Source organism: Ornithinibacillus bavariensis (genome assembly GCF_018333235.1).
GTDB classification, from domain to species: Bacteria; Bacillota; Bacilli; order Bacillales; family Amphibacillaceae; genus Ornithinibacillus; species Ornithinibacillus bavariensis.
In genome coordinates this window covers 980,416-1,095,758 of record NZ_BORP01000001.1, presented here as the reverse complement: position 1 = coordinate 1,095,758, position 115,343 = coordinate 980,416, and the positions used below count along the sequence as shown (strand labels likewise).

Annotated in this window: 120 protein-coding genes, 1 tRNA gene, 1 pseudogene and 2 riboswitches (1 of these 124 running past the window's edge); of the genes and pseudogenes, 98 read left to right on the top strand and 24 right to left on the bottom strand. The window is 35.3% G+C overall.

The features are described from left to right. Positions 1-70: 70 nt before the first annotated feature. The gene (locus tag KI338_RS05505; protein ID WP_212919938.1) at positions 71-883 is read right to left on the bottom strand and encodes an alpha/beta fold hydrolase; all 813 of its coding nucleotides are present in this window, start codon (positions 881-883) and stop codon (positions 71-73) included. 257 nt (positions 884-1,140) lie between these two features. Between KI338_RS05505 and KI338_RS05500 the strand changes: the two genes are divergently transcribed. The 3 genes from KI338_RS05500 to KI338_RS05490 are packed head-to-tail and all read left to right on the top strand — an operon-like array spanning position 1,141 to position 4,277. Further along, positions 1,141-2,439: an ABC transporter substrate-binding protein gene (locus tag KI338_RS05500; RefSeq protein WP_212920061.1), complete on the top strand. Its 1,299-nt coding sequence runs from the start codon at positions 1,141-1,143 to the stop codon at positions 2,437-2,439. A gap of 58 nt (positions 2,440-2,497) precedes the next feature. Further along, entirely contained in the window at positions 2,498-3,391 is an 894-nt protein-coding gene (locus KI338_RS05495) for a carbohydrate ABC transporter permease (protein ID WP_212919937.1), read from the top strand. A 43-nt stretch (positions 3,392-3,434) separates the two neighbouring features. Then, a complete protein-coding gene (locus tag KI338_RS05490; RefSeq protein WP_212919936.1) occupies positions 3,435-4,277 on the top strand; it encodes a carbohydrate ABC transporter permease in 843 nt (280 codons plus the stop codon). A gap of 236 nt (positions 4,278-4,513) precedes the next feature. On the opposite strand, the gene KI338_RS05485 is transcribed toward KI338_RS05490, so the two are convergent. The 5 genes from KI338_RS05485 to KI338_RS17700 all read right to left on the bottom strand — a co-directional run bounded on the left by KI338_RS05485 (position 4,514) and on the right by KI338_RS17700 (position 9,451). Next, the gene (locus KI338_RS05485) at positions 4,514-4,924 is read right to left on the bottom strand and encodes a DUF3021 domain-containing protein (protein ID WP_212919935.1); all 411 of its coding nucleotides are present in this window, start codon (positions 4,922-4,924) and stop codon (positions 4,514-4,516) included. Further along, on the bottom strand, positions 4,917-5,375 hold the full coding sequence (locus KI338_RS05480; RefSeq protein ID WP_212919934.1) for a LytTR family DNA-binding domain-containing protein: 459 nt from the start codon (positions 5,373-5,375) through the stop codon (positions 4,917-4,919). Before KI338_RS05480 ends, KI338_RS05485 begins: the two co-directional genes overlap by 8 nt. Before the next feature lie 26 nt (positions 5,376-5,401). After that, on the bottom strand, positions 5,402-6,148 hold the full coding sequence (locus KI338_RS05475) for an ABC transporter permease (protein WP_212919933.1): 747 nt from the start codon (positions 6,146-6,148) through the stop codon (positions 5,402-5,404). Further along, positions 6,148-7,086, bottom strand: coding sequence for an ABC transporter ATP-binding protein (locus tag KI338_RS05470; RefSeq protein WP_244853405.1), 939 nt, complete (start codon positions 7,084-7,086; stop codon positions 6,148-6,150). Before KI338_RS05470 ends, KI338_RS05475 begins: the two co-directional genes overlap by 1 nt. Before the next feature lie 292 nt (positions 7,087-7,378). Further along, positions 7,379-9,451, bottom strand: a complete 2,073-nt coding sequence (locus tag KI338_RS17700; RefSeq protein ID WP_244853403.1) for a methyl-accepting chemotaxis protein — start codon at positions 9,449-9,451, stop codon at positions 7,379-7,381. Positions 9,452-9,717: 266 nt separating this feature from the next. Between KI338_RS17700 and KI338_RS05460 the strand changes: the two genes are divergently transcribed. The 7 genes from KI338_RS05460 (at position 9,718) to hag (ending at position 16,879) form a co-directional block, all read left to right on the top strand. Beyond that, entirely contained in the window at positions 9,718-10,167 is a 450-nt protein-coding gene (locus KI338_RS05460) for an AraC family transcriptional regulator (RefSeq protein WP_212919931.1), read from the top strand. A 524-nt stretch (positions 10,168-10,691) separates the two neighbouring features. Next, the gene (locus tag KI338_RS05455) at positions 10,692-11,768 is read left to right on the top strand and encodes an ABC transporter ATP-binding protein (RefSeq protein ID WP_212919930.1); all 1,077 of its coding nucleotides are present in this window, start codon (positions 10,692-10,694) and stop codon (positions 11,766-11,768) included. A gap of 62 nt (positions 11,769-11,830) precedes the next feature. Further along, positions 11,831-12,895 carry an ABC transporter substrate-binding protein gene (locus tag KI338_RS05450; RefSeq protein ID WP_212919929.1) on the top strand — a complete coding sequence of 355 codons (1,065 nt, stop codon included), beginning with the start codon at positions 11,831-11,833 and terminating at the stop codon, positions 12,893-12,895. Between the two features lie 279 nt (positions 12,896-13,174). Next, positions 13,175-13,972: an ABC transporter permease gene (locus tag KI338_RS05445; RefSeq protein WP_212919928.1), complete on the top strand. Its 798-nt coding sequence runs from the start codon at positions 13,175-13,177 to the stop codon at positions 13,970-13,972. Next, positions 13,956-14,807: an ABC transporter permease gene (locus KI338_RS05440; protein WP_212919927.1), complete on the top strand. Its 852-nt coding sequence runs from the start codon at positions 13,956-13,958 to the stop codon at positions 14,805-14,807. The genes KI338_RS05445 and KI338_RS05440 overlap by 17 nt, the downstream gene beginning before the upstream one ends. Before the next feature lie 205 nt (positions 14,808-15,012). Continuing rightward, a riboswitch (cyclic di-GMP riboswitch) is annotated at positions 15,013-15,098 on the top strand. Between the two features lie 106 nt (positions 15,099-15,204). Beyond that, entirely contained in the window at positions 15,205-15,774 is a 570-nt protein-coding gene (locus tag KI338_RS05435; RefSeq protein WP_212919926.1) for a PilZ domain-containing protein, read from the top strand. Between the two features lie 268 nt (positions 15,775-16,042). Then, positions 16,043-16,879, top strand: coding sequence for a flagellin Hag (gene hag / locus KI338_RS05430; protein WP_212919925.1), 837 nt, complete (start codon positions 16,043-16,045; stop codon positions 16,877-16,879). A 227-nt stretch (positions 16,880-17,106) separates the two neighbouring features. Here the strand turns inward: hag and KI338_RS05425 are convergent, their stop codons facing one another. From KI338_RS05425 to KI338_RS05415, 3 genes are all read right to left on the bottom strand, one after another. After that, positions 17,107-19,566 (bottom strand): YheC/YheD family protein, encoded by a 2,460-nt coding sequence (locus tag KI338_RS05425; RefSeq protein WP_212919924.1) that lies wholly within the window; start codon positions 19,564-19,566, stop codon positions 17,107-17,109. A 138-nt stretch (positions 19,567-19,704) separates the two neighbouring features. Then, positions 19,705-21,162 carry an APC family permease gene (locus KI338_RS05420; RefSeq protein WP_212919923.1) on the bottom strand — a complete coding sequence of 486 codons (1,458 nt, stop codon included), beginning with the start codon at positions 21,160-21,162 and terminating at the stop codon, positions 19,705-19,707. A gap of 109 nt (positions 21,163-21,271) precedes the next feature. Further along, on the bottom strand, positions 21,272-21,994 hold the full coding sequence (locus KI338_RS05415) for a GntR family transcriptional regulator (RefSeq protein WP_212919922.1): 723 nt from the start codon (positions 21,992-21,994) through the stop codon (positions 21,272-21,274). 395 nt (positions 21,995-22,389) lie between these two features. Here KI338_RS05415 and motA point away from each other — a divergent pair, with 395 nt between their 5' ends. The 14 genes and pseudogenes from motA (at position 22,390) to KI338_RS05345 (ending at position 35,621) form a co-directional block, all read left to right on the top strand. Next, positions 22,390-23,181, top strand: a complete 792-nt coding sequence (gene motA, locus KI338_RS05410) for a flagellar motor stator protein MotA (protein ID WP_212919921.1) — start codon at positions 22,390-22,392, stop codon at positions 23,179-23,181. Beyond that, a complete protein-coding gene (motB, locus tag KI338_RS05405; RefSeq protein WP_212919920.1) occupies positions 23,168-23,926 on the top strand; it encodes a flagellar motor protein MotB in 759 nt (252 codons plus the stop codon). The genes motA and motB overlap by 14 nt, the downstream gene beginning before the upstream one ends. Positions 23,927-24,171: 245 nt before the next feature. Beyond that, positions 24,172-25,866, top strand: coding sequence for a methyl-accepting chemotaxis protein (locus tag KI338_RS05400; RefSeq protein ID WP_212919919.1), 1,695 nt, complete (start codon positions 24,172-24,174; stop codon positions 25,864-25,866). A 137-nt stretch (positions 25,867-26,003) separates the two neighbouring features. Next, positions 26,004-26,088, top strand: a riboswitch (cyclic di-GMP riboswitch). 137 nt (positions 26,089-26,225) lie between these two features. Beyond that, positions 26,226-26,861: a response regulator transcription factor gene (locus KI338_RS05395; protein ID WP_212919918.1), complete on the top strand. Its 636-nt coding sequence runs from the start codon at positions 26,226-26,228 to the stop codon at positions 26,859-26,861. A 376-nt stretch (positions 26,862-27,237) separates the two neighbouring features. Beyond that, positions 27,238-28,440 (top strand): CynX/NimT family MFS transporter, encoded by a 1,203-nt coding sequence (locus KI338_RS05390; RefSeq protein ID WP_244853356.1) that lies wholly within the window; start codon positions 27,238-27,240, stop codon positions 28,438-28,440. 14 nt (positions 28,441-28,454) lie between these two features. Continuing rightward, positions 28,455-29,159 carry a 5-oxoprolinase subunit PxpB gene (pxpB, locus tag KI338_RS05385; protein WP_212919917.1) on the top strand — a complete coding sequence of 235 codons (705 nt, stop codon included), beginning with the start codon at positions 28,455-28,457 and terminating at the stop codon, positions 29,157-29,159. 6 nt (positions 29,160-29,165) lie between these two features. Next, positions 29,166-29,937, top strand: a pseudogene (locus KI338_RS05380) (LamB/YcsF family protein). A gap of 6 nt (positions 29,938-29,943) precedes the next feature. Further along, complete coding sequence (locus tag KI338_RS05375; RefSeq protein ID WP_212919916.1) at positions 29,944-30,891, top strand: 5-oxoprolinase subunit C family protein; 948 nt, start codon at positions 29,944-29,946, stop codon at positions 30,889-30,891. A 14-nt stretch (positions 30,892-30,905) separates the two neighbouring features. Continuing rightward, on the top strand, positions 30,906-31,517 hold the full coding sequence (locus tag KI338_RS05370; protein ID WP_212919915.1) for a pyroglutamyl-peptidase I: 612 nt from the start codon (positions 30,906-30,908) through the stop codon (positions 31,515-31,517). A gap of 154 nt (positions 31,518-31,671) precedes the next feature. Continuing rightward, positions 31,672-32,853 carry an MDR family MFS transporter gene (locus tag KI338_RS05365; protein ID WP_212920058.1) on the top strand — a complete coding sequence of 394 codons (1,182 nt, stop codon included), beginning with the start codon at positions 31,672-31,674 and terminating at the stop codon, positions 32,851-32,853. A 168-nt stretch (positions 32,854-33,021) separates the two neighbouring features. Continuing rightward, entirely contained in the window at positions 33,022-33,204 is a 183-nt protein-coding gene (locus tag KI338_RS05360; protein ID WP_212919914.1) for a cold-shock protein, read from the top strand. A 189-nt stretch (positions 33,205-33,393) separates the two neighbouring features. After that, entirely contained in the window at positions 33,394-34,443 is a 1,050-nt protein-coding gene (locus tag KI338_RS05355; RefSeq protein ID WP_212919913.1) for a hypothetical protein, read from the top strand. A 171-nt stretch (positions 34,444-34,614) separates the two neighbouring features. Next, positions 34,615-35,049 (top strand): IDEAL domain-containing protein, encoded by a 435-nt coding sequence (locus KI338_RS05350; protein WP_212919912.1) that lies wholly within the window; start codon positions 34,615-34,617, stop codon positions 35,047-35,049. Between the two features lie 137 nt (positions 35,050-35,186). Continuing rightward, positions 35,187-35,621, top strand: coding sequence for an IDEAL domain-containing protein (locus KI338_RS05345; RefSeq protein ID WP_212919911.1), 435 nt, complete (start codon positions 35,187-35,189; stop codon positions 35,619-35,621). A 66-nt stretch (positions 35,622-35,687) separates the two neighbouring features. On the opposite strand, the gene KI338_RS05340 is transcribed toward KI338_RS05345, so the two are convergent. After that, positions 35,688-36,635, bottom strand: a complete 948-nt coding sequence (locus tag KI338_RS05340) for an LCP family glycopolymer transferase (RefSeq protein WP_212919910.1) — start codon at positions 36,633-36,635, stop codon at positions 35,688-35,690. Positions 36,636-37,483: 848 nt separating this feature from the next. Here KI338_RS05340 and KI338_RS05335 point away from each other — a divergent pair. The 9 genes from KI338_RS05335 to nagB all read left to right on the top strand — a co-directional run bounded on the left by KI338_RS05335 (position 37,484) and on the right by nagB (position 43,634). Beyond that, entirely contained in the window at positions 37,484-38,116 is a 633-nt protein-coding gene (locus KI338_RS05335; protein WP_212919909.1) for a CalY family protein, read from the top strand. A 172-nt stretch (positions 38,117-38,288) separates the two neighbouring features. Beyond that, the gene (gene tapA / locus KI338_RS05330; RefSeq protein ID WP_212919908.1) at positions 38,289-38,966 is read left to right on the top strand and encodes an amyloid fiber anchoring/assembly protein TapA; all 678 of its coding nucleotides are present in this window, start codon (positions 38,289-38,291) and stop codon (positions 38,964-38,966) included. A gap of 49 nt (positions 38,967-39,015) precedes the next feature. Further along, complete coding sequence (gene sipW, locus KI338_RS05325) at positions 39,016-39,606, top strand: signal peptidase I SipW (protein ID WP_212919907.1); 591 nt, start codon at positions 39,016-39,018, stop codon at positions 39,604-39,606. A 4-nt stretch (positions 39,607-39,610) separates the two neighbouring features. After that, positions 39,611-40,357 carry an LPxTATN C-terminal sorting signal domain gene (locus KI338_RS05320; RefSeq protein WP_212919906.1) on the top strand — a complete coding sequence of 249 codons (747 nt, stop codon included), beginning with the start codon at positions 39,611-39,613 and terminating at the stop codon, positions 40,355-40,357. 195 nt (positions 40,358-40,552) lie between these two features. Continuing rightward, on the top strand, positions 40,553-40,684 hold the full coding sequence (locus tag KI338_RS05315; RefSeq protein WP_212919905.1) for an anti-repressor SinI family protein: 132 nt from the start codon (positions 40,553-40,555) through the stop codon (positions 40,682-40,684). Between the two features lie 80 nt (positions 40,685-40,764). Beyond that, on the top strand, positions 40,765-41,094 hold the full coding sequence (locus KI338_RS05310; RefSeq protein WP_212919904.1) for a helix-turn-helix domain-containing protein: 330 nt from the start codon (positions 40,765-40,767) through the stop codon (positions 41,092-41,094). A gap of 366 nt (positions 41,095-41,460) precedes the next feature. Then, positions 41,461-41,616 (top strand): hypothetical protein, encoded by a 156-nt coding sequence (locus KI338_RS05305; protein WP_212919903.1) that lies wholly within the window; start codon positions 41,461-41,463, stop codon positions 41,614-41,616. Between the two features lie 106 nt (positions 41,617-41,722). After that, the gene (nagA, locus tag KI338_RS05300; protein ID WP_212919902.1) at positions 41,723-42,904 is read left to right on the top strand and encodes an N-acetylglucosamine-6-phosphate deacetylase; all 1,182 of its coding nucleotides are present in this window, start codon (positions 41,723-41,725) and stop codon (positions 42,902-42,904) included. A 1-nt stretch (position 42,905) separates the two neighbouring features. After that, a complete protein-coding gene (gene nagB, locus KI338_RS05295; protein WP_212919901.1) occupies positions 42,906-43,634 on the top strand; it encodes a glucosamine-6-phosphate deaminase in 729 nt (242 codons plus the stop codon). 73 nt (positions 43,635-43,707) lie between these two features. Here nagB and KI338_RS05290 read toward each other — a convergent pair whose 3' ends face one another. Beyond that, positions 43,708-44,358 (bottom strand): YigZ family protein, encoded by a 651-nt coding sequence (locus KI338_RS05290; RefSeq protein ID WP_212919900.1) that lies wholly within the window; start codon positions 44,356-44,358, stop codon positions 43,708-43,710. A 198-nt stretch (positions 44,359-44,556) separates the two neighbouring features. Between KI338_RS05290 and KI338_RS05285 the strand changes: the two genes are divergently transcribed. From KI338_RS05285 to KI338_RS05155, 27 genes are all read left to right on the top strand, one after another. Next, a complete protein-coding gene (locus KI338_RS05285) occupies positions 44,557-45,702 on the top strand; it encodes a sensor histidine kinase (RefSeq protein ID WP_212919899.1) in 1,146 nt (381 codons plus the stop codon). Positions 45,703-45,792: 90 nt separating this feature from the next. After that, positions 45,793-46,485: a response regulator gene (locus tag KI338_RS05280; RefSeq protein WP_212919898.1), complete on the top strand. Its 693-nt coding sequence runs from the start codon at positions 45,793-45,795 to the stop codon at positions 46,483-46,485. 297 nt (positions 46,486-46,782) lie between these two features. After that, the gene (gene fakB, locus KI338_RS05275) at positions 46,783-47,625 is read left to right on the top strand and encodes a DegV family protein (RefSeq protein WP_212919897.1); all 843 of its coding nucleotides are present in this window, start codon (positions 46,783-46,785) and stop codon (positions 47,623-47,625) included. A gap of 84 nt (positions 47,626-47,709) precedes the next feature. Further along, positions 47,710-49,104, top strand: a complete 1,395-nt coding sequence (locus KI338_RS05270; RefSeq protein ID WP_212919896.1) for an ATP-dependent helicase ComFA — start codon at positions 47,710-47,712, stop codon at positions 49,102-49,104. A gap of 2 nt (positions 49,105-49,106) precedes the next feature. Then, positions 49,107-49,787 (top strand): ComF family protein, encoded by a 681-nt coding sequence (locus KI338_RS05265; RefSeq protein WP_212919895.1) that lies wholly within the window; start codon positions 49,107-49,109, stop codon positions 49,785-49,787. 43 nt (positions 49,788-49,830) lie between these two features. Continuing rightward, positions 49,831-50,253, top strand: coding sequence for a TIGR03826 family flagellar region protein (locus tag KI338_RS05260; RefSeq protein ID WP_212919894.1), 423 nt, complete (start codon positions 49,831-49,833; stop codon positions 50,251-50,253). Positions 50,254-50,338: 85 nt separating this feature from the next. After that, positions 50,339-50,602 carry a flagellar biosynthesis anti-sigma factor FlgM gene (gene flgM / locus KI338_RS05255; protein WP_212919893.1) on the top strand — a complete coding sequence of 88 codons (264 nt, stop codon included), beginning with the start codon at positions 50,339-50,341 and terminating at the stop codon, positions 50,600-50,602. Positions 50,603-50,618: 16 nt separating this feature from the next. Then, a complete protein-coding gene (locus KI338_RS05250; protein WP_244853354.1) occupies positions 50,619-51,113 on the top strand; it encodes a flagellar protein FlgN in 495 nt (164 codons plus the stop codon). 31 nt (positions 51,114-51,144) lie between these two features. After that, positions 51,145-52,620 carry a flagellar hook-associated protein FlgK gene (gene flgK / locus KI338_RS05245; protein ID WP_212919892.1) on the top strand — a complete coding sequence of 492 codons (1,476 nt, stop codon included), beginning with the start codon at positions 51,145-51,147 and terminating at the stop codon, positions 52,618-52,620. Positions 52,621-52,627: 7 nt separating this feature from the next. Next, positions 52,628-53,506 carry a flagellar hook-associated protein FlgL gene (flgL, locus tag KI338_RS05240; RefSeq protein ID WP_212919891.1) on the top strand — a complete coding sequence of 293 codons (879 nt, stop codon included), beginning with the start codon at positions 52,628-52,630 and terminating at the stop codon, positions 53,504-53,506. 54 nt (positions 53,507-53,560) lie between these two features. Next, the gene (locus KI338_RS05235; protein ID WP_212919890.1) at positions 53,561-54,133 is read left to right on the top strand and encodes a DUF6470 family protein; all 573 of its coding nucleotides are present in this window, start codon (positions 53,561-53,563) and stop codon (positions 54,131-54,133) included. A 21-nt stretch (positions 54,134-54,154) separates the two neighbouring features. Next, positions 54,155-54,595 (top strand): flagellar assembly protein FliW, encoded by a 441-nt coding sequence (fliW, locus tag KI338_RS05230; protein WP_212919889.1) that lies wholly within the window; start codon positions 54,155-54,157, stop codon positions 54,593-54,595. A gap of 2 nt (positions 54,596-54,597) precedes the next feature. Further along, positions 54,598-54,819 (top strand): carbon storage regulator CsrA, encoded by a 222-nt coding sequence (csrA, locus tag KI338_RS05225; protein ID WP_212919888.1) that lies wholly within the window; start codon positions 54,598-54,600, stop codon positions 54,817-54,819. Positions 54,820-54,896: 77 nt separating this feature from the next. After that, the gene (gene flaG, locus KI338_RS05220; RefSeq protein ID WP_212919887.1) at positions 54,897-55,250 is read left to right on the top strand and encodes a flagellar protein FlaG; all 354 of its coding nucleotides are present in this window, start codon (positions 54,897-54,899) and stop codon (positions 55,248-55,250) included. 20 nt (positions 55,251-55,270) lie between these two features. Beyond that, a complete protein-coding gene (locus tag KI338_RS05215; protein WP_212920056.1) occupies positions 55,271-56,806 on the top strand; it encodes a flagellar hook-associated protein 2 in 1,536 nt (511 codons plus the stop codon). A 30-nt stretch (positions 56,807-56,836) separates the two neighbouring features. Next, positions 56,837-57,238, top strand: a complete 402-nt coding sequence (gene fliS / locus KI338_RS05210) for a flagellar export chaperone FliS (protein ID WP_212919886.1) — start codon at positions 56,837-56,839, stop codon at positions 57,236-57,238. After that, positions 57,238-57,591, top strand: a complete 354-nt coding sequence (fliT, locus tag KI338_RS05205; protein ID WP_212919885.1) for a flagellar protein FliT — start codon at positions 57,238-57,240, stop codon at positions 57,589-57,591. The genes fliS and fliT overlap by 1 nt, the downstream gene beginning before the upstream one ends. Positions 57,592-57,812: 221 nt before the next feature. Next, positions 57,813-58,358 (top strand): ribosome hibernation-promoting factor, HPF/YfiA family, encoded by a 546-nt coding sequence (hpf, locus tag KI338_RS05200; RefSeq protein WP_212919884.1) that lies wholly within the window; start codon positions 57,813-57,815, stop codon positions 58,356-58,358. A gap of 234 nt (positions 58,359-58,592) precedes the next feature. Next, positions 58,593-61,112, top strand: a complete 2,520-nt coding sequence (secA, locus tag KI338_RS05195) for a preprotein translocase subunit SecA (protein ID WP_212919883.1) — start codon at positions 58,593-58,595, stop codon at positions 61,110-61,112. Between the two features lie 176 nt (positions 61,113-61,288). Then, positions 61,289-62,387 (top strand): peptide chain release factor 2 gene (gene prfB, locus KI338_RS05190; protein ID WP_212919882.1). Its coding sequence is split into 2 segments (ribosomal slippage): positions 61,289-61,351 and positions 61,353-62,387, totalling 1,098 coding nucleotides; the frame shifts between segments, so codons are not numbered across the junction. Between the two features lie 164 nt (positions 62,388-62,551). Further along, on the top strand, positions 62,552-62,896 hold the full coding sequence (gene cccB, locus KI338_RS05185; RefSeq protein ID WP_212919881.1) for a cytochrome c551: 345 nt from the start codon (positions 62,552-62,554) through the stop codon (positions 62,894-62,896). Between the two features lie 251 nt (positions 62,897-63,147). Beyond that, positions 63,148-63,834: a cell division ATP-binding protein FtsE gene (ftsE, locus tag KI338_RS05180; RefSeq protein ID WP_212919880.1), complete on the top strand. Its 687-nt coding sequence runs from the start codon at positions 63,148-63,150 to the stop codon at positions 63,832-63,834. Next, a complete protein-coding gene (ftsX, locus tag KI338_RS05175; RefSeq protein WP_212920055.1) occupies positions 63,824-64,717 on the top strand; it encodes a permease-like cell division protein FtsX in 894 nt (297 codons plus the stop codon). The genes ftsE and ftsX overlap by 11 nt, the downstream gene beginning before the upstream one ends. A 43-nt stretch (positions 64,718-64,760) precedes the next feature. Next, a complete protein-coding gene (locus tag KI338_RS05170; RefSeq protein ID WP_212919879.1) occupies positions 64,761-66,119 on the top strand; it encodes a murein hydrolase activator EnvC family protein in 1,359 nt (452 codons plus the stop codon). Positions 66,120-66,375: 256 nt separating this feature from the next. Then, the gene (locus KI338_RS05165) at positions 66,376-67,839 is read left to right on the top strand and encodes a S41 family peptidase (protein WP_212919878.1); all 1,464 of its coding nucleotides are present in this window, start codon (positions 66,376-66,378) and stop codon (positions 67,837-67,839) included. A gap of 981 nt (positions 67,840-68,820) precedes the next feature. Then, the gene (locus KI338_RS05160; protein WP_212919877.1) at positions 68,821-69,996 is read left to right on the top strand and encodes a PDZ domain-containing protein; all 1,176 of its coding nucleotides are present in this window, start codon (positions 68,821-68,823) and stop codon (positions 69,994-69,996) included. Positions 69,997-70,192: 196 nt separating this feature from the next. After that, positions 70,193-70,732 carry a YkoP family protein gene (locus KI338_RS05155; protein ID WP_212919876.1) on the top strand — a complete coding sequence of 180 codons (540 nt, stop codon included), beginning with the start codon at positions 70,193-70,195 and terminating at the stop codon, positions 70,730-70,732. A 10-nt stretch (positions 70,733-70,742) separates the two neighbouring features. On the opposite strand, the gene KI338_RS05150 is transcribed toward KI338_RS05155, so the two are convergent. Beyond that, positions 70,743-71,564, bottom strand: a complete 822-nt coding sequence (locus KI338_RS05150; protein WP_212919875.1) for a metallophosphoesterase — start codon at positions 71,562-71,564, stop codon at positions 70,743-70,745. A 30-nt stretch (positions 71,565-71,594) separates the two neighbouring features. On the opposite strand from KI338_RS05150, the gene KI338_RS05145 reads away from it, so the two are divergent. The 18 genes from KI338_RS05145 (at position 71,595) to KI338_RS05060 (ending at position 91,373) form a co-directional block, all read left to right on the top strand. Next, positions 71,595-72,746, top strand: coding sequence for an MGDG synthase family glycosyltransferase (locus KI338_RS05145; RefSeq protein ID WP_244853352.1), 1,152 nt, complete (start codon positions 71,595-71,597; stop codon positions 72,744-72,746). A gap of 169 nt (positions 72,747-72,915) precedes the next feature. Then, entirely contained in the window at positions 72,916-74,901 is a 1,986-nt protein-coding gene (gene uvrB / locus KI338_RS05140) for an excinuclease ABC subunit UvrB (RefSeq protein WP_212919874.1), read from the top strand. 7 nt (positions 74,902-74,908) lie between these two features. Next, positions 74,909-77,785: an excinuclease ABC subunit UvrA gene (uvrA, locus tag KI338_RS05135; RefSeq protein ID WP_212919873.1), complete on the top strand. Its 2,877-nt coding sequence runs from the start codon at positions 74,909-74,911 to the stop codon at positions 77,783-77,785. 114 nt (positions 77,786-77,899) lie between these two features. Beyond that, the gene (locus tag KI338_RS05130) at positions 77,900-78,253 is read left to right on the top strand and encodes a YojF family protein (protein WP_212919872.1); all 354 of its coding nucleotides are present in this window, start codon (positions 77,900-77,902) and stop codon (positions 78,251-78,253) included. A gap of 20 nt (positions 78,254-78,273) precedes the next feature. Beyond that, the gene (bshB2, locus tag KI338_RS05125) at positions 78,274-78,942 is read left to right on the top strand and encodes a bacillithiol biosynthesis deacetylase BshB2 (protein WP_212919871.1); all 669 of its coding nucleotides are present in this window, start codon (positions 78,274-78,276) and stop codon (positions 78,940-78,942) included. A gap of 292 nt (positions 78,943-79,234) precedes the next feature. After that, positions 79,235-79,603 carry a phage holin family protein gene (locus KI338_RS05120; protein ID WP_212919870.1) on the top strand — a complete coding sequence of 123 codons (369 nt, stop codon included), beginning with the start codon at positions 79,235-79,237 and terminating at the stop codon, positions 79,601-79,603. A gap of 156 nt (positions 79,604-79,759) precedes the next feature. Then, positions 79,760-80,698: an HPr(Ser) kinase/phosphatase gene (hprK, locus tag KI338_RS05115; protein WP_212919869.1), complete on the top strand. Its 939-nt coding sequence runs from the start codon at positions 79,760-79,762 to the stop codon at positions 80,696-80,698. A 12-nt stretch (positions 80,699-80,710) separates the two neighbouring features. Then, entirely contained in the window at positions 80,711-81,577 is an 867-nt protein-coding gene (gene lgt, locus KI338_RS05110; RefSeq protein WP_212919868.1) for a prolipoprotein diacylglyceryl transferase, read from the top strand. Between the two features lie 23 nt (positions 81,578-81,600). Then, entirely contained in the window at positions 81,601-82,560 is a 960-nt protein-coding gene (locus tag KI338_RS05105; RefSeq protein WP_212919867.1) for a nucleoside recognition domain-containing protein, read from the top strand. Further along, the gene (ppaX, locus tag KI338_RS05100) at positions 82,535-83,170 is read left to right on the top strand and encodes a pyrophosphatase PpaX (protein ID WP_212919866.1); all 636 of its coding nucleotides are present in this window, start codon (positions 82,535-82,537) and stop codon (positions 83,168-83,170) included. The genes KI338_RS05105 and ppaX overlap by 26 nt, the downstream gene beginning before the upstream one ends. A 3-nt stretch (positions 83,171-83,173) precedes the next feature. Further along, the gene (locus KI338_RS05095; RefSeq protein WP_212919865.1) at positions 83,174-83,683 is read left to right on the top strand and encodes an acyltransferase; all 510 of its coding nucleotides are present in this window, start codon (positions 83,174-83,176) and stop codon (positions 83,681-83,683) included. A 230-nt stretch (positions 83,684-83,913) separates the two neighbouring features. Next, complete coding sequence (locus KI338_RS05090) at positions 83,914-85,575, top strand: glycerol-3-phosphate dehydrogenase/oxidase (RefSeq protein WP_212919864.1); 1,662 nt, start codon at positions 83,914-83,916, stop codon at positions 85,573-85,575. A gap of 205 nt (positions 85,576-85,780) precedes the next feature. After that, positions 85,781-86,782 carry a tetratricopeptide repeat protein gene (locus tag KI338_RS05085; RefSeq protein ID WP_212919863.1) on the top strand — a complete coding sequence of 334 codons (1,002 nt, stop codon included), beginning with the start codon at positions 85,781-85,783 and terminating at the stop codon, positions 86,780-86,782. An 82-nt stretch (positions 86,783-86,864) separates the two neighbouring features. Further along, positions 86,865-87,815: a thioredoxin-disulfide reductase gene (trxB, locus tag KI338_RS05080; protein ID WP_212919862.1), complete on the top strand. Its 951-nt coding sequence runs from the start codon at positions 86,865-86,867 to the stop codon at positions 87,813-87,815. A 369-nt stretch (positions 87,816-88,184) separates the two neighbouring features. Then, the gene (gene rapZ / locus KI338_RS05075; RefSeq protein ID WP_212919861.1) at positions 88,185-89,072 is read left to right on the top strand and encodes an RNase adapter RapZ; all 888 of its coding nucleotides are present in this window, start codon (positions 88,185-88,187) and stop codon (positions 89,070-89,072) included. 1 nt (position 89,073) lies between these two features. After that, positions 89,074-90,033 carry a gluconeogenesis morphogenetic factor MgfK gene (gene mgfK, locus KI338_RS05070; RefSeq protein ID WP_212919860.1) on the top strand — a complete coding sequence of 320 codons (960 nt, stop codon included), beginning with the start codon at positions 89,074-89,076 and terminating at the stop codon, positions 90,031-90,033. A gap of 18 nt (positions 90,034-90,051) precedes the next feature. Next, positions 90,052-90,999, top strand: a complete 948-nt coding sequence (gene whiA, locus KI338_RS05065) for a DNA-binding protein WhiA (RefSeq protein WP_212919859.1) — start codon at positions 90,052-90,054, stop codon at positions 90,997-90,999. Positions 91,000-91,115: 116 nt separating this feature from the next. Then, positions 91,116-91,373 (top strand): HPr family phosphocarrier protein, encoded by a 258-nt coding sequence (locus KI338_RS05060; protein ID WP_212919858.1) that lies wholly within the window; start codon positions 91,116-91,118, stop codon positions 91,371-91,373. 96 nt (positions 91,374-91,469) lie between these two features. On the opposite strand, the gene clpP is transcribed toward KI338_RS05060, so the two are convergent. After that, a complete protein-coding gene (clpP, locus tag KI338_RS05055) occupies positions 91,470-92,057 on the bottom strand; it encodes an ATP-dependent Clp endopeptidase proteolytic subunit ClpP (protein WP_212919857.1) in 588 nt (195 codons plus the stop codon). A gap of 255 nt (positions 92,058-92,312) precedes the next feature. Here clpP and KI338_RS05050 point away from each other — a divergent pair. Then, positions 92,313-92,388: transfer RNA gene (locus KI338_RS05050), tRNA-Arg, on the top strand. A gap of 155 nt (positions 92,389-92,543) precedes the next feature. On the opposite strand, the gene KI338_RS17695 is transcribed toward KI338_RS05050, so the two are convergent. Then, on the bottom strand, positions 92,544-92,705 hold the full coding sequence (locus KI338_RS17695; RefSeq protein ID WP_244853350.1) for a hypothetical protein: 162 nt from the start codon (positions 92,703-92,705) through the stop codon (positions 92,544-92,546). A gap of 42 nt (positions 92,706-92,747) precedes the next feature. Next, entirely contained in the window at positions 92,748-93,020 is a 273-nt protein-coding gene (locus KI338_RS17690; RefSeq protein ID WP_244853347.1) for a site-specific integrase, read from the bottom strand. A 199-nt stretch (positions 93,021-93,219) separates the two neighbouring features. Here KI338_RS17690 and KI338_RS05040 point away from each other — a divergent pair, with 199 nt between their 5' ends. From KI338_RS05040 to KI338_RS04980, 13 genes are all read left to right on the top strand, one after another. Then, entirely contained in the window at positions 93,220-93,735 is a 516-nt protein-coding gene (locus KI338_RS05040; RefSeq protein ID WP_212919856.1) for a phage tail spike protein, read from the top strand. A 316-nt stretch (positions 93,736-94,051) separates the two neighbouring features. Next, complete coding sequence (locus KI338_RS05035) at positions 94,052-94,204, top strand: hypothetical protein (RefSeq protein WP_212919855.1); 153 nt, start codon at positions 94,052-94,054, stop codon at positions 94,202-94,204. A gap of 28 nt (positions 94,205-94,232) precedes the next feature. Further along, on the top strand, positions 94,233-94,844 hold the full coding sequence (locus KI338_RS05030; protein WP_212919854.1) for a glycerophosphodiester phosphodiesterase: 612 nt from the start codon (positions 94,233-94,235) through the stop codon (positions 94,842-94,844). A 58-nt stretch (positions 94,845-94,902) separates the two neighbouring features. Beyond that, positions 94,903-95,307, top strand: coding sequence for a PI-PLC domain-containing protein (locus KI338_RS05025; RefSeq protein WP_212919853.1), 405 nt, complete (start codon positions 94,903-94,905; stop codon positions 95,305-95,307). 150 nt (positions 95,308-95,457) lie between these two features. Further along, positions 95,458-95,757, top strand: a complete 300-nt coding sequence (locus tag KI338_RS05020) for a hypothetical protein (RefSeq protein WP_212919852.1) — start codon at positions 95,458-95,460, stop codon at positions 95,755-95,757. A 4-nt stretch (positions 95,758-95,761) separates the two neighbouring features. Further along, positions 95,762-96,574: a glycerophosphodiester phosphodiesterase family protein gene (locus tag KI338_RS05015; protein WP_212919851.1), complete on the top strand. Its 813-nt coding sequence runs from the start codon at positions 95,762-95,764 to the stop codon at positions 96,572-96,574. Between the two features lie 427 nt (positions 96,575-97,001). Then, the gene (locus KI338_RS05010) at positions 97,002-97,814 is read left to right on the top strand and encodes a DUF2971 domain-containing protein (protein ID WP_212919850.1); all 813 of its coding nucleotides are present in this window, start codon (positions 97,002-97,004) and stop codon (positions 97,812-97,814) included. A gap of 158 nt (positions 97,815-97,972) precedes the next feature. Further along, positions 97,973-99,019 carry an acyltransferase family protein gene (locus KI338_RS05005; protein ID WP_212919849.1) on the top strand — a complete coding sequence of 349 codons (1,047 nt, stop codon included), beginning with the start codon at positions 97,973-97,975 and terminating at the stop codon, positions 99,017-99,019. Positions 99,020-99,076: 57 nt separating this feature from the next. Beyond that, the gene (locus KI338_RS05000; protein ID WP_212919848.1) at positions 99,077-99,544 is read left to right on the top strand and encodes a hypothetical protein; all 468 of its coding nucleotides are present in this window, start codon (positions 99,077-99,079) and stop codon (positions 99,542-99,544) included. Positions 99,545-99,594: 50 nt separating this feature from the next. Continuing rightward, on the top strand, positions 99,595-99,813 hold the full coding sequence (locus KI338_RS04995; RefSeq protein WP_212919847.1) for a BhlA/UviB family holin-like peptide: 219 nt from the start codon (positions 99,595-99,597) through the stop codon (positions 99,811-99,813). 33 nt (positions 99,814-99,846) lie between these two features. Then, positions 99,847-100,074: a holin gene (locus KI338_RS04990; protein WP_212919846.1), complete on the top strand. Its 228-nt coding sequence runs from the start codon at positions 99,847-99,849 to the stop codon at positions 100,072-100,074. A gap of 128 nt (positions 100,075-100,202) precedes the next feature. After that, complete coding sequence (locus tag KI338_RS04985) at positions 100,203-100,835, top strand: M23 family metallopeptidase (RefSeq protein WP_280530727.1); 633 nt, start codon at positions 100,203-100,205, stop codon at positions 100,833-100,835. Between the two features lie 80 nt (positions 100,836-100,915). Further along, the gene (locus KI338_RS04980) at positions 100,916-101,626 is read left to right on the top strand and encodes an AP2/ERF family transcription factor (protein ID WP_212919844.1); all 711 of its coding nucleotides are present in this window, start codon (positions 100,916-100,918) and stop codon (positions 101,624-101,626) included. 128 nt (positions 101,627-101,754) lie between these two features. On the opposite strand, the gene KI338_RS04975 is transcribed toward KI338_RS04980, so the two are convergent. Further along, positions 101,755-102,102 (bottom strand): hypothetical protein, encoded by a 348-nt coding sequence (locus KI338_RS04975; RefSeq protein ID WP_244853345.1) that lies wholly within the window; start codon positions 102,100-102,102, stop codon positions 101,755-101,757. Between the two features lie 248 nt (positions 102,103-102,350). Further along, positions 102,351-103,364, bottom strand: a complete 1,014-nt coding sequence (locus tag KI338_RS04970) for an amidase domain-containing protein (RefSeq protein ID WP_212919843.1) — start codon at positions 103,362-103,364, stop codon at positions 102,351-102,353. A gap of 400 nt (positions 103,365-103,764) precedes the next feature. Between KI338_RS04970 and KI338_RS04965 the strand changes: the two genes are divergently transcribed. Both KI338_RS04965 and KI338_RS04960 read left to right on the top strand, forming a co-directional pair. Continuing rightward, positions 103,765-104,439, top strand: a complete 675-nt coding sequence (locus KI338_RS04965; protein ID WP_306345298.1) for a DUF6731 family protein — start codon at positions 103,765-103,767, stop codon at positions 104,437-104,439. Positions 104,440-105,639: 1,200 nt separating this feature from the next. After that, positions 105,640-105,960, top strand: coding sequence for a YolD-like family protein (locus KI338_RS04960; RefSeq protein WP_212919841.1), 321 nt, complete (start codon positions 105,640-105,642; stop codon positions 105,958-105,960). Positions 105,961-106,004: 44 nt separating this feature from the next. On the opposite strand, the gene KI338_RS04955 is transcribed toward KI338_RS04960, so the two are convergent. Beyond that, entirely contained in the window at positions 106,005-106,418 is a 414-nt protein-coding gene (locus tag KI338_RS04955; protein ID WP_212919840.1) for a hypothetical protein, read from the bottom strand. Between the two features lie 745 nt (positions 106,419-107,163). On the opposite strand from KI338_RS04955, the gene KI338_RS04950 reads away from it, so the two are divergent. Continuing rightward, positions 107,164-107,700, top strand: a complete 537-nt coding sequence (locus KI338_RS04950; protein ID WP_212919839.1) for a CBO0543 family protein — start codon at positions 107,164-107,166, stop codon at positions 107,698-107,700. A 1,868-nt stretch (positions 107,701-109,568) separates the two neighbouring features. Here the strand turns inward: KI338_RS04950 and KI338_RS04945 are convergent. The 6 genes from KI338_RS04945 to KI338_RS04920 all read right to left on the bottom strand — a co-directional run bounded on the left by KI338_RS04945 (position 109,569) and on the right by KI338_RS04920 (position 113,493). Further along, the gene (locus KI338_RS04945; protein ID WP_212919838.1) at positions 109,569-109,997 is read right to left on the bottom strand and encodes a DUF2243 domain-containing protein; all 429 of its coding nucleotides are present in this window, start codon (positions 109,995-109,997) and stop codon (positions 109,569-109,571) included. A gap of 557 nt (positions 109,998-110,554) precedes the next feature. Beyond that, positions 110,555-111,055, bottom strand: coding sequence for a hypothetical protein (locus KI338_RS04940; protein ID WP_212919837.1), 501 nt, complete (start codon positions 111,053-111,055; stop codon positions 110,555-110,557). Between the two features lie 7 nt (positions 111,056-111,062). After that, positions 111,063-111,521 (bottom strand): hypothetical protein, encoded by a 459-nt coding sequence (locus tag KI338_RS04935; protein ID WP_212919836.1) that lies wholly within the window; start codon positions 111,519-111,521, stop codon positions 111,063-111,065. Between the two features lie 284 nt (positions 111,522-111,805). Then, on the bottom strand, positions 111,806-112,087 hold the full coding sequence (locus tag KI338_RS04930) for a hypothetical protein (RefSeq protein WP_212919835.1): 282 nt from the start codon (positions 112,085-112,087) through the stop codon (positions 111,806-111,808). Between the two features lie 67 nt (positions 112,088-112,154). Then, on the bottom strand, positions 112,155-112,490 hold the full coding sequence (locus KI338_RS04925) for a hypothetical protein (protein ID WP_212919834.1): 336 nt from the start codon (positions 112,488-112,490) through the stop codon (positions 112,155-112,157). Between the two features lie 625 nt (positions 112,491-113,115). Continuing rightward, positions 113,116-113,493, bottom strand: a complete 378-nt coding sequence (locus tag KI338_RS04920) for a PH domain-containing protein (protein ID WP_212919833.1) — start codon at positions 113,491-113,493, stop codon at positions 113,116-113,118. A gap of 217 nt (positions 113,494-113,710) precedes the next feature. On the opposite strand from KI338_RS04920, the gene KI338_RS04915 reads away from it, so the two are divergent. From KI338_RS04915 to gap, 3 genes are all read left to right on the top strand, one after another. Continuing rightward, on the top strand, positions 113,711-113,968 hold the full coding sequence (locus tag KI338_RS04915; RefSeq protein WP_212919832.1) for a glutaredoxin family protein: 258 nt from the start codon (positions 113,711-113,713) through the stop codon (positions 113,966-113,968). A gap of 140 nt (positions 113,969-114,108) precedes the next feature. Continuing rightward, positions 114,109-115,137: a sugar-binding transcriptional regulator gene (locus tag KI338_RS04910; protein ID WP_212919831.1), complete on the top strand. Its 1,029-nt coding sequence runs from the start codon at positions 114,109-114,111 to the stop codon at positions 115,135-115,137. A gap of 41 nt (positions 115,138-115,178) precedes the next feature. Continuing rightward, on the top strand, positions 115,179-115,343 hold the 5' end (the start) of the coding sequence (gene gap / locus KI338_RS04905) for a type I glyceraldehyde-3-phosphate dehydrogenase (RefSeq protein WP_212919830.1). Its footprint extends 843 nt past the window's final position; the window shows 165 of its 1,008 coding nt (coding positions 1-165); the start codon lies at positions 115,179-115,181; its stop codon lies beyond the right edge, outside the window.

Sequence of the window (115,343 nt, the reverse complement as noted above, 5' to 3'; positions counted from 1 at the left end):
TCATGCTTTTTTATTGAATTATTGGTTTATGTTATTACTGATTTCATAAATCCCGTTCATCTTATATATGTTAATGGCTGCTAAGAAAATGTTTCAATATTGTATTAAACTTTTCATCATGCTCCCAAAACATCATATGCCCGCCTAGTACCTCCAGTTCTGTGTTTGGTGATATTTTTGATAGATATTCAATCGCCGATTGGGCCCAATGCTCTGCTACAGTCATTAAGGTTGGAATCTTTTTACTTGTCTCTTCTACTATCTGTCTGTAATCAGAAAACATACCAGATGCATATAGATTACTAGCTATGTAATAGGGGGTTCTCATGGATTGTTCAACAAGCCATCTAAGTTCCTTTTCAGACAAATTCTTTTGTACCATCACATCAGTAATGTAACTTGTAATAAAATCTCTATGGCCCTGTGGAGTTCTTAAATACGTGTTATAAAGAGAAGCGATATCATCAAGTGGACCCTCAACCCAATCATCTTGATTAATGGATAATGACTTCGGTGGCATATCAATCATTACTAGTGATTTTATGTCTTGTATTCCATTTTGCTTTATATATTCCCAAGCGGTGAGACAGCCAAATGACCATCCTACTAATGTTACATGATGAATATTTAAAAACTGTAAAACTTTAGCTAAATCATTTCCATGTGTAACATAATCATTTCCGTGTACAGTAATCGTTGATTTCCCATGGCTTCTGGGATCTATTACAACAACCTGATTCGTTTTGGAAAAATAGTTTACTTGTTTCTCAAAAACTTCCGTCGTAAAGGTGAACCCTGGAATGAAAACTAGTACATCACCTTCCCCAATAGTCTCTACGAACAATTCAACACCAGGATCTACTTCTACATATTTTCCAGGCATATGAATCCACCCCCAAATTTACTTTTTTACCATAGCATATTATGAATTCTAGCCATTCATTCCGATAGAAGTACATGAGGTAAAAGTATTTTTTCTGAAGCATGAATTCAAAAGCTGTACATATATTTCTAATAGAAAGATAGGTGGAAAGCAGTCATTCTTTTCTCTAGTTAATTGAATACATCTATCCACCTTGTTTTATGAATTTTGGATAAAGAGGGGGTTAATTGGTGAAGCATAAAAAACGATTATGGTTGATGTTGATGATGGCTGTCCTGTTGTTGGTAGTGGCAGCTTGTTCTAAGGATAAGGATTCTAGCTCAACTGTTGGCAAGGATGGTGAGATTGCCGGAGATTTGGAGATTCAATATTTTGTAGGTGGCTATGGTGATTCTTGGTGGAAGGAGGTCATAGCAGACTTTAAAAAAGTATATCCAGATGTTAATGTCATTGAACATGCCGGTCCCAATATTAACGAGGAGATGCGTTCAAGATGGGTATCCAATGATCCGCCTGATGTCGTCTATATTGATGGTGCCGGTTCTAGTGAAACACAAATGGTCGAGGACGGGCAGCTTATGAATATAACAGAATGGGTCAATGGAATTGAATTAGAGGGCGGAGATAAACTGATTGATAGTTTCATTGTTAAACCAGCCACCTATAATGGGGAAATCTATTCATTACCACTAGTTTTTGATACGTGGGGAACGTGGTATGATAAGGCGCTATTTGAAGAAAAGGGATATACTGTTCCTAAAAATTTTGATGAGTTTATAGATTCCATGAAAGAAATTAAAGATGGTGAGGGGATTGATCCGTTTGTGACGTCTGGTCAGCATCCGTATTATTTCTTGCGTGGCATGCTGTATCCTGCGTTTGCAGCAGCGGGTGGGGAAGAGCTATTAGAAGACGTAATTACTGGTAAGGAAGGTGCATGGTCCAGTGAACAAGTATTAGATATTATGAAACGGGTGCAAAAAATGGTAGATGAAGGAATGTTCGATTCCGGTCTAGGTGCGCTGAATCATACACAGTCACAGATGAATTTCCTTCTTCATGAAAATGCCTTTATCCCAGTGGGGTTCTGGCTACCAAATGAGATGAAAAATGATATTCCAGAAGGATTTGATTTCGGATTTATTCCGTCGCCTATGAATGCTACAGATGAAAAGTATGCTATTGTGCCAGATTTACGCCCACTTGCAATCGCGGAAGGGGCAGAAAATCCTGAAGCAGCCAAGGCTTTTGTTGCGTTTGTATTTACAAGGGAATATGCCAGTGCCTTCAGTGAGCATACAGGGGCCATCATGAACTTAACAGGAGTAGATTTGACGAAGAATGATAAGGTCCCAGAATATTTAATGAATGCGAATGCGATGATCAATGATCCGGATATTGTTCAAATTTATGAAAAGCCACATCCAATGAGTGCGGATCTCGAAACACCGATAGGTAATGCATTAGTTTCCTTAATGCTAGGAAACATGACTGCTGAAGAATTTGTAGTCGAAGCAGAGAAGGCTGCAGAGGAATACCGAGCCGGATTAAATTAAGGGATTATTTATAGGGGCGGTTCTAGGAATTGCCCCTGATAAAGAAATGAGTGATGGCATGGTACAGACTAAAAAACAAAAACATCTGTTTTTAGCGTTTTGTTTATTACCAACATTTATCTTATTTGCTGTTTTTACCTTGTATCCGTTGTTTAGTGGATTGTATTATTCGTTTTTCGATTGGTCAGGATCATCCAGTAAGAAAGAATTCATAGGATTTGCCAATTATGTGCAATTGTTTAAGGATTCCGTCATACCAGATACAATTATTCACGATTACTTCTTAGTCGTAACAAAAGTTATTGGAATCATGATTTTAGCCATCTTTTTTGCAGTAGCATTGACACAATTGAAAATAAAAGAAGCACCCTTTTACCGAATTGTGTTCTTCTTTCCAAATATTATGTCTGTTGTAGTAATTGGGATATTATGGACGTTTATTTTTAACCCTAATTTAGGACTAGTTAATTCTGGCTTAGAGGTTTTAGGCTTAGAGTCACTTGCAAAACCTTGGCTTGGTGATGAAAAATGGGCACTTCCAAGTATCATGGTACCAGCGATATGGGCTGGGATTGGACTATTTATGCTCATGCTTATGGGAGGTATTGCAAACATATCGAAAAGCTATTATGAAGCGGCAAGGATAGATGGGGCATCGGAATGGCAGCAATTTTGGAAAATAACATTACCACTTGTTTGGCCTCAAATAAAGGTTTCTATTCTGTATATTGTTATTACAACACTGAATGGATCGTTTATACTCGTACAGGTCATGACAGGTGGGGGACCAAATAACGCTACGCATGTAATGGGCTCGTACTTATATCAGCAAGCCTTTAAGCAATACAACTTCGGATATGGTGCAACTATTGGTGTTATGATTCTAGTTCTATCATTGGTAACTGTTTTGCTATTACAATTTTTAATGCGACGGGAGAAGGTTGAGTATTAGCGAGTAGGAGATATTTACCCGTCATGTCGGTAGGGGGATATGTATGGAAAAAAGTGTAGGGCAATTTCTCGGAAGGACAGGTATTCGAATCCCATTAATCTTGTGGACGATTGCGGTATTGTATCCGATATTCTGGATGTTTTTAGGTTCATTTAAATCCAATGCAGAGATTTATCGTAATCCATGGGGATGGCCGGAAGTATTTAATTTTAATAATTTTTCCCAAGCATGGTCGAATTATAATATCGACACGAGTGTGTTTAATAGTTTATTTGTTACGGTAATTGGTGCTGTACTTACACTTGTCTTAGCTATACCGACCGCTTATGCGATTGAACGGATAAATTTTCGCGGTAGTAAGGTTCTGTTTACAATCTATATCTCAGCAATGATGATTCCAATGGTATTAGGCTGGATCCCTTTGTTTTTTTTACTATCTAAATTAAATCTATTGGATAGTATAATAGGGCTTTCGATTGTTTATGCAGTTAGTCAATTACCATTTAGTATTTTTGTTTTAACTAGCTTTATGAGTACTGTTCCAAAGTCACTAGAAGAAGCAGCTGCCATTGATGGGATGTCTCCTTATGGAATTCTATTTAAAGTAATTACACCACTAACGATGTCTGGAATTATTACAGTCTCCATCATGAATTGCATCCAATTTTGGAATGAATACTTCATGGCACTAATCTTTCTGCAAACAAAAGAAAATTACACACTGGCATTGGCAATTGACTACATCAGTAACGAAGCTCAATACACCAACGCTTGGGGAACACTATTCGCAAGCTTAGTCATCGCCATTCTCCCTGTGATCATCCTCTACATTATTTTCCAAAGACGCATCGCAAAAGGCATGACGGAAGGAGCCATTAAAGGGTGAGGCGGCTACTGCTACTCCCTATGTCAAAAGAAAAGTGAAAATAATAGTACTGAGCTGACAAAATTGTCATGGTAAATAGAAAATAACCTTACTTCTAGTCTCGTGCAACATATTCTCAGGTCAACCGCTCTTTATGCGGTTTATAATCTACCGAGTGGTTGCTGCCACTCGGTTTTTCTTATCTTATAGCATATAAGCAGTAATGATATAACCTTCTGATATAAAACTCTGCTAAATTATCTATTTTTACCCAACTGTTCATTCATAGAATCCACATTCCTCTTGTAATAAATAAAAAAACCTGTCCAATACAAAGAATACAGTACTGTAAATAGTAATATTCCAATTGCAACAGCCTTAAAGTTAAACGGGATCCAACCAACCGGAAGGGCAATTAAAATATATACGAAAATAGAGAGAGTATAATGGGTTATCGTTTTTCTTAATGGACTCCATTTTTCGGTTTCGAAAATATAGGAAGCTAACCCAAAATAAATCCCTAGTCCAAAGCTTGCTAGCATATGATTCCAAACCTCAGCAGCAGTTTCTTCAAAATGAGCAAACTTTATAATGGTAAGGGCAATAAATGTGGCGATTCCACCAAATGCAATCCCATATACCCCCCTTCGTAGGATTTCTTTAATCATTTAATTGTCCCCCCATCAATAACTTTTCCTTCACCTTAGCTACATAACTTCGCGTAATATATTCTTTATTTCCAGAATGAAAGTAAACACATAGATTTCCGTTAAAGGATAATTCGAATCGTTGTATCTGATTTAAATTACCGATCACCGATTTGGAGAATCGCATGTAATAATGGGGGATTAATATTTCTTCTACTTCATAAAGCTTCATTTTAAGTTCAATTTTCATTTCCTTGATTGCGGCAAAGACCTTTCTTTTTTCCGCATAGACATAATCAATATCTTTTGGATCAAGTAATACAGTTTGATCCTCAGCCACTCCAAACAATCGCTTTGGCTTTTGCTTCTTTAAAAGATTAATAAGTTCTTCTAATTCTTCAGACCAATTATTGGTTTTAATGGTAACGATCGTTTCTTCATGCTTCTCATCAATATCAATGTTTACCTTCATTCTATTCCCCCTAACAAGATATCCGGTTAACCACGAGCTTGCTTTAAAAATTTAGGGTAGCGTAATACAGCAAGTAAATAACCGCCACATCCAAAAGCCATAATGATAAGAATGGTTTGTAAGAAATCTTTATGAATTAATACTCCATTTAATGCATCCTGAAATGCTTGATGAGCCCAGTACTGTGGCAGAAAATATGCTATCGTTTGCAGGAAATCAGGCATAAATTTAAGTGGAACCCAAAGACCTCCAAGCATTGCTCCACCAAGCCCAATCACCTGTGTAAGGGCAATACCCATATTTTCAGTTTTGACAAGCAATGCTAGTGAAAGCCCAAATCCTGTAGCAGTGAAAGCTAAGGCTAGTGATAAGAAAAGGAGCAAGAAAGGTTGCTCTATTGGAATTTGGTAAACTAGTTTTCCGAATACTAGCAATATAACAATTTGAATCCATACTATAACCATATATGGAATCCATTTTCCAAGCAAATAGAATTTTGGAGTGATGGGTGTACTAGCAATTCTAGCTGTCATCCCTGTATCTTTATCTTTTAGAAATGTCGTAACCATGGAAATCATGATGAAAAATACAAACATTACTGCGTATCCTGGTATAATAGACATAATCACCTGTTGTTTAGTAGCTTCATCTGATCCTGATGTAAATATTGCAGTCGCTAGAATAATAAAAGCAATCGGTAAAATAAGCATCCAAAATAACAGACCATGATCCTGTAAATTTTTCTTCATTTCTAATAAAAACATAGCTCTCATTAAGACACCCCTCCTATCTTTGAACTCTCCTTAGAGGAGGAATGTACTCCCTCTCTTAGCTCACTTCCGGTTAACGTGAAAAAAACATCTTCTAATCGAGGCTTTACAAGCTCAAGTCTCTCTAGCTCGCTTGTGTTTGCCTGGTACATCAATAAGATTTGTTTCATGACAGCAATTGGCATTTCGGTCTTGATTAAGAATCCTTGCCTATATGCAGAGATTTGGCCGAGTTTATCTAATGCTGTTACTTGGAGATTCTTTGCTTTTACAAAAACTGATGGGGTAGTATATTTTTGGATCAAGGTGGAAATATCCCCTTGTTCAACAATTTTTCCACAATCTAAAAAGGCAACCTTGTTACAAAGCTGTTCCACCTCTTCCATATAGTGTGTAGCATAGATGATCGTACAACCTGTCTCCTGTAAGTGTCGAATCATTTCGAAAATATGCCTTCGAGATTGTGGATCTATCCCAACAGTGGGTTCATCCATAATAATAAGCTTTGGTTGGTGCATTAGTGCACATCCAATATTCAATCTTCTTTTCATTCCCCCAGAGAAATGCAACACTTTATTCTTAGCATGACTAGATAAGCCAATTTCTTCTAACACTTCCGTCGCTCTTTTCTTAAGTTGTCTTCCGCTTAGTCCATACAGTTTTCCGAAGAAACAAAGATTACTATAAGCTGATATGCTTTGTTCCAAGCAGATTTCTTGAGGAACATATCCAAGTACTTTCTTTTGGAAAGTACTCTTAGTATTATTCAGCTGAACCTTGCCTTGATAATCTTGAATGATAGAGGCAAGAATCTTTAGTAAAGTAGATTTTCCAGCACCATTAGGTCCAACCAGTCCAATGCAGCTACCTGATGGAATGTCTAAAGATATATGCTCCAGTACCAACTTATTCCTATAATATTTTGTTACATCATGAATCACTAACAATAAAATCACCGCCTTTTTATTTCATTATGGCAGTGAATAACTACCCTTTAAGATAAAAGGAATAATATGTCGTTAATATGGAATAAAATAACGGAAGTAATGTATGAAGTGGATTACTAAATGGGGATATAATAATGTAAGTGAAGGCAGATCTCATGACTCTTTTGACACACAAATAAGGCATGATGAATAGCTATTCATCATGCCCGTCTACTTATAACTTTTTTCGTAATTAATATTGAAAGAAAGTAAGTTATGCAGAATTTTTACTCGTGAATGTTTACAATTAAAGCTTAAACTGGTGAATCAAATCGTTTAGCTCTTCAGCAGATTTAGCAAGGTGATCAGAGCTACTTGCTACTTCCTCCATAGAGCTAGAGGTTTGCTCTGATGTAGCAGATACTTGTTCAACACCTGCAGCCGCTTCCTCTGAAATAGCAGCAATTTCTTGTACAGCACCATTCATTTCTTGTGTACCTGTAGCAACTGTAGTTAGAGCTTCTGAAATTTCTTGTATATGATGAACCATCTCATTGATAGCTTTTTGTATTTCATTAAAAGTTTCAGCAGTCATTTTTATTTGGTTTGTACCTTTTTCTACCTCATTATACCCATCTTGTAAAGCTATTGTTACGGAATTTGATTCCATCTTAATACCCTCAACAATATCAGTTATATCGGAAACGGAGTTGGATACTTGTTCTGCTAATCTTCTAACCTCATCAGCAACAACAGCAAATCCCTTTCCATGTTCTCCGGCTCTTGCAGCTTCAATTGCAGCATTTAATGCAAGTAGATTTGTTTGTTCAGCTATATCATTTATAAGAGAGACTAAATTAGATATTTTTTGAGATTGTTTATTTAATGCTCCTACCTTTTGAACGGTATCTTGGAAAACCTTGTTAATTTTAACCATTTCTTCAGAGGACATTTTCATTAAATTACTACCTTTATCTGTCAAGTTGAGAACGGTCTTGGATGAGAGGTTAATTCGTTCTCCTCTTTCATCCGCAGTTTGCACCCTATTAGCAAATGTACTCATAACATTGGAGAGCTCGCTAGTCTGATTTGCCTGTGATTCTGCTCCTAAGGATAATTCGTGCATAGTTGTGGCAATCTGCTCAGAACCTGCTTTTACTTCATTCGCTGATTGAGTCAATTCTTCACTTTGTGTACTTACCGTATCCGATACCAAGCTAATCTTATAAAGTAAATCTCGTATCGAAAGATTCATTTTGTTTATCGATTGAACCAACTGACCAATTTCATCGTTAGATTTAGTTTGTAGTTCCTCTTGACTTAAGTCGCCAGATGCCAGTAATTTCATGCGTTCTGTAATATGAGGTATTGCCTTAAGCATTTGTTTTATTAGGATAAATACTACAATCATTAAAATAACGCATGCTATTCCGAATAGCATTACCATAGTTATCGTGTAGGAATGAAGAATATCCAAGGCATTCTTTTCAGGAATTGACGTTCCAACTGACCATCCAGTTGTAGATACTGGTGCGTATCCTATATATTCCTGTTGGTTATTGACCTCACTTAAACGTAGCCCTTTTTCGCCTTCAATCATTTGAGTACCTATTTCCCCTAAGTCCCCTGACATATTTTGCAGCTTTTCTTGTAATATTAACTCATTGTTTGGGTGATAAAGAATGGTACCATCACTTGATAATAAAAAGGAATAGCCGCCTTCTCCTAATTTATATGATTGCATTGTCTCTGGAAGTCCATCTAGAAATATATCGATTGCCACAATGCCGATAGGTTGATTATCTACTTTAATAGGTTGCATCACACTTAAAATTATTTTGCCAAATACTTCATCCATATACGGTTCGGTGAAGTACACATCATCTTTAGCTAAAGCAGGTTCATACCATGGACGACTAGCAATATCGAAGCTAGGGTCAGATAATACATTGTTACTTCCAATCAAATAATTTCCTTTATTACTGGCTACCCAAGCCATTGCAATGGAATCGTTATTTTTCACTATTTCATCAAGTGTTTTCGACACATCATCAAAGTATGAATTGTCTTTTACGTCATCTCTTGATTTTGCAGTATCTAATAATCTGATTACTTCTTGATTTGTAGCAAACTGCTTAATTATAGCCCCTTTTTCCGCAAAAAGGCTATCAACTTGGGCTGCAATCGCTTCACTCTTCGTTGATAGTTCTGTTTCTACGTTATTTACTAACAATGATCTCGTATACGAAAAAATTATCGATCCTGTAATAGAAAAAATAACGACGATCATTATCAGCAATATGAAAGCTACCTTCATCGAGATACTATTTCGAATCCTACCAAATCCTTTTGTATTACTATCCCTACCTTTTTCCATCATTTTCACCTCGTTGTTTTCCCCTGTTGAACATTTTTCATCTTTCTCCCATTAAGGTCACTTTTGGTTTATCGGCTAAATTAACATATTTTTGAATGATATTAAAAAAAATAGAGCTAATATATTGAGATACCATTAGTTACCTCCTACATTCAATTATTTGACGAATTAATTGAATATTTTTAAAAATATACTGTAAAAATTTTTATAACATGTTACATTACGAAATGTAACAACAAATATCAATAAAGAAGGGAAGAAACAGTCGTATGAAGTTTAGAGAAGAAGTCATTCCAAACCATCGAATAGCTTATATGCGGAGAGTTGGTCCATATGGTCCAGCAAATAGCGAGGTAATGGAGCCTTTGAAAAAGTGGGCGAAGGAGAAAGGTCTTTTTAAATCCGCAGCAATACTAGCAATCTCACAAGATGATCCGAAAACAACAAAACCTGAACATTGTAGATTTGATGCTTGTATTGTCCTTCCAGACAATTATCAACTAGACGATTCAATCGATGAGGGGGAACTCTCTGGAGGGAAATATCTTATTTTTGAAGTGGAACATACAGATAAAGCGATTCAAGAAGCATACACTAAGATTTTTCCAATTTTATTTAGTAATGGCTATCAGTTAGAAAACAAACCGATTATAGAAAGATACATTGCTGAAGTGACCGATAACCCTTTTAGCGAAATATGTGTACCGATTAAACCCTAGTGATTTGATTACTCTATTTTCCCATATAAAAAATAAAAAAATAAATATAAAAAAACTATTGAATAGCATGCCCAATCGTGCTATATTTTTTTTAGCATTGTAATAAAATCTATTTGAATAGATATGGAGCTTTGCAAATTTTTCATGTCTGATAATAGTAATGCATACATTATTGGGGAAAGGATAGTAGCTTTTATAAAAAATTAGTTGTTGATTTTTGGTAATGTTGAATAGATTCACCGAACAGTACGCACCCAACGGGGAAGGAAAAATCGCGTGGCGATGCCTTTACCTGGTAGAGAAGGGTGTATTTTTAATGCCAAAAATTATGACTGATTGTCATTCTTTCTCTAATAAACGATGAAAAATGTCAAAAAACAGTACTTTTTCCTCTGTTTTTGAATAGCAAAACACAGCAAGGAAAAAGTAATGATTACGCAATGCTTCAAAATTGCAGGCGCGAATAGTGGAGAAAATTCACTTACCTCATAGGAAACAAAGAAATAAAGGAAACGGAGGGAAGCATGTTGGGTGTTCAAATGGTAAAGCTGGAACATGTAACAAAAGAGTTTGACGACACAATAGTAGTGGATGACTTGAACTTGGATATTAAGGCTGGGGAGTTCTTAACCTTACTCGGCCCATCAGGATGTGGAAAAACAACCACATTACGGATGATTGCTGGCTTTGAAAAGCCGACTTCTGGAAAGATTCTTTTAAATGGTAATCAAGTAGATGATATGGAGCCATATAAGCGGGAAGTCAATACTGTTTTTCAAAGCTACTCTCTATTTCCTCATATGAATGTATACGATAATGTCGCCTTCGGATTGAAAATGAAGAAGGTCGGTAAGGAAGAGATTAAAGAGCGAGTTACCAAAGCACTGAAGCTTGTACAATTAGAAGAATATGGGACTCGTAAGCCAAAGCAGCTTAGTGGTGGCCAGCAACAACGTATTGCAATTGCCCGAGCAATTGTGAATAATCCTAAGGTGCTCTTACTTGATGAGCCACTTGGTGCCCTGGATTTAAAGCTACGTAAACAAATGCAACTGGAATTGAAACATCTGCAACAGACACTAAATATTACGTTTATTTATGTAACACATGATCAAGAAGAAGCATTAACAATGTCTGATCGTATCGTAGTTATGAATAAAGGGAAAATTGAGCAGATAGGTACACCGCGTGAAATATATGAAAAACCGAGAACGCGATTTGTCGCTGATTTCATCGGTCAAACGAACATCTTAGACGGTAATGTTTCGGCGGTAAATGGTGACATGGCAACATTGGAACTAGCAGATCAAACGATTGAAATTCCTAATTCGTCCGAAGTGGCTTTGAAGGAGCATGCATTCCTCTCTGTCCGACCAGAAAAAATGAAAGTTAGTAATACTCCAATTGAGGGTCCTATAAATTTAAAATGTACCTTCAAGGAGAAGATATACGTTGGCTCCGTTACGAAGATTGTTGTTCGTTTATCAGATGGTAAAGAACTCACGATCAATGAGTCTCATGAAAATATTGCGGAATTAACGAATAATAATGATGTGTATGTAAGCTGGAACCCTGAAAATGCAGTTATGCTTATAAAATAATATATAGTAATGCTGTCCATCTATGACAGTAACCTAATTTAAATGATTGGAGATGGGAAGGATTGAAAAAGCTTTTTCTATTTGGACTTTTAAGTATGATGATATTATTTCTAGCAGCATGTGGCTCCGATAAAGAGGACAACGCTAGTGGGGAAAAGAAATTAAGTGATAAGCTGTATGTATTTAATTGGAGTGAGTACATTCCACAAGAAGTACTAGATGATTTCGAAAAGGAATTTGGGGTAGATGTCGTTTATTCTACTTATAACTCTAACCATGAAATGCTTACAAAGGTACAAAGTGGAACTGTTGCTTATGATTTAGTTTTCCCTTCAGATTATTATGTAAAGCAAATGGTTGATAATGATTTGCTGCTAGAAATTGATTTTGATAATATTCCTAACTATAAAAATATTGGAGATGCATGGCATGATATGCCATTTGATCCAGACAATAAATATTCCGTACCATTTATGTACGGTTATGACGGAATTGCTTATAATAAAGAATTCATTAAAGAACCTCCTACAAGCTGGGCAGACCTATGGAACCCAGAATATAAAGGGAAAGTTGCACTACTAGAGGAGTCTAAAGAAGTATCAAATATGCTTCAGCAGCTATTAGGTAATGATATGAATGATCCTACTAAAGAACAGCTAGAGGAAGGATTTAATAAATTAAAAGAAGTAGTTCCAAATGTATTAGCATTTGATGCAACACCATCTGATCGATTAGTTAGTGGTGAAGTATGGATTGCACATGCATACTCTGGTTCTGCATCTACTGCTTGGTTAGAGAATGAAAACATCGATTTTGTTCTTCCTAAAGAGGGGGGAATTGTGTGGCTAGATGCTATGGCAATTCCAAAAACAGCTAAGAATAAATACACGGCTGAAGTGTTTATTAACTACTTGCTACGTCCAGAAGTAAGTAAAAAGCTTTCGGAATTTATCCCTTATGGAAATCCGAATGATGAAGCATTGAAGATTTTACCAGATGAAATTAAAAATAGCCCTGGAATGCAATTCCCTGATGAAGTCATCAAAAATGCGAAGTGGAACCTTCCACTTGATACAGAGCGGACACAATACATGAACCGTTTATTCCAGGAAGCCAAGGTTGAATAATTCAGAATTTCATAGAGAGGCTGTCTTAAGTTAAGGTTTATTACTTACTTAGGACATCCTCTTCTCATATGTTTATTACGAAGTTGTCTAGCTTCATGTGTCAATCACTAGCGGACTTCCTTCAGTTCAAGATAATTCTACATTAACTTTTGATAAAAGGAATGTCGACTAAAATCGGTCGTTACGGCCAACGTCGACCCACCTGGCATTGCCAGGCACAGTTAGTACGTCTATACCCGGGCGTCTTATGCTTTTCTAATAGGAAGGTAGGTGGAAAATGTGAGAGCTAGAACGAAGAAAATATTATTTTCGTTTTCCCTACTCGTCTTTTTATTCTTTTATATCCCTATTTTATTTGTGATTATATTTTCATTTAATGATTCTAAGCTAGGAACGGTTTGGACCGGCTTTACCCTAGAATGGTATGGTTCATTATTTAAGAACAGCCAACTAATTGGAGCGACATTAAATAGCTTATATATAGCGGTTATTACCACTATTATTGCTACCATTTTAGGTACTCTTGCAGCATTAGCATTACATCGCTATACCTTTATTGGTAAGAAATCTGTTGAGTTTCTATTTTATATTCCGGTTGTTATTCCGGATATTGTTGTTGCGGTAGCATTGCTTGCAATTTATGGACTACTAAATATGTCTTTAGGCTTGAATACAGCAATTCCCGGTCATGTTGCCATCACGATTTCCTATGTAATGCTAGTCGTTTTAGCTAGATTATCCTCCTTTGATAGTTCACTTGAAGAAGCGGCAAAGGACTTAGGTGCAAACGAATGGCAGACCTTTTGGAGAGTAACATTTCCACTCATTTTTCCTGGGATAATGGCTGGAGCATTGTTAGCATTTACCATTTCATTAGATGAATTTGTCATTTCGTTCTTTACTTTAGGGCCTGGTAGTAATACGTTACCGGTACTTGTTTATTCGATGGTACGTCTAGGCGTTTCACCAGAGGTTAACGCATTATCGACGATCATCATATTATTAATGGTAATTGTCGTAGTAGTGGTAGGACTAAGAATGAGGAAGGGGGAAAATTTAAATGAGAAAAAGCTTTAAAAAAGCCTATTTACTGTTATCCCCCAGTCTGTTTTGGTTAACATTATTTTTAGTAGTACCAGTTATCTTTATTGCGGTAATCAGCTTCACAACCAATGGTGATTTTGGTGCTATTATCTATAAGTTTAGTACAAAAGCCTACGCTTCTGCATTCAGCTCACTTTATGCCAAAGTTATTTGGCAATCCATTTGGTGGGCATTAGTAGCAACTATCGTATGCCTTATTGTTGCATATCCATTTGCATATTTTATCGCACACGCTGGTAAGTGGAAAAACTTATTACTCTTACTTGTTATGGTACCGTTCTGGACGAACTTACTTGTTCGATTATATTCATGGATTATCTTAATGAATAATAAAGGGGTTATCAACAATGTATTAATGGATTTAGGTATTATTAAAGAGCCATTAGCATTGCTGTACTCTCCAGGTGGAGTTATCATCGGTTTAGTTTATGGTTTCTTGCCATTTATGATATTACCCATTTATTCATCGATTGAACAGTTGGATAAAACCTTTTTAGAAGCATCAGAGGATCTCGGTGCAAGACCGATAAAAACATTCCTGAATGTTACTCTACCGTTGACTTTCCCTGGTATTCTGGCTGGATTCATCATTACTTTCGTACCAGCAATAAGTGTATTCGTCGTAACGGATTTATTTACTGGCGGTAAACTGTTGATGGTTGGAAATGTAATTCGTGATGCATTCCTAGTTGAGATGAACTGGCAGCTTGGTGCAGCATTGTCGTTATTATTGATGGTGCTTGTATTACTATCACTGATGTTATTTATGCGCTTTACAAATCGGAAGGATCGAAAGCTTTTAACATAATGGAAGCATGCATTGTTGCATGCTTTTTTTGTTTAGAGAAAGAAAAAGATTCAAAAATAATCCGGGGACACTTTAACCATTAAAGAGGACTTATGGAATAGGTCTTTTCTATTATTTTTATTAATTGCTATGGTTATTTAGTATTTTTAATAGAAAATTTGTCGAATTATGGAAATATTTATAGTATAATGGCACTAGATATATTTTTCGAAAAAGGCAAACCTGTCGAAAGATAGGGACGCAAAGCAAAGGGCCTAATACCGTTTGAGTGATGGCTGCCTTGCTACCGAAGAAAGCCGGAACTATAGTTAGGGAGATACTACTTGGGTTCTCCTAAATTTCATTAACTCTTCACACCTATTTTCGAAAGCAAATTTAATTAAAGTGAGGTGAGATAATGGATTACACAGTATGGATTTATATTCTGTTGGGAGTTGTATTCCTATTAATACTGTCTTTATATTTATTATTACGTAAATCATCCCAAAAACCTCATTTAACAATGGAAAGCACAACTACCCAGGATAAGAATGAACCTCCAGCTTACCCAACTTTCACTGGCATAAACCTTAGAGAAAATTTTCGTGTAAATTTAGATGATGTTCCATGCTTTGTAGAATTTCTCGACATAGAGAATGAAGCATTAAACCCAAAATTCTTTAATGGTGTATTGAAGAACATAAGCGTGGGTGGTGTGAAGGTTGTTGGGGAGTTTGAATATCCAATTGAGGAAGAAATTAGGATTAAACTGCGGTTTTCCTTAAAGGATAGTATGTTCATTGTCAAAGGTAGAATTGTTAGGAAGGAATTATATCCGGATAGAGATAGATTTGGATATGGGGTTCAGTTCACCAATCTGTTTGACGAAGATAGAGAGCTGTTATATCAACTATTGAATCAGATAATGGCAGAGCGTAGAAAAAAGCGAATAAAAGTAGGACTGATTGGGGAAGAGTCTATGGTTTAAGTACCGTGGACTCTTTTTTGTTCAAATTTTTTCTTTTTTTATTGTGAGTTTCTATGATTCTACAAAAAATAATAATTTTTTTTCAAAAAAGATTAAACATATTTTTTTTGTGCCGATATAAATGGTACATCATCATGATGAATGTAAATGTTTAGGCCAAACATTTAGAAAACAAATTTGATAATAACTCAGGATGAGTTGTTATACATGCGAGCCATAAGGATGTGACTCGCAAAAAATAAAACAATTACATGGAGGTAAGAAAATTATGATTATCAATCACAATATTTCTGCGTTAAACGCACACCGTCAATTAGGTGTTAACACTGGTGCAGTTCAAAGCTCACTAGAAAAACTTTCTTCAGGTCTTCGTATCAACAAAGCTGGAGATGATGCTGCAGGTCTAGCAATCTCTGAAAAAATGCGTGGACAAATTAAAGGTTTAGAAATGGCTTCTAAGAATGCTCAAGATGGTATTTCTTTAATCCAAACTGCTGAAGGTGCTTTAAACGAAACTCATGCAATCCTACAACGTATGCGTGAACTAACTGTTCAAGCTGGTAACACTGGTACTCAAGAGCCAGAAGATCTAGCAGCAATTCAAAAAGAAATCTCTGCACTTATTGAAGAACTAGGTGGAGAAGCTGGATCTAAAGGTATTTCTGACCGTACTGAATTTAACGGTAAAGCATTGCTAGATGGTACGTTTGAAGGTACTTTACAAATTGGAGCAAATGGTGGTCAACAATTAAATATTACAATTGGTGATATGTCAGCAGAAGCTCTAGGAGTAAACGAAATTGATGTTACAGCTTTCGAAGAAACTGATTTCGACACTCAATTAAAAGCAATTGATGATGCTATCAACACAGTATCTACACAGCGTTCTAGCCTTGGTGCTATTCAAAACCGTCTAGAGCACACTATCAATAACTTAGGTGCATCTGCTGAGAACTTAACTGCTGCAGAGTCTCGTATTAGAGATACTGACATGGCAAAAGAAATGATGGAATTCACTAAGAATAATATCCTAACTCAAGCAGCACAATCTATGTTAGCTCAAGCTAACCAACAGCCTCAAGGAGTATTACAATTACTTCGTTAATTTCATAATATGAGTAAGCGAGAAGCTATGTATATGGCTTCTCGCTTTTTACATAAAGAGGAAGTATAAGGATCCTTCCAATCTATAAATTATCATTCAGTAGGTTATACAGCATGGATTCCGTGAATCACGTACTACTTTTTAGATAGTTAAAGGAGTGTAAACAAAACTGTGTAAGAAAAAGAGTATACATCTCTTTCTAATTCGTTCGTCTACACTCCTAATTATTATGGATTAATTCTAGTAGCATTGTCAGCTAGTAGCATAATATTTTCGGCTAATTCTATTGCATGATAGATTTTATTTGGGCCACTTGGATCAACCTCTAAGATGCAGAGTTCACTGTTGCTACGTATTCCAAAAGTGATATTTAGCTCCGATATATTCCTAAATTGCGAATCAAGTTTTCTTGCAACTTTTTCAGATATATCCCTGACATCAGAAAGAATGCTGCTTGCATCCAGGGAATACATATCTTCAATAGTCTTAATTATTATGTCTATATTGTCTTCAAACATTTCTTCTAACATGTCTGTTTCTCTTTCCAAATATATACTAGAACTCTTCCAATTCGCTGTAGCATCCTTAATAATGTGTAGATTAATAGTGTAGGAGACTTCATTATTATCAGTTAAACGATTATCCCTTTGCACAATATACTTTCCTTCGTCAATTAACTCTTTTAATTTATTTAATAATTGAATTTCGTTATATAGTTGTTGTGGTTTAGAATTAGTAAATAAGTACTTTCCATCTAATAGCCTTGAAATATAAAGTGGAAATCCAGCTTTGTTTTCACGTAAAATTACTCGACTATATTTTTCGAGGAATTGGAAAATATCTCGTGTCCGATTTACTTCTTGATAAGATGAAAGGTACTGATTAATGCTATTATCCGATTTTAGTATTGCATACAAATTAAGACGCTTGTAATTGTGTGGCGACCAAACATTGGTAAAAGGAATCTCTTCAAGTTCTTCATACACCCAATTTGCATTTTCTACTCCACGTAGCTTTAGACGATCAAATATAACATCTGGAAATTGAACCTGTTTTGGGACAAGCCCTTCATCTTCATAAAAGTATCCCCTTATAACCATTTCTTCATAGTCGATATCAGTTGGTGTAAAGAAGTATGAATTAAAATTACTTCTTTGTGCAGCGTGAACAATTTCTACTGTTAAATTATCATTCAGAATCTTTTCCATTAAAATTCCTATTGTGCGATTTTTATTTAAATCTGCTATAGGTAGACTTGAAGTTCTAGATTGAAAGAATCCAGCCTTCATTTTTTGAGAATAGTTCGTATGGAAAATGCCGTTTTTTGCTATATATTTTGCATATGCAATTGTATTAACAGCTCTTTTCTCTTCATGATAGGCAGTTTGTGGGCCATTATTCGCTTCGTGCATCCAATACTTACCATTTTCATCAATAGCAAAGTCAATACCTAGCTCGTCTAAAGCGAGATCATATAATTTATCTAAGTGTTGGGCTACTTCAATAGAAAGTCGAAGGATATCTTTCTCATATTTTGAGCCTGTTATTTCGCCATATTCATGAACCATAAAATCATGAAGATTTTCTACTCTTCCTTCTGTAGCAACGTTACTTAGGTTACTTTTCTTGTTCCCAACACGAGGATATATATGGGTTAATACCCATTTTCCTTCACCATCTTTTTGAACATGTGCACGTATGTGATAGGGCTCATTATTCTTTGTGCGTGTATGGATATATTTCTGTATGATATAGCTATCCTTTTCTTTCAGTATTACAGATTTTATCCATTGTTCAAATGCTTCGTTACTCAAGATTCTTTCTTTTTTATGATCCAATAATATAAATCTGTTATTTTTTTTAGTAATAAAGTAAATATTTTCTCCTCTATTACTTAATAAATATTTAAATACTACTTTATCGTTTTTCTCAAGAAAGTCATAAATTTTTTCTTCGTCACTACAAACTCTAAACGGTACTAATAACTCAATAAACTTTCTATGCTGTACGATTCTTTTTGGTAAAGACAATTTGTTTCCGACAAAGAAACTTGTGAATGGAATAAATCTTCTAAGCTTTTTTTCTGTATGGGCTTGTTTTACACTACCGACATTATTAATAACATCAGGAAAGGGCTTAATTACACGTTCCCAATTTCCATTATTATAGAAATCGGCAGCAACAGTTTTATTTGCAAAGTCAACATCATTTTTACTGAAGAAAAGTAATTCTGTATTTTGTTTTTTACTTTCTCTGACTAATGCTTCGATTCGTTCCTTAGGATATATCTCTCGTGGATTTTTATAGGAAGAAAATATTCCTATTGAGTATGTTTTATCTTGTATTTGATCACCTAATTCAAGTTCTATTCCTTTGTTTATTTTTCTAAATAAAGGTAGGAGTGAAAACTGGAGAATCTCACTTACTTTTATAAAATGTCCTTTTTCCATTGATTCTGCAATTTCTAGTAGATACCTTTCAGCCTTCTGTTTTTGTTCATTCCAATCTGCTTGATTAAATAATATATCCATACTTCCAACTGCAGTGAAACCATCAACTATAGAACTAAAAATATAAATGCTCTGGTTCAATTCTTTTTGTTTAATTAGTTGATGAAAATGCTCTGTTGCTTCAAGTAAAGTATTAAAAATATTACTAACCTGAATTAGCTGTTTTCTATTAGACATGTATTACACTCCTAATGTATGATTACTAAAATTTAAGTTTACAGTAATTATATCGGCTTTATCAGGTGGAAAATTAAACGTAAACCAAAAAAATAACCTGGAGAACGAAATAATTATGTCCCAGGTTAATCATAAAAGCTAGCTATTTTTTTGAGATAAATCTGATTTACCAAGTATTAAATAGTTTAAATCGGATTCTGATAATGTATTAAGATCTCTTCTTTTTATTAGGTAAAATCCGATGCCTAGTAATATCCAAATTGCTAATGCGACGCGGGATTCAAAGCCTAAAAGGGCAGGTGATCCAGGAATTAAAAGTAAACCTAAAAACAGGATACTAACAATTGTTCCTATACCAGCAAGCACTTTTTTAATAGGTGAAATTTCATGGAGCGATGGAAGATAATCTGGTCCCATATTCCACTTAAATAATTTGTAGGCCGTAAAGCAAGTATAGAAATAAGCAATTGTAACCCCTATCGATGACATATCGACTACCCATGTTAATGCCTGCCGCCCAAACCATGGTGCTAACAAAGAAATTAGAATGGTAAAAAGGATACTTATATAAGGTGTGTTGTATTTAGGATGAAGCTTAGAAAATATTTTTGGCACAAATTTTGCTCGGGACATGGCAAATAGTAACCGGCTTGATGAAACTATAAATCCGTTTAACCCTGTAAAAATCCCCATCGAAACGGCTATCACTAAAATTATTAGACCAAAATTACCTAATAGGTTTTTTACTACAGTACCAGTTCCCCACAATAGCTGCTTGGATATAAAATCATTCCATGGAAGTGCCATCGAGGTTGCTAGAATCATTAGAATGTATAATAAACCCGAAAAAAATAAGGCAATGATAATAAGGTTAAATGCCTTCTTTGAGGAAAAGCTAAATTCTTCTGCCAATTGTGGAACATTGTCAAAACCTACATATGCCCAAGGGGCAATAGCTATGATTGAAATAATCGCAGCAAGAGCTGTTTTTTCAACTGGAAATAGTGGGTGTATATTGGCTAGTCCAGCTTCAGGCTGTACGCCTACTAAAAAGGTCAGGATTATTACACTCAAAACCATAACTACACAAAATATGAATTGTATTTTTCCAGAAAATCCATTTCCTCTTATATTAAAATAACCGAATATTAGAAGAACAAAGGTAGCTAAGATAATTTCTGTACCATATACATCCCAACCGGCAATTTGATACATGTGGATATTTTCTATGAATCTAGGAAATATAAATTTAAACATTAAAACAAAAGCAGAAGCATTCAATGCTACAATACATATGTAACCAAGTGCTAAGAACCAACCACAAATAAAGGCGTGTACCTTACCTAAACCAATGAATGCATAAGCGAATTCCCCACCCGAAACCGGGAAACTCCTAATCAAGAACCCATAACTTACTGCAATAAGCATCATTAGTAAAGCACCTATACCAAAACCTGCCATCGCTCCAACAGGGCCTGCGGTAGCGATCCAGTTTGTGGGCTGGACAAACGCACCCCAACCGATAGAAGAGCCTAATGCAATTGCCCATACCCAGTGCTGTTTATAGGACTTTTTGAGTGTGATTCTTTCTTTCATTCTATTATTCCTCCGACTAAATTACCGTTTTTTCGCTACTATAATATTAATTTTTACAATAGCCATTTAGCAATAATGTCATAATGTTCGTACCAGTGGAGGAAATAGTTTAAAAAGATTTTCTTGATAGATTTATTTTAAAGGAATACATATCTGATCGATAATGCGCAATTTCAAATTCTACAAAGTTCCCCTTAATATCGGTAATCTTTCTTTCAGCAATTAATATGCTAGATGCTGGGGAAATCTTAAGTAATAGTGCATCTTGCTTACTAATTTTACCTGCCTTAATGTATTGTTCTGATTGAAACGTATTCACCCCAAGTTCTCGTTCTAAGAGATCATAGAAGGCTTCCTTATTTAAATCAAATTTAATAAGCTGTTCCCCAATTGGAATAGGATAATAATGTCTTTCAACACCTACAGGAATATTATTAGCATAACGAACTCGTTCAAAATAATAAGCTTTTTCAAGCCCTGAGATATCCTTCATGTCTTTGTTTAAAGGAATAATTTCAGCTTTTATCAGCTTTGCACCTGGTTGCATTCCCATTCGTTCAATCGTTTCTGAAGTACTACTGAGGCTACCCAACCAATCATTGATAGGTTTAAGGACAATAAAGGTTCCTTTCCCAGGCCTTCTTACTAATATACCTTCCCTGACAAGCTGTTCAATGCTTTGTCTAACAGTGCTTCGACTAACATAATATTCGTCCATTAATTCTCTTTCACTTGGGATTTTATCATTATATTGACCAGTAAAGATTTTTTCTTCAATTTTTTCTTTTAATTGAACATGTAGTGGAATGGAATTAGTGTAATTTAATGACATTGATATCCTCCATGAAATACGTTCTCCTTCAAAACTTTTATGTAGAAAATATACTATTAATAATACCACTTTGCAATGTGAAGCATTTGATAACAATAATATCGGAGTCAAGAGGCATTTAATTAAAGATTGGCCTTGAACTGGAATAGAAATTATTGTCGTTAATGATACATAATCGGAAAGTCTCTTTTTGCGATTAATTTACAGACAAATCAATGATTAGATGACAAGAATAAAGGCAACTAACAAAAATTTTAAAAAAGCCCTTTAAACTATCTGTTTTTGTACGATATAAATAGTAGGTCTAAATTACAACCATTTTTGGCTATCCAATGGTGTTGGGATAGTTATTTTTAATTTATGAATAAGAGAAGAATATCATTGGGGGTCTACAGATGGATAAAACATCATTATTAGGAATTATACTAGGAGTCATTGCTGTCGGAGTTGGGATGGTTTTAAAGGGTGTTGGCCTCGATGCATTGATTAACCCTGCAGCATTTCTAATCATTATAGCTGGTACAATCGCTTCGGTCATGGTAGCTTTCCCATTAAGCACACTTAAAAAAATTCCGGCACTTTTAAAAATTATCTTTACTGAAAAGAAGGAGCAAAACATTGCAGAACTAATTAAGTTATTTTCTGAATGGGCGAATCAAGCGCGTAAAGAAGGGATTTTATCTTTAGAAAATCAACTAGATAAAATTGATGACCCATTTCTTTCATCTGGCTTACAGCTAGCTGTAGACGGTCAGACACCAGAATTTATTCGTGATGTCCTTCTTGAGAAAATAGATGCAATGGACAAGCGTCATCAAGAGGGTGCAGCAATTTTCTCTCAAGCTGGTACATATGCACCTACATTAGGAGTTTTAGGTGCTGTTATTGGTCTAATTGCCGCACTTGCAGATATGACAAATATAGATGCAATTGGTCACGCTATTGCAGCTGCCTTTGTTGCTACATTATTAGGTATTTTTACTGGATATGTGCTTTGGCATCCTTTTGCAAACAAACTAAAGCAAAAGTCTAAAAAAGAAATTGAAGTTAAAGAAATCATGATCGAAGGTATTATATCCATTGCCACTGGGGAGTCAGCTAAAATTGTTAAGGATAAGCTTGGTTCTTATCTAACATCAAAAGAATTTGATATGTTAAATCAGGAGCAGGGTAATGAGGAAGAATAAGAAAAGACATGATGATCATCATGTTGATGAATCGTGGTTACTCCCCTACTCCGATTTATTGACGCTACTTGTAGCATTGTTTATCGTTCTCTTTGCAATGAGTGAGATTGATACTCAAAAGTTCAAAGAGATGGCATCTGTATTTAGAACAGAATTTTCTAGTGGAAGTCCTGGTATCATGGAACAACCTATACCGGTTGAGGATGATAGCAAAGAAAAGGAAGAAAATGAGGAAGAAAAGCCTGATGAAGGAACTACAGAGGTTCTAAATCTACAGGAATTGCAAGAAAAAATTAATAACTATATTCATGAAAATAATTTAACAGAATCACTAGCAACACAGCTTTCCGAAGAAGGACTGATGATATCGATAATGAATGATGTTACCTTTGAACCAGGAAGTGCTGATGTTAATAAGGATGGTAAGGTAATCGCCAAAGAAATTTCCCAACTATTGATCACAGATCCTCCACATCAGGTTGTCATTAGTGGTCATACGGATGACGTTCCGATGAATAACGCAAAGTTTGGTTCTAATTGGGAACTAAGTGTAATGCGAGCTGTTAACTTTATGACATTAATTCTAGATAATAAGCAACTTGATCCAGATAAATTTAGTGCAAAGGGATATGGTGAATATAAACCTATTGTTCCTAACAATAGTACGGAAAATCGATCCAAAAACCGTCGTGTTGAAGTGTTAATTTTACCGAATTACGATATTGCAGGTAAAATTGAAAAATAAAAATTACTTCATTTATCCATTCAGTAATACTTTACAAAAAGAGTTAGCTCCTTGTAATACTATTGCAGGTGCTACTCTTTTTTGTGTTTTCTTGGATAATATTACCAATTAATCTCTTAGCAATTACTATTAAGAATCGTGCAATCCATCTCGATATAGAGGATAGGTCTTAGTGTGGGCAGTACCTTTAACGTATAACCTCTGTCTCGTCATTAAGGAAAACTACAGAAGAGAGGTATCTATAGGTGAAGAATTTATTTAATTTTAAGAGTGTGAGAACGAAGGTTTTATTTGGCTTTTTAGCAGTAATAGTTCTAGTGTTACTATTGGCATTATTCATCTTAACGAATATAAATAAAGCTGTTGAGAATACAAAGGAAATGATTAATAAACAAGTACCTTTGTTAATTGCTGATGAAGAGATTTCCTTTAACATGGTAAATCGAGCTGGGCTAGTTCGATCATATTTTTTATATGATGATTATCATGCTAGAGACTTATTTGAAGAGCAAATAGAGGAAAGTATCAATCTGGAAGATACAATCATGGAATTAAGTGATTCAAAGGATATTAAGGCATTAATTGATAAGAAGGTTGAATGGGGAACATTAATCAATGAAGCTTTTTCAGAATATGACAGTGGAAATAAAGAAGCAGCCTTAAGAATTATGCAGGATCAAGTAAACCCACTAGAAAGTGAGATAATCAATGGGTTTAAAGATTCCGCTAAATTGAGAGAGGAGCTTATTATTGAACAAGGACAGGAAGTCATTAAAAACGGAACCTTAAGTACGGTTACTAGCTTTATAGTTTCAATACTGGTGATTATTTTAGGAGTGATAATCGCAATTATCACTTCTAAAACAATTACCACTCCTATAAAAAAAGTAATGATCAAAATGAAGCAAATGGCTTCGGGGGATCTACATCAAGATGCATTGGTTACAAGCACAAGAGATGAAATAGGCCAATTAGTTGTTGCTACAAATGAAATGCATGAAAATATGCGAGCGATGCTTAACCAAATTAATGTAGTTTCAGATATGGTTTCTAGTCAGAGTATAGAGTTAACACAATCCGCCAATGAAGTACGCGAGGGTGCAGAGCAAATTGCATCCACTATGGACGAATTAGCTTCTGGAACAGAAAACCAAGCGAATAGTGCTGGAGATCTATCAGCTGTGATGAATTCCTTTTCAGTTCGTGTACAAGAAGCGAATGAGAAAAGCAAACATATTGAAAAAGATTCAAAAGAAATATTACAGCTAACCGATGAAGGGAGTAGCTTAATGAAATCTTCAACCAAGCAAATGTATAAAATTGATCAAATTGTTCATGATGCTGTCAAGAAGGTTGAAGGTTTAGATACACATACACAAAACATATCTAATCTAGTTTCAGTGATCAAAGCTATTGCTGATCAGACAAACTTATTAGCACTTAATGCAGCAATAGAAGCAGCAAGGGCTGGCGAACATGGTAAAGGATTTGCAGTAGTTGCAGATGAGGTTCGAAAACTAGCAGAGCAGGTCTCTTTATCAGTTAGCGATATTACGCAAATTGTGACTAATATTCAAGTCGAATCGACAATTGTGACAGAGTCCCTACAAGAAGGGTATAAAGAAGTTCAGGTTGGAACAGTAAACATTGGAGCAACAGATGAGACCTTTACTAAAATCAATCAAGCTGTTTCAAGTATGGCTAAAGGTATTTCTACGATAACGAATAATCTAACAACTATTGCAGCTAATAGTCAAGAGATGAATGGCTCTATCCAGGAGATAGCAGCTATTTCTGAGGAAGCTGCTGCAGGAGTAGAGCAAACTACTGCCTCTGCACAACAAGTTAGGAGTTCTATGGAAGAAGTAGCAGTTAGTTCCGAGCAATTAGCGGAGCAATCAGAAGAATTAAATCAACTCATTCGTAAGTTCAGACTATAACATATATACCAGTTATTGCCATTTTGTTCCAAAATAACTGGTTTTTTAAGAGCGAATTAATTTTCCAATATCTCTCGGTTGCTTTTTTATAAGAAGTTCGATAACATTGACTTTGTGTTTTTAAATCAAAAATGAACACTTGTAAAAGGCAAACTATCTGAAAAGGTAGGACGCAAAGCCTAGGGTCTAAGGTTGAAAGACTATGATAGCCTGGTTGCCGAGATGGATGTATCCATATGATATTGACACCGGCTATTCTATTTTTTGGAATAGCTTTTTTTCTTGTTAAGTATGGGGAGTCTATACATAGCGCCATTTAGGTACAAGGCAATACAGTTACTTGGATGGGGGATAAATGAATGAGTGTGATAACAGTAGTTAAAGAAAAAGATTTAGTGCGGGATATCATAATAGAAAAACTACAAGAGAAATTGCCAGAGCACTCATGGAATGCAGTAAGCTCAAGGGAGCTTGAGAAACAAACTACTTGTACGTATCAAACTGATCTGCTCTTAGTGGACATACATGCAAATGTAGATTGTAAAAAAATTATAGAAGATTGTCGTAGTCACAGTACCAGAATTGCAATTTGGGCAACTGAGGGCGATCAAAATGTATTACGAGACTTTTTTCGATATGGCTTGAATGGTTATTTTTATAATGGGATGGAATTAAGTGAACTTATCTTTGCTATTAATTCCATACTGCAAGATCAGCAGTATATCCATCCTAAACTATCTGCTGTATTATTAAAGGATTATGTTAAACTCACTAGCCAAGAACCGGAAAGACCAAAAGGGATATTAACTGAACAGGAATGGAAGGTTCTTGAAGAGCTTGGGAAAGGGCTTAACAATTGTAGCATTGCTAAAGAATTGTTTATTTCAACGAGAACGGTTAATAATCATGTAAGTTCCATTCTAAAAAAGTTACATGTTTCTGATCGTACAAATGCAGTGATTAAGGCCATTAAAAATAAGTGGATAACGCTATAGTATTTAAATGGACAGAGGATTTAACTCTGTCCATTTTTAAAAGGAGAAATTAGCGATTACATAAGCTGTACGAAAAGATAGAAAGATAGTCTAAATCAACCTTTTTTTAACGCTTTGAAAAATCTTCATAAATTTCCATAATAATTAAGAAACACCGCCTAATAAGCTTTTGTCATTTTTCGACATTAAAGGATTATTTCCGAGGAAATATCTTCATTGCTTCCTAAAGATGTATTACTCCAATTTTTTGTAATGAATAACGCTGATTTTTTTTCTAATACTCATTTCTTCAAAAATTCCAATCCGCCATCTTTCCCTATAGCTTATCCAATATGCTATAGTAAATGAAGCAATATATCGGAGGGGGTAACAACTTTTGGACTTAAATCAACAGCACGTACAAGAAGACCAGCTATATAAATTTATGTTAATTGCAGGAATAATTATTGTTTCCTTTAATCTACGTCCGGCAATTACTTCTGTTGGACCTCTCATTACAACCATTCGGGATGATATAGGATTAACAAATTGGAGTGCAGGTCTGTTAACTAGCTTGCCTCTACTTGCCTTTGCGTTTATGTCACCTATTGCAGCTAAGCTAGGCAATCGTTTCTCAAATGAGCGTACAATGCTATGGGGCTTAATGATTCTCACAATTGGAATTTCCTTAAGATCAATATCCATGATTTTTTTATTGGTCGTTGGAACGATTCTGGTTGGTATTGGTATTGCAGTGTGTAATGTGCTATTACCAGGGGTTATTAAGGAAAAATTTCCTTTGAAGGTTGGATTGATGACCAGTGTGTACTCGACGGGAATGGGAACCTTTGCCGCTCTAGCTTCTGGGTTAAGCGTGCCTTTAGCCAGTGGGTTCAAATTAGGATGGAACCTTGCACTTTTCGTGTGGGTTATCCCAACACTACTTGGTATTGTAATATGGTTCTATCTTGCCAGAAAAGAAAACGGAAATAAAAACGTTGATTCTCTTAATTTTGCAGATAACTCCCATAGCTTATGGAGTAATGCATTAGCATGGCAAATAGCTTTTTATATGGGATTACAATCATTTCTATTTTATGTGACGATTTCATGGTTGCCAGAAATTTTGCATGCAACAGGTGTTAGTATGGAGGCTGCGGGATGGATGCTATCATTAATGCAATTCATCGGTCTGCCGGCAAGTTTTTTTGTTCCGGTATTAGCTGGAAAATATTCTTCCCAACGGTTGCTAGTCGTACTGCTAGGCATATCGTCAATTTGTGGCTATTTGGGATTATTACTTGGTAATTCGCATATGGCCATGTTTATCAGTATTGTATTCTTAGGTATTGGCTTGGGTGGTACGTTTCCATTAGCACTTACATTATTAGGACTCCGTTCTCGAAATGCTCGTCAAGCTGCTAATTTATCTGGAATGGCTCAGTCGCTTGGGTATTTATTGGCAGCTATTGGCCCGATGTTATTTGGATTTTTATTTGATATTACCCATGCCTGGACTCTTCCGTTAATAACATTAATATTTATTACGGTTTTAGTTATTACTTTTGGATTAGGGGCAGGTCGTAACAAATTTGTGTAAGTGGAGGAATAGTCATGCAAATTCAACCGAATGGGGATCAGGCTGTAATCATTCAATTTTCGGCAGATGTTTCTCTGGAAACGAATATAAAGATAAATCAATTTTGCTTGAAACTTGAAAGTTCTAACTTAAAAGGAGTAGTAGAATGGGTTCCCTCGTATAATTCGGTTACGATTTATTACGATCCAAGTATTATTCTATATCAGGAATTAGTAGAAAGAATCAGTTTGCTTGCACAGGAAACTGATAATGATTCCCCAATAGATCAAAGAACCATCTTTATCCCAGTATTGTATGGGGGAGAACATGGACCAGATTTACAAAAACTCGCTAATTCGAAGGGCATCTCGGAAGAAGAAATCATTGCCCTCCACGAAGAACCAACCTATCTCATTTATATGCTTGGCTTCTTACCTGGGTTTCCTTATTTAGGAGGTCTTAATCATAGATTATCTGCACCTAGATTAGAAAAACCGAGGGCTATAGTACCAGCAGGTTCTGTTGGTATAGCGCATGGACAAACAGGAATATACCCAATTGATTCTCCTGGAGGTTGGAATATTATTGGACGGACACCTGTTGAGATATATAATCTAGCTCAAGCGCAAAAGGCTTTTTTATTTCAGCCTGGTGATTGGGTGAAGTTTTATCGTATTACAGAGAGCGAATATAAAGAAATAATTCAAGATAGCACCTTTCAAGTAAAAATAGTGAGGTGATTGTAAATGAAAAAGAGCATCGATTTGAACTGTGATATGGGAGAGAGCTTTGGACACTTTTCCTTTGGCTATGATGAGGATTTAATGACGGCCATATCTTCGGTAAATATAGCTTGTGGAGGCCATGCAGGCGATCCAAATGTAATGGACCGTACAGTAAGACTTGCCAAGGAACATGGGCTTGCTATTGGGGCACATCCTGGTTATCCAGATCTAGAGGGATTTGGGAGGCGTTATGTAGAATATACACCAGAAGAAATCTATCATTTTATGATTTTTCAAATAGGTAGTCTACAGGCATTTTGTCAAATACACCAAGTACCAATGACACATGTAAAACCACATGGAGCTCTATATAATGCCGCTGCAAAAAAAGCGTGAAATAGCAGATGCAATTGCGAAGTCTATTAAGGATTTGGATCAAACACTGATTTTATATGGTTTAGCTGGCAGTGAGCTTGTAGCAGCAGGGGAAAGGTATGGATTAGCAGTTGCTTCGGAAGTTTTTGCAGATAGGACTTATCAACCTGATGGCTCATTAACACCACGATCACATCATAATGCCTTGATTCATGATCCAAAGCAAGCAGTGGAACAGGTGAAACAAATGGTATTAAAAGGTACAGTCTGCGCCATTGATGGAACGTTGATTCCCCTTGTAGCGGATACGGTTTGTATTCATAGTGACCATCCACAGGCCGTACATTTTGCGAAAAGACTAAATGAAGCATTATGGAACGAGGGACTAGCTGTTAAGCCCATTAGAGAGAGGTGTTGACTTTTTATGAATTCAACGGAAATCTTTCGGGTTATTCGACCAGGTTTAAGAACAACCATTCAGGATCTTGGAAGAAAAGGTTATCAGCGATTTGGTATCCCTGTTTCAGGTGCAATGGATTCCTATGCAATGCAGCTAGGGAATATATTAGTGGGAAATCGAAGGAATGAAGCCTGCTTAGAAGTGGCATTAATTGGTCCAGAGTTAGTAGCAAAGACACAGCTTACAATTGCTATTACAGGGGCTAACTTTACCCCAAAAATTAATGACATACCGGTACCAATGTACAGTACAATACGAATGAATGAAGGAGACTCCCTTTCTTTTGGAAAACATCAATCCGGTTTATTTGCCTATATTGCTGTCGCAGGGGGGGTTGGGTCGCTTTCTTATTTCCATAGTAAATCGACTGATATTCAAAGCGGTTTAGGTAGAGAATTATGGAGGGATGACACTGTATTGGGACTACCAATAAAGAGGAAGCAACGAATAAGGCTTCATCCGAAATTTATTCCAACCATATCAACTGAACTGAAGCTTGGGGTATTGGAAGGACCACACACTGCTTTTTTTTCGAATAAAATTCGAGAAAAGTTTTTTCAAACAGAATTTATCGTATTACCGAATTCCAATCGAATGGGATATCGACTGAGTTCTAGTAATGTAATATTAGAAGAGGAACTCCCAAATATTTGGTCGGATGCTGTACCACTAGGTGGGATTCAAATTTTGCCAAATGGTGATGCAATTGTTTTAATGTCGGACAGGCAGACAGTAGGTGGTTATCCGCGAATTGGTGCGGTGATGACTACCGATATTCCAAAGCTTTCCCAGCTTATTCCAAATGGAAAGCTAAGGTTTTATCCTGTTACAATTGAGGAAGCTCAAGCTCGTTATAGGCAAAGAGAACAGATTCTGTCCACACTAGAAACATTTCGATTTCATATAACTTGAATAGAGGTGCAAAAATGAAAAAACTACTACTTACTGGTTTTGAACCGTTCCTTGATTTTCCTATAAATCCAACAACAGAAATAGCTAACTACTTAAATGGTGAGTTAATAGGTAGTTACAAAATTATTGGCGAGATACTTTCCGTTGATTTTCATCAATCTGGTAGTCAAATTTTAGAGCTGATCGAAAAGCATCAACCAGATGCGATTGTATCGCTAGGTCTTGCGGCAGGTAGAAATTGTATAACCCCTGAACGTATCGCAATTAATTGTAATGATGGCCCAGTTGATAATAAAGGCCATAAACCTAATGGGGAGAAGATATTCGAAATTGGCCAAGATGCTTACTTTTCGAAACTACCTATCTATGAAATGGTAGATAAACTAAAAAAGGAGGGACTTCCAGCAAAAATTTCGAATACTGCTGGAACATATCTTTGCAATAATGTGATGTATCATGTTCTTCATTATTTAGCTCAACATAATCTTGATCTACCAGCAGGTTTTATTCATATACCAGCATCACACGCCTTAGCCATAGAAAAACCAATGCCAAGCTGGTCTCAATCGGATTTACTTCGTGGCATAAAGCTAGCATTAACAAGTCTATCTGAGATGGAGAGATAGAAAAGCCGAGCTGATTGCAGTTACTTTCTATTTTTAGGGGGCATGCCCCCCTCATCTGAATTATAGAAAAATTTATCGCGCCATTGCTTTCCTTTTCTATATATATTAAAATTACCTAGTTAATGAGTAAACAAGAATGCGAGATGATGAAACCATGCCGAAGTTTATATGGCTCCTTGTGATTGCAACTACCATTAGTGTAACGGGTGGTTCATTTTTATGGCCTTTAAATACTATCTATATGCATAATGAACTCGGAAAAAGCTTGGCATTTGCTGGCTTTATTTTAATGTTTAACCAAGGTGCAAATATTGTAGGGAACTTAGTTGGTGGAATATTGTTTGATAAATACAGTGCCTATAAGACTATTTTATTAGGAACATCTCTCTCCTTGTTTGCAGCAATATTTTTATCTTTTAATCATGATATCGTTCCATATTCTATTATGTTAATTCTTATTGGTCTTGGCTCTGGTATGACATGGCCAGTAATGTTTGCAATGGCTGGATCTGTCTGGCCTGAGGGTGGCAGACGTGCATTTAATGCAATCTATGTTTCGCAAAACTTTGGTGTTGCTTTAGGTGCAATGATTGGCGGATATGTTGCAAGTATTTCCTTTAATTATATATTTATCGCTAATGCTTCGTTGTTTATTGTCTTTTTCATTTTTGTCCTAATTGCTTTTCGGGGAATGGACGAAGAGAAGAATCGTCAAATGCATACGACAGTCATTGAGCAGAGTGGAAAAATACAAGATAAGCCTGCCTTTATCGCGTTATTAATTTTGAGTAGTGGATTCTTTGTAGCTTGGTTCGCTTATAGTCAGTGGCAATCAACTATTGCATCCTATACACAGGATATCGGTGTCCCCCTTGAGCAATATAGCTCACTATGGGCGATAAACGGATTTTTGATTGTATTAGGGCAACCCTTATTAAAATTGTTTACAGACAGAGTTACTTCCTCAAAGACTCATATTTATGTAGGATCTGTGATCTTTTTATTATCGTTTGTTGTTGCAATGTTTGCCGAACAATTTACGATGTTTGCGGCAGCAATGGTCATTTTAACGACAGCAGAAATGCTTATATGGCCAGCGATTCCTACACTTGCCAATAATCTTGCGCCACATGGACGGGCAGGGTTTTATCAGGGCTTTGTAAATAGTGTTGCAGCTGCGGGGAGAATGCTTGGGCCATTTCTTGGCGGTATGCTAGTTGATTTCTTTAATATTCAAGTGCTATTCTTTATCCTTATTGCACTATTATTTATTCCTTTTGCTACGACTACGCTATATGATAGAGGAATTAAGTATGAGAAAGACATTGACAAATAAGGTATAATAAAGCTCTTTATTTCTAATTGAAATAATAATTAGGAGTCAAGGGCTTTTTCTTTTGGTCTAAGCAAAGTGCTTGAAGTTCATGGATGATACCAAGGTCACTTTCTTTGTGTTTCGAAAAAGGGTATAATAGAAATACATACGATGAAAGGGGATGCTGTCATGTCTTTCTCAAGAGGACCTAAGGAGCCAGTCCCGGAAGTTGAAACAAATGTATGGGCTTGTACTAGTGAAGACTGTAATGGCTGGATGCGTGAGTCATTTAGCTTTAAAGAGGAACCAGAATGCCCATTATGCCATTCATCCATGATTCAAGAGGTACGGACACTACCTGAAGTAAAGTAGTAATAACTATAAATGAGGCAAACACTCCCCATTGCAGGGAGTGTTTCGTTATAGTTATGGAAATGAAGTGAACAAAACACATCATATTATGTTCATAAAATAAATATAAATAGAAAGGCCTTAAGTTTCACTTAAGGCCTAGTTCTAACATAATTTAATTAATAAAATCCTAAAAAAGGATGTGTCTCTTTGCCAAATAAACAAGGGTATTATGTCAGTGGAAATACTGCTGAGGGCTTTGTGAATTTCTTATCCTCTAATACTTCAAATTTTCATCACCATATCATCTTAAAGCATCCATCCTATACGATAAAAACAGCTATTATGCAGGAAATTATCTGTGAATATGAAAATGATTTTACGATAGAAGTTCTTTATAGCTCGGTTGGAAAAGAATTTTTGGAAGGTGTTATTATCCGCGATAAAAAGCTAGCGGTAATAGATGAGCGAATTGCTATCCCTAATCTAAATGGGGCATTTGAGTTAGATTTAACCTTATTCTTCGCGCAGGACCTATCGACTAATATTTCAGAGGAAAATACTGAAATAATAAGGTTAACACAACAGGCATATAATCATTTTGCCACTGGTCTTTCCATACATGATGATTTAGAGACGGTATATATTCAAGAAATGGATTTTACGAAAGCTGATACATTATTCACTAATTTTATCACTTCATTATTGGGAGAGGTGCCGAAGAAGGAGGATAAGAAGCCTACTATCACGAAACGATTATTTGGAACGAATACGAAAGATGGAGTTGTAAATGTTGTTCCAGAGATCCTTAAGCAATTAAATACCAAATATTTTCTAAAAGGGCGAGCTGGTACTGGTAAATCGACTTTTATGAAGAAGGTCATGGAAGCATGTCATGAACACGGATATGATGTTGAGCTTTACCACTGTAGCTTTGATCCGAAGAGTGTTGATATGGTTTTAGTTCGAGATTTAAGCTTTTGCATATTTGATAGTACAGACCCTCATGAATTTTTCCCGAAAAGTTCGAATGAAATCATCATTGATATATACGAAGAGGCTGTCACCCCTGGTACAGATGAAAAATATGCATATGAAATAGAGAACTTAAACTCACGCTATAAATCTTTTATGAAAAAGGGGATTCAGGAATTAAAGCAGGCAGGAGAAATTATTCAAAAGGTGGAAGAACAATTTATAGTGGACTCTCGCGAAATAGAGAAAGTTAAATCATTTATTTTAGGGAGAATCCTCGTATAACTTACGTCCTGCAAGGTCTTAAAGAATACTTGCAGGACTTTTCTCACATAGTAGGATATTCGTATCAAATGGTCGATTACCATATTTTTTCACTTGTTTTTTGATTGTAAATAATGTAAAATAAATTAACTGAAAATTAAGAGTATATTAAATTAATGGGAGGTGGATACCGTGATATCTGTAAAGATGCTTAAACCATACTATATTAAAGCGGACGATCAATTTGTACGGATTATTTTAGCGTATCAATATTTTTCCGTAGTTATTAATAAACAAGTATTTCAATTTATCCCGATTGAGGGAAAAGAAATTCGCATCAATCGCAGAACACGAAAAGTTGAGAATGTTGGGTCTCGTTTCGCTTTTCAAAAAGGAAAAGATGTCATATATTTAACGATGACTGAACTCATTTCCCTTCCCGATTTTATGACGCAATTGCATCATATTGCTAAACCATATTATGGAATCGATTATGAAGTCGATGAGGAGTTTGAAAGCAAGCTTATATTCGAGGAATTAGAACGATTAAATATTAAACGTTTAATAGATAAAGCACTGGACGAACGAGATGAGAACACTTTTCGAGAATTAGTAAGGTTATTATAAACGAAAAGGAGTATGTCATTATACCTAGCTAGCATTAGGTTGACATACTCCTTTTGGTCTATTTTATTTAAATAAGTTTAAGTGGTGGAAAATCTGGGTATTTCATAATAAATCGTAGCTGTAAAAGGGGAGAAACTATGTTAACCGTTAAAAAATTTGAGCCATTTTTCATCAAGACTGATAATGAAAACATTTATGTTCTCCTAGATCAAGAGCATTTTACCATTTCGATTGAAAATGAAATATATCATTTTACACCAGAACGTTGTAAACAATTTGTCATCAACCGTTTTACGAAGAAAATTGAAAATTTAGATGCTACTTTTGCTTTTAAAAAGGGTGATGCTTTATTATATATTCCAATGAATAAACTCATTAATATTCCTGATGTATTGATAAAGCTATATTTTATTACAAAACCACATTTGGAAGAAATGAAAGTTAAAAATATGAATGATGATATTGAAGTCATTATGGATGAATTAGAACGTCTAAACGTGAAGAGACTTATTGATAAAGCGTTAGATGAGCGCAATGAAGAGACCTTTTATGACTTAATAGCACTACTGTAGTTTGTTGATGAATCCAATAGAAGTTGTCAATTTTGTTTAAAAAATAGCCGCGCACTGGCGCGGCTATTACGTTTCTTTCATAAACTGTTTTATTTCCGTTGATATACGATCGAACTCTGATTCAGGTACGATATAGTACCATACGGCACCAATAATCTGTCCACTACCGGTGATTTCCATCATTTCAATATTGGCTCTCGTGCTTAAATAGTTGGTAAACAGATTCTGGATGTTTTTCATATTAAGATCTGTATTAACATTATCACCAAGAATATTTAAGATTTCACCTATTTTCGTAATACCTGAGAAACTCGCTGCCTTCTCTAGAGCGGCGGAAATAACGTCACGCTGTCTTTCGTTTCGACCCATGTCACCTCTTGGATCACTTTTACGCATTCGTATATAAGCAAGAGCTTCCTCCCCATCTAGATGAATTTCTCCTGTAGGAAAGTGTACACCATCCTGAGTAAATGCTAAATCATTTGTAACAGTAACCCCACCTAATGAGTCTACCCCCTGTTCAAAACCTTCCATATTCACTTTTCCATAAAAATGAACAGGTACATGAAAAGCTTCTTCAACAGTTTTAACGGATAATTCGACACCACCACGTGCATAGGCATGATTTATTTTGTCCATTCCATATCCTGGAATATTGACATAGGTGTCACGCGGGATGCTTAGCATAACCATAGAGTCTGTATTTGGATTTAAGGACATGAGTATCATCGTATCAGAACGTCCCTTGTCACCAGCGCGTTCATCCACACCTAATAATAAGATATTCAGTGATTTTTTCTTGTTGAAAATATCCTTTAATTCTTCCTGACGCTCTGGATTTTCATCTCTTTCCAATGGATCATGCATGTTACTAACTGTTTCATGCAGCTTATCCCATATATACCATGCATAGCCACCACCAATAAGCAGGATAAATAATAGAATTCCTCCAACTATGTATGGCCATTTTCTCTTTTTTACTCTCTTTTTATATTCCTCTCTTGTTTCAGCCACATTTATTCTCCTCAAGAATTTCTAGAATGGTAAGACTTGTTAATTAGTTGAAATAATTATATCGAATCTCATGTCCATAGTCTATTTCAAAATAGGAGAAATTACTCATTTAATTTTAATAGGTATGGAATTGAATATGTGCCAGTACTGAGCAGCATCAATAATTTTCATCCGATAAAGGTTTTAAGGGGTTACTTTTTAGGAAAGTTAAAGTAATAAAGGTTTGTCTGAATAGTATTGCTGGATTTGATTCCCTAAATACGTTGATTTAAAGAAATATCTATTTTATATAACTATACTTAAGCAAAACCTTCAGATTGATTTTACTTGTCTTCAGTTGCTGGTAGATAAGTTTAAAAATCATTACTTATCATCATTAAAATGTATTATTTTTTTAGTATCTCCGATTTCTTTTAAAGAATAAACATATAAATTATAGCTTCTTGTGTTCATTATAAAGAAAGATATGTGTTTGAAAATAGAATTTATAAGTAATTTAAAGAATTTCTAAGTAAAAACGAGATAATTGTTCTTAATAACGAAAAAATGAGCGATTTTGAGGTTTTTCTTTCTAGTTCAAATACCCTATACTTCAAATGTGTTGTTCTTAATGAAGAACAACACATGCTCTTAGTACATTTGTGTTTAACTAGTTAGATACATAGGTAATGAAGGTTAAATGAACGAAACAACGAATAGAAAGCCTTTTTAGCAAAAACGAAGATATTTCGTCTGATCATAGCAGAATACATAGTTTATAGAGAATTAGCCTTCAGGGCACTTTTAAATATGCGCAGATTTAAAAGTGCAGAGCGTTACATCTATTTTTTTGGGGAGGAATAGGAGAAATGGAAATCAAGAAGAAATTAGGTATGAGTTTAGCAACAGCAGGATTAGGGCTTGCATTAATTGCTGGAGGAACTTTTGCGTACTTTAGTGATGCTGAAGAAACGAACAATACGTTTGCTGCAGGTACATTAGATTTAAGTGTTGATCCGACAACTATTGTTAATGTCGATAACTTAAAGCCAGGAGATACTGTTGTTCGTGCATTCGAATTAATTAACAATGGGTCGTTAGATATCTCCTCCATTGATTTATCAACTTCATATACTGTTGATGATGCAAAAGGAGATAACCAAGATGATTTTGGTAAACATATTAAAGTATTATTTCTTGAAAATGCAGACAAAACCGGTGATGGATGGGTTATTGGGGATTATAATGATGTAATTTCGGAAACTACTTTGTACGATCTGCAAAATATGACTCCAGATGCAGTTGAGAATTTAAATAGCTTCTGGACTTGGCTACTAGGTTTAGGTGGCGAAGATAGTGGCTTACAAGCAGGTGATAGTGATCAAATGTTTGTAGCTTTTGAATTTGTAGATAATGGGAAAGACCAAAATGAATTCCAAGGTGATGCCCTACAACTTACCTGGACATTCAATGCCCATCAAACAGAAGGTGAACTGAGATAGTACTGGTTTAATAGATTCTATATTCACCTAGTGTAAATTTAATTAGCTAAAAGGGAGGAGATCTCTTTTCTCCCTTCTTTTATATGTATTTTCAAGCATGAAAATTCTTCTGTGTTTGTAAATGCATATAAATTATCTATATATATCATTATTGAGGAAGGCGGAGCTATTCTTGAAAAGTACACGAATAAGAAGAGATAGAAAAAAGAACAATCATTTATTTTTAGTTGTAAAAGTTGTACTTTGCTTTTATTTATTTGTTTATATTATTGGGGAGATTAGTGAAAGCACTTCTGCGTATTTTACAACTACTAGAAGTGTTAATCATACCGTTTCATCAGGAACATGGAGTGTTGAACCAGACTTATCTGGCTTAGTATTTCTCCCTACTGGAGAACAAAATATTAAAACATGTCCTGCAACTGTATCTGTTACCTTGAAAAACAACGGAAAAGAGAATTTAAAGGATGAAATTAAGTATGAAGTCTATTTAACAGCAGGAGGCTCTGCAGTTGAAACTGGTACAGTCCCACCTTTAGCAAAGGGTGAAAAGATAAATTTACGATTTGTGACTAGTGAATCTGGGACTTACTATTTTACGACTGGAAATAAGACGTCGGGATATATAACAAGTAAGAGTACAACAGTGGATTGTAGTAATGGAAGAAAGAAAACTTCAGAGGAACCTAACAAGGATGAGGGTGAAAATAAGGAGAGTGAATCTGACTCCTCCAATATAGAAGATTCAAATGAAGATGGGCAAGACAAACTTCAAGAATCTGAAGGAATAGATAATGAGCAACAAGAAAAATCTAAAGTGGAAACAGATATAAATAATGATGGCAGTTGAAAATCTACGGACAGATTAAAGAAAGAATATGCTCAGGATGGTGGAGAAAATGAATAAGAAGAAAGTCTTTAAATGGTTTAACAATATACTGACTGGAATGCTTTTTTTACTATTAGTAATAGTGGGAAGTATGGTATTGGTAACAAAACTTTCAGGTGGGGAACCACAGATTTTTGGATATCAATTAAAAACGGTACTCTCGGGATCCATGGAGCCAGGGATTCAAACAGGATCTATCATTGCAGTTAAACCTGGAGGGGATATGACCCGTTTTAAGGAGAATGATGTCATTACTTATAAGGAAAGTAATGGAAAATTAATAACACATAGAATCATAGAGGTTATTCATAGTGGTGATAAAGTTTTATATCGAACGAAAGGAGATAATAATAATACAGCAGATATTAATCCTATTCTTTCAGAGAACGTAGTTGCTGAATATACGGGTATCACCATACCATTTGCTGGATATTTCACTAACTTTGCGCAGTCAAAAAATGGCGCGTTCTTATTATTAATCCCGGGTATTGTTATATTTCTTTTTTCGATTATTTCTATTTGGAGGACATTGGCATCACTTAATACGTATGGGAATCCAAAAGATAAAACAAATAAAGAGGAATTAGCATCCAAAGTATAGGGAGATGTATCAGAAAGTAAAGGGGAGATTGAATCTGAAAAAATTAATTCTAATTTTTTTTACCATTCTTGTTATGTTAAGTTTAACTACTATTACTACCTTTGCTAATTCAGTTAAAGAGATAGATATTGAGATCTCACATAAAGAAGCTTTATTTGATGTATCAAATATGAAGCCTGGAGATTGGGCGCCTAGAAGTATCACAGTCAAAAATGTAGGTAAGAGAGATTTTACCTATACTATGAAAGTCCAAAATAAAGGCATAGATAAACTTTTTAATGAACTATTATTAGAGGTAAAGGATGCAAATATAGTTATCTACAATGGTAAGTTGTCAGATTTTGATATGCTACCTGAAAGAAAATTATATAGAAACGGTGAAGAAGACTTAGCTATAACCATACGATTCCCCGAACATTTGGGTAATGACTATCAAGGATTAGGTTCGAACTTCAGCTTTTTGTTTATTGCTGAAGATATAACCTCAAATCCTGGAGGTGAAAATCCAGAAGAGAATAATAAAGAAGAAAACCCTAAAAATGAAAACTCTAGTGAAAAGGATGAAGAAGTGGTAGAAGGGATTATTGATAGTGGGAGTAATTCCCAAGGTGGTTCCACCCTTCCTAGTACTGCTACAAGCTTATTCAATTTCTTATTTATTGGCGTAACATTAATCATTACTGGTGCACTAATTATACTATTGGCTAAACAAATAACTACTAACAAAAATATAAAATGGATACGAAAATGAACATATTATTATTTTCGATAATATTAGTACTTTTCTCCTACAAAACTAGTTTCGTTTTGACAAAACAAGACACACAAAATGCCTTAGATATTTAGTATAATTATACTTGAAATAAATTCCATAAAGAAATAGACATACTATATGGAGAAAGAAAGCTAGTGGTTGAAATTAGTGTATATTAGGAATGGGGGCGTAATGTTGAATAAAACAGTAAGTAAGACTGAACTTGATTACGAATGGGTAGCTTTAATTATAGAAGCGAAGAAACTTGGGATGTCGATTGAGGAAATACGCCTTTTCCTTCTTGAGGCAAGACAGCATACATAATACTTTAGTAGCAAAAGTGTCCTTTATATAGAACTGCTCACCTGTTTGTGATATAATTCGCTTGAAAGAGGTGAGACAACTTGATCGGTGAAAAAATAAAACTATTACGGCAGGAACGCAAGATGTCTATTTCGGAATTAGCAGAGAAAGCAAATGTTGCAAAGTCCTACTTAAGTTCTATTGAACGAAACCTCCAATCCAATCCATCGATCCAGTTTATTGAGAAGATTAGTTTTGTATTAGGTGTCTCTGTTAATGAACTTGTTAATGCCGATGCAAATGAAGGACTAGAAGAATTAGATGGGGAATGGCTTCAAATAGTGAAGGAAGCTATGGAATCAGGTGTATCAAAGGAGCAATTTAAAGAATATCTTGAATTTAATAAATGGAGAAATGAACAACGAAACTAGACCGTAGGAGACTACGGTTTTTTACTGCCAGAAAAAAGTATTGAAGAAATACGAATTCATATTTTATGGACAAGCAATAAACAGTTTTTCTAGAGGTTATTACATCACTCAATTGGAAATCGAATCGTTTTGTTTCCTTACGACATATGCTACTACAAATGGATATATTCTAAGCTAATATCAAATTAACGCCTCCTTTTGGGGATGTATAACAACGAATATAATAATATAGCAGGTTCACTATATATCATTGTCTAAGTAATAATGAGCGATATAAATTTGTAATGTGATTTTAAAAATGCAAATTTTAAAAATTATGATATGATAGGCTGTACAAACCAAATACTAAATCAAGGCGGTAATTAAATGGTTGAACGTGAGTTATTTAAAAATATGATGAAAAGGGTAATTGATGATACTGAAAAAAATAAGATTCGCTCATCTGATGAGTTAATTCAAACGCTTATAAAGGAAATAAACGACCAAAATATTATTACGAAAAACAAACATATTGCGAATTGACTATTGGAGGAGGGTACATTTTGGACACCCTCTAATTCTTTACATAAAAATTTCCTTGTGCTAACTTGAAATTATATAAAATAGTTAGGGAAGGGAAATTACATCAATGAATAATCAACTATCACTTTATATTAAAAATGTAACAATATATGCAGAAGACAGGATGATAGAAAATGGCGGTTTAATGATCGAAGAAGGTAGAATTTCGAAAATTTTTACTGATAAAGAAAAACCAGAGAGCTACCCTAGTCGATTTAAAATTCTTGATGGACAAGGATTAAATGTTGTCCCCGGATTTATTGATGGTCATATCCATGGAGCAAATGGTTCCGATGTTATGGATGCTACGGAAGAAGCGCTGGATCAGATAGCGAAGGTTCTACCGAAAGAGGGTACAACTAGTTTCTTGGCAACTACGATTACACAGTCTACTGAGAATATTGAACGTGCCCTTCGGAATGTTGCAAGTTACCGAAATAAGGATGGTTTTGCTGATATTATTGGGGTGCACCTGGAAGGCCCATTTATTGAGCCAAGTAAAAAAGGTGCTCAACCACTAGAGCATATTAAAAAACCAGATATTGACCTTTTCGAGAGGTGGCAAGCACTTTCCAATAATAAAATAAAGACTATTACGATGGCACCTGAGCATGATGAGGATGGCTCTTTTATTCGTCATTTAGCGGATGCAGGAGTAAATGTGTCTGCTGGTCATACGGGAACAGATTTTGCTGGCATGAAAGAAGCAGTATCACGCGGAGTTCGACAAGTTACTCATTTATGTAATGCTATGTCAGGAATACATCATCGTGATATTGGAGTTGTTGGTGCAGCTTTTCTATTAGAGGAACTACGTGCAGAATTAATTGCGGATGGTATTCATGTTGCACCTGAAATGCTTCAACTAATTTATGAAAATGTAGGTAGTGAACGTTTAATTTTAATTACTGATGCGATGCGTGCTAAATGTCTACAGGCAGGGAACTATGATCTTGGTGGCCAAAATGTTTTCGTAGATGGGATTCGAGCTGTTCTGGAAGATGGAACTCTAGCAGGTAGCATTTTGAAAATGGGTAATGGCGTAAAGCAAATGTTAAAACTTGATGGCGTATCGTTTGAGGATGTTATAGCCATGGCTAGTATGAATCCCGCTAAACAAATAGGTGTCTTTGATAGAAAAGGTAGTATAAAAATTGGAAAAGATGCCGATTTATTAGTTGTAGACGATCAATTTACTATAAAATATACATTGTGTCGTGGAACAATTGCGTATGAAGGAGAGGAATAAAATGAATATTATCTCTGTGAAAGACTACCAGGAAATGAGTAAAAAGGCTAGTGAGATAGTCGTGAAAACAGTAAAAGAATTGGAAAAGCCAGTACTAGGACTTGCTACAGGCTCTACACCGGAAGGACTTTACCAATGCTTGATTGAGAACAATAAAGATAAACAAGTCTCTTTTCAGAATGTGACAACCTTTAATTTGGATGAATATGTTGGTCTAGCTGCCAATGATCCAAATAGTTACCGATATTTTATGGATGAAAAGCTCTTCAATCATATCGATATTAGCAAAGAAAACACATTTGTACCGAATGGGGTTGCTGCTAAATTAGAAGAAGAATGTGCTTCCTATGAGGAGTTAATACGTTCTCATGGGTCGATTGATTTGCAAATTCTTGGAATAGGGCTTAATGGTCATATTGGATTTAATGAACCTGGTACACCATTTACAAGTCGTACTCATATTGTTGAGCTAGATGAATCTACTCGAAGTGCGAATGCTCGATTTTTTGCATCCATGGATGAGGTACCAACACAAGCTATTACTACAGGCATTGAAACGATTATGGAAAGCAAGAAAATAGTCTTGTTAGTTTCTGGTGAGAATAAGGCGGATGCCATAGCAAGATTGGTGAATGGTGAAGTATCTGAAGATTTTCCAGCTTCGATATTACAAAAACATCAAGATGTTACGATTATTGCTGATGAGGCAGCACTTTCTAAATTAAATTAGCATATTGGGAAAACTGGCACCATACGGTTGCCAGTTTTTTGTAAGTATAGAAGATGGCTGCTTTTTCTACTCTCTATTCTTTTGTACTTTCTACTGGAATTTCGATATATTTTACTTCTAATGGTAGAACGGTTGCTTTCGCATTTGAGAGGTTGATGATCCACTCTTCGAAATTGTTTTCGGTACCAGCTTCTACATAAACGATAAATTCAACGTTTTCTAAGTAGTTTATGGTTTCTACTATATGCTCAGAATTTCTTAGTTCATTTTCAAATTTTCCTAAAAGAGAATAGTCTACTGTCACAGAAAAACCTTTCATTAATTGGCGCTTGACAATTCCAACCGCCTTTAAGGCTTCAGTTGTTGAGCTTCCATAGGCGCGTATTAGTCCACCAGCACCAAGCTTAATTCCTCCAAAATATCGTGTGACAACTACAGCTGTGTCTTTAAGATGTTGCTTTTTTAGAACCTCTAGAATAGGTACTCCAGCTGTTCCACTTGGCTCACCATCGTCATTTGCTTTTTGGATTTGATCATGTTCACCAATAATATATGCCGAACAATTATGAGTAGCATCATGGTATTTCTTTTTCATACCTTGAATAAATTGCTGTGCTTCGGTTTCCGATTCAACTCGCTTGATAGTGCCAATGAACCTAGACTTTTGAATGACTATTTCATGGGAGCCGGAATCTTGATTGACTGTAAAATAGCTAGATAACATGGCTTTTCCCCCTCTAGAGATTGTTTTAGTATATAATAAGTAAAAAGAAGGTTTGAGTAAAGTAAATAATGGGTAGAAGTAACTAACAAATATTGATAAAATAGTATCAAATGAAGAATTTTTAGGAAATATTTCTTTAAAACCCTATAAAAATAAAGATTGAGCACGTATAATTATACCATAGGTTGGTGAGTGCTAATGGTAGTGAAAACTAGGGAAAAAGATTTAGATTACATACTTGATGAAATGGTTGACGTTGTTGAGAATAGTAAAGACGAAATATTTAATATTAGTGAAGAAGCTCGTTCCGAACATGAACAATTGCTACGTGAGCTAGAATATACAAAGGCGAAAGTGCTACAGTATATTGAAGACGGTGACAAGCTTGAACATAATGTTCGCTATTCAAGAAGACGTTTATCTGAGGTCAGTAAATACTTTGATCGCTACACGGAAGATGAGATACGGGAAGTCTATGAATCTACTCATGAGCTACAAACTAAACTAGCAGTGCTTAGGCAAGAAGAGAGAATATTGCGTACTAAACGAGATGAACTTGAAAGAAGACTACAGAATTTAGAACATACGATTAGACGCGCGGAGAACCTTGCAAATAAAATAGCAGTAATATTAACTTACTTAACAGATGACTTTAGACAAGTAAATGAAATGATTGAAGAAGCCAAAGAAAAGCAAGAATTTGGATTGAAAATAATCGAAGCTCAGGAAGAGGAAAGAAAACGTATTTCCAGAGAAATTCATGATGGTCCTGCGCAAATGCTAGCCAATATATTACTGAGGTCTGAACTAGTTGATCGTACTTTCCGTGAAGGCAGTCCAGAAGATGCACTAGAGGAAATCAAAAATGTTCGTAAGATGGTACGTGGCTCTCTATATGAGGTTAGACGTATTATCTATGATTTAAGACCAATGGCGTTAGATGATTTGGGGCTTATACCAACTATTAAAAAATATATTTCGACAACAGCTGAGTACAATAATGTTAAAATAGATTTTAAATCTATCGGTGAGGTAAAAAGATTAAATCAAAAGTACGAGATTGCATTTTTTAGATTAGCTCAAGAAGCGATTCAAAATGCAATCAAACATGCAGAAGCAACATTAATTAGTGTAAAGATAGAAATTTGTACACGAAATTTAAATTTAATCATTCAGGATAATGGAAAAGGCTTTGATCCTACGATTAAACGAGATAAGTCGTTTGGATTGATGGGGATGCGCGAGCGTGTTGAAATGTTCGATGGCGTGATGGAAATAGACTCTGCTATCGGAAAAGGAACGAAGATCATTATCCAAGTTCCCCATAAGCGGGCACTTGTTTAATATAATAGAGAGAGAAAGTCGGTCTATCATTTGAACGTAATAGGGGAAATAGATATAGATTAAGATATTACGTATTGGGGAGGAATTGTCATGAATTTGGATACTACCATATCGATTGTACTAATTGATGATCATAAGCTTTTTCGTGAAGGGGTTAAACGTATTTTGGAATTTGAGCCATCCTTCAATGTAGTTGCAGAAGGTGACGACGGCATTATGGCTTCACAGCTAGTTAAGGAATATAATCCTGATGTTGTACTAATGGATATAAATATGCCGAATATGAATGGTGTACAGGCAACAGCAGAGTTAGTTCGTAATTTCCCAAAATCAAAGGTTATTATTTTATCGATTCATGATGATGAAAGCTATGTAACCCATGCATTAAAGACAGGTGCTCAAGGCTATTTATTAAAAGAAATGGATTCTAATTCACTTATTGAGGCTATCAAGGTTGTAAGTGAAGGTGGTTCATATCTTCATCCTAAAGTTACACATAATCTAGTTCAGGAATACCGACGACTTGCAAAAGAAGCAATTACAGTTGGTGGAGGAAGCCGTGTTGAATACCATCGTCCACTGCATTTGCTAACGAAGCGTGAATGTGAAGTGCTACAACTCTTAGCAGATGGAAAAAGTAACCGTGCCGTGGCAGAAGCTCTTTACATAAGTGAAAAAACGGTTAAGAACCATGTGAGCAATATTTTACAAAAGATGAATGTAAATGATCGCACACAAGCGGTCGTTTCCGCTATACGTAAAGGGTGGGTTGAAGTACTATAAGCACATAAATAGAGGCAAGAATCTTGTACCTCACCAGGAATAGGAGGGACTGATTCTTGCCTCTATTTTATTGTAAAGGTGGTCTTTATGTTAGCGTTTATTTTTCTATTGATTTTTCCACCAATGTTATAATACCCTTCCAATTATAGGGGAATGGGAGATTGCTTAATGTTGTGTAATTATACTTAACGATAAGACTTTCCCACTTAGGAGGGTGCATTTTTTATAACATTCATGTAAAATATAAAGAAGCATGCTTGAAACAACAGTTAAATAAATAGAGAAAGGAAGGTATTCATGAAGGTTGCTGTAATGACAGACAGCACGGCGTATATCCCGGTGGATATGCGGAACGCTTATGGAATACATATGATTCCTCTTAGTGTTAACTTTGAGGACGAAACCTATCAAGAGGAAGTCGACATTACAACAGAGGAATTCTACCAAAAAATTAAAAATGTGAAAGAGCTTCCGACGACTTCACAGCCTGCTATCGGACTAATTACGGAAAAATTAGAGGAACTAAGTGAAGAATTCGATGCAGTAGTATCCATTCATTTATCGAGTGGTATTAGTGGAACATATCAAGCAGTAGTTAGTGCAGGGGATATGGTTGAGGGAATCAAGGTCTTTGCGTTTGATTCCGAAATAAGCTGTATGGCACAAGGGTTTTATGCGCTAGAGGCTGCTGAAATGGCAAAGGAAAACAAATCGCCTGAAGAGATAATGGAACGTCTAAATGAAATTAAAAAGACGATGCATGGTTATTTTGTTGTGGATGATTTAACTAATCTTCATCGTGGAGGAAGACTGAACGGTGCACAGGCAATTATAGGAAGTCTTCTGCAAGTAAAGCCTGTTCTTCATTTTGTAGATAAAGTGATTGTTCCTTTTGAAAAAATTCGCACGCGCAAAAAAGCTATTAATCGAGTTATGGGTATGCTGGAGGAAGATGCTAGAGAAGGCAAGATTGCAAAGGTAGTTTTTGTACATGCTAACCATGAACAAGATGCGTTGGATCTACGAGATGAATTTCTGCAAAAATATCCAGATACAGAAGCATTAATTAGTTATTTTGGTCCGGTTATTGGTACCCATGTTGGGGAAGGTGCAATCGGAGTTTGTTGGTACTATAAATAAGCAATTATAATTTATTATTATTCTGTTTGACTGTCAGTTTAAAAACCTGGCAGTCAACTATTATTTTGGAAAGTGAGTGAGATAATGTCCCCACCGAATAATATCCCATATATTCCATCAAGGTTAGATTCAAAGGTTTTATATGAATATGCTGGTAAACTGTTACTTGCGAAAGAGCTTCCTCTTAATACTCCACTATTGCAGGAAAACTTCACGAAGATTCCTTCTATCAAACGTACTCTTTTTTATCAAGAATGTCTTCGTTGTGGCAATCGTCAATCCCACCTATTTGGAAAAATTCCCTGTGCAGGCTGTAATAAAATACATTCCTATTGTCGTAATTGTATCGAGATGGGTAGAGTGCTAGAATGTGAGCCACTTTATTATTGGATAGGCAAAGAGCCCATCTGGCCCGTTTTCGATTCTCCTTTAACTTGGAGGGGGACCTTATCAAAATACCAACTAGAAGCCTCCAAGCGTATTGTACAAGCCGTTAATCGTCTTGAGAAGGAACTCCTCATATGGGCAGTTTGTGGATCTGGAAAAACAGAGATGCTGTTTCATGGGATTGAAGCAGGTCTAAAACAAGGAAAAAGAATTTGTATTGCAACACCTAGGGCAGATGTAGTTCGGGAATTAAAGCCACGGGTTCAGGCTGCATTTCAAGAGGTGCCTGTTCAGGCCTTATTTGCTGGAAGTGATGAAAGAGCGGGGTCAGCACCAGTAATTATAGCCACTACCCATCAACTTTTACGATACGTTAAGACATTTGATATCATGATTATCGACGAGGTAGATGCTTTTCCCTATCATCATGATTCTACGCTTCTATTCGCTGTTAACCGGGCAAAAAAAGAAAAAAGTACAACGATATATCTAACTGCAACTCCACGAAAAAATCTTCAGATGAAAGTAGCCTTCCACAGATTACCACATATATTTGTACCCGTTCGATACCATGGGAAGCCATTGCCAGTCCCAAAGCTTAGGTTATGTTTTTCCCTAAAAAAAGATTTAAAACAAAACCAGATACCAGAAATATTGAAAGAATGGTTAACGTTAAGGGCGAATCCTAACCGCCAGGTGCTTATTTTTGTTCCAACCATTTCATTAGCGAATGCTTTTGCGGAAAAGCACGAGGAATTTCAACAACTAGGTTTTATTTCGATAACATCTGTTCATTCGGAAGATCCTTTACGTATTGAAAAGATTAATCAATTCCGTTCTAGAGAAATTGACCTTCTTGTGACAACGACAATATTAGAAAGAGGCGTTACATTTCCATCCGTAGATGTCATTATTGTGGATGCCGGACATACTGTTTTTGATGAAGCTGCACTAGTACAGATTGCTGGTAGGGCAGGAAGAAGTTCCGCTGACCCTACTGGAGAAGTAATTTTCCTTCATGATGGCAAAACGGAAGCTATGGCTAGTGCTGTTCGTTCTATTGAAATGATGAACAGGAGAGGGGGATTTTGATTATGAATTGTCTTTGGTGTCATGAAGCGATAATCTTAGATGTAAATTGGTTGAATATACTAATTCCATCTGTACCTCGTAATCTATGTGATACATGTGCAAGCAATCTTGAAAAAATTAATGGAAAACGTTGTAGAAAATGTAGTAGAATAGCCAATATCGAAGTATGTGAGGATTGTACCAAATGGGAAAAGTATTATCAGGGTTATGATGTACTTGAATTTAATTATTCTATTTTCCAGTATAATGAACATATCAAAAAAATCATTGCCAAGTGGAAATATCGTGGTGATTACGAACTAGGAAACATCTTCAATGAGACATTTAAACAAGAGTTTGTAAAAAAATTTAGTCATCTTAAGAATGCGGTAGTAGTCCCAATCCCTCTAAGTAGAGAAAGATTAGAAGAGCGATGTTTCAATCAGGCTGAAATGCTCGCTGACTTCCTGCAAATTCCTAAAGTGGATATTTTAACAAGAGTTCACGGGGAGAAACAGTCAAAAAAGACACGACAAGAGCGGATAATTTCAAAGAATCCGTTTTCTATCCAACAAAATCTAAACAAATATGCTATTCTTGTCGATGATATATATACAACAGGTACAACATTGCGCCACGCAGCTAAGCTATTACAAATGAATGGCTGTCCAAGGGTGTTTTCGTATACATTAGTACGAGGGTAAGAATTCATGTTATCAATTAATTTGTTAAAGAGGAGAAGCGAAAATGGCGGATTTAGCAAATTGCTCACGATGTGGAAAGGTTTTTGTGAAACATTTACGAGACGTATGCCAAGATTGTTATAAAAAGGAAGAAGCCGATTTTCAAATCGTATATGCTTTTTTAAAGCAACAGAAAAATAGAGAAGCCACATTAATGGAAGTGGTTGAGGCAACTGGTGTAGAGGAAACGCTTATTACAAAGTTCATTAAGGAACGCCGCCTGCGTACATCAATGTTCCCAAAATTAGGGTATCCATGTGAAAAATGTGGATCTACTATTGTAACTGGTAAACTTTGTGGAAACTGTGCAAATGAAATTCAGCAGGATTTAACTATGCTAAAGGAAATTGAAAAAGTAAACGCACGAAATAAAGAGGTTGAGTCCAAAAAAGAAATTTATTACGCAATTGATAAACATCGTAGATAAATGCTACAGAAAAGTGAAAACCTGTCGATATTAATTATAGAACGATGTACGAATAGAAATTTTTGTTTGAAATAGAGGTGATCTCATGAAAATTAATGGTCCAAATCAAGCAAATTTTAATCCATATAAAAACCAAATTCAAAAACAAGCGGAATATAAAAAAGCACTAAAGCAGCAGGACCAATTAGAAATCTCGTCACAGGCATTAAAGCTACAAGAGAATACGAAATCCAATGCGAAGCGAGATGCTTATGTACAGGAAATTAAGAACCGTATTGAAACTGGTGAATATGAAATTAATTACGAAAAAACAGCACAGAAAATGATTGATTTTTGGTCAAGATATTAGGAGGAGGACGGCACTCGTGTCCGTAATTTCGATTATAGATAAGCTAGAACAGTTGGTGGAAATTCATCAACAATTAATCCAGTTTTCATTGGAAAAAACAACGATAGTAAAAAATGGTGAAGTTGACAAACTACAGTCACATTTAGTCAAAGAGCGTAAACTTGTTCAGCAACTAGAAAAGGCAGAAGCAGCACGGGAAAAAGAAGTGGAAAAGTGGTTTATCGATAATGGGCTGTCACTAGATGATACTACTATTACTACTATGTTACAGCATTTACAAGATGAGGGAGAACAGCAAGCACTTGAAGCAAGTGCAGTACGTTTAGCAGAGGCACTCATCAACTTAAAACAACAAGAACAGTTAAATGTTGCATTAATTCAGCAATCCATGCAATTTGTTCAGCTTTCTATTGATTTATTAAGTCCGTCCTTAGCAAATATTAACTACAGTAATAAAACAGATATGGACAAATCATCAGCGAATCGTTCTCTTTTCGATTCGAAGGCATAAATGATAAGACGTTTTGAGAAGGAGATAATCAATGAGTACATTCCATGGTTTAGAAATGGCGAAGCAAGCGCTATTTGCCCAACAATCTGCACTATATACAACTGGTCATAATATTTCAAATGCAAATACGGAAGGGTATACTAGACAGCGTGTTAATTTTGAAACTTTACCAGCATACCCTGCGGGATCACGTAATCGTCCACAAATACCCGGACAAATTGGTCAAGGTGTTCAGGCTGGAACAGTGGAACGTATTCGTGATAGTTTTCTAGATTTACAATTTCGCGCGGAAAATAGTAAGAATGGCTACTGGCAAACCATGGCTGATTCCCTTTATCGTATGGAAAGTTTACTTAATGAACCATCTAATAGTGGATTAGCCAATACGATGGATAAGCTTTGGCAATCACTTCAAGATTTAGGAGTAAACCCAGATAGTAGTGCAACTAGATCAGTAGTTGTTCAGCGGGGGCAAGCTGTAGCAGATACATTCAATTATATAAGAAATAATCTTGAAAAGATGCAATCAGATACTCGAAAGCAAATCGATGTAACCATTGACGATGCAAACTCAATTTTAAGGCGCATTAATGACTTGAATGAACAAATTAAAAGAGTGGAACCTCATGGTTTACTTCCTAATGATTTGTACGATGAGCGTGATATGTTGATTGATAAACTTTCAGGGATTGTAAATATAAAGGTAGAACGAGTAAAAAGTGCTGAGAGTTCACTAGATATTGCTGGTGGACTAGCTAAGATTACATTAGTGAATGATGATGGAACAACTGTAGATTTGGTAAGTCCATTAGATGACCCTAGTTATAAACAGTTTTATTTAGATGATACTGCTACAGATGTGAACCAGATTAAAATTGGTGTAGCTGGTAATTATAATGAAAACTTTGTAGCATCTTCTACTAATGGTTCATTAAGTTCTTTATTAAAAGTCTATGGAAATCAGGAAGTTTCTTTTGCAAATGTACAAGAAGATATGAATAAACTGGCAAGAGAATTTGTAGACGAATTTAATAGAGTTCATACATTAGGCTTTGATTTCAATGGAGATCCAGGTCAAGCATTTTTTGAATTTGATAGTCAAGGTAATATGGTGGTCTCTTCAGCTATAGTTGATAATCCAAATTTAATTGCCGCTAGTGATGATGCAAATGCAAAAGGTAATGGTAAAAATGCATTGAATTTAGCTAATGTATTTGAAAATAAACTAGGCGGTCTCGATAACACTTCCATTAAAGACTTTTTCGAGGGATTAATTGGAAGGCTTGGAGTCGCCGCACAAGAAGCAAATCGAATGGCTGCAAATACTGAAGTATTAAAGTCACAGGTTGAGGTACAGCGTATGTCAGTTAGCTCTGTTTCACTAGATGAAGAGATGACGAACATGATTAGATTTCAACATGCATATAATGCGGCTGCAAGAAGCATGACTGCAATGGATGAGATTCTTGATAAAATTATTAACAGTATGGGAATTGTTGGGAGGTAGGATGTAGATGCGTGTAACACAGTCTATGTTATCAAATAGCATGCTAACTAATCTATCGAATAGCTACAAAAACCTAGGTACATATATGGACCAGCTTACAACAGGCAAAAAAATTAACCGTCCATCAGATGACCCAGTAGTTGCAGTTAAAGGGATGGATTATCGAAGCCAGGTATTACAAGTAGAACAATATAAGCGTAATACAAGTGAAGTGCATAATTGGATGGATAATACAGATGATGCACTTGACCAAGCTACTAAAGCGCTTCAACGTATTAGAGAGCTTACAGTTCAAGCAAGTAACGACACATACGATGAAACGGAAAGAAAAAATATAAAAGAAGAAATCGAGCAATTAAAACAACATTTAGTTGATATCGCTAACACGAAGGTAAATGATAGATATATATTTAATGGAACACAAACAGACACACCACCAATTACTGATCCAGATAACATAACAGGCTTCAATCAAAGTCCTGTGAATATTGAAGTTTCTTCAGGAATACAAATTCAGGCAAATGTCAATGCAGAAAATATTTTTGGACCTAGTAGTAATCTTTTTAACAATATCGATGATCTACTTGGTGCTTTAGATTCTGACGATCAAAGTGCTATTCAAGCAAGTATCGATGCAATCGATGGGAATATTAATAATGTCCTAAACGCTCGTGCGGATCTTGGTGCAAGAATGAATCGTCTAGACTTAATAGAAAACCGTTTAGATTCACAGGAGATTTCTGCTACAGATATGATGTCTAAAAATGAAGACATCGATTATGAAAAGGTAATTACACAATTGATTACCCAAGAAAGTATCCATCGTGCAGCATTATCAGCTGGATCACGAATTATTCAGCCAACATTATTAGATTTTCTACGTTAATTTGACCCTGGCCCGAATTAGGGTTCAGGGATTTTTCTTTATAGGGGGATTGGGATGGAGCTACCTCAAATTCGAATGCAATCTCAAATGGCAAAAATCTATATGGTTTCTCAACCAGCCAGACAAGCGATTAGACAACCAAAAGCAGATTTATCCATTCAGCAGCCACATGCAGAAATTTCGATGAGGACTATCCCAGCGAAATTAACCATTGATCAAACACAGGCATGGGAAGAAATGAATTTACTATCTGTGGAACGGTTAAATGAAAAATATGCCCAGGATGGAAAACAGGCTGTTTTAGAGGGAATAGGGAGAAGGTCTTCCCAAGGTACGGAACTTATGAAAATTGAAAACAAGGGTAAACCTTTAATAAGTCAGTCGTTCCAAAATGCATATGAGCCGATGCGGGAATTAGGAATTAAGTTTGTACCATCTCCGTTTTCAGTAAAAACTCATTATCAACCATCTAATGTTGAGATAGATATACAACCTAAAAAGCCGATTATTCATGCTCAATCAAACAAACCGGAAGTCACTTATGTCCCAGGTTCTGTTGATATATCTATGGCACAATATCAGAGCTTAGAGATAGACTTTATTAATCTGTTTCCGGAAGAAAAATAATTATATGTTAGGGTGACAGATATGAACATACAAACGAAATACTTAGGTGAAGTTACAATTGATGATGAAATGATTATTCACTTTCCAGGAGGAATACCTGGATTTTTGGAACAGTCCGAATTTGTGCTGTTAGATATACCAGGAAATCCAGTCTTTCAGTTTTTACAATCAGTAAATACAGTTCCATTAGCTTTCGTTGTAACAAATCCATACCATTTTTATCAGGACTATTCTTTTGAACTAGATGAGGGGACATTAGAGTCACTACAAATTAAAAGTGTGAACGATGTTTTAATAGTAAGTATTGTTACACTGAAGGATCCATTTGAGACAAGTACAATCAATTTAAAAGCACCTCTAGTCATTAATCAAAAGAAAATGCTTGGTAAACAATATATACTTAACACGGATGTATATCCAAGTAAGGCTTCGATTAAACCTACTGTTGGGAAAGGGGTATAGTGATGCTAGTACTTACACGTAAACTTGATGAAGCAATCCAAGTAGGGGATGAAATAGAAATAAAAGTGCTGGCAATAGAAGGAGATCAAATTAAACTTGGAATTAATGCCCCAAAGTCAGTAGAGATTTATCGTAAGGAAATTTATCAAGATATTCAAAATCAAAATAATGAAGCGGCAAATATGCCTTTCGATTTATTAAAAATACTAAAGAAAAATGGATAGAGTAGACCATATCTATCACTAAACTTTTTGGTTTTTATGCCGATAATAAAAAAAAATGTTTGTAAGGGGTGAATTGGATGCGAGTTGATTCGTTTTCAGTTGGAATAGAGACCTTGCAAAACAGCAACAGCGATAGATTACTAACAGAGAATAGAACTGTTGTGCAAGATTCATACCAAATACAAGAAGGTAATACTAAAGAAGTAACCGTTTCAAAGGTGGAAACGGCCATAAAAAAAATGAATGACTTTATTGAACCATTAGAAACAAATCTAAAATTCCAATTTCATGAGGAGCTTCATGAGTATTATGTTGCGATAGTGAATCCAATTACAAATGAGGTAATTAAAGAAATACCTCCTAAGAAAATGTTGGATATGTATGCGGCTATGGCAGACTATATGGGTTTTTTGATTGATAAAAAGATTTAAAGAGGTGAGTTAAATTGGTAATGCGTGTAGGTGGATTAGCGTCCGGTATAAATACAGATGAGTTAATAGAAAAATTAATGTCAGCAGAAAGACTGCCTCTTGACCGAATGCAGCAGAGTCGTACCCTTTTAGAGTGGCAACGTGATGGATTTAGAGAAATCTATCAAAAAATGTATGACATGGATACGAATATGTTTTTAAACATGAAAATGAGTAGTACATATAAGCCAAAATTTGTTAGCTCTTCTATGGAGAATGCAGTTACAGCTACGGCTAATTCTAGTGCTTCTAATGGGACTTACAGTATTCAGGTAAACAAGCTAGCTACAGCAGCAATCAATTCTAGTGAAAGCAGTATCGTTAAGCCTGGGGAAACGTTTGATCCGAGTAAGCCATTAAGTGAGCAGAAAGCTAATCTCGTGAATGGTGATGCTTTTGCTCCTGGAGATTACGAATTTTATACATGGAATGAAAAGGGAGAAAAGCAAACACATAAATTTTCAATTGCTGAGGGCGATTCGTTAAATAATGTGTTAAAGAAAATTTCTGCCGATGGTGATGTAAGAGCTTTATATGATAATACTTCAGGTCGAATTATTTTAGAATCTACCAAAACGGGAAACAATAATACTACTACAGAATTTGGTGGGGCTGAAATCGGATTTGATAGTACTTCTAATAGCTTTTTTACAGATGTATTAGGGCTTAAAGTTGACCAGGAGAAGGGTGGAGAAGACGCTGAGTTTGTTTATAATGGTCTCACCCTTACTTCAAAATCTAATAGCTATAAATTAGGAGAAATAACGTTTGAATTTAAAAATGTTACCAACGGTCAAAACGTGAATTTAACAGTCAGCAATGATGTCGATGCCGCATTTGACGCCATCAAGAATTTTGTTGACAAATATAACGAAATAGTTGAAATGATCAATAAGACACAAACAGAAGAAAGATATCGTGACTATAAGCCATTAACAGATCTTCAGAAAAAGGGAATGGAAGATAGGGAAATCCAGCTATGGGAAGAAAAAGCAAAAAGTGGAATTCTACGTGGTGATTCAATTTTATCTTCTGGTCTCTTTGATATGCGACAATCATGGTTCTCCAAGATTGAAACAGGTGGGGAAATCACTTCGATTACGCAAGTAGGTATAAAAACATCAGCCGATTATATGAATGGTGGAAAGCTTGTAATTGACGAGGAGAAACTGAAAGAAGCTTTAAGAAATGACCCTGAGGGAGTTTATAAGTTATTCTCTAATAATACGGAAGATAAAAATGATAAGAGCCGTGGATTAATTAATCGATTAGAAGATTCCATCGAATCAACAATGAAAAAAATCGAAGAACGTGCCGGTAAAACTACGAGTACACTTGAAAATTATACCTTAGGAAAGAGTATCAAGGATCTTAATACTAGAATATCTGATTTTGAGGATCGTTTATTACGGATTGAGAGTCGATATTGGAGACAATTCAGTGCAATGGAACAAGCTATTGCGCGTTTAAACAATCAATCGTCTCAGTTACTTTCCCAATTTGGCGGTGGAATGTAAATCCAATAAATGATAAAGGAGTTTTACCAAATGGCTATTAATAAACCATTTCAGGCATACCAGAATAATGCAGTTAATACTGCAACTGGCGGGGAATTGACCCTTATGCTTTATAACGGCTGTTTAAAATTTATCAAGCATGCTCAGAAGGATATACAAGACAAAAATATGGAAGCAAAAAATACCAATATCCAAAAGGCACAAGCAATTATCCAAGAATTAATGCTTACGCTAGACCAAGAGGTAGATATTTCACAGCAAATCTTGCCTTTATACGATTATATGTACCGCCGTCTAATGGAAGCAAATATCAAGAATGATGTCGCGATTTTAGAAGAGATTCAAGGCTTTGTTGTAGAATTCAGGGATACTTGGAAACAGGTTATTCAAAAGACGAGACAAATGCAATATACACAAGGCGAGCATGTATAATGAATCGAGTTCAACCAATTTATGATATTACAATAAAAATACAGAGGATACTTGAAGGTGACATCTCTGCCAATATGCGACAAGAGGTTATTGATCAAATAAACACTCTATTGCTTGAAAGAGGTACATATATGGAGCACGCTTCTGAACCATTTACAAAAGAAGAACTGGAGCTCGGGAGAAAACTATTACCTATTAATCAAGTAATTGAAAGAAAAATGGAAGCTATTTTTGCAGAAATAAAAGATGAAATGAAGCAAGTAAAAAAACAAAAGCAATCTAATCGTAAATATATTAATCCATATGAAAATATTCATACCATAGACGGTATGTTTATGGATAAGAAGAAATAATAGATATATAGTAGATTTAAAAATGTCTTTATAGGGGAATTTCTCTTATAGAGACATTTTTAATTTACACAATAAAAATAATGAGTTATGGGACGAAACATGTCTTGATTGAAGCTTTTATGAATATTCTTCTAAGTATTTACAAAATATAAACGTTTAAGCAGGAATTTTACAGGGAAACATAGTATAATATATATAAAGATAGAAAAGGAGGACACTTTATGAAATTCAACATTCGTGGTGAGAATCTAAAGGTTACCGAGGCAATTAGGGATTACGTAGAAAAAAAGATTGGTAAGCTAGATAAGTATTTTGAGAGTAAACCTACCTCTGATGTACATGTGAATTTAAGTGTCTATAATGAAAAACAGCGTATCGAAGTAACGATACCAATGACTAGCCTTCTATTAAGAGCTGAGGAAGAGCACACTGATTTATATGCAGCAATTGATTTAGTTGTGGATAAGCTTGAACGGCAGATTAGGAAATATAAAACAAAAGTAAATCGCAAATTTCGTCAGAATGGAATTCCTAAAGGGATAGAGGACCTACAAGTTGAAGGAAATGATTTTGACGAATCTGATGATATAGAAATTGTAAGAACAAAACGTTTTGACTTAAAGCCAATGGATTCAGAAGAAGCTGTATTACAAATGGATATGCTAGGGCATGCGTTCTATGTATTCCAAAACGCTACGTCAGGGGATACGAATGTTGTATACCGACGTAAAGATGGTAGATATGGCTTGATTGAACCAAATAATTAATAACACCATCTATGGCGATCTCTTTTATGAGGTCGCCTTTGAATTGTAAACCTACATGGAATCAAGACTTATAGCATATATCTGATATTGGCATATCGAATTAAGTAGTGTTATTATTTAATATATGTAAAAAAGTAAAAAATGGTAGAAAGAGTTTCATGAATTTGTTTAGTGAACAGTATAGTACGAATAACAATTATTCATGTTCCACTAAAGGATTGAGGAGCGTAACATATGGCAGGAATTCTTAAAAAATTATTTGATGGTAATAAAAAACAATTAAATCGACTTCAAGGTATGGTTGACCAAATCGAATCATTGGAGCCAGATATTGAAAAACTAACGGATGAACAACTAAAACAGAAAACTGAGGAATTTAAAACACGATACTCGAACGGAGAAAGTCTTGATGACTTATTGGTAGAAGCTTATGCCGTTGTTCGTGAGGCATCTAAGAGAGTACTTGGTATGCGTCCATTCCCAGCGCAATTAATGGGTGCAATTGTACTTCACGAAGGAAATATTTCAGAAATGAAAACCGGTGAGGGTAAGACATTAGCCTCTACAATGCCAGCATACTTAAATGCTCTTGCAGGTGAAGGCGTTCATATTATAACGGTGAACGAATATTTAGCAGAGCGTGACTCTAAGGAAATGGGTCAGTTATTTGAATATTTAGGATTAACTGTTGGTCTGAATACAAATGGCTCGACCAAGGAAGAAAAACGGGAAGCTTATCTTGCAGATATAACCTATGGTACAAACAACGAATTTGGCTTTGACTATCTACGGGATAATATGGTCCTTTATAAGGAACAAATGGTTCAACGTCCTTTAAATTTTGCCATTATCGATGAGGTTGACTCTATTTTAATTGATGAGGCGAGAACACCATTAATTATTTCCGGATCAGCACAAAAGTCAGCTTCATTATATACTCAGGCAAACTCCTTCGTTACAACATTGAAGCGAGAAGTAGATTATACGTATGATGAGAAAACGAAAGGAACTCAGCTTACCGAAGAGGGAATCAACAAAGCAGAGCAATATTTTAATGTAGAGAACTTATTTGATTTAGATCATGTGACATTAACACATCATATTGGTCAAGCATTACGTGCTCATGTTGCTATGCATCGTGATACAGATTATGTCGTTGAGGATGGCGAAGTAGTTATTGTAGACCAATTTACCGGTCGCTTGATGAAGGGCCGTCGATATAGTGATGGTCTACATCAAGCAATTGAGGCTAAGGAAGGCTTGAAAATTCAAAATGAAAGCATGACACTTGCTTCTATTACATTCCAGAACTATTTCAGAATGTATAAAAAACTTGCCGGTATGACTGGTACTGCAAAAACTGAGGAAGAGGAATTCCGGGCAATTTATAATATGAATGTGGTTGCCATACCGACCAATAGACCAGTTGCTCGTGAGGACCATCCAGATAAGATTTACAGTACGATGAATGGTAAATTTACTGCCGTTGTAGAAGAAATTAAAGAACGTCATAAATTAGGTCAACCTGTACTTGTAGGTACAGTTGCTGTAGAAACGTCAGAATTAATTTCCCAGCTACTTAAAAAAGCTGGAATTAAACACAATGTACTGAACGCAAAAAATCATTATCGTGAAGCCGAAATTATTGAGCAGGCAGGTCAAAAAGGTGCAGTTACAATTGCAACAAACATGGCCGGTCGTGGTACTGATATTAAGCTAGGTGAAGGTGTAAAAGAGCTAGGAGGACTTGCGGTAATTGGTACAGAACGTCATGAATCAAGACGTATTGACAATCAGCTACGTGGTCGTTCAGGTCGTCAAGGTGACCCAGGTATGTCACAATTCTATTTATCCATGGAAGATGAATTAATGCGCCGATTTGGCTCTGATAATTTGAAATCAATGATGGATAAAATGGGTATGGATGATTCCCAACCGATTATTAACAAATTTGTTTCTCGAGCAGTAGAATCAGCTCAAAAACGAGTTGAAGGTAATAACTATGATGCACGTAAAAACGTATTATCCTATGATGATGTTTTAAGGGAACAACGTGAAATCATTTATAAGCAACGCTTTGAAGTTATTGACTCAGAGGGAAATGAGCTTAGAGAAATAATTGAGAAAATGATCGAGTCTTCATTACAACGAGTAATTAATACGCATACACAAGATGATGATGAAGATAAGTGGGAATTACAGGCGATCATTGAATATGTCCATGGTAATCTTCTTGAACAAGAAGATCTGACTATCTCGGATCTTCAAGGAAAAGAACAAGAGGAAATGGTGCAACTAATTTTAGAAAAAGTCCGGAAACGCTATGATAAAAAAGAACAGGAAATTTCTCCAGAGCATATCCGTGAATTTGAAAAAGTTATTCTTCTTCGTACCGTTGATACGAAGTGGATGGATCATATTGACCAATTGGATCAACTCCGTCAAGGAATTCATTTACGCGCTTATGGACAAAATGATCCATTACGGGAATATCAGTTTGAGGGTTTCGCCATGTTTGAAAGCATGATTGAAAGCATCGAGGACGAGGTATCTCGTTATATTATGAAAGCACAAGTACGAGAAAATATGCAACGACAAGCTGTTGCAAAAAATACCCAAGCTGTTTCAGGTGGTGGGGAAGAAAAAGCCCAAAAACGAAAGCCTTATGTTAAGAAGGAAACAGTTGGCCGAAATGATCCTTGTCCGTGTGGAAGCGGTAAAAAATATAAGAATTGTCATGGAAAGAACGAATAAGAAATTAAGTTAGGAGGGTCTGACCCCTTTGGGTGTCAGACCTTTTTAGGTGAAGGAAAGTCTTTCAAATGTCTTTAGCTGTTCATTATTCACTAATTGACATTCGAAAAGCCCATTGGTTTTGAACGATGAGAAAAATAAAAAGTGAAGCATAATATTATATAGAGGTGAAAGATATGGAGTTTGCAGAAATTAAAAATGAGTTAGAGAAAATAAATAACCGTATATCGGAATTTAGGGGGTCTCTTTGACTTAGATACGAAAAAGGCTCGGATTAGTGAGCTAGAGCATGATATGACAGCTCCTGGATTTTGGGATGATCAACAAGCAGCACAAGCTGTCATTAATGAAGCGAATGGACTAAAAAGCTTTGTGAATAGCTTTGAGGGGATTAATAATCGGTATGAAGATTTAGAAGTTACCTATGAACTTGCGAGAGAAGAAAATGACCCTGAGCTATCTGACGAATTAGAAGAAGGAATCACAGCCCTTAAAAAGGATATAAGTGATTTTGAACTGCAAATGCTTTTAAGTGAACCATATGATGCTAATAATGCAATATTGGAATTACATCCTGGTGCAGGCGGAACGGAATCACAGGATTGGGCGAGTATGCTCTTACGAATGTATCAACGTTGGGCGGATCATAAAGGATATACCGTCGAAACCTTAGATTACTTACCAGGTGAAGAGGCAGGAGTAAAAAGTGTTACCCTAATGATTAAAGGACATAATGCCTATGGTTATTTAAAAGCAGAAAAGGGCGTACACCGCTTGGTTCGTATCTCTCCTTTTGATTCCTCTGGCAGAAGACATACTTCCTTTGTTTCCTGTGATGTGACTCCAGAGATGACAGATGATGTTGATATCGAAATCCGTCCAGAGGATATTAAAGTGGATACGTATCGATCTAGTGGTGCAGGTGGACAGCATGTTAACACGACTGATTCGGCAGTACGTATTACACATATTCCAACTAATATTGTGGTGACCTGTCAGAATGAGCGCTCGCAAATAAAGAACCGTGAAGCAGCAATGAAAATGCTAAAATCAAAGCTTTATCAGCTGGAAATTGAAAAACAACAGCAAGAGCTAGCTGAAATACGTGGGGAGCATAAGGAAATAGGTTGGGGTAGCCAAATTCGTTCTTACGTATTCCATCCATATTCTATGGTTAAGGACCATCGAACAAATGTAGAGGTAGGTAATACACAGGCAGTGATGGATGGTGACCTGGATCCATTTATCGATGCATATCTTCGTTCACAGCTTTAAAATATCTCCTCAAAAGTTAATGAAATTGTCAAAAAGTGCCAAGAACCTAGATAATACTTCATGTTTAACCAAATTGTGGCATTTCTGTGGCTTTTATATTTTTGTGTAAAGGATATACTATATATGACAGTTCTAAACTTTACAATGATTGGGGGAGTTTTCAAATGAAAAAATGGCTATTTGCTGTATTATTTGGCTCTGTATTAGTTCTTGGTGCTTGTGGTAATGATGATAATAACGACAATGGCGCAACTAATAATACAGGTGACAATGGTGGCGAAACAGCATCTGCAGCTGAAGACTTATTTGAGGCAAACTGTGCAGCATGTCATGGTGCAGATTTATCTGGTGCAGCAGGACCTAACCTTCAAAAAGTTGGTGCTGATCATTCTGCTGATGATATCAAAAATATCATTCTAAATGGTCAAGGCGGAATGCCAGCACAAGGTAATAGAGTTTCTGATGATGAAGCTCAACAGATTGCTGATTGGTTAGCTGCAAAAAAATAATATGGTTGAATAAAAGGACAGTTCCAGTATGATTTATACATGGGACTGTCCTTTTTCCTACTATTGACCCACTTCTTTTTGCCTACTTTTCAAAAAATTCGACAAATAACTACATAACCCATTAATATTTCTCCTTTGAAATATAATTGTAATATAATTTTGTCTAAAAAAATTGTTGAATAATGTTATAATATATAGGAAATGTATCTAGACTCAGACTTTTTGACTATAAATTTAAAAGGTGATTAATTATGATTTTAATGAAGGATGTATATAAGACATACGAAAATGGTGTTACTGCATTAAATGGAATTAATGTTGAGATTGAACAGGGTGAGTTTGTCTATATTGTTGGCCCAAGTGGTGCAGGTAAATCATCATTTATTAAATTAATGTATCGCGAAATTAAGCCAACTCGTGGCACACTTTTTATCAGTAATAAGGATGTAAGTGAACTAAAGGAAAAAGAAGTACCATATTTACGACGTAATATCGGGGTTATCTTCCAAGATTTCCGATTGCTACCAAAACTATCAGTCTATGAAAATGTTGCCTTCGCTTTAGAAGTTATTGAAGAGCCTCCGAAGAATATTCGTAGACGTGTAATGGAAGTACTAGATCTAGTAGGACTAAAAAGCAAGGCGAGATTTTTCCCTAATGAGTTATCTGGTGGTGAACAACAACGTGTATCAATTGCTCGTGCGATTGTCAATCGTCCGAAGATTGTGATTGCTGACGAACCAACTGGTAACCTTGATCCAGATACATCATGGGAAATCATGCGCGCTTTTGAAGAAATAAATAATAGTGGGACAACCATTATCATGGCAACTCATAGTAAAGAAATAGTTAATACAATAAAGAAACGTGTTATTGCAATTGAGGATGGCTTAATTGTTAGAGACGAACATCGAGGTGATTACGGATATGAGAGCTAGAACAATTAAAAGACATTTCCGTGAAGGTATTAAGAACATATTCCGTAATGGATGGATGACTGTAGCTTCTGTTGGTGCAGTAACCATGACATTATTATTAGTTGGTGCCTTTTTAGGCTTAATTTTAAACTTGAATCATATGGCAGAAAAAATAGAAGATGATGTTGTTGTAAAGGTTCTTATTGATTTGACAGCAACAGATGATGATGTGATTAGTCTAGGTGATCAAATCAAAAAGCTACCAGGGGTAGAAACAGTCGTATTCTCCTCCAAGGATGATGAGCTACAAAGTTTAATAAATAGCATGGGGCAAGGTGGAGATGTATGGAAGCTGTACGAGCAGGAAAATCCACTCAATAATGCTTATATTGTAAAGGCTGATAAACCACAGGAAACAGAAAACATCGCTAAACAGGTTACAAATTTGGCCCATGTAGATTCCGTTACCTATGGACAAGAAGTAGCCCAAAATTTATTTAAATTTACGAGTTATGCTAGAACAATAGGAATTATTTTGATTGCTGGACTAGTATTAACTGCGATCTTCTTAATCTCTAATACTATTAAACTAACCATTATGGCAAGAAGTAGAGAAATTGGGATTATGAAATTAGTTGGTGCAACTAATGGATTTATTCGTGGACCATTCTTTGTTGAAGGATTGCTGCTTGGAGTATTAGGCTCCATCATACCAATAGTTGGTGTTCTCGCAGGCTACAAATTGGTTGAAAATAGTATCACTGGGGTAAGTTCGATAGGATTTGTTGAAATACTACCGTTTAACCCATTCGCTTGGGAACTATCTGCCATTATTTTAATCGTTGGTGCAGGAATTGGAATTTGGGGAAGTCTCATGAGTGTTCGTAAGTTCCTTAAAGTTTAAAAGACTATATAGATAGATTACTTGAAGGGCAGGGGAATTTTCATTGAGGAAGAAGCTAGGAATAAGTATGTTAATTGGTCTTATCATCCTAGGATCTGTACCAGTTAACGGGATCCATGTATCCGCGAAGACAAAGGAAGAATATGAGCAGGAATTAAAAGATTTAGAGAAGGAACAGTTACAATTAAAGGAACAGAATAAGGATATACAGAGTTCAAAAAGCGAGACAGAAGGAAAAATTGAAGAAAATTTAGATAAACAGGCATCTGTTCAAAGTCAAATTGATTCACTTGATGAAAAGCTAGCCGAAACGAAGGCATCGATTCAAAGTAAGCAAGGTGAAATTGATACCACTAATAATGAGATTAATGATTTAAAAGCAAAAATAAATGCTTTAAAAAAAGAGATTGAACAACTAAAAGAAGAGATTGAAATACTGTTAGATCGCATTGAGGATCGCGAGGCATTACTTGCTGAGCGCCTCAGAGCGATTCAAAAAAGTGGAGGACCGATGGTATATTTGCAAGTCCTCTTAGGTTCTACTAGTTTTTCCGATTTTATTACGAGAACAGCAGCTGTCAATATTATGATGGACCAGGATAAGACTATCATAGATTCATTAGTTCGTGATAAAAAGGAAGTAGAAACAAAAAAACAAACGGTTGAGGGTAACAAAAAGAAAGTAGAAGAAAATAAAGACCAGGTTGAAAAGAAGAAAATAGCACTAGAGGGCCAAAAGCAGGAACTACTAGCACTACAAGGTCAACTGGATAATCAAATGGCAGAACGCCAGACCTTGCTAGCAAAGCTTGAAAAGGAACATCAGCATTTGGAAGAGTATATGTTCACTTTAGAGGATGAGCAAGCTATGCTACGTGCACAGCAGCAGGCTGTTGCCAAGGCAAAAGAGGTTGCAAAACAAAAATTAGACCAATTATCAAATAGTAGTGGCAACAACGGGAACGCTGGAGGTACTAGTAGCACAGGATTCATTTGGCCAGCAGCAGGATATCGTGCATCTAACTATGGTTGGCGTGTAGATCCAATTAATAATTCGAAGAGCTTCCATTTAGGTGTTGATATCTCAGGACCTGTTGGAACACCAATTTATGCAGCAACTAATGGTGTTGCAGTACGTGGAAATTTATCAAGTACATATGGTAACCATATATTAATTGTTACGACAATTAATGGCGTTGATTACACTACACTATATGCCCATATGAGTGGGTTTGCAGTTGCAGATGGTACAGTAGTCAAACAAGGTCAGTTAATTGGTTATATGGGTGCTACTGGAAGAGTAACAGGACCTCACCTACATTTTGAAGTACATAAAGGTGGTTGGAATGGTTTTTATCCACCTAACTCAAATGTTGTTAATCCGTTAGATTATTTACCATAAAGATTAAATGAATGGAGCAAAGGTATTGCAAGTACAAGCAATTCCTTTGCTCCTCCTATTTTTTGGGGCTTTCAAAAAAATGAAAAGAGAAAAAATTTGGCGTAAGTAAGAATTTTTCGTTATGATAATAGAATAGTGTATACACGTTTTATAGAAGACCAAAAGAGTAAATAGATTTTCGATGAAGGTGATTTCATTAATTTCACTTAGGTTTTAAAGCGTTTCAGACACATATTAATTACATTGGGGTGATCGCATGAGATTAAATAAAATACATATTGTGCTCATATTAGTCGGTGCACTTGTACTTGGATTTGTGGGGGCCTATGTAGGAGTACTTATAGCAAATCCAGATCAAGCAGAACAGAAGATAGACGATAGCTCTTCTAAAGAGAAGGTGGATTCTACTGATCAGAACGCAAATTTACCTGCAGAATGGTCGAAGGTTGCACAAGCATACAACTTAATAAAAGAAAATTATTTAGAGGGTGCAGATGAACAACAACTAATGACAGGTGCAATTGAAGGAATGCTCTCGACCTTAGAAGATCCATACAGTACTTACATGGATGTCGAAACGATGAAACAGTTTAATGAGCAAATTGAGTCCTCTTTTGAAGGCATCGGTGCAGAAGTAAGTATGGTTAATGGCGTAGTTACAATTGTCTCCCCAATAAAAGATTCTCCAGCAGAAAAAGCGGGATTACGACCAAACGATCAAGTATTAAAGGTAGATGGCAAATCACTTGAGGGGCTTGATTTAAATCAAGCCGTTTCGAAAATACGTGGTAAAAAAGGCACAGAGGTTGTCGTAACTATTTTAAGAGGTGGTTCAAGCGAGCCATTTGATGTAACAATTGTACGAGATACTATTCCAATTGAAACGGTTTATTCTAAAATGGAAACAATTAATGGAAAGAAGACAGGTATAATTGAAGTTACAAATTTTGCAGAGACGACATCGAAGGATTTTAATACACAATTAAAAGCTTTAGAAGATGATGGTATGGAAGGATTAATCATTGATGTTCGAGGTAATCCAGGTGGTTTATTAAGCTCTGTAGAAGAGATTTTAGCGAATTTCATTCCGAAAGATGTACCATATGTTCAAATAGAGGATCAAGAAGGGAATAAAACGCCTTATTATTCAGACTTGAAAAAGAAAAAATCATACCCAATTAGTGTGTTAATTAATGAGGGTAGTGCATCTGCATCGGAAATTTTAGCAGTAGCGATGAAAGAGGTTGGTTATGATATAGTTGGTATGAATAGCTTTGGTAAAGGTACCGTTCAGCAAACAGTACCACTAGGAGATGGAAGTACTCTTAAACTAACCTTCTTTAAATGGTTATCACCCGAAGGAAATTGGATTCATAAAAAAGGTGTCGAGCCAACTGTTAAAGTAAAGGAACCAGAATATTATTATACAAACCCGGTACAAATAGAAGAGCCACTTGCATATGATGAGTCAGATGTTAAAATCAAAAATATACAACTGATGTTAAATGGTCTTGGATATAAGACAGATAGAAAAGATGGCTATTTCAGTAAATCTACAGAAGAAGCTGTTAAGGAATTTCAAAAGAAAAATAATCTGAAGGTTACAGGTACTGTGGACAAAGAAACCGGCGGATTAATAGAAGCAAAAGTAATTGAAAAAATCCGCACCGGAGAAGACGACCTCCAACTAGAAAAAGCACAACAAGAATTGTATAAATAATGCTTATTGACAAGAGATTGACCCAGAGGGTCAGTCTCTTTTTTTTAAACTAAGTCACCTGATAACTAAGTTCGAGAGTAAAATCAATAGACTAGGTAGTATTGCTTCCCGAAAACCTGCGCCGCTAGCAAAAACGGTAATCAAAAGCTGTTTTACAGCCGGAAAACATGTGTTACTGACAAAAGTGGTAACCAAAAGCTGGTATTGGCTCCCGAAAACCTGTGCCACTGGCGAAACGGTAACCAAACGCTGTTTTGCCACCCGAAAACATGTGCCGCAATAAAAAATGGTAACCAAAAGCTGTTTTGCCACCCGAAAACATGAGTTGCAAGCAAAAATGGTAACCAAAATCTGTATTAGCTCCCGAAAACGTGTATTACTGGCAAAAACGGTAGGCAAAATCTGTTTTAGCACCCGAAAACATGTGTTACTGGCAAAAGTGGTAACCAAAAGCTGGTATTGGCTCCCGATAACCTGTGCCACTGGCAAAAACGGTAACCAAAAGCTGTTTTTCCACCCGAAAACATGTGCCGCAATAAAAAATGGTAACCAAAAGCTGTTTTGCCACCCGAAAACATGAGCTGCAAGCAAAAATGGTAACCAAAATCTGTATTAGCACCCGAAAACCTGTGCCGCTAGCAAAAACGGTAATCAAAAGCTCGTATTAGCTCCCCAAAACATGTGCTACTGGCGAAAACGGTAATCAAAAGCTGTTTTACCTCCCCAAAATAAGCCCCACGAACAATATCAATAGCCTAAAATCAGTTTTAAACCAATATATCACTTACAAACTTAAATTGTAATCATAAATGAAAATCCAAAAGAAAAAAACCTCGCTGGCAACTCATTTTTTAACGATTCTTTATACAAACAAGTATCTTTTACGAAATCTTTTCCAAAAAAGCAGGAAAAAATTCGACAAATGGAGAATATATAGGGTTATAATTAGGTTTAGGTATGTACATCGGAAGGTGATTAGCTATGTTACAGGAGTGGTTAATAGAAATAGGAAAAGGGATTGGTAAATTATTTGTAAATCCACTATTCTATTGGGCAATTATTTTTATAATTTTGTCGGGGATAAAGCGTATTAAAGAAGAGCGAAAGTACTTTGGTACGAAGGTATTTGATATACTTTTTGAATGGAAGGATACATGGAGTTTCTCAATTTTAATAGGGATTGTATACTCCATTCTTATTGTCGGTTTTGGTATGGTTTTTACATATGAAACGATTCTCATATTGAGTGTAGTAATGATATTACTTAGCCTATCTTTTCGATTTTCATTCCTTTCCCCAAGTTATACGATAGGGATAACCTATGTTGTTTTACTTATTATATCTAGTTATCCAGAGTATTTTCGTTTCTTACAGATGGATGGAGAGGTTAATTTTATCGGACTGGCTATTTTAGGAGGGTTATTCTTATTTGTAGAGGCCCATTTTATCAATAGGGTTAAACGAAATGGTACGTTTCCAACACTTGTAAAGGGAAAGCGTGGAGGCTGGGTTGGTAAGCATTTTATCAAGAAAACAGCTATAATACCCGTATTTTTATTAGTTCCAACCGGACTCATTGAACCATTTGCCTCCTACTGGCCATATCTTTCATTCGGAGATGAACATTATGCTCTAATTCTTTTTCCATTCTTACTTGGAATAGAGCATGGTATAAGAGGTGGGCTCCCACATAAGGTTGCACAAAAGTTATCCATGTCTATGCTGGGCTTAGCAATGGTTGTCTTCGGAATTGCAGTAGGCAGTATCTTTATCCCAGCGTTATCCAGCGTTTCAATTATGGTAGCTATTGTAGGAAGAGAATGGATTAATTATCGAGAACGTGTGAAGGATCTTCAGAAAAGTCCCTTTTTCAACCATACGAATGATGGTTTAAGGGTCCTTGGAATTATTCCAGGCTCACCAGCAGACCGATTAAACATATTGATAGGTGAAACAATATCGAAAGTGAATGGTATAAAAATTCAAAGTGAAGAAGAGCTCTACGAAGCTTTACAGCAAACTGGTTCATTTTTCAAAATGGAGCTATTTGATTTGGATGGAGAAATTCGCTTTGTTCAAAGTGCTATGTATGAAGGCGATCATCATGAATTAGGGCTGATTTTTGCTGGAGAACCTTATCGAAAACTTAATAAGTAGGTAGTATTCTTAAAATCCGTTCCACATTCATTGTGATACGGATTTTTTAGTAAAGTGAAATATAGCTTTCCTTCCTATAAAACTTATTAAGCTTAAGGATAGATAAGATTTTAAATTGTGTACTCCTCTAGTCATAATTTATTGTTTTTCACACAAACTAAATATGTAAATTTTTACAGGAAGGATAATCGTATGAATGAAAAGCTATTTATTAGGGGTTTGGCGTGTATTAGATCCTGTTTATTATTCATTAACAAGACTAAGATATGTTATGGATGAAGAACAGAGACGCACCTTGTTTCGCGTGCGGTTAACAAAATACAAAGGGAGAAGTACAATTCTACAGGATGGCACAGTTATTTATAAAGATGACCTATTGATTAAGATTCATCTACATAACGTCAAAATAATGAATGAACTTTATGCGGTTACTAGTGATACGAAAAGAGCTGTGTATATTTATCACATGGTGAAAAAAGCACTTCCCATGCTCGCGGAGTACGTAAATAATCATCAACGAGCAAATGAAATTAAAGGCATCATTGGAATTACCACTTTACACAAGGGTTCAGCAAGGCTCGGTTTTGATAATGTAAACATTTCAAACGCATTGTATCGCAATTATAAAAGACTAACATTTTCACCGATAAATTATCTTGCTAGCTCATCCCTTCATCAAGAGCCAGTCTATTTATTTATGTCAAAGGATGAGCTAATCAGTAGATATGGATTATGAAAAAGAGGGACTAAATTGCAATTTCATGAAAGGTGATTTCTGGACGGCTACCAACTCGAATATTAATTCCTGTTTGGCCCAATCCTTCACTAATGTAAAATGGGGAATCATTATGCATCTGCATGCCTTTAATCATGTTAAGGCGAGGCAGCTTACCCATTTTAGCAAGATGATAGGCCTTTGGATACCGAATTTGACCTCCGTGGAAATGACCTGCTAACAAATAATCAAACGGATAGTTATCCATTTCTAATACTAAATTTGGGTCATGGGTTAAAACAAGGTTTATACCTTCTTGGATACTTTGATAAGACTTTTTTAGGTCACTACGATTAGTACTGTAATCATCTACTCCAATAATATTAATGAGCTGTTTATTGATTTCAATCGTTAAACTCGAATTTTGCATCACATGACAGCCATATCGAGTTAAGCATTGAATAAGCTTCTGTAAATTGTATTGATTTAGTACATAGTCATGGTTACCGAGAACAGCATAAATACCGTGTTTTGGCTTTATTTGTTGTAGGACCTTTAAATAAGCCTCGAGCTTAGGTATGGAACGTTTTCGATCGAGAAAATCACCTGTTAATGCAATGATGTCAGGTTTTTCATACTGAAGTTTTTCTGCCAGTTCATTAGCAGTTATAGAGATATTCTCTAAATGCAAATCGGATAAATGTAGGATAGATAGATAAGAATGGTTGGATGAATGCTTGGTAGATAATTGGATTTTATTGAGCTTTATGTCCTTTGTATTCTGATTAGCTTTATATAAGAAAATACTCAAAAGTATAAATAGCAATATTAGCAAAGAAATAATATATATCATTGGTAATCCTCCTTCGAGAAGGATTATAACATGTTAAAGTTCTTTGTGGCATTGGTAATTGAAGGGATTGAAAATATGGAAATTAGGCAAAAAGAAAATGCTCTATTCCTACCATTTCTAAAGCTTCCTACTGGTCACCATCATGTGGCAGATGCTGTCATGAAGGAATTACAAAATACCTTTCAAACGCTGAATTGTGAAAAGGTAGATATACTCTCTTATAGTTACGGACCAATAGAGAGACTTGTTTCTACAGCTTATATAAGCTGGATTAAGATAATGCCAAAAGCTTATGATAAATTGTATCAGTATCTTGCAGTTAACAACCAAACGAACCGTTCAAGACAATTAGTCTATGAAGTATTGTTTACTTCATTTTTTAAGAGGTTAATGGAAAAAAATCAGCCTAGAATTCTTTTTTGCACCCATTCCCTCCCCTCCAATCTAGCAAGTGTCTTAAAGCAAAAAAATCAACTGCAAGCGACTACTGTAAATGTATATACCGATTTCTTTGTTAACCGTGTTTGGGGAATATCAGGGATTGATTATCACTTAGTACCCTCTATAAGGATGAAGAATTTTTTACTAGAACTAGGTGTTGATGAATCAACTATTTACGTTACTGGTATTCCTATCCATCCTATTTTTAAGAAAACAAGCCAATGTCTTTCAAGGAATAAACGGTTAACTGTTCTGATAACAGGAGGAAGTCTTGGAATGGGTGCAATTGAGAAGCTAATTCCTACGAAACCAACGATTCACTATATCGTTCTATGTGGGAAAAATGAGAAACTGTATCAAAGATTACAGCAAAAAAATGATCCTTTGATTACCCCAATAAATTATATCGAAAATAAAGAAAAAATGAATGGAATTTATGATCAAGTAGATGCCGTTGTTACAAAGCCAGGTGGGGTGACAGTTAGTGAGTGTTTGATGAAGCGTAAACCTATTTTCACTTGCTCCGCGCTACCAGGCCAGGAAAAGGTGAATGAGCTTGAATTAAAAGAATTAGGAGTAATCTATCCAATTGATATAGGATTAGGAAATGTCGAATCACATATTAAAGATTTCTTTCAAAATAAGGAAGCAAAAACGTTGTATGAGGAAGCTGTAAATGTTTTTCATCGTCATCTAGATAAAAAATCTTTACCAGAAATATTGCAGGAAATTTGCCTGTAGTCAAGATTTCAACTGCTAACCGTATTGGCAGTTGTTTTTGTGTTTAAAAGATTGGATAAAATAATAGTAAGAATATAATGCAAAATAATCGAATGTTAGTTCGTATTTATGTTAAAATAGATTTATTCTGTGATAAACTAATAAAAGATTTAGGAACGGAGGCGAAGGTATGGAGAATAACAAGTTTGAATTAGTTTCAAAATATGAACCACGTGGGGATCAACCGCGAGCAATTGATGAGTTGGTAGAACGGATATTAGCTGGACAACGTCATCAAACATTATTAGGGGCGACTGGAACAGGTAAGACATTTACTGTCTCCAATGTGGTAAAAGAAATAAATAGACCTACATTAGTTATTGCCCATAATAAGACACTAGCTGGACAATTATATAGTGAATTTAAAGAGTTTTTTCCAAACAATGCGGTAGAGTATTTTGTCAGCTACTATGATTATTATCAACCAGAAGCATACGTTCCTTCTACAGATACGTTTATTGAAAAAGATGCAAGTATAAATGATGAGATTGATAAGCTTCGTCACTCTGCAACGTCTTCGCTCTTTGAACGAAATGATGTATTGATTGTGGCAAGCGTATCCTGTATATATGGATTAGGTTCTCCTGAGGAATATAGAAGCCAGGTATTATCGCTTCGAATGGGAATGGAGAAGGACCGAAATCAGCTTCTGCGAGAATTAGTTGATATTCAATATGCACGGAATGATATTGACTTTCAACGTGGAACATTTCGTGTACGTGGAGACTCTGTTGAAATTATCCCAGCTTCTCATGAAGAGCATTGTATTCGCGTTGAATTTTTTGGAGATGAGATAGATCGAATACGAGAAGTTGATGCATTAACAGGGGAAATTATCGGTGACCGTGACCATGTGGCAATTTTTCCGGCATCTCACTTCGTTACTCGTGAAGCGAAGTTGAAGCTAGCTATCGCTAATATTGAAAAAGAACTAGAAGAGCGATTAAAGGAACTACGTAGTCAAAATAAATTATTAGAAGCACAGCGCTTAGAACAACGTACAAATTACGATTTGGAAATGATGCGTGAGATGGGATTTTGTTCAGGAATTGAAAATTACTCTAGACATCTAACCCTAAGAGAAGCTGGTGCAACACCTTATACACTATTGGATTACTTTCCAAAAGACTTTCTCGTCGTAATAGATGAGTCCCATGTTACGTTACCACAGATACGTGGAATGTATAATGGTGACCAAGCTAGAAAACAGGTTTTAGTGGATCATGGGTTCCGCTTACCATCTGCTTTAGATAATAGACCTTTAAAGTTTGAGGAGTTTGAATCAAAGGTTCAGCAAATCATATTTGTTTCGGCAACTCCTGGACCATACGAATTGGAACATACACCAGTCATGACAGAGCAAATTATACGTCCTACTGGATTATTAGATCCAAAGGTCGAGGTGCGACCAATCGAAGGACAGATTGATGATTTGATTGGAGAAATAAATAAGCGGACAGAGCGAAATGAACGTGTACTGATTACGACATTAACGAAAAAGATGTCAGAGGATTTAACTGACTATTTAAAGGACATTGGGATTAAAGTCGCATATTTACATTCTGAAATTAAAACGCTAGAAAGAATTGAAGTTATTCGTGATTTGCGGATAGGGAAATATGATGTATTAGTTGGAATTAACCTACTACGTGAAGGCTTAGACATTCCTGAAGTATCTCTAGTAGCTATATTGGATGCTGACAAGGAAGGTTTCCTTCGTTCAGAACGTTCGTTAATCCAGACAATGGGACGTGCAGCACGTAATGAGAACGGTCAGGTAATTATGTATGCAGATAAGATAACCGATTCCATGCAACGTGCCATCGAAGAGACAGAGCGTCGTCGTGAAAAACAAATGGCATACAATGAGGAACATCATATCACTCCTAAAACAATTAAGAAGGATGTCCGTGATGTTATTCGAGCAACATCAGTGGCAGAGGAACAACCAGAATTGGAAAGCAAGACAAAGAGCTATTCAAAATTAACCAAAATAGAACGGGAAAACGTAATCGAAAACATGGAAAAAGAAATGCGAGAAGCTGCCAAAGCGCTTGACTTCGAGAGAGCTGCTGAGCTTCGTGATATCGTGTTTGAACTTAAGGCGGAAGGATGACCAATGTATGGCTGAGAAAATGATTACTGTAAAAGGTGCAAGAGCACATAATTTAAAGAATATTAATGTATCCATTCCAAAGAATAAACTAGTAGTTATAACTGGTTTGTCTGGATCGGGAAAATCATCATTAGCTTTCGATACAATCTATGCCGAGGGACAAAGGCGTTATGTCGAGTCCTTATCTGCATATGCCCGCCAGTTCTTGGGGCAAATGGATAAACCAGATGTCGATACGATAGAAGGGCTATCACCGGCCATTGCCATTGATCAGAAAACAACTAGCAGAAATCCCCGCTCCACAGTTGGTACCGTTACGGAAATTTATGATTATCTTAGATTACTATATTCAAGAATTGGTCACCCAACCTGCCCAAAGCATGGTATTGAAATCTCTTCCCAGACAGTTCAACAGATGGTAGACCGAATTACGGAATACCCTGAAAGGACAAAAATGCAAATCCTAGCACCAGTAATCTCTGGACGTAAGGGGGAGCATGTGAAAGTAATAGAGAAACTTAAGAAGGAAGGCTATGTCCGAATTCGCGTGGATAAAGAAATGCGAGAGGTTACAGAAGAAATTAAGCTTGATAAAAATAAAAAACACTCCATTGAAGTAGTTATTGACCGTGTGGTAGTAAAACCTGACATTGAGGCAAGATTAAGTGATTCGATTGAAACCGCATTGAATATTGGTGAAGGAAAAATAATCGTTGACGTAATGGGGGAAGAGGAACTGGTCTTTAGTGAAAATCACGCTTGTCCTATTTGTGGATTCTCCATTGGTGATCTGGAGCCAAGATTATTCTCCTTCAATAGTCCATTTGGCGCTTGTCCTAGTTGCGATGGTTTAGGTACAAATTTAGTTGTCGATTTAGATCTTGTTATTCCAGATTGGACGAAGACCTTAAATGAGCATGCTATTGCTGCTTGGGAACCAATAAGTTCACAGTATTATCCACAGCTATTAAAAAGTGTATGCGATCATTATAAAATTGACATGGATATCCCAGTGAAGGATATTCCGAAAGAGCAAATGGATAAGATTTTATATGGAAGTGGTAAGGAAAAAATTCATTTTTATTATGAAAGTGAATTTGGCAATGTCCGAAATAGCATGATAGAGTTTGAGGGTGTACTAAATAATATTGCACGCCGTTACAAGGAATCTTCATCAGATTATGTTCGGGAAAGTCTAGAAAAATATATGATGCAGAAAGACTGTCCAACGTGTAAAGGAAATCGCTTGAAGGAAGAAGCACTAGCAGTATTAATCAATGGACTTCATATTAGTAATGTAACAGAGTTTTCAATTACCGAAGCCATGAACTTTTTCCATAGCTTGGACCTAACCGAGAAGGAAAAACAGATAGCAAGGCTTTTATTGAAGGAGATTAATAATCGCTTAGAATTCCTAAACAATGTTGGTCTAGATTACTTAACATTATCAAGGGCAGCTGGTTCCTTATCAGGTGGAGAGGCACAGCGCATTCGTTTAGCAACCCAGATCGGTTCATCTTTAACAGGGGTACTTTATGTTCTTGATGAACCTTCTATCGGTTTACACCAACGGGATAATGATCGCTTAATCCATACATTAAAGGAAATGCGAGATTTGGATAATTCGTTAATCGTCGTTGAGCATGATGAAGATACCATGATGGCTGCAGATTGGTTAATTGATATTGGACCAGGTGCTGGTGAGCACGGTGGGCAAATAATTGCCAGTGGAACACCAGAGGAAGTAATGAAGAATAAGGCTTCCCTTACAGGACAATATCTATCTGGACAAAAGTTTATTCCATTACCAGCCAAAAGGAGAAAACCGGATAAACGATATATTGAGGTAATTGGCGCATCGGAAAACAATTTGAAAAATGTTTCCGCAAAAATTCCAATTGGTCTATTTACTGTTGTGACAGGAGTTTCTGGTTCTGGAAAAAGCTCACTTGTTAATGAAATTGTCTATAAGACATTGTCACGTGAGCTCAACCGTAGTAAGCATTTGCCAGGACAACATAAGGAAATAAAAGGTCTAGAATATTTGGAGAAGGTTATTAATATCGATCAATCACCAATTGGACGTACTCCACGTTCAAATCCAGCTACCTATACCGGTGTATTTGATGACATTCGCGACGTCTTTGCATCAACAAATGAAGCAAAGGTAAGAGGCTATAAGAAGGGTCGTTTTAGCTTCAATGTCAAAGGTGGCCGCTGTGAAGCTTGTAAAGGTGATGGAATCATAAAAATTGAGATGCACTTCCTGCCAGATGTTTATGTACCTTGCGAGGTTTGTCATGGACAACGTTATAACCGTGAAACATTGGAAGTAAAATATAAAGGGAAGAGTATATCCGATGTATTGGAAATGACAATAGAGGAAGCGGTAGAATTTTTTGCAAACCTTCCAAAAATCAAACGAAAGCTACAAACGATTGTAGATGTTGGTTTGGGATATATTAGGCTTGGACAACCAGCAACCACCCTATCTGGTGGGGAAGCACAACGTGTCAAGCTTGCTAGTGAGCTACATCGTCGCTCCAATGGGAAAACTCTTTATATTTTAGATGAACCGACTACAGGACTTCATGTGGATGATGTAAGTCGTCTCCTTAAGGTTTTACATCGTTTAGTGGAAAATGGTGACTCTGTCTTGATTATTGAGCATAATCTAGATGTAATTAAGACAGCGGACTATATTATTGATTTAGGTCCAGAAGGTGGAGCAAGAGGTGGACAGATTATTGCTACTGGAACTCCGGAGAAAATAGTTAAAGAGGAGCTTTCTTATACTGGTCACTATTTAAAACCTATTTTAGAGCGGGATGCTAAACGTCAAACAGAAGAACTTAAGAAAAAGGAAAAAATTAAGTCGAGCTAAAGGATAGGCGGCAAGTAAATTGCTGCCTATTTTTATTTGGTCTTGAAGTTCAAACTTTTGACGAAGCTTTTCCGTTTCGGTAATCTAAAAATAGAATGTAAGGAGGTTTACGCAATGAAACCAATAGAACTAGAAAAAGTACAAGAAAAGCTAGAAGGCTTTATCAATAAAGATGTTTATGTTCATTTGGAAACGACAAATGGTGCATATGCAAGTCATGTAAATGAGAAAGCATATAATGTTGGTGTTTATATCCGGAATGCGAAGGTACGTTTTAACCAAGCTAAAATTGTTGGTGATGGAAAATCCTATCGAGCTGGGTTAAAAATGGATATTGGCTGGATTTATGCGGAGGGACTTACCGATTGGGAAATTTTCGAAGGAGAAAAGCTCTTAATGGCAGGTCATGACCGTGAAGGAAGATTAATGGTAGCACTACAAATTAGTGAAACGCCATTTAGTTACTAATAGTAAGGAAGGTGAAAATTATGGAAAAGCATGTTGTTGTCATATATCCGCATCCTGATGATGAGTCATTTGGTGCTGCAGGAACCATTGCAAAATTTCGAGAGCAAGGAGTACCAGTGACCTATCTTTGTGGGACATTAGGTGAAATGGGGAGGAATATGGGAAATCCCACCTTTGCAAATCGTGAAACTTTACCAGCGATTCGCAAAAAAGAACTGATGGCTGCCTGCAGGACGTTAGATATGGAATTACGACTTTTAGGCTACCGTGACAAAACTTTAGAATATGAGAATCGAAATGAAGTCGCACAGCATTTGAAGGGAATCCTAGAGGAAATTAATCCTAGCCTAGTAATTACTCACTATCCGGAGCATGCAGTTCACCCAGACCATAATGCGTTAGGTGCTGCAACAGTCGAAGCTGTACGCTTAATGGATCCAGAAAGTCGTCCAGTTGTTTGGGCACAGGCTATTACGAACACGTATATCGAGGACCTTGGAAAACCTGATATCATTAATGATGTTCGTGAAAACTTCGATACAAAAATGGAAGCAATTTTATGTCACAAATCACAAGCAAATGGAGTCATCCGAAGCTGGAATCAAAGTGAAGGTATTTCAGATGACTTAAAGGAACAGGCTAAAAAACGCTTAGGTGTTGAGCAATTTTATATTTGGAAGTATGAATAATTTTTTAACTTAGCAATTGTAAATTCCAATCCCAAACGTTAGTAAACATCGTTTCTATCGTTTGGGTTTTGTTTTATAAATTTACGAACTAGGATATCCTGGTTGTGTATAAAAAAGTGTTACGGGAGTATCCCAATCATAGAAAGAGTAATTCTGAACTGCGGGAAAATACTCCTCATTCCAAAAAGATAAATATAAAATACGCTGGCTTTCCTTAAGGTACCCAATTTGTATAAAGAAGGAAAAGAAAGTTGATACGTCGAATAATATAGTAGGATAGAAGGGATGGTTGATGTTTATGCGTTGGATATTATCTTTAGTTTTAAATGCGGTTGCTTTAGTTATTGTAGCGGAATTGTTTGACTCATTTCGGTTAGAAGGTTTTGGTACAGCTTTATTGGCAGCTCTCATTTTGTCTGTGCTAAATATTATCGTTAAGCCTATCCTAATAATTTTGACATTGCCACTAACTATTTTTACTTTGGGCCTATTCTTATTTGTCATTAATGCAGTAACGTTAATGATTACGCAGGCTGTTATTGGGGATTCGTTTGTCATAGAGGGATTTGGAACGGCGTTACTTGCAGCAGTAATCCTATCCATCTTAAACCTAATATTAACCAAATTAGTAAAAGATCCATTATCCTCAAAAAAGGCTTGAACTGATATTCACTAGAATATTTTACTTTCAGAAATCCAAGTAATCGTAATTTCCTAACCCAAATACGCGTTCTTCTCTTAATACATCTTTATTCCTACCTGCTAGAAAAATATGCTACAATGGGTAACAGTTAGGGCTCGTAATGGAGGGAAATTAATGACTACCATTGTTCGTACGAAGGATTTACTCGAGAATTTTAATTTGGAACTCGTTGCTGGAGAAGAAGGTATTCATAGGGAAATTACAACTAGTGATATCTCCCGTCCAGGAATTGAAATGACAGGTTACTTTAAATATTATCCAAAGGAAAGACTTCAACTAATTGGAAGAACGGAAATGACATATTTCCTTGATTTAAGTCCAGAAGATCAGCTAGATCGAATTACAAAGCTCTGTACTGATGTTACACCTGGAATCGTTATAACTAGGGGAATGGCAGTTCCACAGATTATTATCGATGCTGCCAATAATTCAGGCGTACCTATTTTACATTCTCCTCGAAAGACAACTAGGGTTATCAGCAGACTAACGAATTACTTAGAGGTAAAATTTGCCCCTTTTACAGCAATTCATGGGGTACTTGTGGATGTTTATGGGGTTGGTGTCCTCATTACTGGTCAAAGTGGTGTTGGTAAAAGTGAAACAGCACTTGAGCTCGTTAAAAGAGGACATCGTTTAGTAGCAGATGATAGTGTGGAAATTCGCCAAGAGGATTATGACACCCTTATTGGAAATTCTCCACCATTAATTGAGCATTTATTAGAAATCCGTGGTTTAGGAATTATTAATGTAATGACTTTATTTGGTGCAGGTGCAGTTCGTAGCAACAAGAAAATTTCCCTTATTATCGATTTAGAGATATGGGATCCCCTTAAGCAATATGATCGTTTAGGCTTAGATGAAGACAAAATGAAGATTATGGATGTAGATGTTCCTAAAGCTACTATTCCAGTTCGCCCTGGCCGAAATTTGGCGGTAATTATTGAAGTTGCAGCGATGAACTTTCGTTTGAAGCGGATGGGAGTAAATGCGGCAGAGGAGTTTTCGGAGCGTTTAACAGATATGATAAAACTAGAAAATGATGAGATGGAATAGGGGTGGAAGTATATGAGCTGTGATGCACCAGCATTAGACCGCGTGTTTTTGCAAATTGGCTCTTTACCGATTTATTGGTATGGTGTCATTATTGCGACAGGCGCTTTTTTGGCTCTGCTGATCGGAATGCGTGAAGCAGATCGTGTAGGAATGAAAAAAGATTTGGTAATTGATTTAGTAGTATATGCAATACCGATCTCAATTATATGTGCCCGTCTCTACTACGTTATATTTGAATGGGAGCGCTATGCAGGTGGTCCATGGTGGGATATCTTCGCAATCCGTGAAGGTGGCATTGCTATTCATGGAGCATTAATTGGAGCAATGCTAACAGCAATAGTGTTTACTCGAGTTAAAAAAATTTCATTTTGGAAGTTAGCTGACGTATTAGCACCAAGTTTAATCCTTGGACAAGCGATCGGTCGTTGGGGAAACTTTATGAATCAAGAGGCACATGGTGGTCCAATCATGAATCAGAGTGTCATTGATATGCACTACAACTTGCTTCCAGATTTTATCATGGATCAAATGTGTATTCAGGGAATTTATTACTTCCCAACCTTTTTATATGAATCATTATGGAATGTACTCGTTTTAATTCTACTCTTATGGTTAAGACGTAGAAATCCAATTCGTGGTGTAGTATTTTTAACATATATAGCAACCTATTCTGTTGGCCGATTCTTTATTGAAGGAATGCGGACAGATAGTCTATATATCGTTGGCAATCTACGTACAGCTCAATTTATTTCTATTTTATTGATCGTCGTTGCGGTGGGTTTGATTTTATACCGCTGGAAGACTGTTTCAAAGCGCTACGAAGATGTTGATAAAATAGGACCGATAAATAAGAAAAAGAATACGAAAAAGAAAAAATAGCAACGATAGAGAGGAAGTACTGGATGTCTGGAATTCTGAAGAGAGGGCTGAAGCAAGGCCTACAAACAACATGGACATTAGGAAAAGTTATTTTTCCTATATCATTAATTGTCACCATACTACAATATACACCAGTATTACCTTGGATTATCGATAAAATTAGTCCGCTAATGGAGTTAATTGGATTATCAGGTGAAGCTGCGGTTCCAATTGTTTTAGGAAATGCGCTTAATCTATATGCGGGAATTGGAGCAATTATTTCTTTTGATTTTACCATTAAAGAAGTTTTTATTATGGCGATTATGCTATCGTTTTCTCATAATCTTTTTATTGAATCCGCAGTAGCATCGAAGGTAGGCATAAAATGGTGGATTATTGTTGGAGTTCGTGTTGGGCTAGCACTAGTAGCTGCAACGATCATCAATTTCGTGTGGACTGGTGGAGAGGAACTAGCCAATTATGGGCTGATCTCTCATGAAGCAGAGGCTTTAACCAGTTGGAAAGAGATTATTGTAGCGGGACTGCAAACAGCAATTATTGCTGTTATTCAACTAGCAGTTATTGTTATTCCATTAATGATTATTATGCAAATTTTACGAGAAAAAGGATGGTTAACGAAGCTATCTAATGGTTTCGCACCATTTACCAAAGTATTAGGAATGGAAAAAAACACTTCGATGACGCTGGTAGCTGGTTTAACGATTGGACTTGCATACGGAGCAGGACTGATGATTCAAGCTGTAAAAGAAGATAATGTTTCCAAGCGTGATATGACGTTAGCATTGATATTCCTTGTAGCCTGTCATGCGGTTGTTGAGGATACATTAATCTTCCTGCCACTTGGAATTCCTGTCTGGCCATTACTACTAATTCGTTTAATAACGGCAATCGTGTTAACTATCATCATTGCTTTTATTTGGAGAAGACTAGCAGAACGAAAAAGAAAGGGACACACCAATGAGCATTCGTACAATACTATTTGATTTAGATGGAACATTAATTGACACTAATGAATTGATTAATTTATCCTTTTACCACACTTTTCAAAAATTTGGTTATCAATTTACACATGATGAAATTCTAGCATTTAATGGACCACCATTAGTGGAAACCTTTCAAAATATTGATTTAGCCCAATCGGAGGCTATGATAACCACTTATCGGGAACATAATTTAGTGCATCATGATGACTATGTGAAGGCTTTTCCAAATGTGAAAGAGACACTTAAAGCCTTGAAAAATAGGGGCATTTCATTAGGTATAGTCACCACAAAAATGCGAGATACGGCGATAAGAGGCTTAAAGGTAACAGGAATCGAAGCATATTTTGATACCATTGTAGGTCTGGATGATGTGTCGAATGCTAAACCACACCCAGAATCCGTTTTAAATGCCATGAAAGTGCTTCATGCTGATCCCGAAACTACCCTCATGGTTGGTGATAATTGGCACGATATTAAGGCTGGCCATAATGCCGGTGTCAAAACTGCTGCAGTTGCATGGTCTCTTAAGGGAGAAGAATTCTTGCAAGGATACGAACCAACTTATATGCTATATGACATGTTTGATTTATTAGAAATCATTGGAGTGTAGGACATGCGAAGAACAGAGCGCCATCCGGTAACAGATGCTAATTCCCTATGGCAAATCTATAAGACGGTATCATTCTTTAAAGTTGTTAAAAATTTTATCATCATTCAAATTGCAAGATATACACCTTTTTTAAGTGTGAAGAATTGGTTATATCGAGTTTTTCTTCGTATGAAGGTGGGCAAGAAAACTGCTTTTGCGCTAATGGTAATGCCAGATATTATGTTTCCTGAAAAAATTATTGTAGGAAATAATTCGGTAATCGGTTATAACACGACAATACTTGCACATGAGTATTTGATTAAGGAATATCGTCTAGGAGAAGTTGTAATTGGGAATGAAGTAATGATTGGTGCAAATAGTACGATCCTACCCGGTGTTACAATTGGTGATGGGGCTATTGTATCTGCAGGAACATTAGTTCATAAAGATGTACCAGCAGGTTCCTTTGTTGGAGGTAATCCGATGAAGATTATCTATACAAAGGAAGAGATGGAAAAACGCAAGGAGATTTAAGTAAAAATTCTTGTAAAATAGAATAATTATGGTATGATTAGCTTAATAGAATAATTTCGGACGGAGAAATGGAGAACCGCAATCAAACTAATGAAGTCATTAGTTTGATTGTGGTTTTTTTATTTAGGTATTTTTACTAATACAATTACTTTTCCCCTAGAAATTAATTCTAAAATAAATGAAAGAGTAAATAATATTAATAATAAACCACTATTTAGGGGGACTAAGGCATGGTGACATTTTCTAGTTATGAAAGAAATACCATTCTTGATGCAATGAAAAGGGAGAAACTGGATTTATTAGTGATTGGTGGGGGGATCACAGGATCTGGGATTGCACTAGATGCTGTAACGAGAGGCTTAAAAACAGCTGTTGTCGAAATGCAGGATTTTGCTGCTGGTACATCTAGCCGTTCAACAAAGTTAGTTCATGGTGGACTTCGATACTTAAAACAGTTTGAAGTGAAAGTCGTTGCAGAAGTAGGAAAGGAACGGGCTATTGTGTATGAGAATGGGCCTCATGTAACAACACCGGAATGGATGCTTTTACCATTTCATAAAGGCGGCACATTTGGACCATTCACCACAAATATAGGATTAAGAGTATATGATTTCTTGGCAGGTGTAAAACGTCAGGAGCGAAGGAAAATGCTATCACCTGAGAAAGCATTAAAAATGGAGCCACTTATAAAAAAGGAAGGGCTAAAGGGTGCAGGGTATTATGTGGAATATAAGACAGATGATGCTAGGCTAACGATTGAAGTTATTAAAAAAGCGGTTGAAAAAGGTGCACATGCTCTTAATTATATGAAGGTAATATCATTTATCTATAGCGAGGATAAAAAAGTAATTGGAGTTGTCGTAGAGGACCAAACAAATGGCGAGAAGCATGAAATTTATGCAAAAAAAATAGTTAATGCATGTGGTCCTTGGGTGGATGACCTTCGTGAAATAGACGGCTCTAAACAAGGAAAGCATCTTTATTTGACTAAGGGTGTTCATCTTGTATTTGATAAGGAGAGATTTCCATTAGAACAGGCAATATACTTTGATACCCCTGATGGGAGAATGGTTTTTGCTATACCACGTGATCAAAAAACTTATGTAGGTACAACGGACACGAGCTATAAAGGAGACATCGCTCATCCAACGATGACAATTGAAGATCGGGATTATATTATAGGTTCGATAAACTATATGTTTCCTTCCTTGAATATTACGGCTGATGATGTGGAGTCTAGCTGGGCAGGACTACGGCCATTAATAGCTGAGGAAGGGAAAAAGCCTGGTGAAATATCACGGAAGGATGAAATATTTATATCCAATTCTGGACTCATATCGATGGCTGGTGGAAAGCTTACTGGTTACCGTAAAATGGCAGAACAAGCAGTCGACACAGTGGTTAATCAATTAAAGAGCGAAGAAGGAATTCTATATTCTCCTTCTGAAACTGTTAATTTACCTATCTCTGGTGGTGAGGTAGGAGGAACTCAGGGATTCGTAAAATTTAAACAAGAAAAAACGGATTATGGGAAAGAAATAGGGATAAGTGAAGAAAATGCCGTAAAGCTTGTCCAAAAGTATGGAGCAAATGTTGATAAGGTTTATCAAATATATGCAGAAAGAAAGCAAGAAGCGGAAGCGGAAAGCATCGATCCAATCGTATTTGCCCAGCTATGTTATGGAATAGAACATGAGCTTGTATATAAGCCTGTGGACTTCTTTATCCGCAGAACTGGGGCTTTATTCTTCGATATTGCTTGGGTGAAGACGCATAAGAATCCTGTTATTGCGTATATGAAGAAGAAGTTTGCATGGGATGAAAATCAGGAAGAAGAATATCGTAATGAGCTTGATTTACTGTTGAATGAGGCAGTTACACCAACTAAATAGGCTATTTATTTACGAAGGGTTTGTCCTTGAAAACAGCATTATTTGCTTTGTTTTTGGGGTCAGACCCTTGTTAAGTAGTACAAAATATAAATTTCAAAGATGCCTTCGTACTAGGCTCCTTTCGCTTTTCTAATGAATAAGTATATAATTCCCCCATTAAATATGGTATACTTTTGTCGATATGTGAAAAAATAGGGGGATTAGCATGCAACTAGAAAAAAATGAAAAGATAGTAAAAACTAATAATGTTATCCCTTTTATCCCAACAGGTGATTTTTATTTTGCGAAGGGTGTTGAATCATTTCGTAAAAGAAGATTTGATACTGCATTAAAGTGGCTAAAAAAAGCAGTCGATACAGAGCCGAATAATCCTCTATATCAATGTCAAATGTCCATTATTTACACCGAAACAGGTGCTTATCATAAAGCAAATCAACTATTGACTAATGTCCTTCAGTCGACAGGAGATCAATATGTGGATTGTTACTATTTACTAGCAAACAATTATGCACATTTAGGTTTACTAAATGATGCAAGGAAATTTGCTATTTCATATTTAGATAAAGAACCAGATGGTGATTTTAGCGAAGATGCAAAAACATTATTGGATTTAATAGAAATAGATGATTATGACGAGGAAGATTGGGAGCTTGATGAAGAGGATGAGCTTCTTGTTTATCAGGAAACTGTATTCCACCATTTAGAAAATAATGAATGGAATCAGGCACTAGTACTACTTGAAGAGATGATTCTTCTATTTCCAGATTATAAAACAGCCCATCATGAGTATACACATGCCTTATTCTTTACTGGGAAACGGGAAGAAGCCATTCAGAAAGAGTTGGAGTTGCTCGAGGAAGATCCTAATAACCTTTATAGTCATACGAATCTCGCACTATTTTACTTTGAGATACAGGAATATGAGGAATATCAAAGGCATATTCGAGCATTACTAAACATATATCCAATTCACGAACAGCAAAAGCTTAGAATAGCAACTACATTAGCTAGGACAGGCTTTCTAAAGGAAGCAAATATTCGATTTCGAATGCTTGATAAAGGGGTTGTAAAAAGTCATATTTCTTATTATCGCTGGTATAGCATGACTGCTTATCGATTGGGTGAACCAGCGAAGGCACTTGCATTATGGGAAGAGGGCTGCCGTCGACATCCTAAGCTATCCGAGGAAGAAGGCCCCTGGCATTAATGAGCAGAAAGTTAGACGTAAAATAGGAAATCCGATACGCTAAACATAGGAAGTATTTATTGTTTTGGAGAGGAGCGTTAACATGTCCGAAGAAAAAATTTATGATGTGATTATCGCTGGTGCAGGTCCTGCAGGTATGACTGCTGCTGTTTATGCATCACGAGCAAATCTAGATACATTAATGATTGAACGCGGTATTCCGGGTGGACAAATGGCTAATACAGAAGATGTAGAAAACTATCCGGGATTTGATAATATTTTAGGTCCTGATTTATCCAATAAAATGTTTGAACATGCGAAAAAGTTTGGTGCACAGTATGCCTATGGTGACATCAAGAGTGTTGAGGATTATGGAGACTATAAAATTGTAAATGCAGGTAGTAAGGTCTATAAGACAAAAACCCTTATTATAACCACTGGTGCACAATACAAGAAATTAGGAATTTCTGGTGAAGAGGAATTAGGTGGACGTGGAGTATCTTATTGTGCCGTATGTGATGGAGCATTCTTTAAAGAGAAGGAATTGATTGTTGTTGGTGGTGGAGATTCCGCTGTTGAAGAAGGTGTTTATTTAACAAAGTTTGCTCGTAAGGTTACGATTATACATCGACGTGATGAACTTCGTGCTCAAAAAATTCTTCAGCAACGTGCATTTGATAATGAAAAAGTGGACTTCATTTGGAATACAACCGTGGAAAGAATAAATGGTCCAGAGGGTAAGGTGTCCAGCGTAACATTAAAGGATGTTAAGACTGGTGAAGAATATGAAAAGCAAGCTGATGGTGTCTTTGTATACATTGGAATGGTACCTTTGAGTGAGCCTTTCCAGTCACTTGGAATTACGAACAAAGAAGGATATATTATTACAAACGAAAATATGGAAACTAGTATTCCTGGTATTTTTGCTGCGGGAGATATTCGTGATAAAAAGTTGAGACAAATTGTCACTGCAACAGGTGATGGATCCATTGCTGCAGAAGCTGCTATTGCTTATATCGAAGAGCTAAATGATAAGCTAAAAGCAGTAAAATAGTAAAGTAAAGGCATCTTAACGTAGCTGTAACACGTACGAAATATTAATGAAGTACAATAAAAATAACTAATTGACCCCCTTTTTAATAGATAGATTAGTTATTGGCGCAGATGTAATTGCATCTGCGTATTTTTTTGCTTCTATAAAATAAGTTGCTGGCAAAGGAAAATTATCTACATGAATCCAATGTGCTTTACATAATTCTATAATAAAGGAAAGTATAGTCATTTCCTTGTAGCAATAAATTAATTACATGTATAATAGATATAGTATTTTGGATAAATGACACAATCTAAATATGGTACACCTTTCGTAGGTGAATATCACGTATCTAGCATAATTATAGGTAACCATGAAGAGGTGATGGAGATGGGAAATATTGAACAAGAGACAAAAATGGTAATTATTACTGGTATGTCTGGTGCTGGTAAGACAGTTGCAATTCAAAGTTTTGAGGATTTAGGCTATTACTGTGTGGATAACTTACCACCTGCTTTATTACCTAAGCTTCTTGAGCTGATGCGAGATTCTACCAATAGTATCCACAAGGTAGCGCTTGTGATGGATCTAAGGGGACGTGAATTCTTTGATTCATTATTTGAAGCGCTTGATATAGTAGGCGATGAAGAATGGTTGGAGGAGCATATCTTATTTCTTGATGCAAATGATGAGAAGCTCGTAAACCGATATAAAGAAACTAGACGATCACATCCATTAGCTGTTGGTGACCTACCTTTAAAAGGAATTAAGCAGGAACGGAAATTGTTAGATGAAATGCGTGGCCGTGCACATCGAGTTATTGATACAAGTAATTTAAAGCCACGTGAGCTTCGAGAGAAAATTCTCAAGTATTATTCTGAGGAAAAACAGGAGATTTTCTCCGTTAATATGATTTCTTTTGGATTTAAATATGGAATACCGATTGATGCTGATTTAGTATTTGATGTGCGGTTTTTACCTAATCCACATTATGTAACACAGTTGCAACCATTGACAGGGCTTAATCAGGATGTCTCTTCTTATGTGTTTAAATGGTCTGAAACACAAAAGTTCCAAGAGAAGGTTCTTGATTTGTTACAGTTCATGCTTCCACAATATAAAAAAGAAGGAAAATCACAGCTAGTTGTTGCTATCGGTTGTACTGGAGGGCAGCATCGTTCAGTAGCTTTAGCGGAATATTTTGCTAAAAAGCTTGCTGAAGCGAATTATATTACACACGTTAGTCACCGTGACATTGATAAGAGAAAGGGCCATTAATATGTCAGATAATAACCAGCCAAGAATCGTCGTAATTGGAGGAGGAACTGGGATGCCAGTTCTACTCCGTGGATTAAAAAATTATCCGATTCTATTAACGGCTCTAGTAACTGTAGCAGATGATGGTGGTAGTACGGGAAGATTACGGCAGGATATGGCTATACCGGCACCAGGAGATATTCGAAATGTTATTGCAGCAATGTCTGAGGTTGAACCAATGCTTATCCAGCTTTTTCAGCATCGCTTTTCAGTTGGAAATGAGTTATCGGGACACTCGCTTGGAAACCTGCTTTTGGCAGCGATGACTTCCATTACTGGAGATTTTTATACAGGGATTAAAGAAATCTCAAGAGTTTTAAATGTGAAAGGTAAAATATACCCAATCTCGAATGAAAATATTTCGTTACGAGCAGAAATGGCAGATGGATCATTTGTGGTAGGAGAATCCAATATCCCATTAGCAGGTAAAGAAATACACCGAGTATATTTAGAGCCTACAGATGTAAAACCATTGCCAAACGCTTTAACTGCAATAGAAAGAGCAGATTTAATTGTTATTTCTCCTGGGAGTCTATTTACTAGTATCATGCCGAATTTAATTATTCCTCAAATAGCTGATGCATTACGTAGTGCTAAAGCTAAAATAGTTTATGTTTGTAATGTAATGACACAAGCAGGTGAAACTACCGGTTTTTCTGCTGGTGACCATGTTCAGGCTATCATAAACCATATAGGAGAAGATATTATCGATGCAATCGTAGTTCACAGTGAAAAAATCGATCCTAAAGTTCGTGATCGATATGCTGGGGAGAATTCGGAACCTGTTGAATATGATATTGAAAGATTATTAGACATGGGGCTTCAAATTATTGAAGGGGATATTATTGATCATTCAAAAACAACCATACGCCATGATACAGGAAAGATTGCCAAATTACTATATTCTTTGATTGCGAAATAAAATGAAGGGGGGAGTATTATGTCCTTTGCTTCAGAGATTAAAAAGGAATTAACAACTGTGGAGTCAGATCCTTGTTGCTCGAATGCGGAGCTAGCTGCATTAATAAGGATGAACGGAACCATTTCGGTATCGCAAATGCAGTATACGTTAGATATCCAAACAGAAAACGCAGCTATAGCAAGACGTATCTATACATTACTTAAGGCTGGTTTCTCTCTTACTCCTGTGGAACTTTTAGTACGAAAGAAAATGAAGCTAAAGAAAAATAATGTATATATCGTTCGGTTAAAACAAAATGTCCAAGGGATATTAACAGAGCTAGGAATTATGAAGGACGGATATTCTTTTTTTCGTGGAATACCGGAACAGTTTGTAGAAAAGGATTGCTGTAAGAGAGCTTATCTTCGTGGAGCTTTTCTTGCGGGAGGGTCCATTAATAATCCAGAAACCTCTTCCTATCATTTAGAGATCTTTAATTCTAATGAAGACCATAATCAGGCATTATGTGAATTACTGAATACATTTGATTTACGGTCAAGAGTTTTGGAGCGAAAAAAAGGCTATATTGTATATATGAAGGAAGCGGAGAGAATAACGGAGTTTTTAAATATTATTGGTGCACATAATGCACTATTTAAATTTGAGGATGTTCGGATTGTTCGAGATATGCGAAACTCTGTAAACAGACTTGTTAATTGTGAAACGGCAAATTTGAATAAAACAATTGGTGCAGCCTTTCGCCAAATTGAGAATATAAAACTAATTGAACGAACAGTAGGACTTGAGTCGCTACCAGAAAAGCTACGAGAGGTCGCAATTTTACGAGTACAGCATGAGGATGTTTCCTTAAAGGAGTTAGGCGAGCTTGTATCAAGTGGAAAAATATCAAAGTCGGGAATTAATCATCGTTTAAAGAAAATTGATGAATTTGCAGAAAAAATTAAACAAGGCGAAATTTTATCATAACTTTACTTCTAATTTTCAGAATCCATGGTATAATAGTTTATCATGGATATTTTTTTACATTTTTTTAGTATAAAATAAAATGTTACCGCTTTAATTTTGAGGAGGATGAGGAGACAATGGTTGAGAGGGTTGTCACAGTTGAGCTTGAGACAGGGTTACAAGCAAGACCAGCTGCACAATTTGTGCAGGAAGCGAACCGCTATAGTGCGCATTTATTTTTAGAGAAAAATGGTAAACGAGTAAATGCAAAAAGCATTATGGGACTAATGAGCTTAGCAATTACAACTGGCGAATCAATTAAACTTATTGCAGATGGATCCGATGAGGAAATAGCATTAAATCATTTGACATCATTTGTGACGAAAAGAAATTAATAGTATTCCCATTTGTGAAATAGATAACAATTATAAATAAAATAAATAATAAAGAGGATGAACTAATCATTCATCCTCTTAGCAATTAAGTATATTTTAATCTGGCTTACGTTCTAATACTTTGTCAATTAATCCATATTCTACAGCACCTGCTGCAGTCATGAAATTATCACGCTCTGTGTCACGGTTGATTACCTCAATTGGTTGACCAGTACGTTCAGAAAGAATTTTGTTTAGGTTTTCTCTCATTTGTAATATACGTCTTGCATGAATTTCGATATCTGTAGCTTGCCCCTGTGTCCCACCTAATGGTTGGTGAATCATTACTTCACTATTTGGTAAAGCATAACGTTTACCCTTTGCACCAGCTGCAAGTAGGAAAGCACCCATTGATGCAGCCATACCAGTACAAATTGTTGATACGTCTGATTTAATATATTGCATTGTATCATAAATTGCCATACCTGCTGTAATAGACCCACCAGGTGAGTTAATATAAAGTGAGATATCTTTCCCTGAATCTTCTGCTTCTAGGAATAGTAGCTGAGCAACGATTGAATTCGCTACATTATCATCAATGGCACTTCCTAGCATAATAACTCTGTCTTTTAATAAACGAGAATAGATATCATATGCGCGCTCACCACGGTTTGTTTGTTCAATAACTGTAGGGATTAAATTCATTGGAATTCCTCCTTAATTCTATTCTAAAGATATATCCAATCTTTGGATATTATCATCATATACTAATGGTCAATGAAGGTCAAACAAAAACTTTCGACGAATATTGCAGTCATATTTTTCAAAAAAACACATATTACATCTTGCCCGGAAGCATGATGAATTAAACCTTTTTGCACTGAAAATACTTGTTAAATCAATCTGTAGGCGTTATAATAGCCTATGTGTCCAAGTAATGGATGATAAAAATCATATCATGCGCCCATAGCTCAGCTGGATAGAGCACTGGTTTCCGGTACCAGGTTTGCCGGGGGTTCGAATCCCTCTGGGCGCGTCGTTGAAAGTCAAATGTAGCAAGGGTTAGAAAGTGATTTCTTCCCTTGCTATTTTTCTGCAAAAATACCCAATTGCATACGGAATGCAAACCTTCGAGTTTCGAAGTAATTTTTAAAAGTTATTTTTTACTGTTTGAAACGACATTATCAGGAACTATTTCTTTCTCTCTTTCTTTCCATAAAGTGAAGCTTGAATACTTGTTGCAGCTATTTCTTGTATACCTGGAATTAAATGAGAATAAGTATCTAAAGTTGTTTGTATTGATCTATGACCTAATCTTTCTTGAACAACTTTTGGATGAATGCCAGCTCTCAATAATAAAGTTGCATGAGTGTGCCGTAAACCATGGAAGCTAATTCATTTTACACCACTTTTTTCAATCGTGCGATTAAATACAGTCCTTAAATAGGTTGGTCTTATAACACCACACGTTGAAGTGCAACATACTAGATTGTTTTCCTCATAATCTGGACTGCATTTCATTTTACCCTTTTCTTGTTGCTTTTTATGGTTTTTTAGCAATTCGATGGTGTCATCATCGATGTCTAAAGTTCGGTAGCTAGTTGAGGTTTTAAGTTGAGGTGATAAATTCCATTTTCCATTATCATCCTTTGCTTCTATATCCACCATGATGCCTTCTTTGATACCATGCCGTCTTCCAGTCTTTAAAGCGCTTGAGAGAATTCTATAAATGTCTTTTCTAGTTCTTTGCGATATGTTTTTATCGCTATTTGGCAACTTGGTGTGATTGAGTTCATTTAAAAATGATTCTATATGATGATGTTCTAGTTTGTTTATTTTCCAACTGCCTAAACCTGGAATGAAAAATATGCAAAGAGAAATAGATCCACTTGATGTAATTACTCGTTTAATTCCATTGGGAACTCGGATTGAGAGTGAAGATGAAAACGCAGCAGATATTTCACAAGCTAGGTTAACAATTGCTTCTGTTAATGGTGGTCTTGATTATCTCGATGATTTAGATCTACAAGAAGAATTTGGAATTGTTGAGGGTGAGGTAATCTTTGATGATGTAACCCAACCAAATATTTTAAAAACTCGTGGCCAACAATTTTTAAATAGTCAAAAGGCTTCTAAAACAAGCTACGATGTAAATCCAGTTGATGTATCACTTATTGATTCATCATTCGAAGCTTTTGAATGTGGGAATTGGCATCAAATCATCAACCCTGTTTTTGAAATAGACGAGCCATTGCAGATTATCGAACAGACCATTGATATTAACGTGCCACAAAACGCTAGTTTAACTATCGGAGAAAAATATAAGTCATTAACTCACTACCAAATTGAAGCAAATAAAAAGACTAAAAGCGTGGCGCAATAAGAGCAGACTGTTGCTAGTCAATCGCAAACAATCAGTACTCTAAAAACTGAATTAACACAAATAGACAATTCTGTTGGCGACATTCAACGGGCATTAGAAGATAGTGACTTTCCAGCACTTGAAGATGCAATCGAAAACCTAAACCAAGCTGTTGATAATCTTATTGCTGCAATTGAAGATATTCCAGTTTATGAAGTTGCAACTCCAACGAAGGATGGATTAATGAGCACAGTTGATAAGAGGAAATTAGACTTAATTTCTGTGATTAATCCAATAGATTTAGATGCTTTAGTTGCAAAGGTGGAGGCGTTGGAGAGTGCAAGAAGCTAAAAAAAGCAGAGCTAGAATACTAGCAGAACAAGTAAGAATAAAATCAGAGGAACTTCTGAATAGGAGTGAAGTGGATCATGGCGGTACCAGAGAAGATAAAGAAACTAGCACACTAGGTGAGGACAGCGATTTACGGTAAAGAAGTAGGGGAATCAATAGCAGAATCCATGGAAATAACTGCAAATGTAGCAGATGAAGCTAAAGTTACAGCAAATGAAGCAAAGGAAGTTACCCAGCAGTTAATTGATGGAAGCTTTGATACAGGAGAGCTAAATACTCATATTAAACAGAGGTTAAATAACTTAGAAACAGAATATGCTCCTAGGCTATCTGAAGCAGAACAAGGAATAAGAGATAATAGGAAGTATATAGATGAACAATTAGATGCTCAACAACAAGAAATTGAAGAAGTTGAAAATAAAACTGAACGTACTAAGTTAGTAGATTTAGAAGAACCACTTTATATTTGTCATAGGGGGGCTATTATTTTTCCCGAGAATACACTTGAAGCTTATAAAGGATGTTTAGCGGTTGGCAATTCTTTCATAGAAATGGATGTACAAACTTTAGCAGATGGTAGTTTAGGTGTTATGCACGATTTAACAGTGGATTGGACAACTGATAAAGATGGAAGTGTTTCAAATTATTCTGCAATGGGTTTTAGAAACCTAAATGTTGATATTCCTTCCTGGGTACAAAAATGTGAATGCTCCATTGTTAGAAGATATTGTTTCTACATTTGGAAAATCAGCAATCTATTGTTCGGAATCAAAAGATAAAAAATCTGTAAGAAAAATTGTTGATACGCTCGAAAGGTATGATTTAAGAGAATATGCATTGGTTCAATCTGTCGATATGAATGTGTTGCAATACGCAGTATCTAAAGACTATCAAGTATTGTTATTAACAAGTAGCGTACCTCCCGAAACTCTTTTAGATAACGGAATTGGATATGTTGGAGTCTCTAAGACTGCTGTAACTGATGAATACATTCAATCTTGTATTGCGTATGGAATAAAGGTAATATTATTTACTGTAAACCATCGCTATGAAAGGGACATATTTTTGGCAAAAGGTGGTAGTGGGTTTTTTACAGACGAACCTTTTTATTTATCTGAGGCTGTAGATCAGTTATCAAAAGATCCATTTAATAATCAAGTGTTCTATCATGGCATGGTGAAATCTTTGACTAATAGAGGAGATTTTACTGGTGGAAATCGGTGGGGATATATATACTATTGATTCCAGTTTTCCTAATGGTGGAAGGGACTTTGTTTTGCAAGGTTGGGTTGGAGAACTATCAGAATCATTTGTTTTGGAATTTGATTAAATATACAAATCACATAACAGGTGGATGGTTAGCGACACAAATATGTACGCAGAATGATATTTTTGATGATTTTGGCAGCCTATCTACAGGATATAATATTATTCTCGCAAACAATGGGAAACATAGATGTTTATAGAAATATCAATGGTACGTCAACAAGAATAGATTCCTTATTAAATGGTGGAACAGTTGGTAACAACATCATACCAATAAAAATAGACGTATACCCTACTACCATTACAATAACAAGAAAAGACACTGGTGTATCAAAAATTTTATCAGACAGCACATATAGGGGAGGTTATTTACATTTTGGACGTAAATGGTCAGGTGGTACTTTCGGGAATATTGTGATAAGTTAGGAGTATGAAAAAGTACATTATTATCCTATTAATCTTATTATTAGTGGGCTGTTCACAGTCAGAATCACAGGAAGAAAAAGTTACCCTCATTGCTCACAGAGGGGCAAAAAATTTAGCGCCTGAACATACATTGACTGCTTATAATAAAGCAGTAGAACTTGGTACTGATTTTATTGAAATTGACTTGCGAATGACAAAAGATGGCCAACTTATTTCGATTCATGATGAAACGGTTGATCGAACAACAAATGGGGAGGGAGAAGTGTCACAGTTTACTCTAGCAGAATTAGAACAGCTGGACGCAGGTTCATGGTTTAGCAATGAGTATCAGGGCGAAAAGATACCCACACTTGAAGAAATATTTGATACCTTTGGTAAAAACACAAATTATTTTATTGAGACACGCCCAATGAATGGTGAGCTTGTGATGGAAGATGAGCTATTAAGACTTATCGAAGAAAAAGGATTAAAGGATTACGTTATTATTCAATCATTCTCCAGGGATAGCCTCAAAAAAATTCATCAACAAAATAGCGAAATACCTTTAGTGCAGTTACTATATGTGAATCTTACTAAAGAAGTAAGAGAAGATGAAGTAAAAGAATATGCTACCGGAGTAGGTCCATACGCTCCAACGATTGATAAGGAATTTGTTGAAAGAATGCATGAAGTAGGATTAGAAGTTTATGTGTGGTTTGACAATAAAGACGAAAAAGAGTTTATGCCAAAGGTATTGTCTTATGGTGTAGATGCAGTATTTACAGACTTTCTTGATAACACTGTAGAGGTAATGTCGCAAGACATTTCTAAGCAATAAAAATTTAAAGGATTCCCTTCCTTTTTGTAGAATTAATATAGGAGAAGGAGGGGTGACAATGTCATATTTTGAGGATGAGATACTAAAAGAACTTACCATAGGTGAAGTGTATACCTCAAGACAAGTCCAAATTTTTTGTATGAGAGTAGAAATGTAATAATATTAACTGACGAAGGTCATTATTGCAGATAATAATGACGTTAAGTATAGGGTGAGAAGCAGGTTAGAAAAGTACATTCATCAATTAGACAGGACTAGTCAAACGTATCTAATACCTAATAGAACATCTGTTATATATGAACTTGAAAAAGTATAAAGCACTCTTTATGGGTGCTTTTACTTTTGTCTTATATTAAATGATGCTACTCAAAAAAATGATAATTTGGTACACTTTTCTAAAGAAAATAAAAGGTTAGGATGTGTAAATTTGTCATTATTTAATCAGGAAGTTACTCTTTCAGAAGACTATGTTTATCACTATACTTCTTTAGAAGTTGCCATTGAGAATATTCTATTTGAGGGAAGGTTAAGGTTTAGTCCTTTCATTCAAACTAATGATCCTCGGGAGTCAAAAGACTGGAACGTCTCCATTACTCATACAAATGGTATTGAAATTAGTACTGAAAGCTTACTAGAAATAGTTGAAAAATTTAATAGAAAACTGAAAAAAGATATAAAGATCCTCTGCATGACTGATGAAGATAAGAATTCTTATAATCAAATTAATTATGGGGGTAGAGGATTTGCGCATTCAAGAATGTGGGCTCAGTACGCAAGTAACCATCGAGGAGTTTGTTTGGTGTTTGATAAAAGAGAATTACATCATACAATTATTACTGAATTAGATAGACTAAAACAAATTTACTTTGGTCGAGTAGATTACAATTCATATTATCCAATTAATGTGGATGATTATGAGGCATTTAATATAAATCAAAAAGATATGATAAGTAAGGAAATAGATGAACTGCTAAACGACCACGTAACTCGATATTATAAAACTTTGTATTTAAGAAAGGCTCCGGATTGGAGAGATGAAAATGAATTCCGTTGGGTCATACAATCCAGTCAAGACTATGAATATGTATCTATTGATAGTTCATTGAGAGCTGTAATACTTGGTGTTGAGACTCCACGAGAATATGACAGTGTATTTAGTGAGTTTCAGGAAAAATATAAAATTGAAGTATCTAGAATGCATTGGTACAACGGGAACCCTACACCACTTCCAGCTTTTTAAGTCCTTCATTAGAGGACTTCTTTTATTGTTGTCCTTTTTCTAAATGCTATGTAGAACACTTATTCAAAGTTAGGGGCAAGTTAGAAATCAAGGGTTCTAAAAAGGAACCCTTGTAAAATTCATAATATTACCCTAGTATTTGTAAATGGGGGTGTAATATGGAAAGAGACTTACGAATCAGTAATGCTAAAGGATTATTGATTTTTTTAGTAGTTTTTGGACATTTAATAGAACTTAGCAAATATAGTAATTATGAATTATTTGTATTTATTTATGCGTTCCATATGCCATTGTTTATATTTATTAGTGGCTATTTGGCTAAAAGAGTAAAAGTAAGTAAAATAATCAATCTTATATTACTGTATCTAATATTTCAAACTATATTTAATTACTTTAGGTATTTGATGGGTACGTATGAAACTATTCCTTTTCACTACGGAACTCCACAATTTCATTTATGGTATTTAGTTAGTCTGGGGATATGGTATGCAGCTGCATTTTTATTGCTTAAATTAAAATTAACCAAGTGTGTTAAGTGGGTAATATTTATTGTAATAGTGGCAATTAGTTTTATTTCCAGATGGTACGCTTCTGAAATTTTGGTTTTAGTAAAAAATAATTTATTTGTAGGATTTGATACATATACTCTTAGTTACCAACGAACGTTATCCTTTGCTCCATTCTTCTTTGCTGGATTTTTTATCAATAAGGAATGGTTCGATAAAATATCAAATCTACTTAGAAATCAAACTTTAAAAGTTATTGGAAGCATTGCCATTATCACTTTTGCATTTGTATTCATTGAAAACACCAACAGAATAGAAAATGCCTTTAGAGGTAGCTTTGGTGGAGTAATGTTTTTAGATGAACAAAATCTAGGTGCTTTTTCCGTAGTCGTATTAGCGCACTATTTAATTGCCACTATTCTATGTATACTTATATTAAATTGGGTATCTAAAGGAAATACAGCATTAAGCTATTGGGGAGACGCATCCCTCACAATCTTTTTGTTTCATCCAGTGTTCGTATTCATTATACAAAAGCATGAATTGCTTTCATTAGTCAAACCTAATACACAGATTGTAATTTGTATATTTATTTCAACGCTTATCTGTTATGTATTAGCTTCAAAACTTTTTGTGAAAATAACTAATCCTTTATGTAATCCTTATTTTATTATAAAGAATATCAAGAATAAGGGTTAATTAAAGGATTCCCCTCTCTTCTGTCGAATTAAGTAGATGGGAAGGGAGGTGGAAATTATGTCTAATATTAAATTGTATGATCCTGATATGCTCTTAATACATGTCGAAGGACAAACAGAAATATACAATAGAGAACTAGAGGAACTAAAAGAATTACAAAAGAAACAACAGGATAAATTATTGGAAACAATTAAGTTGTACAAACCTATAATGAAGAAGATTTATGAAAATGATTTTTTATTTACACACCCTACTCTGAATTACCAGACTTCAAAAGGTCCTATCTTAGGTTATGATAAGGATAATAACTCACTAATTACCTATGACATTACTAGGGAAGTCATTGTGTCAGTAAATTTATATGACCACGAAGAAAAAGGGTATCGAATTGCTAAACTAGTTGAAAACGGATTTTATAATGATGCAATTACGGGAATAAAATACATTGGTGTGATGATCGATAATTATTTATCTTCATTAAAGGATGATATCTCTAAAGCAAAAAGTGAATTAGAAAACAGTTAAAGCATCTCACACGAGGTGCTTTTTATTATGTCATAAATTAGGAGGCAGTCATGGATGAAACATTAATTCAATATTTTCTCACACAAGGACCATTTGCGGTCCTTTTCGTTTGGCTTTTTTATTCAGGCAGGAAAGAATCAAACGAACGTGAGAAACAGTTATACAAAACAATAGATGCTCAAAACGAAACCCTTAAAGGATTCAGTACAAAATACGATATTGTCATTACAAAATTAGAAGATATTGAAGAGCGTTTGCCACCTCGGTAGACGCTCTTTTTTCTTTGAAGGGAGGTGAAAGCTATGTTTGAAATTGCGTTAATTATTGCAGTTGTCTTGGCGCTCACAGAGTTACTTAAACAACTTGTTGTATCCAAAAAATACTTGCCTGTAGCATCCTTGATTTTAGGATTGTTAGCAGGTGTTTTTTATGTCGGAGGTACTTTGCAGGAGCAAATCATGTATGGATTAATGATTGGATTGTCTGCAGCAGGGTTATTTGACCAAAGTAAAATCGTTACAAAAAAATAGGAGGCGGTAGAATGTCATTCGAAGGATATAGAGTCACAAGTCCATATGGGTACCGTACAAACCCAATCACAGGTCAAAAGAATACATTCCATGATGGTATTGATCTAGTTTAAAGTCATCAAGCGCCGATTGGTGCATTTATCCCTGGTAAGGTGCTTTATGCTGGTAATGGAGTATCTGGTACAGGTGTTGGGGGCTATGGTAATGTGGTCGTTATTCAAGATAAAAACAATCGAGCTCATGTCTATGCTCATCTTGCTAGTGTATCCGTTAAATTAGGACAAACTGTTAAGAAAGGTGACATTATCGGCAAACAGGGAGCTACAGGTGTAAGAGTAACTGGCTCTCATTTGCATTATGAGGTACGTAAAAAGTCTAGCCCATCTCTTTGTTGGGTTGATAATCCAAAAGCAAGGACTCTGGATCCTACTCAGTATGTTAAGGAATATTATGCTGCAGATAAGCCTACAGTATCTCAAATGGCCGACATGATAATTAATAACTCCAAAGCACCGAATGGTCATGAAAATAGGCGCAAATGGCTAGGGATAGATAATCCGACATATCAAAAGGTGAGGGCGGAAGTAAACAGGCGCTTAAGCACTCCAAAAAGCATTACCCAATCCATTGAACAAATGGCAAATAGGATTATCATTGATACTAATGCTCCGACAGGACACGAGGCGTGTCGTAAATGGTTAGGAATTGATAACGCAACGTATAAAAAAGTAAGAGAAAGAGTTAATCAATTAATGTCATAATAACGCTAAATCTCCTGCATCCTTAAAGTTATACATGATATAATACCAGTAAGGACACATGAAAGTATTGGAGGTTTTATATGACTAACCCCAAAGATTATACAGGCGATAAATACGGTCGATTAACTTTAATTAAAGAGGTTGAACCCTACATACCACCCAGTCGTAGTTATAAAGCAAGAAGGTATTTGTGTAAGTGTGATTGTGGTAACGAGATTGAAGCAGTATTAAATGCTATTAGGTCGGGGAATACGAGGTCATGCGGATGTGTAAGTAGGGAGAAAACTATTAAAAGAAACAAAGAAAGTTCGAAGTATGGTGAGTATAAAAATCATTCACATTTTAGTAGATGGAGAGGTATGATTGAGCGTTGCTACTACCCAAATCATAGAGACTACCATCGTTACGGTGGCAGGGGGATCGAAGTATGTAGCGAGTGGAGAAACCATCCTAGAAAATTCATAAACTGGATTGAAACAGAAAGTAACTGGAAGGATGGCGAAAATTTAACGTTAGACAGAATAGACTATTATGGTAACTACGAACCAAGTAATTGTATTTTCTCAGACTACTCAAAGCAATCTTTAAACAGGGGCGTATTCTCATCTAACACTTCTGGGTATCCCGGAGTTAGTCGACATGGAGATAGGTGGAGATCTCGAATTACAGTCAATGGTAAAAGGATACATTTAGGAGTTTACGATACCAAAGAAGAAGCAATTAAAAGTCGAATGGAAAACGAATTAAAGTATTTCGGAAGGGTAAGAGCAGAAATTAATAAACTATTATAATGTAGAACAAATAAATGACTAACAAATTCTATTAGGAGTTTAATACAAAAGCCCTCTTGCGGAATCAAGAGGGCTTTGTTTTCTTCTTTATCTTTTAAGTCAGAAATAATTGTGAATTGATTTGTATCTTATTTTATTTTAATAATATATAAATGATTAGTAGTTGAAGTCAAATCTATTTCGTGACTACCTTTTCTGTAAAGAACCGATGCTCCTTCACGTTTAACCTTTTCCCATCCATTAGATTTGAGAACCATTTCATAAGAAAAGGGTATGCCATTTTCTTCGGATGCTCTAGACCAATAATAACTTATCCCATGCTCATCTTCTTTTATAAGTTTTGCAGTAAAGGGAACTGGAAAATCATATAGATCCTCTGCTTGTTCGTAATAAAATAGTGATATAAGATAGTAAAGAATACCAAGCCCTATAAGAGCTGCTAATAATGTATATTTCCATCTAATCTTTTTTTTCAATTCCCACACTTCTTTCTGTAGATAGAATTAATAATGTTAGTTATCGTAGACTGATTCAACAAAGAGAATAAATTGATAAGTCCCAAATTTGGAAGGAGAATGGTTAGGGATTTCAAAATTCAAAATTTTTAACATTGTTGCTAATTAATGTGATACATTAAATAAGCATTACGACCTAACTATTACGAATCTATAGAAAGGTCGTAAGAGGATTAAGCTTGATATTAAATGTAAAATATTGAGGAATTTTACATTTTAATAATGCGAAACGTAGTAAAACTGGTTATATAAGTTAATCTTTTAGTTAAGGCGGGATCAGAGTGCCCCGATAAAGCTATATCACCATCATATTTTGTATATACCCACATTGAATGGCTAAATCTCTGTGCACCTGGCTTTTTAAATTGTATTACATCACCAGTTTTAGCTTGGGCAACAATGTTTTTCTTACTTGTACTTGTGTAAGTAGCATGATTTCGATATAAGTGTTTATATAAATCTTCAACTACAGTCCATGAAGTACTTCTAGTCCATACAGCATCTGAATATCTCTTCTGAACAAACCAATATTTGGTATCATAAACTAAAGTAGTTACTGTACCTGGGCTAACTTGTTTCTTTCCGCCAGCCTCAAGGATTTGTGATACAAAGTTAGTACAATCGGCACTATATTTCGGGTAAAGTCCATTAAAGGAGTTATAAAACTTTGTTGCATATGCTCTTGCTTTTGTAATATTAATTGTATTTACAGCCATTAATTCAGGATTAAGTTGTTTAATTTCTTGTAACTTTGCTAACTCGTTTTCTTCTTGTAAAATTTCTTCCTCCATCTCACCGAGAGTAATGTCTTTTAAATTAGACATACTAAATTTTTCACCTGAGATTTCTAAGATAGTTTTATCTGTGTTCGATAAATCTGTGCTGTAAGTAAATGAATCATATTCTGACATTAGTTCAGTTTCAAATAAAGTTAATCGATGAAGATACTCGGCAAAGTAAGCAACAAACAAATGATATTCCGATAAATTTGCTAGTTTTTGGTCAGCATCATAAAGCATCTGTTTATTAACAAAATCAGTAAACTCTGGAGTTCCAATTTCTAAATGGTATCCATTATTGTCCAGATATTTCACTAGCATTTGCTCTATTTCGCCAAACGTATAATCATTGCGAGCTTTTTTTTCAGCCATTACATCGTTGCTCATGAATCCAAAGAATAGTATTAAACTGAAGAAACTAATAAAAATTGTATATTTTTTCAAGAATATCCTCTCCTTTCCATTATAAATATACAATGTTTTTTTAAAAAAACAATATATTTTTAATAATTCGACATAATTTAACAAAATTAGTGTTGATATGCTTTTCTCCTTGAAAAACATATCAAAAAGAAACTTTGTTTGGATAAGAATCTGCATGATTCCTTTGCAAACAAATAACCCCCGGCTGCGTAAGCAGTTAGGGCTTTTTAAATAATTTTTCCTATAAGTATATACAGGAGATATTTATAATGATAACATAGAAACATACGTTTCTTTTGTAAGCGCTTTTACAAAAAAGCTGGAAAATAGTCCCTCTTTGTCGACTGGTAAATATTCTATACAGGGGGGAATATAATTTGGCAAAGAATAAAAAAGTAGGTTTTAATTTTTTTGACCACTAATAAATACACATACAGGGGACGTAAGGTTATTTACTTTTTTCCATATTCTAGAGGATATTAGGAGCGAATACATAAAAGCTAGGGTACGGATCAGTAAGGGTATTGGTCCAAAAGAATATAAACTTATATACAGGTACAATGATGAACCAGCAAGATTGGCAGATGTATCTGTCGACATTGAAATGAGGTATTACCATTTAGTTTTCGAAAGACTTGATTATCAGGTACCAAATCGAACCACACTACATGGAGAGTCAGAAGCACTAGATCTGCAAGACGACGAGTATATTGGTATTGATGTTAATGTTTTATATGATCCACATCATCATATTTTTATGATTCAAAGAAATAGAAGTTCACTTGGCCCATCTGGAATTGAATCATTCTTAAGAACAATAATTAGTGACTATCATCACGATTTTAACGATGAATTTAATTTAGCTATCGTTTCTGACGAACTGGCCAAAAAAAGGACATTTAACCAAAGTGCTTATCGCAAGCTCCATGTTAAGGTGGCTGGATTAAAGGCGAATGGTCTTGTAGAAAAGTTACGTAGTAAAAGTGGTGTTGCGGGTGGTGTTGGGACAGTTGAAATAACATTCAATTTAGATACTCCTAGGAATGCAAAAATTGATGAGGATTTTGCAAAGAGCATACTAGAAAAATTTTATTGACGATCCCGAAGTATTAAAGTTGCAAATTCGGGCAAAAGAAAATGAGAATAGTGTTGTAGAACCCATCGATTTAATTGACCATAAGCTTCAAACGTTTATAGAGTTTGATTTTAGAACAGATAGGCAGCTAAATCTGATTACTGCATTTTATAAAATGGTAAAAAGATATGATATAGAAAATGGAGGTTTCAAAAATAAAGTGTTAAGGGCGTGATAAAGTGAAGTGTAGGTTTTCATATGTCTTTATCATTGTAGCTTCTATAGTTTCAATCTTATTAGGCGCGCTAGTTTTCAATTTTACCTCTTTTTATTCTTTTAAAGGTTTTGATAAAGCTTTGGATGGAGTACTATTATTCTCTAGTACTAGTATTAGCCTAGGTTTTTACGGGGCATGTTTAAGTGTTATTGCATCGATTTTTAATAATAAAGTAATTAGAGAGATTATCCAAGAAAAAGAAGAAAAAAGGAATTTATTATCTTAGTTTGTTTAACCTTATTGGTAGGATTCATTACAGTAGTTGTTACTATTTTGTATCAGGTTTTATTAGAAAACGGCGAAGTATCTAATGGTTTTTATAATACCATTAGTTCCATATGGTCAGCAGCGACATTGATGTTTATATTTATGAATTTTATTTTCATTTTAGTTTCACTTTTAATCTTTTTTGGTAATTCAGAAGGTAATGAAGTAAATAGTAATGAAGATGTTTATGAATTACCTCTTGAGAATTCGCCCTTTAAATAAACCCATCTTACATGGGTTTATTTTTTGGACTAATTAAGATTCAAAGCATAAAAAAATAGCACTAAAAGGCTTCGTACAACATGAGTTTATATTCTGCATTTCCTGCCTAATTCACTATCTTTATCCCCTTAAATATTTAAAGAATCTCTGTATGTTCCTGTAAAATTTTACCACTTGAAAACGAACTAATGTTCTTATATAATAAATGCGAACAAGTGTTCTATAAGTTGGTCTAAATATGAAAGGATTATTCCAACAATCTATTGATAACAAAGAGAAAATTGTCATCTTTTACATTGATAATAATAACAATGTTACTCAGCGGTTTATTCGTGTTATCAGCATGAATGGCAATACCATAGTAGCTTTTTGCTATTGGCGTAAGAAGGTAAGAACCTTCAAACTTGAGAATATCCTTTCAGCAGGACCAAACAGAAAGAGAGTGGGAGCATAATATGGATGTGAATGATCGTGGTAGTATTAAATGGACGGCTATGATGCTTCCAGAGCATCAAGAACTACTAAGGAGAGTGTGGAAACAGCAGGAATACAAGGATAGGCCAAATCTTGACGAACAACAGATCGAAGAAATAAATATGAAGCTGCAGCTCGCTATTCATGATGACCTGTCTGTTATTATTAAATACTATAGTGACAATGATTATAAGCAAGTCAGAGGTAAACTTACTAAGATTGATACAATGAATAAATGTTTGTTACTGAAAGACGGAACTAAAATTGATTTTATTAATATAATTGATGTAAAGATAGATTAGCCCTCCAAGCAGGAGGACTTTTATAGTATATAGGGTTTGTTACTTTACTTCAAATGTTTATAGTCTAATACTTCTACATTAAAATTATTATCACACGCGATTTTAGGACTATCACAAGATGGATATATCCTTACTTTTACAAGATCCTCTGAATATGCAAATGGGCTATTTTCGAAAGTAGGAACTTGAATTTTTATGGATATATCATACGAATGGTTATTGTTATAAACAATCTTAACTATTCTCTGTTTCTGCCAGCCGAAGCCAGAATCCTCTTGTCCTCCATATTCTTCTATGACCTTTTTATCAATAGCAGGAAATATGATATCCCAAATAATATCTTCTGTTGTCACATACCAGTCTTCCGCAAAGGGTTTAATTTCCTCTGTGGTAGCATCAACCAAGTTATTTAAACTAAACAGTAGTAAAGCTGCAAATGAAATAATTACTCTACTCACGATAGTAACTCCTATAAGCTGTTTTCCATTATATTTTTCCCTATAAAAATAAAATTATTGGCACTTTCACTTTACTATCATGTGATTATCTACAAAGGAAGAGCAGAATGTCGTATCAGAACCGAATCTTTGCGGGTTTATTTTATGTGTAAAAATAAAATATAGGCTAATCCAGCAAGTTCAACACAAAGTATATTTTCATGGATTTATAAAAAGATATTATTAAACTATACAAAATGTGCAGGATTATCAGTAGAAGGAGAAATATCAATGTTCACTGGAACAATAACATTTATAGTAAGTTGGTTGGCGTTTTTTTCTTTTTCTAACAAGAAGAAACTTCCTTTGTTTTTAAGCACTATATACTTAGGAATAATCTATTCATTTATTACAGATTTACTGATATTGATTTATCCTTTATGGTACTATCCGGGAACAAAGCTAGAAATCTTTTTCATTCAGATATTAAATGGATTTGGAATATATTTTGTAGTTATTTACTTTTTCCTACACTCATTACCGAAAAAACAAACGAACTTATCAATTATTAGGTATATATTTTATTGGACTGCTTTTTCTATTGTAATTGAACTTATTTATCTGTATATCGGGTTTATTGAACATAGATTATGGTGGAATATAGGGTTATCATATCTAGCAGATTGGATATTATTCGGTATGTTCTACCTCCATCATAGGTGGGTATCAAATAAGTGAACATTAATACTAACTTAGGAGGACTAATATGAAGGAAAGTTGGGAAGAGGTTGTCAAGATAACAAGGCAGTTTAATAATATACAATTGGAACATTGGTTAAATGATACCTTATTTACTTTCAGATGGTGGATTCTATTGTTCACAACCTTAGTTTTCCTTTTTGTATGGTTGATTATATTAGACAAGAAGAGAATTTTTGAGATTACTACATACGGATTTATGGTTGCATTTACAGCAGTAATTGCAGATATAACAGGGGTTTTCCTGATGTTATGGCAATACAAACATACGTTAACACCACTATCTATAGTTATTGAAATTGATACAATACTTATGCCAATAATTTATATGATTATTTATCAATATTTTAATACATGGAAATCCTTTATAATCGCTGTCATAATTCAAGCGTTTATTTTTTCATTTATTTTGGAACCATTATTGGTATGGTTACAAGTATACGTACTATACCATTGGAAACATATCTATTCGTTTATCCCTTATATCATTATAGCAGTGGTATTTAAGGGTGTAATATATAAGCTTAAGCAGCATTATGAATAGCCTGGTATAGAAATCCATCTTTAGAATTGAACGTATTCTTCTAGAAGAATCCCCCTCCTGCTTCCACAAGAAGGGTAATCTTGTTCAAATCCAATTTCTTAATCCCATTCCGGAGTAAACTCTAGGGTCACATTCTTATCTTCCTTTTCTTCTTCCGGTTTTTTATCATACCAACCTTGTCCCGGTCGATGAAAGGATTTAATAATTTATCTAATAGGACATCGTCTCCATAACTCATTTATATCACTCCATTTCAGTTTTTTTATAGTGTACCAAAATGGATCTGTAGAAAATGAGGAAAGTTTTTAAAGCAAAGCGATCTTTTTATCTGTATTTCAATAAAAATCTGGAAACTTTCCTTGATTAACTAAAGATTTGTATCTATTAATCTACGAATAAATGTTAGTTCTTTTCAAATCGTGTTAGCAATTTCGTTTGTAATTTTGTTAGCAATCCATTAAGTTTTAACATCCATTAACCTATACCAAAAATAGCAATAGACTACAGATTTTTTTGCAAAACCACAGTTAAACACATTATGATAACTTTAATTGAAGTACCTGTTTATATAGGTTGTAGTTTCCGATGGTATAGTAAATAATTAAAAATTCAATTGACAACCGATAAAAAGACAATTTTGTTATTCAATAGCCCTTTTTAAATCACCCTCTATCTACATATTTCGACAAGGGTAGCAAAAATCCTGCTGGATTATATATAAGTACGCCCAACACGGTGTGGATTAAATCTTGACTTCCTTCTGAAATTAATAGGTTTATTTCAGAACCCGATGGTTAGAATTTGGTTAGAATTCCATAAAAATAGCAAGGGAATGAGATTCACTCAAACCCTTGCAACATTTGACTTCAAATACGCGCCCAAAGGGATTCGAACCCCCGACAAACCTGGTACCGGAAACCAATCGAGCCGATTTCACCACATTTTAAACCGCTATAATTATTACTTATTAATGCAAAGGAAAGGAATATTATTATGCTTATGCAGGTCTTACTTTTCATGTTTTTTCCACCTTGTGTAGTTATAAAAGAATTGTATTAGAAAAAGAATTAAGAAGAAAACTGAAACAATAAGAGTTTCCTTAAAATCGAAACTAGCCAATAAGTTTATAGCGAAAATTAAAATAACTAGCACTGGAAACAACCATAGGGTTCGAATCATTTTCCTTCTATATGTCAATCTATCGTAAAAAAATACAAACCCACTATCTTTCTTTTCTTTGTTCTTGAAAATTAACGAAAAAATTAAAGAAACAATAAGTCCTACTATAAGTGATAAAATGATAATTTCATATGGTATAGACACAATAATCCCCCCAATTTAAACTATCCTTATCTATTAATACGAACAAATATGTATAAAGTTTCCCCCTATATTTATTTAAGAACATTATCATAATCGTATGAAATTAAGTAAAGCCTCGTCTGAGGTAATAGGTTCTGGAGCTTTTCTACTTTAGGAAAAATTAGAAAAGTTTTTATGGAGTTTTAGAGGTGAACTTTCCCAATTTGTAAATAAAGGTGTTTCGTATAATAAAGACGATAGTAGTAGATGAATAGAGAAGTAGTCTTAGAAAAAGAAAAAGAAATATATTAAAAGATTTTTAAGTGATTGATTTTTTCTTCTTAGGTCTGCATGTACAGATAGACTAAAAGCTACCTTTATAGTTAGGATTTAAAAAATTGCATTTTTACCTTTTTGGAATTCGAACTAATTTGAGGATCATTATTCATCTACCAAAAAATCGTTAGTATTCAGTAGTAATTTTAGTAAATCAATCAGACTGATTCATTTTCTAGATCAAATTAGACATGAACACTTTTAATATCTTAGTGGTATATGCTTTATATTTAGCCTTTTGCTGAACTGATTTTCATAAAAAGCAGTCCAATAATAATTATAATAATCCCAGTGACGTCAAATAGAATGTCGTATAAAAATTGATTTGGACCTGGTTTCACATGGTGTATTTGTAGAATATGGTGGTTTAAGATACCTTCTATAAAATTAAATATACCTGCACCAAGAAATAATCCACTTAAAAAGGTAAAGTTATTATTTTTTGAATCTGATGGATCGCTTTTCCATAAGATAACTGCACCAATAAAAATAACAATTGTAACAATTAAATGAAACAAGCCATCACTGACTATTTGGTTAAACCTATTCGTGTGCATATAAATACTATGCCATTGTAAAATTTGGTGGAAAACAATACCGTCCATCATTCCGATTGTTCCAATTCCTAGAAGGAAAGATCCTACAAACGTTGAACGCATAATAGAAAACTCCTTTGTTTATTCTTTATTAAAATAATTGACATAAAAGTAAGGGTTTATAAGCTTTCATTAAAAATGAAAGAAGCAATTAAAATATATATGAATTATTGAATCGCCCTCGATGCGGTACTTTTTCCTCTTAGAAAGTGCAGAGAAACACTCCTTTTATGTCTATGTTAATGCCTTTTAAGGTAATGCTTAAATAACCTTTTTGTAGGAACAAGGAGAAACAAAGTAATACATATCAGGGCAAAGGTAAGTGGGATGAGTTTGGAGTAGGAGAAGAGTTTTAAATAAAAGAGGACCTCCAATATCGAAATTCTGTTAAATTAATGGCAACTTTAGAGTGCTGTTTATTCTAGAAATGTCAGGCTCACTGAAAACCACTTGCTCATTTACTTCTTGTAAAATTTATGTACCCTATTCCATTTAAATTAATTTTATTAATGCAAGTAAGTAAAATCACTAGTAGCTACCCAGCTTTTCTAGTTTATTATCCTTAAAGGAATAAACCTATGATTAAAAATTATCTATGTAGATTAGGTTAAAACTACAGGCTATTTCTGTAAAGAACTACAATAAACTCGCTGGATTAATTTTAGATAGAGAATACATAACGATAGCACAGAAAAATAAACAATAAAGGAATATAGCAAATTCCATCTAATATAAATAAATACGTTGAATAATGAAGCAATCCATTCCGAGAAAACTAGTAAAATTGACCATAGAAATATATAGAGAATGGTAAACATACCTTTTAACTTCCAACTAGCTAAGAAATTCACAAAAAAATAACCAATTAACGGGTATGCTATTTCCAGACATAACCAGTCAAATAAATCTTGCTTGAACGTATCTAAAGCAAGATAATGTTGAAACTTAATACCTACAACATAATCGGTCCATTTTCCTATCGTAGCAAAATAAATTAATACTGCTACAATCACAGCTGAAGATAAAACATTACGAAAAATAATTAATCCTAAAGTTAATAAAAAAAGAGCCATGATGACAAACCACTCATTTTCATCAAAATGGATAGGAAGTAATAACATAATCTATTTAAACTCCCTTCAATAGTGAATAGAAAAAACTTCGAAATATATATGCAATGAGAAGTACGGAAGTCCAAACGATAAGTGAGTCCCATATTGACATTTGGTAGTGCTCAATTAGTCCTACGACATCAGCAAGATATTCGATAAGAATGAGCAAAAAAGGGCTTATTATGATAAACAAATATTTCCAAACTAGTGTACGAATGGATAAAATAATCCCAAGCATACAAGTTATGAGTGCGGGCATCATTGCTGCTGAAACTAATACAAATGAAATAAATTCTTCCATTCTATCTGAAGTTTTTATATGGTTAAGGTTTAAACCCCACATACTATACACATTATTTACGATGTTAGAGATAAACACTATTAGTACAATTACTTCAATTTTATGGAGACTTTTTGTGCGAAACGCGAGAATAGTTAATAGTACAGTTAGTAAGAGGGCTATGGAGAGTATCATTTAAAATACCTCATCTTTGGAACTTTTATTTTCTTTATATTTTCCAAACTTAAGGATTTAATTCTTTTACTACTTATTATTGCAAAGAAATTAATGCAATCTATTTTTTTCAAATACATAAAAGAGCGTTGGAATATATTTCTTCATTGCAAGGAAATAGGTGAACCAAGTAAAGAAACAATAGTTATCCTAAGAAATGTAATTTGGGCTATAGCGAGGTGTGGTAAGAATTGTTTGAAAATACGAAGAAGAAGCGAGCGTCATTAAATTAATGACGCTAAAGTTTAGCTTCTTCTACGGTTATTTGACGGTATATTATATAATTTTGGTGAACTCGCGTCATTGTTATATTTTATAGGTCTTCTCTCTTTTCTCTCCATCAAAGAATCGAATTTTCTTATTGCTAAATCGAATTCTTTACTATTTAGACGATTAGTGGCATAAAGAGAACATAACATAGCATAAGCAATTGCAGTTGTATCAATGTCTATTGTGATATCGACATCAGAATTACCGCTTTTCCCAACAGTTGCGTTATCTTCATGTTTAATAAACCGATCATGCATGCAAATCTTCTCCTTTGCTTAAAAATAGAAGGATACTAGCCGGAGCTAATATCCTTCCAATGCGGAATTAGTCTCGGTCCCTCTCGTGCCTACGTTCCCTCTCACTCTCTCTCTGTCTCTGCCTCTGATTCTGCTCCTGATCTTGGTCTTGTTCCGCTTCGGCTCTTGACCTTACTCTTGAGCGTGATTCACTATCTACTCTTACATCCAGATCAACTCGGGCGTTACCACTTCTAATTACTTTTGCAATATTGGTATTTTTGTCTCGAACATCAATATCATTATCATTGTCGAGATCGTTATCCAACCTTGCATCTAGTTCATTTTCTACTCTATTTTCTACTTCATTTCTGGAGCGTGATGGATTAGTATCGAAATCATTGTTTCTCCATACTCTACTCATCCATATCACCTCCTTTCCTATTCACTTATTAGTTAAAGTATTCAAAAGTCATCATATTGGCTGGTTATATATTCTACTAAATTAGCATATTTTTTGTATTATCTATGGGAAGAAAGATGTCTATTTTATTGAGTTCTTTCTAATTCATATCATCTGAGATTGTAAAAGGATGGACTGGGAACAGCGATATGTATTATTTGAAGAAAAAGATGTAAAAAGTTAATCGGAAAATCAAGGATGTAGTTGTTAAACGAAAAGCATGATGTAGAGGATTAGGAAAGGAAACTATGTGCATGTGGGAAATCATGTATGTATTGAAATAAATTCCCAAATTTGCTGTTCACTCTAGTTAGGGAAATTATCGTTATTTGTAAGATAACCAAATAACTGTTCATATCACAAGTTTTCAAAAGTTTTTTATAAAAAATAACAGCAAGGACTTTACCTTGCTGTCATCATGTATTTCATTACATATTAAAATCATAAAAAATAGGCGTGAGTATTAGTTTCAATCATAAGTTACTGATTAAAAGTAAAAAATAAATTCAGTGTTAAATTTTTTTCTACATTTGTTCTTGTTTTTTTAAGAATTTATGATTTGTAGATTATCAAGTTATAAATGTACTTATTTACATACAGTTGCTAATACTTTTTGAACATCATAAATGCTTTTATCTTTTTTAAATTGCTTCTGTATAGCTGGAAGCTCCGCACCTGAAATCCAAATTTTTAACTCAGCATCCAAGTCAAAATGTCCTGCGGATTCTACACTGAAGTGGGAAATGCTTTTGTATGGTATCGAGTGATATTCTGTCTTTTTACCGGTTAGCCCTTGCTTATCCACCAATATCAGCCTGCTATCTGTAAATACAATTAAATCTCTTATTAATTTGAAAGCTACATCGATTTCTTCTCCATTTGCAAGTAAGTCACCAATTTCTTTTTGTACTTCCTCTTTCTTGACTGTTGATGCATTACCCATGATTCCACTTAGAAAACCCATTGTTATTCCTCCTTTAATCCAATTTGAAACCTTAGTATATTTACAAGATATCTTAAACAATTAGGTAATTATTGAATATTTCAACTTCTACTTATATATTAGGGATATTATTCAAATATTGCAAGAAGATCATAACGGAAAGGACTAACCACCAAAATTGCTTAAGTGCGAGCTACTTTTGTATACTAGCACTAGATAACTAAAGTAGGTGATTAAAATGGATAAAGTATATTTTTATACAAAAGAAAATTGTTCACTTTGTGATGATGCAGAGGCATTTTTAGAAATGTTCCAGCAGGATTATGAATTCGAGATAGAAAAAAGAGATATATATACGAATGATGACTGGCTGGAAAAATACCATTTATTAATTCCGGTAATTACTATTAAAGACATTGAACTTGATTGTGAACATGTTGACTATGGTACGTTACAGCGAACGATCGAAGATAATCTTCCAATAAGAAAAAGATAGAGCTATTTTCTTTGTATATTTTTAACAATGTGGTAAGATACTACTATACATAGTCATCTATGTGATTTTTTTTGGGACATGTGGGACACATTTTATAGCAGTGGGACATTTTCGCTCCCGATATTCAAAGGAGAAATGTCATGAAGGCATTGATCGATTTGCAAAAAGTACTAATACCTGATTTGTTGGAAGTAATGCGAACTAGATATTCTCTTTTACACAGTGTGAACCTTTATCAACCGATAGGAAGAAGGGGGCTAGCTGAAAGTAGTGCATTAACAGAAAGACAAGTTCGAAGTGAAATTGATTTTTTACATGAACAAGGATTATTAGAAGTCACTACTAAGGGAATGCTTATTACTGAACAAGGGAAAATGTTACTCGATCAGTTAGCACAGGTAATGAATGAAATAACAGAACTAAGTGTTTTAGAAAAAGAAATTAAGGAAACATTACAAGTAGAGAATGTTGTAATTGTCCCAGGTAATAGTGATGAGCATGAATGGATTAAGCAAGAGATGGGGAAAGCTTGTGTTGCCTATCTGAAGCAAATCATTCGACGAAATTCGACCATAGCAGTAACTGGAGGAACAACCATGGCCTCTATTGCAAGTGTCATGACACCATTAGAAAAGGCAAGTAACTACTTATTTGTTCCTGCCCGTGGTGGTATTGGTGAAGAGGTCGAAAATCAAGCAAACACGATTGCTTCACAAATGTCTCGAAAAGCACAAGGAAATTATCGATTGCTATATGTCCCAGATCCGATAAGTGAAACATCTTATCAAAATATGATTAAAGAGCCTTCAGTCATCGAGATTTTAGAGTTGATACGTAATGCTGATATTGTTCTACATGGTATCGGTGATGCAATTACAATGGCCAAACGTCGAAAGACACCTGATGAAGTTATCCAGCATTTAGTAGAAAAAAAGGCGGTTAGCGAAGCATTTGGGTATTATTTCGATCAAGAGGGTAATGTGGTCCACAAGGTTCGTACAGTTGGTTTACAGCTAGAAGATTTAGAGAAAATGGATAATGTGATTACCGTTGCTGGTGGACAATCTAAGGCAAAAGCAATCCAATCCTACTTCAAGCATGGTAAAAGTACGATGCTAATCACGGATGAAGCAGCAGCACACCAGATTTTAAGGGATGCTTCCCTTTAAAATAATTTTTAAGATTAGAGAATTTTTAGGAGGAATATACTATGACAGTAAAAGTTGGTATTAATGGTTTTGGACGTATTGGACGTAATGTATTTCGTCAAGCTTTAAAAAGAGATGATGTCGAAATCGTAGCAGTAAACGATTTAACAGATGCAAATATGCTAGCACATTTATTAAAATATGATTCTGTTCATGGCGTATTGGAA

Excerpts from the sequence above, each read along its gene's own strand:
- KI338_RS04990 (WP_212919846.1), top strand. The coding sequence starts at position 99,847 with ATGTTTGAAATTGCGTTAATTATTGCAGTTGTCTTGGCGCTCACAGAG.
- KI338_RS05090 (WP_212919864.1), top strand. The coding sequence starts at position 83,914 with ATGGTGACATTTTCTAGTTATGAAAGAAATACCATTCTTGATGCAATG.
- hag (WP_212919925.1), top strand. The coding sequence starts at position 16,043 with ATGATTATCAATCACAATATTTCTGCGTTAAACGCACACCGTCAATTA.
- uvrB (WP_212919874.1), top strand. The coding sequence starts at position 72,916 with ATGGAGAATAACAAGTTTGAATTAGTTTCAAAATATGAACCACGTGGG.
- KI338_RS05120 (WP_212919870.1), top strand. The coding sequence starts at position 79,235 with ATGTTTATGCGTTGGATATTATCTTTAGTTTTAAATGCGGTTGCTTTA.
- KI338_RS05395 (WP_212919918.1), top strand. The coding sequence starts at position 26,226 with ATGAGTGTGATAACAGTAGTTAAAGAAAAAGATTTAGTGCGGGATATC.
- KI338_RS05415 (WP_212919922.1), bottom strand. The coding sequence starts at position 21,994 with ATGTCATTAAATTACACTAATTCCATTCCACTACATGTTCAATTAAAA.
- KI338_RS05155 (WP_212919876.1), top strand. The coding sequence starts at position 70,193 with ATGAAAAGCTATTTATTAGGGGTTTGGCGTGTATTAGATCCTGTTTAT.
- ppaX (WP_212919866.1), top strand. The coding sequence starts at position 82,535 with ATGAGCATTCGTACAATACTATTTGATTTAGATGGAACATTAATTGAC.
- secA (WP_212919883.1), top strand. The coding sequence starts at position 58,593 with ATGGCAGGAATTCTTAAAAAATTATTTGATGGTAATAAAAAACAATTA.
- pxpB (WP_212919917.1), top strand. The coding sequence starts at position 28,455 with ATGCAAATTCAACCGAATGGGGATCAGGCTGTAATCATTCAATTTTCG.
- ftsX (WP_212920055.1), top strand. The coding sequence starts at position 63,824 with ATGAGAGCTAGAACAATTAAAAGACATTTCCGTGAAGGTATTAAGAAC.
- KI338_RS05495 (WP_212919937.1), top strand. The coding sequence starts at position 2,498 with ATGGTACAGACTAAAAAACAAAAACATCTGTTTTTAGCGTTTTGTTTA.
- flgK (WP_212919892.1), top strand. The coding sequence starts at position 51,145 with ATGAGTACATTCCATGGTTTAGAAATGGCGAAGCAAGCGCTATTTGCC.
- lgt (WP_212919868.1), top strand. The coding sequence starts at position 80,711 with ATGAGCTGTGATGCACCAGCATTAGACCGCGTGTTTTTGCAAATTGGC.
- KI338_RS04920 (WP_212919833.1), bottom strand. The coding sequence starts at position 113,493 with ATGGGTTTTCTAAGTGGAATCATGGGTAATGCATCAACAGTCAAGAAA.
- KI338_RS04960 (WP_212919841.1), top strand. The coding sequence starts at position 105,640 with ATGGATGTGAATGATCGTGGTAGTATTAAATGGACGGCTATGATGCTT.
- csrA (WP_212919888.1), top strand. The coding sequence starts at position 54,598 with ATGCTAGTACTTACACGTAAACTTGATGAAGCAATCCAAGTAGGGGAT.
- KI338_RS05425 (WP_212919924.1), bottom strand. The coding sequence starts at position 19,566 with ATGTCTAATAGAAAACAGCTAATTCAGGTTAGTAATATTTTTAATACT.
- nagA (WP_212919902.1), top strand. The coding sequence starts at position 41,723 with ATGAATAATCAACTATCACTTTATATTAAAAATGTAACAATATATGCA.
- KI338_RS05480 (WP_212919934.1), bottom strand. The coding sequence starts at position 5,375 with ATGAAGGTAAACATTGATATTGATGAGAAGCATGAAGAAACGATCGTT.
- KI338_RS05280 (WP_212919898.1), top strand. The coding sequence starts at position 45,793 with ATGAATTTGGATACTACCATATCGATTGTACTAATTGATGATCATAAG.
- KI338_RS04980 (WP_212919844.1), top strand. The coding sequence starts at position 100,916 with ATGACTAACCCCAAAGATTATACAGGCGATAAATACGGTCGATTAACT.
- KI338_RS05375 (WP_212919916.1), top strand. The coding sequence starts at position 29,944 with ATGAATTCAACGGAAATCTTTCGGGTTATTCGACCAGGTTTAAGAACA.
- KI338_RS04935 (WP_212919836.1), bottom strand. The coding sequence starts at position 111,521 with ATGATACTCTCCATAGCCCTCTTACTAACTGTACTATTAACTATTCTC.
- KI338_RS05260 (WP_212919894.1), top strand. The coding sequence starts at position 49,831 with ATGGCGGATTTAGCAAATTGCTCACGATGTGGAAAGGTTTTTGTGAAA.
- KI338_RS04910 (WP_212919831.1), top strand. The coding sequence starts at position 114,109 with ATGAAGGCATTGATCGATTTGCAAAAAGTACTAATACCTGATTTGTTG.
- KI338_RS05370 (WP_212919915.1), top strand. The coding sequence starts at position 30,906 with ATGAAAAAACTACTACTTACTGGTTTTGAACCGTTCCTTGATTTTCCT.
- whiA (WP_212919859.1), top strand. The coding sequence starts at position 90,052 with ATGTCCTTTGCTTCAGAGATTAAAAAGGAATTAACAACTGTGGAGTCA.
- KI338_RS05265 (WP_212919895.1), top strand. The coding sequence starts at position 49,107 with ATGAATTGTCTTTGGTGTCATGAAGCGATAATCTTAGATGTAAATTGG.
- KI338_RS05150 (WP_212919875.1), bottom strand. The coding sequence starts at position 71,564 with ATGATATATATTATTTCTTTGCTAATATTGCTATTTATACTTTTGAGT.
- nagB (WP_212919901.1), top strand. The coding sequence starts at position 42,906 with ATGAATATTATCTCTGTGAAAGACTACCAGGAAATGAGTAAAAAGGCT.
- KI338_RS04940 (WP_212919837.1), bottom strand. The coding sequence starts at position 111,055 with ATGTTATTACTTCCTATCCATTTTGATGAAAATGAGTGGTTTGTCATC.
- KI338_RS05000 (WP_212919848.1), top strand. The coding sequence starts at position 99,077 with ATGTCTAATATTAAATTGTATGATCCTGATATGCTCTTAATACATGTC.
- hpf (WP_212919884.1), top strand. The coding sequence starts at position 57,813 with ATGAAATTCAACATTCGTGGTGAGAATCTAAAGGTTACCGAGGCAATT.
- KI338_RS05305 (WP_212919903.1), top strand. The coding sequence starts at position 41,461 with ATGGTTGAACGTGAGTTATTTAAAAATATGATGAAAAGGGTAATTGAT.
- KI338_RS17700 (WP_244853403.1), bottom strand. The coding sequence starts at position 9,451 with ATGATGGAAAAAGGTAGGGATAGTAATACAAAAGGATTTGGTAGGATT.
- KI338_RS05060 (WP_212919858.1), top strand. The coding sequence starts at position 91,116 with ATGGTTGAGAGGGTTGTCACAGTTGAGCTTGAGACAGGGTTACAAGCA.
- hprK (WP_212919869.1), top strand. The coding sequence starts at position 79,760 with ATGACTACCATTGTTCGTACGAAGGATTTACTCGAGAATTTTAATTTG.
- flgM (WP_212919893.1), top strand. The coding sequence starts at position 50,339 with ATGAAAATTAATGGTCCAAATCAAGCAAATTTTAATCCATATAAAAAC.
- mgfK (WP_212919860.1), top strand. The coding sequence starts at position 89,074 with ATGTCAGATAATAACCAGCCAAGAATCGTCGTAATTGGAGGAGGAACT.
- KI338_RS05290 (WP_212919900.1), bottom strand. The coding sequence starts at position 44,358 with ATGTTATCTAGCTATTTTACAGTCAATCAAGATTCCGGCTCCCATGAA.
- fliT (WP_212919885.1), top strand. The coding sequence starts at position 57,238 with ATGAATCGAGTTCAACCAATTTATGATATTACAATAAAAATACAGAGG.
- KI338_RS05485 (WP_212919935.1), bottom strand. The coding sequence starts at position 4,924 with ATGATTAAAGAAATCCTACGAAGGGGGGTATATGGGATTGCATTTGGT.
- bshB2 (WP_212919871.1), top strand. The coding sequence starts at position 78,274 with ATGGAAAAGCATGTTGTTGTCATATATCCGCATCCTGATGATGAGTCA.
- KI338_RS05460 (WP_212919931.1), top strand. The coding sequence starts at position 9,718 with ATGAAGTTTAGAGAAGAAGTCATTCCAAACCATCGAATAGCTTATATG.
- KI338_RS04950 (WP_212919839.1), top strand. The coding sequence starts at position 107,164 with ATGAAGGAAAGTTGGGAAGAGGTTGTCAAGATAACAAGGCAGTTTAAT.
- KI338_RS05040 (WP_212919856.1), top strand. The coding sequence starts at position 93,220 with ATGCAAAGAGAAATAGATCCACTTGATGTAATTACTCGTTTAATTCCA.
- fakB (WP_212919897.1), top strand. The coding sequence starts at position 46,783 with ATGAAGGTTGCTGTAATGACAGACAGCACGGCGTATATCCCGGTGGAT.
- KI338_RS05215 (WP_212920056.1), top strand. The coding sequence starts at position 55,271 with ATGCGTGTAGGTGGATTAGCGTCCGGTATAAATACAGATGAGTTAATA.
- KI338_RS05270 (WP_212919896.1), top strand. The coding sequence starts at position 47,710 with ATGTCCCCACCGAATAATATCCCATATATTCCATCAAGGTTAGATTCA.
- KI338_RS04925 (WP_212919834.1), bottom strand. The coding sequence starts at position 112,490 with ATGAGTAGAGTATGGAGAAACAATGATTTCGATACTAATCCATCACGC.
- KI338_RS05015 (WP_212919851.1), top strand. The coding sequence starts at position 95,762 with ATGAAAAAGTACATTATTATCCTATTAATCTTATTATTAGTGGGCTGT.
- KI338_RS05500 (WP_212920061.1), top strand. The coding sequence starts at position 1,141 with ATGTTGATGATGGCTGTCCTGTTGTTGGTAGTGGCAGCTTGTTCTAAG.
- clpP (WP_212919857.1), bottom strand. The coding sequence starts at position 92,057 with ATGAATTTAATCCCTACAGTTATTGAACAAACAAACCGTGGTGAGCGC.
- cccB (WP_212919881.1), top strand. The coding sequence starts at position 62,552 with ATGAAAAAATGGCTATTTGCTGTATTATTTGGCTCTGTATTAGTTCTT.
- KI338_RS05130 (WP_212919872.1), top strand. The coding sequence starts at position 77,900 with ATGAAACCAATAGAACTAGAAAAAGTACAAGAAAAGCTAGAAGGCTTT.
- motA (WP_212919921.1), top strand. The coding sequence starts at position 22,390 with ATGGATAAAACATCATTATTAGGAATTATACTAGGAGTCATTGCTGTC.
- KI338_RS05005 (WP_212919849.1), top strand. The coding sequence starts at position 97,973 with ATGGAAAGAGACTTACGAATCAGTAATGCTAAAGGATTATTGATTTTT.
- KI338_RS05455 (WP_212919930.1), top strand. The coding sequence starts at position 10,692 with ATGTTGGGTGTTCAAATGGTAAAGCTGGAACATGTAACAAAAGAGTTT.
- KI338_RS05145 (WP_244853352.1), top strand. The coding sequence starts at position 71,595 with ATGTTAAAGTTCTTTGTGGCATTGGTAATTGAAGGGATTGAAAATATG.
- KI338_RS05235 (WP_212919890.1), top strand. The coding sequence starts at position 53,561 with ATGGAGCTACCTCAAATTCGAATGCAATCTCAAATGGCAAAAATCTAT.
- KI338_RS05095 (WP_212919865.1), top strand. The coding sequence starts at position 83,174 with ATGCGAAGAACAGAGCGCCATCCGGTAACAGATGCTAATTCCCTATGG.
- KI338_RS05345 (WP_212919911.1), top strand. The coding sequence starts at position 35,187 with ATGTTAACCGTTAAAAAATTTGAGCCATTTTTCATCAAGACTGATAAT.
- KI338_RS05435 (WP_212919926.1), top strand. The coding sequence starts at position 15,205 with ATGGATTACACAGTATGGATTTATATTCTGTTGGGAGTTGTATTCCTA.
- trxB (WP_212919862.1), top strand. The coding sequence starts at position 86,865 with ATGTCCGAAGAAAAAATTTATGATGTGATTATCGCTGGTGCAGGTCCT.
- KI338_RS17690 (WP_244853347.1), bottom strand. The coding sequence starts at position 93,020 with ATGGTGGATATAGAAGCAAAGGATGATAATGGAAAATGGAATTTATCA.
- KI338_RS05360 (WP_212919914.1), top strand. The coding sequence starts at position 33,022 with ATGTCTTTCTCAAGAGGACCTAAGGAGCCAGTCCCGGAAGTTGAAACA.
- KI338_RS05490 (WP_212919936.1), top strand. The coding sequence starts at position 3,435 with ATGGAAAAAAGTGTAGGGCAATTTCTCGGAAGGACAGGTATTCGAATC.
- KI338_RS05365 (WP_212920058.1), top strand. The coding sequence starts at position 31,672 with ATGCCGAAGTTTATATGGCTCCTTGTGATTGCAACTACCATTAGTGTA.
- rapZ (WP_212919861.1), top strand. The coding sequence starts at position 88,185 with ATGGGAAATATTGAACAAGAGACAAAAATGGTAATTATTACTGGTATG.
- flgL (WP_212919891.1), top strand. The coding sequence starts at position 52,628 with ATGCGTGTAACACAGTCTATGTTATCAAATAGCATGCTAACTAATCTA.
- KI338_RS04995 (WP_212919847.1), top strand. The coding sequence starts at position 99,595 with ATGGATGAAACATTAATTCAATATTTTCTCACACAAGGACCATTTGCG.
- KI338_RS05475 (WP_212919933.1), bottom strand. The coding sequence starts at position 6,148 with ATGAGAGCTATGTTTTTATTAGAAATGAAGAAAAATTTACAGGATCAT.
- fliW (WP_212919889.1), top strand. The coding sequence starts at position 54,155 with ATGAACATACAAACGAAATACTTAGGTGAAGTTACAATTGATGATGAA.
- KI338_RS05420 (WP_212919923.1), bottom strand. The coding sequence starts at position 21,162 with ATGAAAGAAAGAATCACACTCAAAAAGTCCTATAAACAGCACTGGGTA.
- KI338_RS04915 (WP_212919832.1), top strand. The coding sequence starts at position 113,711 with ATGGATAAAGTATATTTTTATACAAAAGAAAATTGTTCACTTTGTGAT.
- KI338_RS05165 (WP_212919878.1), top strand. The coding sequence starts at position 66,376 with ATGAGATTAAATAAAATACATATTGTGCTCATATTAGTCGGTGCACTT.
- fliS (WP_212919886.1), top strand. The coding sequence starts at position 56,837 with ATGGCTATTAATAAACCATTTCAGGCATACCAGAATAATGCAGTTAAT.
- KI338_RS05440 (WP_212919927.1), top strand. The coding sequence starts at position 13,956 with ATGAGAAAAAGCTTTAAAAAAGCCTATTTACTGTTATCCCCCAGTCTG.
- motB (WP_212919920.1), top strand. The coding sequence starts at position 23,168 with ATGAGGAAGAATAAGAAAAGACATGATGATCATCATGTTGATGAATCG.
- ftsE (WP_212919880.1), top strand. The coding sequence starts at position 63,148 with ATGATTTTAATGAAGGATGTATATAAGACATACGAAAATGGTGTTACT.
- KI338_RS05285 (WP_212919899.1), top strand. The coding sequence starts at position 44,557 with ATGGTAGTGAAAACTAGGGAAAAAGATTTAGATTACATACTTGATGAA.
- KI338_RS05105 (WP_212919867.1), top strand. The coding sequence starts at position 81,601 with ATGTCTGGAATTCTGAAGAGAGGGCTGAAGCAAGGCCTACAAACAACA.
- KI338_RS05505 (WP_212919938.1), bottom strand. The coding sequence starts at position 883 with ATGCCTGGAAAATATGTAGAAGTAGATCCTGGTGTTGAATTGTTCGTA.
- KI338_RS05030 (WP_212919854.1), top strand. The coding sequence starts at position 94,233 with ATGGAAATAACTGCAAATGTAGCAGATGAAGCTAAAGTTACAGCAAAT.
- KI338_RS04930 (WP_212919835.1), bottom strand. The coding sequence starts at position 112,087 with ATGCATGATCGGTTTATTAAACATGAAGATAACGCAACTGTTGGGAAA.
- flaG (WP_212919887.1), top strand. The coding sequence starts at position 54,897 with ATGCGAGTTGATTCGTTTTCAGTTGGAATAGAGACCTTGCAAAACAGC.
- KI338_RS05085 (WP_212919863.1), top strand. The coding sequence starts at position 85,781 with ATGCAACTAGAAAAAAATGAAAAGATAGTAAAAACTAATAATGTTATC.
- sipW (WP_212919907.1), top strand. The coding sequence starts at position 39,016 with ATGAATAAGAAGAAAGTCTTTAAATGGTTTAACAATATACTGACTGGA.
- KI338_RS05160 (WP_212919877.1), top strand. The coding sequence starts at position 68,821 with ATGTTACAGGAGTGGTTAATAGAAATAGGAAAAGGGATTGGTAAATTA.
- KI338_RS05320 (WP_212919906.1), top strand. The coding sequence starts at position 39,611 with ATGTATCAGAAAGTAAAGGGGAGATTGAATCTGAAAAAATTAATTCTA.
- uvrA (WP_212919873.1), top strand. The coding sequence starts at position 74,909 with ATGGCTGAGAAAATGATTACTGTAAAAGGTGCAAGAGCACATAATTTA.
- KI338_RS05315 (WP_212919905.1), top strand. The coding sequence starts at position 40,553 with ATGTTGAATAAAACAGTAAGTAAGACTGAACTTGATTACGAATGGGTA.
- KI338_RS04945 (WP_212919838.1), bottom strand. The coding sequence starts at position 109,997 with ATGCGTTCAACGTTTGTAGGATCTTTCCTTCTAGGAATTGGAACAATC.
- KI338_RS05335 (WP_212919909.1), top strand. The coding sequence starts at position 37,484 with ATGGAAATCAAGAAGAAATTAGGTATGAGTTTAGCAACAGCAGGATTA.